We start from the raw sequence: 115,343 nt of genomic DNA, 5'->3' as shown, positions 1-115,343 counted from the left end.
GCGGGTGCCGAGTCGTCGCTGCCCACGGTTGCCGAGGGCACGCTCACGATCGCCACCGGTGAGCCCGCATACGAGCCGTGGGTGAAGAACGACGACCCCGCATCGTGCGAGGGCTTCGAGGCCGCCGTCGCGTGCGCCGTCGCCGAGCAGCTCGGCTTCACCGCCGACGACATCACCTGGGTGCGCACCACCTTCGATGCGGCGATCACGCCCGGCGAGAAGGACTGGGACCTCAACATCCAGCAGTACTCCATCAGCGAGGACCGTGCGAAGGCCGTCGACTTCTCGTCGCCGTACTACACCACCTCCCAGGTGGTCGTGGCGAAGGACGACGCCACCGCGAAGACCCTCGGCTCGATCGACGCCCTGAAGAAGGCCTCGGTCGGCGTGATGGTCGGCACCACCAGCTACACCACGCTCGTGGACGCGACCGGGGTGGAGCCGCAGGTGTTCAACACCAACGCAGACCTCGTCGCGGCCCTGCAGTCCGGCCAGATCGATGCCATTGTCACCGACCTGCCCACCGCGTTCTACGTCACCGGTGCACAGGTGGAGGGCTCGGCCATCGTGGGTCAGTTCGCCGACACCACCGGTGGCGACGAGCTCGCCTTCGTGCTGCCCAAGGACTCCAAGCTCACCGCCGACGTGACGGCCGCGGTCGACGCTCTGCGCGACTCCGGCAAGCTCGAGGAGATCACCACCAAGTGGCTCTCCACCGAGGCCGCGGTTCCGGTCCTCAAGTAAGGACGCGTGTCTCACCGCGTACGCTGCGCTGAGACGATGCGGACAGGAGTCCTCCCATGACAGCTGGTGGCCCGCCCACCGAGATCAGCGAGATCGAACGGGAACGCCGTGCCTTCCGGGCGCGGCGTTCCCGCCGTTCCGTTCTGCTGAGCCTCGCCTCCACGCTGATCTTCGCGATCGTGATCTGGCTGATCCTCGTGAACACGCCCGGCTGGTCCAGCGTGCAGCAGACATTCTTCGATGTCGGCTACGGCATCGAGGTGTTCCCGAAGATCCTGCAGGGCCTCTGGCTGAACATCCGCGTGCTGTTCTTCGCCACCATCGGCGTCGCGATCTTCGCCACCCTGCTGGCCGTGGTGCGCAGCCTCCGCGGCCCGGTGTTCTTCCCGCTGCGCGCCGCCGCCACGATCTACGTGGACCTGTTCCGCGGGATCCCCGTGCTCATCGTTCTGTACCTCGTGGGCTTCGGCATCCCGACGCTGAAGATCTTCCCGAAGGTCGACATGGCCGTATGGGGCACGATCGCGCTCATCATCACCTACTCGGCCTACGTGTCCGAGGTGCTGCGTGCGGGGATGGAGGCCGTACACCCCTCGCAGCGCACGGCCGCGCGATCCCTCGGCCTCACCCATGCGCAGACCCTCCGGATGGTGGTCATGCCGCAGGGCGTGCGCAAGGTCACGCCCGCACTGATGAACGACTTCATCTCGCTGCAGAAGGACGTCGGCCTCATCTCCGTGCTGGGCGCCGTGGACGCGGTGCGCGCGGCGCAGATCCAGAACGCCCTCACCTACAACTACACGCCCTACGTGGTGGCGGGGCTCCTCTTCGTCCTCATCAGCTTCCCCATGATCCGTCTCACTGACTGGTACTCGGCGCGGGCTCAGAAGCGCGAACAGCAGGGGGGTCTGGTGTGACCGAGCTAGTTCTCGACATCCGTGGTGTGAGGAAGAACTTCGGCGACAATCCGGTGCTGCGCGGCATCGACCTCGCCGTGCACCGGCACGAGGTCATCGTGCTGATCGGTGCGTCCGGCTCCGGAAAATCGACGCTGCTGAAGACCATCAACCTCATCGAGCAGATCGATGACGGTCAGATCTTCCTGGAGGGGCACGACATCACCGATCCGCGGGTCAACGCGGACCTCGTGCGCGCCCGGATCGGGGTGGTGTTCCAGCACTTCAACCTCTTCCCGCATATGAGCGTGCTCGACAATGTCACCCTCGCCGCGCGCAAGGTGTTCAAGATGCCACGGGCGCAGGCCGAGGCACGGGGCCGTGAACTGCTGCAGCGCATGGGCCTCGGCGACAAGGCCGGCTCCTACCCCGACCGTCTCTCCGGCGGACAGCAGCAGCGCGTCGCCATCGCCCGGGCCGTGATGACGGATCCGCAGGTTCTGCTGCTCGATGAGATCACGAGCGCTCTCGACCCGCAGCTGGTGGGCGAGGTGCTAGATGTGGTGCGCGAACTCAAGGACGCGGGGGCCACCATTCTGATGGCCACTCATGAGATGGCTTTCGCCCGCAGTGCGGCGGATCAGGTCGTCTTCCTCAAGGACGGCGTCCTCATCGAGCAGGGCCCGCCCGAGCAGATCTTCGACGCTCCCGAGCGTCCCGAGACGGCGGAGTTCCTCTCCCGCGTGCTCTGAGCTGGCAGCGCCTCCACGGCGTGCCCCTCGCATAACCTTCTCGGAAGGTGCATGATGCATCTACCCGATCCGTGCTGAAGGGCGCGTTCGGGCGAAGGGAATGCGCGTGAGTGCGGTCGATGAGGACCTGCCGGCGGCGTCGAGGTCACGCCGGTTCTGGCGTTTCGTGCGCGACGTGATGGTCATCACCCTGGTGCTGTTGCTGCTGGCATGGGTGTCGAAGGTGTTCTTCATCCGGGTGTTCTCGATTCCGTCCGCCTCCATGTCGGCCACGCTCCAGATCGGTGACCGGGTGATGGTCAACCAGCTGCAAGCCGGGGAGGGGAGCTTCTCCCGCGGCGATGTGGTGGTCTTCCGCGACAGCCAGGACTGGGTCCCCGACGTCCCCGCGGCGCCGAAGAATCCCGTTGAATCTGTGCTTGAGACGCTCAGGATCGTCGATGCACCGGAAGAGCAGTACGTGATCAAGCGGGTGGTCGGGCTCCCCGGGGACCACGTCGTGTGCTGCGACGCGCAGTTGCGGGTGTCGGTGAACGGGGTGCCGATCACCGAGCCCTACCTCCGAGATCCGCAGCTGGGCTCGTCCTTCGGGCTGCCGTTCGACGTGGTGGTCCCGGAGGGGGCGGTGTGGGTGATGGGCGACAACCGGCAGAACTCGTCGGATTCACGCCGCCATCAGGGCCAGCCGGGACGGGGGTTCGTGCCGATCTCCGACGTGGTCGGCACCGCCATCGCCGTCACCTGGCCGATCCGTGACTGGCGCACCCTGGGCGAGACCCAGGCATTCGGCGAGGTGCCGTCCACGACGCCGGTGGCCACGAAGTGACGTCGGTGGGGCGGAGATAGCGTCGTGTCAGGCCGCCGGGAGCCAGAGAGTCATCCGCAGGCCGTCCTCCGGCAGGTGAAGCACCTCGTACCGGCGGGCCTGCAGCTTGCCGTCGCTGCGCACGTGCGTGGTGGATGCCCGCCGCCGCTCGACGAGGTGCTCGCCCCACCACAGCGCGAACTGATCGCTGGCCTCGCTGAGTTCCGCGACGAAGTCCGCCAGCGCGGGTGAACGCAGGTCATCGGCGTTGGCCGCGCGGAGTTGCGCGACGGCACCGCGAGCGAGGTCCTCCCACTCGGCGAACACCAGACGTGCGCGCGGATCGAGCAGCAGATACCGGCACGTGTTGCGCTCTGCGGGGGCGGCATCGGCGAAGCCGTCGAAGAGCTGCAGCCCTTCCGGGTTCGCCGCCACCATGGTGCTCAGCCGGTCCAGTACGTATGCGGGGTTGGGGCGCACGGCGGCGACGAGAGCCGCCAGACGCGGCCCGAGTGCGTCGGTGGCGGCGGGTTCGGCCTCGATCGTGGGCCGGGGTTCCCGCAGGCGTGCGACGTGCGAGCGTGCATCGGGCGTGAGTCTCAGTACGCGGGCGAGAGCATCCAGCACCGCGTCGCTGGGGTGGTGTTCGCGACCTTGCTCCAGCCGCGTGTAATAGTCAGCGCTGATTCCGGCGGCGCTGGCCACCTCTTCGCGCCGGAGCCCGGTGATCCGCCGGCGGGCGTCCGTCGTCACCGGGCTGAGAGCGGGGTCGGTTCGCCGCGCACGAAGGAAGTCGCCCAGCTCACGGGACACAGCGCCTCCTCCTTTCCCGCCACGGGGGTGCGGTACTCCTAGGAAGAATACGGTCTTCCTGGCGCCCGGCTGCGCGGGCAGGCTGGGAGCAACGCACGACGGAAGGATGATCATGGCCGCCTACACGCACGGACATGCCGAATCGGTGCTGCGCTCGCATCGCTGGCGCACGGCGGAGAACTCCGCGGCCTACCTCATGCCCCACCTCGATGCCGGCGCGCACCTGCTGGACGTGGGCGCGGGGCCCGGCACCATCACCGCCGATCTCGCGCAGCGCGTCGCCCACGTGACGGCCACCGAGATCGGTGAGGCGGAGCTCGACCTCACGCGCGCCACCATCACCGATCGCGGCATCGGCAACGTCGACTTCCGTGTGGCCGATGTGCACCGCCTTCCCTTCGACGACGACACCTTCGACGTGACGCATGCGCACCAGGTCCTGCAGCACGTGGCCGATCCGGTGCAGGCGCTGCGCGAGATGGCGCGAGTGACGCGCCCGGGAGGGATCATCGCCGTCCGTGACAGCGACTACAGCGCGTTCACCTGGTGGCCGGCGTCTCCCCAGCTCGAGGAGTGGTTGCGGCTCTACCTGGATGCGGCGAGGGCCAACGGTGGCGAACCCGACGCCGGGCGTCGGCTGCTCGGCTGGGCCCACGCGGCTGGTCTCGACCAGGTCGCGGCTGGCTCCAGCACCTGGTGCTTCGCCGATGAAGCGGATCGGTCGTGGTGGGGTGGGATGTGGGCGGACCGCATCGTCGATTCCGGAATTGCACGTCAGCTCGTCGACTCCGGCGCGGCGACGCCCGGCGATCTGCGCGAGATCCGCGAGGCCTGGCTGCGCTGGGCCGCGCATCCCGACGGCTGGTTCTCGATCCTGCACGGTGAGATCCTCTGCCGGGTTCCCTGATCCGCGGCGACGGGGTCCCCTGCGGCTACGTGGCGTTCCAGAGATCGCGGTAGTAGGCGAGGCGTTCGCGGTCGGGCGCGACGCCATATGCCTCGATGAGAATATCTTCGAATCCGGGGCCGTAGTTCCACTCCGTGGACATCGACGCGACCGCGATATCGGCCCAGCGATCCGCCGTGCCGAGCGCGCCGAGGTCGACGTGGGCCAGGGGTGATCCGTTCTCGTCGAGCAGCGTGTTGGGGACGCACGCGTCGCCGTGGCAGACGACGAGGAAGTCCACGGCTGGCGCGGAATGCAGCCGCTCGGGGACCGCGATCCCGCGATCCGCGGCGCCGGCGATGCGCGACGGCACCGACCAGTCGAACGGGCAGCCGGCTACCGGCAGCGCATCGTGCAGGAGCCGGAGCCCCCGGCCCACGGCCCGTACCGCGGTGTCGGGTCGCGCGATCCAGTGCGGATCGACGGCGCTGCGACCCGGGATCGCGCGGGTGACCAGCCACTCGCTGCCGTCTTCCTCGCCGTGCTCGATGACCTCGGGGACGCGTGTGTAGCGACCGGCCCACACCAGCCGCTCCGCTTCCTCGGCACGGGAGGACTCGGGATCGATCGGACCGTACTTGATGTATCGTCCGTCATCGGTCGCGAACGTGGCCGTGTCCAGGCTGTTCAGCCACACGGGAGTCAGCGTGGCTCCCGCAGCCAGACGGAGCACCTTCTCGGGAACCGGAAGATCGGCGGCGGGAATGCTCATGCGTCCATCCTCTCCGATCGGATTCCGGTAGCGTCGAATGCGGCCATCGTGGGCCGCAGAGATGAGGGAGCACCCGTGAGCAGCGTTTTCGTCATCGGCTCGACCAACGTCGACACCGTGCTGACCGTCCACCGCCACCCGGAGGTGGGGGAGACCCTGACCGCCACCGGCGTCTCGGTGCGCCCGGGCGGCAAGGGGGCCAATCAGGCGGCCGCGTGTGCTCTGGCCGGGGGCAGCACCGTGTTCGTCACGCGCGTGGGCGATGACCCGCTGGCGGACCGCTACCGCCGTCACCTGGTGGCCCGTGGCGTCGACGACTCCCAGCTCGGCGTCGTCCCCGGTCCCACCGGGCAGGCGAGCATCGTGGTGGACGACCGGGGCGAGAACACGATCATCGTGGTCCCCGGAGCGAACGCCGCGCTGGATGTGTCTGCGGTGACGGCTCTCGAGGACGTGGTGCAGGCCGGGGACATCGTCTCGCTGCAGCTGGAGGTGCCCGTCGACGTCGTGCGCGCCGCCCTCGAGCTCGCGCGCCGTCGCGGGGCCGTCGGCATGCTGAACCCGTCGCCGTGGCGCGAGGACATCGCCGACCTGATCGATCTCGCCGACATCGTGGTCGTGAACGAGGCGGAGGCCGCGCAGCTCGGCCTCGACGACGACCGCGTGGTCCGCACCCTCGGCGCCGACGGTGCGCGCTGGGGAGACGTGCGGGTCTCCGCTCCGAAGATCGAGGCCGTCGACACCACGGGAGCTGGTGACGCGTTCACCGGAACCCTCGCCGCCTCCCTGGCGCAGGGGCTCGATCGCGCAGCCGCGCTGAGTGCAGCCGTCACCGCCGCGAGCGAAGCCTGCCTGGAGCCCGGTGCCCAGCGATGGGCACCCGGCGTCTGAGATGGCGCTTCGCGCCCGCCCCGGGCGCGGGCCGGCGCCTTCGGGTCAGGCGTCCGTGTTCTCCACCGGCACTCCGAGGCGCTCCCCGAGCTCCATCGCGAGCACACCCGCGTGATTGTGCATGGAGTCGCGCGCGCCGTACACGATGGTCACCGTCGGGTGCGGCCGCAGCTCCTGGACGAGCGCGGTGAGGCTCGCCGCCGTCGGACCCGCCAGCTCCGCCCGGTACGGGTCGACGAAATCGCCCCAGTGCTCGTCGTCGGCGGCGTGCCAGGCCTTGCGCAGCTCCGGCGAGGGGGCGACGTCCTTCGCCCACAGATCGACGGCGGCGCGCTCCTTCGTGAGCCCGCGCGGCCAGAGCCGATCGACGAGCACGCGATAGCCGTCGTCGGCGCTCGGCCTGTCGTACACCCGCTTGAGCCGGATCTCCATGATCCTCACGCTACCCCTGGACGGCAGCCGACGGGCATCAGGAGAATGAGAGCGGCACACGGGGGTGACGTGGCACTCAGTCCCGCGTAGGCTGACACACGATGTCAAGCGGGCCGGTTGCGGACCGCGTGAGCGGCGGGGTGCTGAGGACCTCGGTTCGAAGGAGAACACATGGATATCAGTGGGGCCGGAGCTCTGGTCACCGGTGGGGCGAGCGGGCTGGGCAATGCCACCGCGAAGCGACTCGCGGCGGCGGGCGCACACGTCACGATCATCGACCTGCCGTCTTCGCGCGGCGCGGAGGCCGCAGCTGAGATCGGCGGGACGTTCGTCGCAGCGGATGTGACCGACGCGGCGCAGGTCGCGGATGCGGTGGCCGAGGCGAATGCGGCGGCACCGTTGCGCGTGGTCGTCAGCTGCGCGGGGATCGCGCCGCCCGCCAAGGTTCTGGACCGGGAGGGCAACCCCTCGCCGCTCGACGCCTTCGCGAAGATCATCCAGATCAACCTGATCGGCACGTACAACGTGATCGCGCAGGCCTCGGCCGTCATCGCGAAGACCGAGCCCACCGAGGGCGGCGATCGCGGCGTCATCGTGAACACCGCCTCCGTGGCCGCTTTCGACGGCCAGATCGGTCAGCCGGCCTACTCCGCATCGAAGGGCGGCGTACACGCCATGACGCTGCCGATCGCACGCGAGCTCGCCCGCTACGGCATCCGCGTGTGCACCATCGCGCCCGGCATCATGGAGACCCCGATGCTGGCCGGTCTGCCGGAGGCGGCGCAGGCCTCACTGGGTGAGCAGGTCCCCTACCCGCAGCGCCTCGGCCGGCCCGACGAGTATGCGCGACTGGTCATGTCGATCGTGGACAACGGGTACCTCAACGGCGAGACGATCCGCCTGGACGGCGCGATCCGCATGGCACCGAAGTGATCGGCGAACAGAGATGAGCGACAACATGACAGACGACGTGCTCCTGGTCAGTGTCGAGGACGGCCTCGCGCGGATCACCCTCAACCGGCCCACGCGCCTCAACGCGTTCGATGAGGCGCTGGCCCGCCGCTGGGAGGCGGTGACGGCGGAGGTCGTGGCGCGTGACGACGTGCTCGCGATCCTGCTCGACGCCAACGGACCCGCCTTCTGTGCGGGTGGCGACGTCGCGGCGATGGCCACCGGCAGCGGGTTCGGTGCCGGCGGGATCGAGGCCCTCGCACACGTGATCAACGCGGGGATCCGCAGCCTCACCGAGTCGTCGATCCCCGTGGTGGTGGCGGCACAGGGCACCACGGCTGGCGGCGGGCTCGGCATCCTGCTCACGGGCGACTACGTGGTCGCGGGCGAGGGATCCAGGATCGGCAGCATCTACGCGAACATGGGTCTCACCCCTGACCTGTCGGTGACCGAGGCGCTGTCACGTGCCATCGGAGAGCGCCGCGCGCTGCAGCTGGTGCTCACCGATCGCCTCCTCACATCGGCGCAGGCCCTCGACTGGGGTCTCGTCGCCGAGGTCGTCGCGGACGCCGAGGTGAAGGCGCGCGCCGAGGAGATCGCGCGCGGCTGGATCTCCGGCGCGGCGCGGGCGTACGGACAGGCGAAGCGGCTCATCCGCTCCCGCCCCACGCGCACCGCCGTCGAGCAGCTCGCCGAAGAGGCGCGCACCATCGGGGAGGCCTACGGCACCGACGAGGCGCAGGTGCGCATTCAGGCGTTCGCGGCCAAGTCCGCCGCCAAGACGAAGTAAGCACGCTGCCCGCCGGGCCCGGCGGGCAGCCGGTCGCGGCGCCGATGCCGTATCGAAGGGAACCTCATGACCGAACGCAATCTCGCGGGAAAGACCATTCTGATGTCCGGCGGCAGCCGCGGCATCGGCCTCGCGATCGCGCTGAAGGCCGCGGCCGACGGCGCCAACGTGGCGCTGCTGGCGAAGACCGACACCCCGCACCCCAAGCTCGAGGGCACGATCCACACCGCAGCCGAGCAGATCCGCGCCGCCGGCGGGCGGGTGCTCCCCATCGTCGGTGACGTGCGCAACGACGATGACGTGACGGAAGCCGTGCTCAAGGCGCAGGGCGAGTTCGGTGGCATCGACATCGTGGTCAACAACGCCAGCGTCATCGACCTGTCCCGCTCGCTGGATCTGGCTGCGAAGAAGTACGACCTGATGCAGGACGTCAACGTGCGCGGAACCTTCATGCTCAGCCGCGCCGCCGTGCCGATCCTCCGCGAAGCCGGCAACCCGCACATCCTGTCGCTGTCGCCGCCGCTGAACATCACGCCCCGATGGCTGGGCGCCCACACCGGCTACACGCTGGCGAAGTTCGGCATGACGATGGCGACGCTCGGCATCGCCGCCGAGTTCGCGGCCGACGGCATCGCCGCCAACACGCTGTGGCCGCGCACGACCATCGCTACCGCCGCGGTGCAGAACCTGCTGGGTGGGGACCAGGTGATGGCAGCATCGCGTACTCCCGCCATCTACGCCGACGCCGCGTACGCCGTGCTCACCCGCGATGCCCGGGAGAACACGGGCAACACGTACATCGTGGAGGATGTGCTGGAGGAGGAGGGCGTGACGGACTTCTCCGGCTACGCCGCCGTTCCCGGCACCCCTGACGACCGGCTCTTCCCCGACATCTTCCTCGGCTGAGTGGCGGTGATGCGCTGATCCCCGCGGCGGGGATCCGCGCCTCACCCGTTCCCGGATCCGAGGGTGATCGTCCGGTGGGCGCACGCGATGGTGGCGGGGCGATGGGCGATCAGCAGGATCGCTCGATGGCCCGCCCGCCCGAGGAAGTCCATGATGGCGGCGTCGGCGCCCGCGTCGAGGGACGCGGTGGGCTCGTCGAGGATCAGCACGCGAGGATCGCGGAGCAGCGCGCGGGCGATGGCGACGCGTGCTCGCTGACCCCCCGAGAGTCCGGCACCGTGCTCACCGACGACGGTGTCGAGGCCGTTCGGCAGACCCACACCGGGATCCAGCAGACCTGCCCCCGCGGCCGCAGCGCGTATGGCGCTCTCCGGTGCGCCGGGAGAACCCAGCGTCAGATTGGAACGGATCGTCCCGCGCAGCAGCGGTGAGGACTGCGGCACTGCCGCCACGAGACGACGCAACTGCGGATCCGGCAGCGCGCGCAGGTCGATGCCGTCCACGCGAATGCTGCCGGAGTCGGGGTCCCACAGCCGCAGCGCGAGCCGGGCCGCGGTGGTCTTTCCGGCACCCGACGGCCCGACCAGAGCGACGATCTCCCCCGGGCGGACGTGCGCCCGGAAGCCGCGCAGAGTCGGGGACTGGTCCCCGTAGCCGAAGTCCACGTCGTCGAAGACGAGCCCTCTCTCGTCGGTGAGTGTTCGCGGTGCGGGATCCGCCGTCACGCGCACCGCGGGCGGCTGCTCCAGGACATCAGCGATGCGCTCGGCGGACGCCCGCAGGGTGCCCGCACTTCGCAGCAGATCGGCGATCTGGACAGCGGGACCGAGACCGGCGACAGCGACGGCGAGCGCGAGGGGGATGTTCTCGGGGGTGATTCGCGAACGATCCAGCGCGACAACCAGCATGGTGCCGAGTGCGGCGAGCGCCATCAGCGCATCCGTGATCGCCCGTTCGCCGCCGAGCCGGGACGCCTCGCGGGACTGCAGCCGAGCGAGGCAGTGTGTGTCGCGGGCGAGGCGGTCCAGCTGTCGATCCAGAGCCGCGGAACCGACCAGCTCACGCATTCCTCGTACCGTGTCGAGAGTCTCGGAGCGCAGATCAGCGGCTCCGCGGGCGAGGCTCTCGCCGTCGCGTCGAGCCCGCGCCGCTGTCGCCGCGTGCACGATGACCAGAGCGACCAGCAGCGGGACCCACACCGCCAGGAGCACGGGGGTGATGGAGACCGACACCGCCCCGCTGATGAGGAGCACGAGCGCCGCGCTCAGCGTCTGCGCCGCCGTGTGGGCGTAGAGCCACTCCAGGGTCTCGATGTCCGCCACGACCGCGGTGGCGAGGTCTCCGCTTCGTCGTGCGCCGGTGCGTGACGGGAGAGACGTGCGCAGCGCGTCGAACACGCGTCCTCGGAGGGTGGCGAGCAACCGGTAGGCGAGATCGTGAGATACCCACGACTCCCGCCAGGTGGCGAGCGCCACGATGAGTGCCGCGAGGCTGAGCACGGCGGTGGCAGCGGCGAGCGCGAGCTCCCCACCGGTCATGGCCCGCCCGACCACACCGGCCAGGCCGAGGGAGATCCCGAGCAGCGCCGCATGGTTGACGACGCTCAGCAGGACGGTTTCGGCGAACAGGCGGCGCCGGGTGGCGATCAGTGGCAGCAGGGTCAGAATCGTCCTCATCTGCTGCTCCCGCCGGCGAACGCGTCGGCCGCCGGGGCCCCGGTTCCCTCCGCGATGACACGGCCCGCGGCGAGTGAGACCCACCGGGTCGCGTGCGTACAGGCGGATTCGCGATGAGCGATGAGGATCAGCGTGCGTCCCGTGGTGTCCGCCGCGACCGCGTCGACCACGGCACGTTCGGTGTCCGCATCGAGCGCGGATGTCACCTCGTCGAGCACCAGGATCGGCGCCGCGGCGACCAGGGCGCGCGCGATGGCCAGTCGCTGGCGCTGGCCGCCGGAGAGCTGGTCGCCGTTCTCCGAGAGCACGGTGTCGTAGCCGTGCGGAAGGGCACGGACCACGTCGTGGATCTGCGCTGTCCGCGCGGCGTGCTCCACGTCCGCGTCGCTGGCGCCGGGACGGTACAGACGCAGGTTCTCCCGCACCGTCCAGGCGAACAGGACGGGATCCTGCGGGACCACCACGACGCTGCGGCTCCGCGCCGCTCGTGTGTAGTCCGCCACGTCCACACCATCGATGAGCACGCGGCCGTGCTGGGGCACCACGTCGCCCTCCACGAGCCGGGCGAGCGTGCTCTTGCCTGAGCCCGAGGCACCGACGATGGCGACGGTCTCGCCGGGCGACACCCGCAGCGTGACGTCGGATACGCCGGCGCCCGTGCCGGGATGGGAGAAGGACACGGTGCGGAACTCGATCCACCCTGCTTGCGCGGGGCTGTCATGACCTCCTGCGGGGGCCGGGCGGAGGGTGAGGAGGCGATCGAGGCCGTCAACCGCGCTCAAGCCGAGATAACCGGCGTGCCAGGCCGCGCCGAGCTCCTGTACCGGGCGGAAGCACTCGCGGGCCAGGAGCAGAACGGCGACGGCGGATGCCGGGGCTGCGTCACTGGTGATGATGCCGGCGAGCACTGCGGCGATGGCGAGCACCGTGCCCAACTGCATGGACAGTGCGCTGAGCGCGCTCTCCACCAGCGATACCCTCAGCTGGCGCATGGTCGCATCCCGCAGGTCCTCCGCGTCGCGAGCGAACTCCCGGGCGAACCGGTCGGTGGCCCCGAAGGTACGCAGCAGGGGGATGTTCTGGAGCGCTTCGACGTACCCCGATGACAACCGCGCCAGCCGATCCCACCGGGTCCGGCCGACTCGCAGCAGCCGGGCGTCCCACACCCGGGGCGCCAGCACTGACACCGCTGCCGCCAGGGCGAGGACCGCCCCGGCCGGGGGCGACTGCGCCCACACGACGGCGACCACGCCCGCCGGCACGATCATGACCACGATGAGCTGAGGCAGGTAGCGCGTGTAGTAGGGGTCCAGCCCCTCCACGCCGTCGAGCACCGTGGTCGCCAGCACTGCGGAGTCTCGCTCGGCCGCCGGCACGTCCGCCAGCCGGCGCAGGAGGCGGCGACGAAGGCGTACGCGAACCGAGGCGCCGACTCGGGCCGCCAGCACCTCACGTCCCCAGACCGCCACGGCACGGATGGCGGTGATGGCAGCCAGCGCTGCGAGCGGTGGCCACGGCTCACCGTCGTCGCGGATCAGAGCGGCGACGGCGACCGCGAGCACGAACGCGAAGGCGATGTGCAGCGCGCTGACGAACAGCCCGAACGCGGCGAGCCCGAGCACGGCAGCGGGGACCGCGCCCGCCAGTTCGAGCAGTCGACGGTGGATCATCGCTCAGAAGGCGTCCGGGTAGAGCGCTTCGGCGATGGTCTGCACGGCCGTGATGTTGCCGAGGGTGCCCGGGAACATGTCCGAGGAGGGGACGGCGATGATCCTCCCATCGCGGACCGCCGGCATGTCGGGGAAGGTGCGGGCGAGGTAGTCACGCATCATCGCTTCGTTCTCGGCATCGTAGGGGGCGATCACCAGCGCATCGGGAGCCTCTGCCGCCAGTGACTCGGCGGTGACCGTGGCGGCGAAGAAGTCGGAGAACAGCGCCTGATCCGGTGTGTAGATCGGCTCGGCACCGGCGCGGACCAGGATGTCGTGCTCGACTCCCGCTCCGATCACCTGCAGGGCCGATCCCTCGACGTACACCTCGGCCACCCGCAGCGGCGTGACGCCGGCCGTTGCGGTGGCGACGCGATCCAGGACGGCCTGGTTCTCGGCGATGAGATCCTGTGCGCGCTCCTGCTGCCCGAAGATCTGGCCGAGGTTGCCGAGGTCGGTGAACAGGTCGACGACTTCACCGGTCATGCGGCGGTCCTGGCAGCCGCCGGTGGCGACGTACACGGCAGCTCCCGCGGCGTTCAGCTGCTCGATGCTCGCGAAGCCCTTCTCCGCGGAGAACTCGTATGTGGTGGGTGAGTAGACGAAGTCGGGTGCCGTCGCCAGGAGATCCTCACGGCTCGGGGGCATCATCCCTCCGATCACGGGGACGTCGGCTGCCAGCGCCGCCACGTCCTCCGGCAACTGTTGGGCGGTCGCCTGCGCCTGACCGGCGAGGCGATCGGCGAGGCCGAGCCGGAGCAGCAGCTCCGTTTGCGCCGGGTGCATGCCGACGACGTGATCGGGGACCTCCCCGATCGTGATCTCGCGTGCACAGTTCGTGAGAGAGACCGCGTGCGAGGCAGTGGCACCGGACGCAGCAGGAGTGACCGCGGTGCCGCAAGCGGTGAGGGCGAGGGCGCCGGCGAGGAGCGCGGCGGCTGCGATTCGGCGCCGGCGGGCGAGCGGTCGGGCGGAGTGAGGCATGGTCTCAGCTTTCTTTCGGGGCATCGGGGCGAGTGGCGTCGGGGGTCAGTCGCCGGAAGGCGAACACGGGCCCGGCATCATCGCCGAGAAGGCGCGCGTCCACACCGAACACCCGGCGGATCAGGGCAGGCGTGAGGACCTCGGCGGGCGGGCCGCTGACGATGAGCTCACCGCCGGAGAGCACGAGCACCGCGTCGCAGTATTGGGCGGCGAGGTTGAGGTCGTGCAGCGCCGCAATCACGGTGCAGCCGAGATTGCGCACCGTGCTCATGAGCTCGTGCTGGTGACTGATGTCGAGATGGTTGCTGGGTTCGTCGAGCACCATCACGGGCGTCTGCTGGGCCAGCGCACGCGCCAGCATGACGCGCTGGCGCTGCCCGCCCGAGAGGGTGGCGACCATCCGGTCCGCCAGTCCGGCCACGTCGGTGCGGATCATGGCCTCCGCCACGATGCGGAGGTCCTCGGGACTGTCGCGCCCGAAGCTCGCGTGGTGCGGACCCCGCCCGAGCATGACCGTCTCCTCGACCGAGAGGTCGAAATCCGTGGGCGCATCCTGCAGCATGACCGAGACCGTGCAGGCGGCGCGGCGGCTGCTCAGCGAGCGCACGTCGGTGCCGTCCACCAGCACGCGCCCCGTGGCGGGGGTGATCGCGCGGTAGATCGTGCGAAGCAGCGTGGACTTTCCTGACCCGTTGGCGCCGACGACGCCGACGACATGGCCCGAAGGAATCGATGCGCTCACGTCACGCACCACGGCGCGTCCGCCCAGGCGGACCGCCACGGCGTCGATGTCGACTCTCATCGCCCGAACCCCGCCTTCTCGGCGCCACCGCGCCGCATCAGCCAGAGGAAGAACGGCGCTCCGACGAAGGCGGTGAGGATTCCGAGCGGAATCTCCGTCGGCTGCGCGACGGTGCGAGCGAGCAGGTCGGTGATCATGAGGAACACCGCCCCCGCAAGCACGGTGACCGGGATCATCCGCCGATGATCGGCGCCCACGAGGATGCGGGCGATGTGGGGGACGACCAGGCCGACGAAGCCGATTCCTCCGGCGACCGAGACCACCGTTCCCGTCAGCAGCGACGCGACGACCAGCAGGAGGCCGCGCAGGCGCGTTGCGTTCACCCCGAGCGAGACGGCCGACTCGTCACCGGTCATCAGGGCGTTCAGGGACCGCGACAGCACCGCCGCGAAGACGCAGGCGACCGCGAGGGCGATGGCCGGCCCGACGAGGCTGCTCATCGTGGCCGCCGACACGCTTCCGAGAAGGAAGAACAGCACGCTCACGACATTCTGGGCATTGGTGGAGATCGTCAGGTAGCTGGTCACGGCGCTGAGCAGGGTGCCCAGCGCCACCCCGGCGAGGATCATGCGGGTGGGGGAGAGCGTGCCGTCTCTGCGCGCCAGCGTGGCCACGCACGCGCACGCCGCCAGAGCGCCCGCGAACGCCGCGACGTTCACCGACACACCGCCGAGGGCGGCGGATCCGAAGACGATCACGCCGACGGCACCGACGCTGGCTCCCGAGGAGACGCCGAGGATGTAGGGCTCCGCCAGCGGGTTTCGCACCGTCACCTGCATGAGGGCGCCGGCGAGGGCGAGCCCCGCGCCGGACAGGCCCGCCAGAAGCGCACGGGGAAGCCGGAACTGCCACACCGCCTGGTCCTGCAGGGCGGTCAGCGATCCGTCGGACATCCAGGGCATGCCCGGGGCCAGGTGACCGATCACGATACGGGCGGCCTGCCCCGGATCGACGTGGACCGAGCCGACGGCGCCCGAGACCACGACGAGCGCGCAGATCGCCGCCACGAGCAGTGTGCAGATGACCGTGGTCCGCCGCTGTGCTCGCCGTCGTGCGCTCTCTTTCGCGGCGGGGCGGGAAGGAGAGCGTCGGCTGCGGAGGACGGTGAGGGGCACCCGTTGAGCGTATTGATAATGATTATCAAAATCAATTCGAACGGAATCACGGGACGAGGCGGCTCCGACGGTGGCATAGCCTCGACGTATGAGTGATGCGTACCTCGCCGGTCTGTTCTCCCTTGCCGGGCGCACCGCCGTGGTCACGGGCGGAAGCTCCGGAATCGGCGAGGGGATCGCACACGCCCTGGCCGGGGCCGGCGCACGGACGATCCTCGTCGCCCGGCGCGCCGACGTGCTGGCGGAGGCCGCCGAGCGCATTCGTGCGGCGGGATTCGATGCGGCCACAGTCGTCGGCGACGTCGCGACGCGTGATGGCGTGACGGCGATCGCCGACGAGGTGACCGAGCGGTTCGGCGGGCCCGACATCCTTGTGACGGCGGCGGGCATCAATCTCCGGCCACCGATGAGCGAGATCGACGAGGCTGTGTGGGACGCCACGATGGCGGTCAACCTCGATGCGCCCTTCCTCCTGGGTCAGCGCTTCGCGCCCGCGATGATCGAGCGGGGTTACGGGCGACTCATCCACGTCAGCTCACAGCAGGCGCAGCGACCCTTCGCCAACAGCGGCGCGTACGGGGTATCGAAGGCTGCGGTCGAGGGACTGGCGCGGGTGCAGTCCGAGGCGTGGTCGTCGCACGGCGTCACCTCGAACGCACTGATCCCGGGCTTCGTTCCCACCCCGCTTAACACCCGGTTGTCGTCGAACCCGGCGACCGTCGCCGCGCTCGCGGCCCGCACCACGGTGGGTCGCAATGGACGGCCGGAGGACTTCGCCGCCGCTGCGGTCTTCCTCGCCGGTGCGGGCTCGGCCTATGTCACCGGCCAGGCGATCGCGGTGGATGGCGGGTTCTCGGTCCACTGATTGCTTTCATTGCGCGCAATGTGACCGAATTCCCGCCCAATAGCGTCCATTCGCGCGCTATGAAGCGGAGGGTTCGCAGCCGCACGACTCGCGCGTGACGAGCGTGGGGGTGAAGCCGGTGTATGCGGTGTGCTCGTCGTGATGGACGATGGCGTTCACGGCGGCGCGCGCCATCTCCTGGATCGGCTGGCTCACCGAGGTGAGCGACGGCCACGTGTACCGTCCGAGCGGGCTGCCGTCGAACGAGGCGACGGCGATGTCCTGGGGAACGCGAACGCCGCGCTCCGCCAGTGCGCGCAGGAAGCCGATGGCCTGCTGGTCCGCGCTGAGGAAGACCGCAGGCGGCCGGTCGGACATGTCGGCGAACTCGTGCCCGGCGCGGTACCCGTCGGCCATGCCGAACTCCACACGGAGCACGGGGCCGGCTTCGAGCCCGCGTTCGTCCAGCGCCGCGCGCCAGCCGTCCTCGCGGGCATCCCGGGTGCCGTCACGGTAGGTGCCGATCACCAGTCCGATGCGGCGGTGTCCGTGATCGGCGAGGTGGTCCACGGCCAGCCGGGCGCCGGCCTCCAGGTCGACGCCGATCGCGTCGATCCCGTGAACCATCGACGCATTGAGGAAGACGATCGGCACGCCCGCCTGACGCAGGGGCGCCAGCGCGGCATCGGACATGGGGGTGCAGAGGAGCACGCCGTCGACGCGTCGCCGGGCGAAGTGGCGGATGTGGCTCATGCCGTCGTCGCCGGTGATGTCGGTCGTGGCGATGAGCACGTCCAGGCCATGCCGTGTGGCCTCCCGCTCCACCTCCTCGGCCAATCCCGCGAACAGGGGGTTGGCGAGACTCGGCAGCACCAGGCCGATGGCCTCGGTCGAGCCGAGGCGCAAAGCTCGCGCGGCGGGATTCGGCTGGTAGCCGAGCATCTCGATCGCATCGCGCACACGCGCCGCCGTGGCAGGGGAGACGTGCTTGGTCTCGTTCACCACGTAGCTGACGACGGCGCTGCTGACCCCGGCCAGCCGCGCGACGTCGTCTCGCGTGGCTCGCGCACGCGCGTTCTGCTGGTCTCGGGGCGACACGTCGATCAGTCTAGGTCCGCTGCCCGGCGGCGCGACGCGTGGGCACCGCGCCGCCGGGCGAGCATCAGGACAGTGACTCCGGAGCGTCGCCGAAGTCCGGAACCGGCAGTCGCTCGCCGCCGCGCAGCGCGGACTGGTGAGCGATGATGCCCGGCACCGTGTAGCGGGCGGCTTCCCACGCATTGACGGTCGGGATCGTCCCGTAGGCCACGGCGCGGGCGAAGTCGTCGACGAGGAAGTGGTGGCTGCCCTCGTGGCCGTTGGGCAGCCCCTGCAGTTCGGCGGGAAGGCGGCCGGCGTCGTGCACCGGGGCGAGTCCCGAGACGAACGCGTCCCGCAGCGCCGGGTCGACATCCGCCAGCGACGGGTCGTCGAGGCTCATGCTCGGGCGTGACTCCAGGTCGGCGGTGATGTCGGTCCACCCCTCCTTGTTCTGCCAGACCGAGGTCGCCACGAGCTGCTCGAAGCTGCCCTCGGTGCCGAAGATGCGGAAGCGGCTCTCGCGAAGGTGCGACGGGTACCCGACGCGACGGAACTCGTTGATGCGCATCGATCCGCCATCGGCCATCTCGAAGAGCGCGGTGGCGTTGGAGAAGTCGTTGTCGAACATGCTGATGTCCTTGTCGAAGACGCCGTCGCCGCGGTCATCGCGCACGCCGATGCAGCTCACGCTGACGGCATGACCGCCGGTGGCGCCGAGGACGCCGCCGATCGCGTGCGTCGGGTAGTGCATGGGCGGATAGCTGGCCGTGCTCTTCCACGCCTCGCCGCCGCTGTACTCGTAAGCGGCGTAGAAGCCGAGGTCCATGTCGTGGACGTAGTCGCCCTCGGCGTAGAAGATGCGTCCGAAGGCGCCGGATTCGCGCTGCTTGCGGCCGTACACCGTGGCCGGGTTGTAGTAGCTGGTCTCGCCCATCATGTACGTCAGGCCGGTCTCGCGAACGGCGTCGATGATGTCAGAGACCTCCTCGACGGTGAACGCCATCGGCACGGCCGAGTACACGTGCTTGCCGGCACGCAGCGCCTGCACCACGAGCGGGCCGTGGGTCCAGCGCTGGGTGAAGATCGCGACGGCATCGACATCGCTGGCGAGCATCTCGTCGAACGTTGCGAACGTTGCGAACGTGCCGGCGAGGCTCTGTCGTTCCACGAGCGCTTCGGCGCGCTCGGGGAGCAGGTCCGTCACGAAGATGTCCGTCACGAGGGGGTGGGCGTGCCAGAGCTTGGAGAACTGGCCGGAGAACTGCCCGGCACCGACGATGCCGAGCGAGAAGGGGCGGGGTGTGGTCATGCGGTGAGTCTGGCACTCGTCGGTTACACGAGTCAAGAACCAATTTACGCAGTCGACGCGCTTGAAATTACGGGCAAAACTGACCCTTGCGCTCATGCTGGTTACGCGTGTAGCTTGCCCGAGAGGTCGTTCAACTGACAACGGAGTACGGATGACGAACACACAGACGCTACGAGCCGCCACGGCTCAGCAGGCGGCTCGGAGCAGGGCCGGCGGATCGGGCAGAAGGCGTTCGCGCAGCGATGTGCGGATCGCCCTCCTCTTCATCGCACCGGCCCTCATCGGCCTCCTGCTGTTCTACGTGGTCCCCACCGCGCGCGGGCTCTACCTGAGCTTCACGGAGTACAGCATCCTGGGCGAGCCGGAATGGATCGGCACCCGCAATTACGAGCGCATCGCCCAGGACCCGCTGTTCTGGAACGCGCTGGTGGTGACCATCGAGTACGTCGTCATCAACATCGTCCTGCAGACCTCGATCGCGCTGCTGCTGGCGGTGCTGATGCAGCGAGTGGCCAAGTCCACGTTCGTGCGCGGCACGCTGCTGATGCCGTACCTCATGGCCAACGTGATCGCCGCGCTGCTGTGGTTCTGGATGCTCGACTACCAGATCGGCATCGTCAACCAGGTGATCGACTGGATCGGGCTACCGCGGATCGCGTTCTTCGGCAATCAGGAGTGGGCGATTCCGACGCAGGCGCTCATCAACACCTGGCGTCATGTCGGCTACACAGCGCTGCTGATCTTCGCCGGCCTGCAGGCCATCCCCAGCACCGTCTACGAGGCCGCGGCCATCGACGGCGCAGGGCCCTGGCGCACCTTCTCACGCATCACGCTGCCGCTGCTGCGTCCCGTCCTCGCGCTCGTCCTTGTGGTGACCGTGACCGGATCGTTCCAGGTGTTCGACACCGTGGCCGTCACCACCGCGGGCGGCCCCGTCAATGCGAGTCGCGTGCTGCAGTACTACATCTTCCAGCGCGCGTTCAACGAGCAGGACTTCGGCTACGGATCCGCTCTCGCCGCGATCCTGTTCGTCATCCTCGCCATCGTGGCCGCGCTGCAGATGAAGTTCCTGCGCGGCAACGAGTCGGATCTGGACTGAGTGGAGAGCACCATGACCGAGACCATGAACATCGTCGTTCCGGGGCGTGCCCGCCGCCGCCCGCGCGATGGGCGCTCCATCATCGCCTGGATCGTCATCGCCGTAGCGATGGCGGTCAGCCTGCTGCCGTTCTATTGGGTGTTGCGTACCTCCCTCTCGCTGAACTCGAAGCTGGCGGCAGGGTCCGCCGACCTGCTGCCGGTGGGGTTCAACTTCGGCGCCTATGAGCGGGTGTTCGGGCTGCAGAGTCCCGCGGAGGCGATCGCGCAGGGCGGGTCGGGCGCTTCCATCAACTTCTGGCAGTACCTGGGCAATTCGTTCCTGTTCGCCGGTATCACCACGGTGTGCGCGGTGTTCTTCAGCTCCATGGCCGCCTACGCCTTCTCCCGCCTGCAGTGGCGGCACCGAGACAAGGTGTTCGGCCTGTTCCTGGCCACCGTTCTCGTGCCGCCGATCTTCACTGCCCTGCCGAACTTCCTCCTGGTGCGAAACCTCGGACTCCTCGGCACGATGCTCGGACTGGTGCTGCCGTACCTGTTCATGACTCCCTTCGCGATCTTCTTCATGCGTCAGTTCTTCCTGAACATGTCGCGGGAGGTCGAGGAGGCGGCCATGCTCGACGGCGCTCGGCACTGGCGCATCTTCTTCCAGATCGTGCTCCCCAACGCGGCTGCTCCGCTCGCCACGCTCGCACTGCTGACCTTCATCGGCCAATGGAACGAGTACTTCTGGCCGTTGCTGGTCTCGGACGAGAGCACCCGCGTGCTCACGGTGGGGCTCGGTGTCTTCAAGTCCCAGTCCCCGCAGGGCGCCCCGGACTGGTCCGGTCTGATGGCCGCCACCCTCGTCTCGGCGCTGCCCGTCCTCATCATCTTCCTCGCGTTCGGGAAGCGGATCGTCAACTCGATCGGCTTCTCCGGCATGAAGTAATCACCCCTGCATCACCTTCGAAAGGACCCCTCGATGAAGAAGAAGTTCCTGATGGGCGCAGTTGCTCTCTCCGCCACCTCCCTCGCGCTCGCCGGCTGTTCCGGTGGCGGTGATGGTGCAGATTCGGCCGGCACCATCACCTACTGGCTGTGGGATTCGAACCAGCTCCCCGCCTATCAGCAGTGCGCCGACGACTTCCACACGGCGAACCCCGACCTCACGGTGAAAATCACCCAGCTCGGCTGGGACGACTACTGGAGCAAGCTGACCAACGCGATGGCGGCCGGTAATGCGCCGGATGTCTTCACGGACCACCTGGCCAAGTACCCGGACTTCCTGAAGACCAAGCAGCTCGTCCCGCTCGACGATGTCAAGATGGGCGACTATGCCGACGGTCTCGCCGACCTGTGGGTGGGTCAGGACGGTACCCGGTACGGCGTGCCGAAGGACTGGGACACCATCGCGCTGTTCTACAACAAGGAGATGCTTGCCGATGCGGGGCTCACCGATGCGGACATGGCGAATCTCACGTGGAACCCCGACGACGGCGGCACGTACGAGAAGGTCATCGCGCATCTCACCGTGGACGAGAACGGCAAACGGGGCGACGAAGCCGGGTTCGACAAGAAGAACGTGGCGGTCTACGGTCTCGGCCTCGCCAACTCGGGCGGCGGAAACGGCCAGGCGGAGTGGAGCTACCTCACGGGCACGACTGGCTGGACCCACACCGACAAGAACCCGTGGGGGACCCACTACAACTACGACGACGAGCGCTTCCAGGACACGATCGCGTGGTGGGCCGGGCTCATCGAGAAGGGCTACATGCCGAAGCTCGAGACCACCGTGGGTGCGAACATGGCCGACACGTTCGGCGCCGGGAAGTCGGCGATCAACGCCCACGGGTCGTGGATGATCGGTCAGTACACCGGCTACGAGGGGATCGAGGTGGGCATCGCACCGACCCCGGTAGGCCCCTCCGGCAAGAACGCGTCGATGTTCAACGGCCTCGCGGACTCGATCTGGGCAGGAACCAAGAACAAGGAGGCGGCGATCTCCTGGGTCGAGTACCTCGGCTCCGCCGCGTGTCAGGACGTGGTCGGTGAGCACGCCGTGGTCTTCCCGGCGATCGGGTCCGCCGCGGAGAAGGCGAAGGAGGCGTTCGCCGCGAAGGGCGTGGACGTCGAGCCCTTCCTCCAGCACGTCACCAACGGCACGACGTTCCTCTTCCCGATCACCGACAACGCCGCCAAGATCGACGGCATCATGAAGCCCGCGATGGACGCGGTTCTCTCCGGTCAGGCCCCGGCGTCGTCTCTCACCGCGGCGAACGATCAGGTGAACGCCCTGTTCGAGTGAGCCGATACTCACGTGCGCCGCGGACCTCGGGGTCCGCGGCGCACGGGAGTTCATGCGAGGGCTTTGGACAGGCTGCTCTGCGCCTCGCTCGTGGCGATCAGGTCGGCAAGCCGCTTCTCCGCGCGCAACGTGCTCGCAAGATCAGAGGCCCGTGACGCTTCCGCCAAGGCGACGAATGGGCGTGTGGACACTCGAATCACGACTGCACCGAGCGATACGAACAGCCACATGGCAGTTGCCAGTCCTCCTGCACCCGAGAGGACCACGGGACCGGTGATGGTCAGTGTCAGCACCGCTCCCAGCACCCACGTCGTCATCTCCCAACGGGCATTGCGGTGCCGGACGCGGATGCTATCGTCATCGCGTTCGCCGCCGAGAGGCGTGACGTGGGCGCGGAACCCTGCGATGGCGGAAGCCACCATACTTGTGAGAATTCCGAAGACTGAACACGCTGCGGCGAACGACACCGCAGGCCCGAGAGCCATGCCATACAGCGAGACCAGAACCGCGGAGATGCCGACTACCGAGACCGCGGATCCTCCGACTACTGGTACGGAGGCCCGCAAGGCTCGCCGCAGCCTCGCAGGAATCGTGAGGTCAGCGCTCGGGTTGACCATCCTCTGCAGTTGCTGAAGCCGTGTTCGAGTCACCGCGAGTTGTTCGTTCAACGGTCGGAGGGAGAGACGGCCGACGATGAACGAGAGAACGACGCTGATCATCGCCGCAGGTGGAACCGCCGCCAGCGAGCCTTGGACAGCGATGCCATCGAATAGTCCTCCCCGAATCCACACGAACACAATGAGCGCGGCCCAGGTGAGCAACCCGATGGTGGCGAGCCATACCGTCAGTGCCAAGGCATCATGGACGGACAGGTTCTTCGTCATCGTGACCCTTGGGATGCTGGCCGCTAGGGCTGTCAGCCCGGCGACCGATGCGACCACCAGCGGCATGCTGAACTCGACATGATCGGCGGAGTCATTCGCGACATTCGTGAGCCACTCGGTGAGTGAGGCGATTGCCATCGGTGAATAGTCCGCCGCAGTGAGGTTCGTTCGGATACCGGCGACCACGAACAGGAGGAGCATCATCGCCCCGGTCACGAATCCGAATCCCAGCACCGTGGACCAGATCCGGGCTGGTGGGTGTGTGCTATCGACATCGGTTTGCATGGCTGTCTCCTTTAGCAGCCGCCTTGGCCACTCGCCGACATTTCAGTGCAGGCCTCCGACATCGGTGCTGTGCGAGTTCGCGTCGTAGTACGAGAATACGAATGCGCGGCCATCCGCCGACGGAGGACAGACGTCGCGCGGGCCTGGCGGAGTCAGGACGCGATGTCGTCGACCCGGCCCGGTCCGCCCGCGTCCTTTGGCTTCAGAGCGCGCGAATCGTCACTGTTCGGGCCTGGCTCGCGCGATGTGTGCGCAACGAATCGGGTGCTGCGGAGGGCTGGGGAGAAGCTCGCTCGGTCCGGTCGTTTTGTGTATACGGTGTGAGCGCGTCTCTGTGGGAGGGGCGTGGGCGGCTTGGGCTGGGGGCGATTCGTGCAGCGTACGATCATGGCGGACACCGGGGTCTTGAGTTCGTTGCGGGCTCAGCTCGTCGGGGTGTTGGAGCCCTGCGCGGCGATCTCGGTCCCTGAAGTGGCGGGAGCGGGCAGCGATCTGGTGTCCAGCGCGTCGTCGTTCTTCGTGGGTGAGTGGGAGCGGGTGCTGACGGCGATGGTGTCGGATGGAGAGCGGATCGCCGCCGGGCTTGTTGCGACGGTGCGTGACTTCACGGCCACCGAGCGGGACGCGATCTCGTCGGTGTCCGCGCTGGTGCGGGCGCTGGAGGCGTGACGCGGTGAGGTGGACTGCGGTGGACCCTGGTGCGGGGATATGGCGGTGGCGCGCGCGGCCGCGACGTGGTGTGACGGGCAGATCATCGATCTCGAGGCGATCGAGAGCGTCACGGGTTCGATCCTGACGGGCGTGAGTGATGGATGGGCGGGTGAGGCCGCGGATGAGTTCGCTCGCGCGGTGTCGAGCCTGCGCGCGCGTGCGAGTGATTCTCGTGAGACGTTGCACGTCGCATCCAAGGCGTACACCGGATATGCCGACACGGTCGACCAGATCGCGCGGGAGGCGGTGCCGCTGCGAGAGGCTCTCAGCGTTGCGCAGGGCGTCGTGAATGGGGGTGCAGTGACGTTTCGGTCTGAGGAGGAGTGGCAGGCGCAGTTTCAGGCGGTGCTCGACGCGAACCGGGTGATCGAGACGACAACGGCGGCACTGGTTGATCTCGCGGAGCGACGCGCCGAGGCTGACGCAGTGCTGGCTCGGACCCGTGGTTGAGGCTTCGGAGGCGTGGAGTCTCACGGTGCCGCTGCCGTCCGGCGTTACCGAACAGTTTGATCGTCAGCATGCCAACGCGCAGGTGTGGAGCCTGCTCGGTCATTGGGCTTCCGGGGACGAGACCGCGTTCGTCCTGGGGCAGGAGGATCCGTTTGTTGATCGGTTTCGTCAGAGTGCTTTCATTCGCGAGCTGCGGGAGAACGTGAGGAGAGACTTCCAGGATGGAACGCTTTCGACCGGTCATGTTTATGGTGCAGATGCGGGTCAAGGATGGAGTGGCGATGGGGACTGCGCTCCTCAGCGATCCGCGGCGTGATCTTCACCCGGGGCTTGAGAATCTTCCTGAGAGCATGCTGGGTTCTTATGAGGTTCGCTATTACGCGGATGCACCAGCCGCGGACGGGAGCGTGACGATCACGTACGTTGTGACGAATGAAACCAGTGTGGATTCGGGGACGCGGATCCCGCTCACCGGCGGGCAGCACGTTCCGATCGTCTATGACGTGTTGACGGAGCTCGGTGAGACGAATGGGAGCTTTCGCACCCAGCAGCAGATGATCGTGTGGAGTGAACGGATCTACCCATGAGGCTTGTTTCTCGTTGTTTGCGTGCGGTGGGTGCATTGTCGGTCGGGGCGTTGCTGGTGGGTCTTGTGGGGTGTGGTCCGTCGTATCCGGTGCTTGATCTGGATTCGCCGGTGGGGACGTGGCGTGCGGCGCCGCCCGGGACGGGTACGTTGGACATCTTTTCTGATGGCACGTTCACGATCACGGGCTCCTCGTTCAATCTCTCGACGGCCCGTGATGCGCATAGTGAGTATGACGCGGAGGGCACGTGGCAGGTGTCCTCTTCATCGCCGAAGGTCTATCTCTTCATCGTGCGGGCGACAGATCAAGGACGTGCACAGAGTGGGAACGGCGGAAGACCACGAGAATACAAGCAGGGCACGATCACGTTTCATGATGGCGAGGAAACCACCGGTGTGACCTTTGTCTACTCGCCGCCGTCAAGTTAATGCTACGAAATGGCTACGGTCAGCGTTTCTCGGATCCCCACGTTTTCAGGTCGCTTGAGCCGAAGGAGCATTTCGTACGCGTGATAGATGCCAAGTTGATCTTGTGGAGCGCCGGGTTGGTCGTGTGGAGCGAACGGGCCTATTCGTGAAGCGTGTTCTTCGTCATGTGCGCGTGGCTGGGGTGATGTCCGTCGGCGCGTTGCTGATCGCCCTTGCGGCGTGTGGTCCGTCGTATCCGGTGCTTGATCTGGCTTCGCCGGTGGGGACGTGGCGTGCGGCGCCGCCGGGGACGGGCACGTTGGAGATCCTGCCGGATGGGACGTTCACGATCACCGGATCATCGTTCAACATTTCGATGGATCGTGATGCGATCGGCGGGTATGACGCAGGCGGTACGTGGCAGGTGTCGTCTGCGTTACCGAAGGTCTATCTGATGATTGTGCGGGCGTCAGAGCAGGGTCGTGCGCAATTGGAGAACGGCGGGATCGCACCAGATTACAAGCGGGGCGCGATCACGTTCCGCGATGGTGAGGAAACCACCGGTGTGACCTTTGTCTACTCGCCGCCGTCAAGTTAATGCTACGAAATGGCTACGGTGAGCGTTTCTCGGATCCCCACGTTTTCAGGTCGCTTGAGCCGAAGGAGCATTTCGTATGCGAGATCGATGCCAAGTTGATCTTGTGGAGCGCCGGGGTGGTCGTGTGGAGTGAACGGGCCTATTCGTGAAGCGTGTTCTTCGTCATGTGCGCGTGGCTGGGGTGGTGTCCGTCGGGGCGTTGCTGGTGGGTCTTGCGGCGTGTGGTCCGTCGTATCCGGTGCTTGATCTGGATTCGCCGGTGGGGACGTGGCGTGCGGCGCCGCCGGCGACGGGCACGTTGGAGGTGCTTCGGGATGGGACGTTCACGATCACGGGCTCATCGTTCAACATTTCGACGGCTCGTGACGCGATCGATCAGTATGACGCGGAAGGCACGTGGCAGGTGTCCTCGTCGCTGCCGGAACTCTTCCTCTTCATCGTGCAGGCGACGGATCAGGGACGCCCGCAGAGTGGGAACGGCGGAAGATCGCCAGACTACAAGCAGGGCACGATCACGTTCCGTGATGGTGAAGACACCACGGGTGTGACCTTTGTGTACTCGCAACCGTTGAGTTGATGACGTGCATCACGTGTTCATGTAGCAGGCCTGCAAACTCCCGTGCGCCGCCGGAGAAGCCGACGGCGCACGGGTATGAGTCAGGACGTGAGGGCGTCGACCCAGGCCTGGTTCTCGCCGATCCAGGTGTTGACGATGTCGGTGTAGTCGGACACGTCTTCCTGGCCGGAGTTGTACATCGCGTTCTCCAGGGAGAACAGGACGTCGGAGTCCATCGTGAAGTCGGACAGCCAGGCGAACACCTCGGGGGCCTTCTTCTCGAGGTCGGTCGACGCGATGGTGTGGATGGACTCTGCGGCACCGAGGGATTCCTTCGGGTCTGCGAGGTCCTTGATGTCGAAGGCGTCGTAGGCCCAGTGCGGGCGCCAGAGCGTCACGGCGACGTTCTCTCCTGCGTCGAGCTTGGACTGCAGTTCGGCGAGCATCGCGGGAGTGGACGAGGTGATGAAGTCCATCTTGTCCAGACCGTAGTCCGGGATGACGTTCTCCTCGGTGGCGCGGGTGAGGCCGGCGCCGGGCTCGATTCCGATGAGGCGATTGCCGAACTTGTCCGCATTCGCGGCCAGGTCCTCGAGCGAGTCGACGGGCGCGTCCGCGTTCACCGCGATCGTCAGCTTCGCGTCCTCGTTCCACGCGCCGAGGTCGACGATGTCGTCGCCGAACTCGTCGAAGTACGACTGATGCGTGAACGGCAGCCAGCCGTCGAGGGCGATGTCGTAGTCGCCACCCGCCACGCCCTGGAACACGGGGCCCGCGTCCGCGTATTCGAGGGTGACGTTGTAGCCCTTGTCCTCGAGCACCGACTTCCAGATGTAGGAGGCGGCCTCGCCCTCCGGCCAGCCGTTGAAGACGCCGATCACGAGGTCCTTCGACTCGGCAGTGTCGCCGCCGCCCGACGAGCCGGATGCCGAGCACCCGGCAAGGGCGAGCGCGGCCGCCGATCCGACGGCCAGGGTGCTGAGAAGCTTGCGCTTGTTCATGGTGTTCCTTTCCTCCCGCGTGCTGTGTCGCGGGCGTTGGGGATGTCCGCGGAATCCGCGGTCGTCGCACGTCTCGCGTGCGTCGGATTAAGGGGATGTCAGACGGCGGCGGCCGGTGCGGGTGCGCCGGCCGGTGCCGTGCGACGGCGGGCACGACGGGACTGGCCGAATCCGCCGGTCACGCGGTCCAGGATCATGGCGATCACGACGACCGCGGCGCCCGCCTCGAAGCCGAGCGGGATGTTCACCGACGACAGCGCCTGCACGATGGGCTTGCCGAGCCCCGGAGCGCCGACCATGCTGGCGATCACGGACATCGACAGGGACAGCATGATCACCTGGTTGACGCCCGCCATGATCGACGGCATCGCCAGCGGCAGCTGGATCTGGCGGAGGATGCGGCCGGGGGTCGCTCCGAAGGCGTTGCCCGCCTCGACCACCTCGCGGTCGACACCGCGGATACCGAGCTCAGTGAGCCTCACACCCGGCGCGATGGCGAACAGGATCGTCGCGACGATTCCCGGGACCACACCGACGCTGAACAGGAAGATGGCCGGCAGCAGATACACGAATGCCGGCATGGTCTGCAGGAAGTCGAGGATCGGGCGCACCACGTTGGACACGGCCTGCGACCGCGCGGCCCAGATGCCCAGCGGAATCGCGATCAGCGTGGCGATCAGCACCGCGACGATCGTGAGCGCGAGGGTGAGCATCGCGTTCTGCCACTGGTTCACCGTGATGATCAGCAGGAGGCCGAGGACGGTTCCCACCGCCAGCTTCCAGCCCTTCGCGAGATAGGCGATACCGGCGAGCACGATGATCAGCGCCCACGCCGGTGGCGCTGTGAACACCCACACCGCCACGTCGTAGACGCCGGTGAGCACCATCGAGATGGCATCGAACAGCCAGCCGAGGTACTCCTTGAGGAAGTTGATGAGCTCCTTGACCCAGGTGCCGAGGGGGATGCGGGCGCCGTCGGTGATCCAGTCGATCATCGTGCGTCTCCTTCCGTTGCGACGGAGGATTCGGCGAGCTGGTCCACCAGCGGCGTGAACTCCGCGACCATGTCGATCGGGGTCTGGATGATGGGCATCTCGCGGGTGGTGGGCGGCACGTTGCCGAGCGCGGCCAGCAGCGTCACGCGCGGGATCACGCCGATGAGGCGGCGGGTGTCGTCGATCACCGCGAGCGGCATCGGGGACTCGACGGCCCGCTCGACGATGTCGGTGAGGAGATCGTCCGGCCCGACCGTGAGCACGGCGGCGTCCACGATCCGGCGGAGATCGGAGGTGCCCGCCTTGACGGCACGGATGACGGCGCGGTCGGTGACGGCGCCGACCAGTCGCCGGTTCTCGACGGCGAAGATGGTGCTCACTTGCTCTTCGCGGAGCACCCGCAGCGCTCCGCGCACGCCCGCCGTGAGCGGAACGGTGAGGTGCGGTGGCTCCATCACCGCGCTTGCCGTGAGCACCCGAGTGCGGTCCACATCCTGCACGAACTGCGCGACGTAGTCATTCGCCGGATCGGTGAGGATCTCCTCGGGAGTGCCCTGCTGCACGATCCGTCCGTCGCGCATGACGGCGATGCGGTCGCCGAGGAACATCGCCTCGTTCAGGTCGTGCGTGATGAAGATGATGGTGCGGCCGAGCTCGCGCTGCAGCTCCACCAGCTGCTCCTGCATCTCGCGGCGAATCAGCGGATCCAGGGCGGAGAAGGCCTCGTCCATGAGCATGATGTCGGTGCCGGCGGTGAGAGCGCGAGCCAGACCCACACGCTGGCGCATGCCGCCGGAAAGCTCGTCGGGATAATGGTCGGCCCATCCGTCCAGGCCCACCTTGGTGAGGATCTCCCGTGCGCGAGCAAGCCGCTCGCTCTTCGCGACGCCCTGGATCTCCAGCGCGTAGGCGGCGTTATCGAGCACGGTGCGATGCGGGAGTAGCGCGAAGTGCTGGAACACCATCGACACGTCCGAACGCCGGATGCTCCGCAGCTCCTTCGCAGACGCGCCGGTGACGCTGCGGCCCTGAACGACCACCTCGCCATCGGTGGGGGCGAGCAGGCCGTTGAGCATGCGGATGATGGTCGATTTACCGGAGCCCGACAGGCCCATGATGACGAAGATCTCTCCGCGGTTCACCGTGAAGCTGGCATCGATCACCGCTGCTGTTCCGGCATCGGACACGTCGGTCCGTGATTCGCCGTGTTTCAGGCGGCGAACAGCCTGGCCCGGATTCCTGCCGAACACTTTGAACAGATGGCGCGCTTCAAGAGCGGTTTCGGTCACGTTTCCCTCGCGGCTCCCCTCGGGAGGGTGAGCCCACTTCGGTTACGCCCGGGTGGTGATCGCAAGGCCGTTCGACGGCGTCGTGCTGGCGGCTCGGGCACCGGATGTCGGATCCGGGCAGAGATCACCGACCATACGCCCGCATCTCACACCAGTAAGCACAAAAATTCGAAGAAAGACACGGTCGCGGACTGGTCTTTACGGCCTCTCGACCGCCCTTCCACGCTAACCAGGCTCCGTGATGGTGGCAAATCCGCGCGTCTGAGCGAAGGCGGAGCGCAGGCCTCTGCCGTGGGTGTGGGCGCGCGTAACACGCCGGACACACCGCGGTCGCATACTGGAGGCATGACAGCGCTGCAGCAGGAGATCATCGATGCCCTCGGCGTGAAGCCGACGATCGACCCCACCGCGGAGGTGGAGCGGCGAATCGGGTTCCTGATGGAGTACCTGCGCACCACGGGAGCGCGCGGCTACGTGCTGGGAATCTCCGGCGGCCAGGACTCCACCCTCGCCGGCCGGCTCGCTCAGCTCGCAGTGGAGCGCCTGCGTGCGGAAGGCCACGAGGCGATGTTCGTGGCGATGCGTCTGCCGTACAAGGTGCAGCACGACGAGGCCGACGCCCAGGCAGCGATGTCGTTCATCGGTGCCGATCGCGAACTCACGGTCAACATCGCCGATGCGGTGCAGGGCATGGAGAACGCCATCGAGACCGCTGGTGACGAGATCAGCGATTTCAACCGGGGCAACATCAAGGCGCGCACCCGCATGATCGCGCAGTTCACCGTCGCCGCACAGCACCGTCTGCTCGTGATCGGCACCGACCACGCCGCCGAGGCGGTGACCGGGTTCTTCACGAAGTTCGGCGACGGTGCGGCCGATCTCACCCCGCTCGCCGGGCTGAACAAGCGCCAGGGCCGTGCGCTGCTGCGCGTTCTGGGCGCCCCCGAGCACCTGGCCACCAAGGTGCCCACCGCCGACCTCCTCGACGACAAGCCCGGACGTACCGACGAGGACGAGCTGGGGCTCACCTACGAGCAGATCGATGACTTCCTGGAGGGGAAGGTCATCGATGCCGCGGCGGCCGGGATCCTGGAGTCGAAGTACCTCGCCACCGAGCACAAGCGCCATCTGCCGGTGGCACCCTTCGACACCTGGTGGCGCTGAGGCCGGGGCACTCATCTCGTTGCGCGTGCTCTGAGCCGCGGCGAGCCGAACCCAACCCAAGCGGAGCGAAGCGTCCGCGGGAGTCGTGCGGCTGCGAGCCCTCCCCTTCATAGCGCGCGAATCGCGCCCCTGGACCGTGGATTCGGTTCATTTGCGTGCTTTGAACACGGGTGAGTCGTGCTGACGCGTCCCGCGGACCGGCGTCAGCGCTGCGCGCCGGCGGCGTCGAGCAGCGCGACGATCTCCGTGAATCCGCGCGACACCGCGTGGGCGCGCGGAGTGACGCCGTCGCCGTCCGCGAGTTCGGGATCCGCGCCGGCATCGAGCAACATTCGCACCGTCTCGATATGATCCGCCGATCCGGTGCCGAGGATGATCGCCTCCAGTAGCGCGGTCCACTGCAGGTTGTTCACGTGATCGACGTCGACGCCCGCGTCGATCAGCAGCCGCACATTGGCGACGTGACCGTGTTCACTGGCCGGGATCAGGGCTGTCCCGCCGTAGCGGTTGGTGCTCGTCACATCGGCACCGTGTTCGAGCGTGAGCGCGAGGATGTCCGTGAGACCCTCGGCCCCGGCGTACAGATAGGCGCTGTCCTGGATGGCATCGGCGGTGTTGGGGTCAGCCCCATCCGTCAGGAGGAGGCGGACGATGTCGACATCTCCGGCACGGGCAGCTATCAGTACGGCCGGCCGGTCCATCTCGCCGCGCGCATCCGGATCGGCACCGTCGCCGAGCGCCGCACTCACCGCTGAGGCATCACCGTCGCGGACGGCGTCGAGGAGACGGGCGTCGGCCGAGCGCGCCTGCGCCGCCGGACCGGTGCAGGCGGTGAGCACGAGGGCGGCAGCCGCAGTGATGAAGGATGCGATCAGGCTTCGGCGCATGGCTCGAGCTTAATGGGATACCAAAAGGTCCGGGCTGGCTCTTCCGTATTTGCTGAAGGGGCCGCGCGAGCCCGAAACAACAGCGTCGCGGCACGCTGGAGTTGTCCCGAAACGAGGATGATGTCGCGAATCGAGGGTGATCGCCCGGTCGCCGGTCCTCTATCGGAGCAAATCTCCTCGATTGGCGACACTCTTGAAACGGGCGCAAGCCGGGTGGGTGCCCTACCGGGGCCGGAGTGGTGGTTCCGCGGAAGCCCGGCGAAGACACATCGGTGGAAACGTGTTCAACCCAGCAGCGGGTGCCAGTGCCGATCCCGGAGCTCTGACGCGGGTACCCATCGGCCGGGAGCGGTCGGAAGCTCATCCGATGTCCACACGGAGAAGTGAGCCAGCGGCATCGGCCACGGATATCCCGGTGCCGGAGGAGAGGCGGCATTGCGGACGAAGCCGAGAGGGGCCATCGATTCGGGGTTGATGCCGAGATCCAGCGCCAGAGCTCTGACCGTCGCCGAACCGTGCGGGTCGTCGCCGTGGACACGACGGGTGGGGATGTCCTGCCTACCGTCATCGCGGGCAACGCAGAAAATCTCATGATCACGCCGCAACAAAACCCGCACCAGCTCGGCCGGCTCAGGCGGGAGGTTCGACAGCACGATCTCCGCGCGTCCGTTCGGAAGCCAGGACGCGCCCTCGATCCGTCGGATCACGCGCTGCGTGCGGTCGCGGAGGTAGTCATGCCGACAGCATCCCATCCCCATAGGTTCCCCAGGCCGTGGGCCGTATCCTGGAAGGTATGACTTCTGACATGACCCCGGTGCGCAAGACCGGCAGCAACGGCAACGTGCAGGTGCGGCCGCGTACCGAGGGATGGCAGCAGAAGCTGGACTCGGAGGGTCGCCCGGCGCTGCAGTTCGCCAGCCCGAAGCGTGGCAAGCCGCCCGTGCACCTTGCCGACTTCACCCCCGACGAGCGCGTGGCGAAGCTCAAGGAGCTCGGCTTTCCCGGGTTCCGCGCCAAGCAGCTCTCCACGCACTACTTCACCCACTACACCTCCGACCCGGCCGAGATGACCGACCTCCCCAAGGAGGGGCGTGAAGAACTGGTCGGCGGTCTGATGCCGAACCTGCTCACCGAGGTGCGGCGCCTGGCCACCGACCGTGGCGACACCATCAAGTTCCTCTGGCGTCTGCACGACGGCGCCCTGGTCGAGTCCGTGCTCATGCGCTACCCGGGCCGGATCACGCTGTGCGTGTCCAGTCAGGCCGGCTGCGGCATGAACTGCCCGTTCTGCGCCACGGGTCAGGCGGGGCTCACCCGGAACATGTCCGCCGCGGAGATCATCGAGCAGGTCGTGCGCGCCAACCGTGCGATCGCGGCCGGGGAGCTGGGTGGCAAGAAGAAGGACGACCACTCCATGGAGCGGGTGTCCAACATCGTGTTCATGGGAATGGGCGAGCCGCTGGCCAACTACAGCCGCGTGATGCACGCCGTCCGCACCATGGTCGCGCCCCAGCCCGACGGGCTCGGTATGTCGGCCCGCGGGATCACGGTCTCCACCGTGGGCCTCGTGCCCGCCATCAAAAAGCTGGCTGCCGAGGATATCCCCGTGACCTTCGCGCTCTCGCTGCACGCGCCCGATGACGAACTGCGAGACGAGCTCATCCCCGTGAACTCGCGCTGGAAGGTCGACGAGGCGCTCGATGCCGCGCGGGAGTACTACGAGAAGACCGGTCGTCGCGTCTCGATCGAGTACGCGCTGATCAAGGACATGAACGATCACGCCTGGCGTGCCGACCTGCTGGCGAAGAAGCTGAACGAGCGCGGCCGTGGGTGGGTCCATGTCAACCCGATTCCGCTGAACCCCACGCCGGAATCGGTGTGGACGTCGTCGGAGCCCGCGGTGCAGAACGAGTTCGTCCGTCGTCTGAACGATGCGGGAGTCCCCACGACCATCCGCGACACCCGCGGCAAGGACATCGACGGTGCGTGCGGTCAGCTGGTCGCGACCGAGGACGACAAGGCTGCGGCTGCGGCCGCCGTCTAACTCCGTTTCATAGCGCGCAAGTCGCTTGAAATCCGGCCGGATACAAGCGATCCGCGCGCAATGAACTTCCGCTCACCTGGCCGACTGCGCGTCCCGGCGGCCATCCCGTGATCCCAGCCGTGCGGCGCGATCCAGCCATGCCTCTCGGCGCGCGGGAGATGCCTGGCGTACGCCGAGCATCCGTGTGGCACGGACCGAACGCACACCGCAGAATCGCAGGGTGTTGCGAGTCACCTGGCGTTGCGCGGGCAGCCCGGTGAATGGCGTGAACATCGCGGGAGTGTCCGCCAGGAGCAGCAGTCTCCCGTTGCGTGCGGGAAGCAGCCCCTCAGGAAGCCCCGACGGGCGGTACCGATACTCGTGCCGGGGCAGCAGTGCGCGATCGAAGAAGCCCTTCAGCAGCGCCGGAACCGAGCCCCACCAGAGCGGGGTGGCGATGACGATGGTCTGCGCATCGTGGAGGGCGCGACGTGCATCGGCGAGGTCGGGCTCGATGGTCATGCGCTCGCGGTAGCCGAAACGCAGAATCGGATCGAAGTCCAGATCCCGCAGCGCGATCACGCGGGCATCCTGATGGGCGTCGGCATAGCGGCGCGCGATGGCAGCGGTGAGCGAGCGCCCGTCGGGGTGTGCGTCGAGGATGAGTGCGCCGGGCATGGGGTCCTATCTTGACAGTGTCTACTTGGTGGGCAGTGTCAAGATAGGAAACAATGTTGCTCGTGTCAAGTTCCCGAGGCGGCTACCATCACGGTGACCTCGCGCACGCGCTGGAGTCCGCAGCGATGCAGTTGCTCGTGGATCGGCCGGCGCAGGAGATCAGCCTGCGCGAGGTCGCACGCGCGGCGAACGTGAGCCACAACGCGCCCTACCACCACTTCGCCGATCGCAACGGGCTGCTCAAAGCCATTGCCGAGCGCAGCATGTCGGACCTCGTGGACGCGGTCATCACCGCAGTCGACGCCGCTGCCGATCCTCGTGCGGCGTTCCGGGGCGGTGGCGCGGCCTATGTGCGATTCGCGGTCGAGAGGCCGCACGCCTTCGCTGCGATCTACGATCCGACCGTGTGTGTGCCCGGGGCGCCGACGCCCACCATGGCTGTTCTCATCGACCGGCTCGAAGCCGTCCTGAACGAGATCACGGCGGCGGTCGGTCTCACGGAGCCGGTTGACGCCGTGTCGGTGTGGGGCGTGATTCACGGGCTCGGCGTCCTGAGCGCCGCCGGGCACTTTTCGCTTCCCGCCGCGCTGGCCGCTCTCGAGAACTCCGTGGACCGGCTGCTTGCCGGCGTATCACTCGCTTCATAGCGCGCAAAACGCTCGAAATCCGGCTGGATACGAGCGTTTCGCGCGCAATGAAACCTCTTTACGCTCACGGAGCCACCACAGGGCGCGCTCATCGGTCTTCCAGCACGTCGGCCTAACCTGAACGAATGTCGTTTTCCGCTCATCGCCCCGGACGCATGGATTCGCAGGGCCGGATCCAGTTCGATGCGGCCGTCGATCGTGTCGATGCCGAGGAGCCTCTCGAGGTGCAGAGGCCCTTTCAGCCCGACGCCACCGGCAGCGAGCAGCAGCCGTACCCTGACGGCCCCGACGAGACGCCCACCGAGGTGCTGGCATCCGACGACGGCGCCAGGGTCTCGGACAGCGAGGCCGTCACCGAGGTGCTGTCCGATGTTCCGCCGAACATCGACGATGACACCCCGGGGGTGCTGATCGACGCGCGGCGTCCGCCGCAGCCCGAAGCCGAGACCACCGTGCTCGACGAGCTTCGTGCGCTCCAGGATGACGGTGCGCTCCAGGATGACAGTGCGCTCCAGGCAGATGCGGAAGCGGAGCAGCGTGCGCACGCTGCGGCCGCATCCGCGGCCCTCGGACGGTTCGCGCGCGGCCAGGACGAGCACGAGACCCGCACCGGTGCCCCGGACATCACGGACGTCCGCGATGAAGCCTTCCGCGATGACGACTTCCGCGCCGACGACTTCCGCGACGAGCCGGCCGCAGGCGAGGAGCCCCCGATGCCCCCCGCAGCGGGGGCGGGTTCTGCGGAAGAGGAGCGACGCCGTACCCCGATCCTCCGCCGGCTCGCCGTCCTCGGCGGGGCCGACGGTGCCGTGCTGGATCACGTACCCACCGAGACCCCGCGCTTCGTGCAGATGTTCTTCGTGCTCGCGGGAACCGCCCTCATCTCCGGTATCTCGATGCTGTTCGCGCTGATCACGGGCGTGCACATCTGGGCCTGGGGAGCGGTGCCGCTCGCCATCATCTGGGCCCTCATCATCTTCAACCTCGACCGGTTCCTCACCGCGAGCATGAAGTCCACCCGCAACGGCTGGAAGCTGTTCGGTCTGGCCTTCCCCCGGGTGATCATGGCGGCTCTCATCGGCATCGTGGTGGCCGAGCCGATGGTGCTGCAGATCTTCCACAACGACATCCAGCGTGAGGTGACCACCACCAACCTGGCGCAGGCGCAGACCGATCAGGACCAGCTCGCGAACGGCCCCGAGAAGCAGGCTCTCGACGCCGCCAAACAGGCACTCGCGGACCTGCAGAACCAGGCGGCCACCGGCATCGTCGCGGGAACCTCCAACCAACCCGCCTCCGTCGCCGCAGCGCAGTCCACGGTGGACACGCTCACGGCCCAGATGGCCGCCGCGCAGACCGTCATCGACCAGGCGCGCGCCATCTACCAGTGCGAGCTGACGGGCGCCGGAGCGGACTCCGTCACCGGATGCACCGGCCTTCCCGGCCAGGGCTCGTCCTCCGACGCCGCCAAGTCACAGCTGGAGCAGGCACAGGCGAGCTACGACGCCCTGTCCGCTCAGCTCCAGGAGGCGAACGCCGCCCTGTCCGCCGCGCAGACCGCGGGGGCGACCGAGGCCGCCACCACGGAGAAGATGAACCGCGACGAGGCCAACGCCGCTCTGCCCGCGGCACAGGCGACCTACGATACGGCGCTGGCCGCATACAACGCGCGCGCCGCCGCCGTGGCGAACGGCAACGCCGATGCCGAAGGCCTCCTCAGCCAGATCAGCGCGCTCAACCGTCTGGGCGAGCGCGAGCCGACGCTGGCCTGGGCGCATTGGCTGATCGCCGGTCTGTTCTTCATGATCGAGCTGCTGCCGGTGCTCGTGAAGGTGCTCACCAGCTGGGGCAACCCGTCCATCTACGAGGAGGTGGAGCGTGTGGTGACCCGGGTGAAACTCGACGGCGTGCGTGCCGACTCCGAGATCGCCCGCCGAGCGATCGCCGAGAAGGTGCGCGACTCCCGATCCGTGGTGAGAGATCGCGCCCGGCGCAGCGGGCAGGATCTTCCCGCCTCCGTCACCGAGGAGCTCGCGGTCATCCGCTGACATCAGGGCGCTCTTCCCGCTCGGGGAGGGCGCCCTAATGCGATCAGCGTCGGGCCACCGCGCGGCGGAGCTCTTCGGCGTCGTCCAGCGGAATCTGCGCGCCGTCGACCTCCTGCACCGTCTCGTGGCCGCGTCCCGCGACGAGGACGATGTCCTCGGGGCGCGCCATGGCCACCGCGGCCGCGATCGCGTCGGTGCGCGAGGGGATCTCCACCACGAGTGAGCCCGGCTGCTCGGCCATGCGGGCGCCCGACAGCACCTGTGCGCGGATCGAGGCGGCGTCCTCACCGTGTGGATCGTCGTCGGTGATGATCGCCACATCGGCGTAGCGGGCGCCCATCGCGCCCATCATTGCGCGCTTCGCGGTGTCGCGTTCGCCCGGGGCGCCGAACACGACGATCGTGCGCCCGGCGGTGCCGTTCACCGACATCAGCGCGGCTTGCAGTGCCGCAGCATTGTGGGCGAAATCCACCACCGTGGTCGGCTCGGTGGTGATCACCTGCATGCGTCCGGGTACGACGGGGGAGAGGGTCTGCGGACGATCGACCGCCTCCTGCACGCGCGCGGCCGGCACTCCGCTCTCCAGCACCATGACCAGCGCGAGCGCGGCATTGGAGACGTTGAACGCGCCGGGAAGAGCGGTGGTCGCGCGCAGCAGCGGCTCGCCGTCGCGGCGCAGCACGAAACCGTGGCCGATGCCGATGCGCACGACGTCGGTCACCGTGTAGTCGGCGTCGATCTCGTCCGCGGGGATCAGGTGGTCGTCGTCGCGCGGATCGTCGGCGATCTCGCGCGTCTGCAGCGTGACGACCGGAATCTCCGCGGTGCGGGCGAGATGGCGTCCCCAGCGATCGTCGACGCAGACCACGCCGCGTTCGGCCAGCGCGGGGGAGAACAGGCGCGCCTTCGCATGGAAGTAGCCGGCCATGTCGCCGTGCACGTCGAGGTGATCGGGGGTGAGGTTGGAGAACCCCGCCACCGCGAATCGCAGCGCGTCCACGCGTCGGTACGACAGTGCGTGGGAGGACACCTCCACCGACGCACTGTGCAGGTTCTCCTCTGTCATGCGCGCGAGGATGCCGTGCAGGGCGGTGGCTTCGGGCGTCGTGCGGACCGAGGGCACCGGGCCGTTGCCGGCGTCGATCTCCACCGTGCCCACTAGTCCGGTGGGGTGCTCGAGCGCCTCCAGCAGCGACCGCAGAAGGTAGGTGGTGGTGGTCTTGCCGTTGGTTCCGGTCACGCCGAACAGCCGGGGTGCCCGCTCCGCCGTGCCGTACGCCGCGGCGGCGGCGTCACCGATCACGGATCGCACCTCCTCCACGACCAGCACGGGGAGGCCGTGGCCCGCGGCGATGTCGGCGCCTGCCTCATCGGTGACGACGGCCACGGCGCCGCGCGCCGCCGCGTCCCGGGTGAACCGCGCACCGTGCACACGAGCGCCGGGAGCCGCGACATAGACATCACCGGCGCGGACGGTGCGGGAGTCGATCGATGCCCCGGTGACCGTGATGTCGCTGAGGTCGGCGCTCACGCGCAGGGGGCGCACGGCGTCGGCCACAGTGCGCAACGGAACCGCCCGCGGATCGGCCGGGCGCAGCGCCTGTTCGAGGTCTTCGGCCTCGCGGCGATCTGCTGCGCCATCGCGAGCAGGGGTTCGGGCAGTGTCGGCATCCATCGGTGTCGGCATCCCTCCATCCTTCCTGCTGGACGCTCGCGCACATAGGAGATCCAGCACTGTCACAGAGAAAGCCCATAGCGGGCGTGGCGTGTGCGGGCGTTCACCCCACGGGGCCGGCGTGCGCGAGAATGTCTCGATGTCCTCCACTCCGCGCCGCTCGGCACGCCCCGTTCCGGGGGCCGCCGTGCGGCGGGCGCGCCTCGGTCTGCTGCTCGCCCTCGCGACCGCCGTGTGTTTCGGATCCTCCGGCGCTCTCGCCCGCGGGCTGATCGATGCCGGCTGGAGTCCGGGAGCGGCGGTCACCGCTCGCGTCTGGGTCGCCGCGATCATCCTCCTCGTTCCGGCACTGCTCGCGATGCGCGGGCGATGGGGTCTCCTGCGCAGCAACGTCGTGACCCTGCTGCTGTACGGTGCCTTCGCCGTGGGCGCCACCCAGTTGTTCTACTTCCAGGCCGTGGCCGTGATGGACGTCGGGGTGGCACTGCTCATCGAGTACATGTCGCCGGTCGCGGTGATGCTGTGGCTGTGGATGCGCCGCGGCGAACGGCCCACGGGACGCACGATCATCGGGGCGATCGTGGCCATCGCCGGCCTGGTGCTCGTGCTGGACGTGTTCTCCGGCACCGCCGTGAGCACCGCGGGCGTGCTCTGGGCGCTGGGGGCGATGGTGGGAAGCGCGGCGTACTTCATCATCTCCGCGCGCCAGGGCGACGAGGCGCTGCCGCCCATCGCCCTCGCCGGCTTCGGCCTGCTCATGGGCGCGGTGGGGCTGACCATCGCGAGTGTGGTGGGGATCCTGCCGTGGCGGTGGAGCACGGACGAGGTCACCTTCCTCACCGGGAGCGTGTCGTGGTGGATTCCGGTGGTGGGCATCGGGGTCATCGCCGGAGCCCTCGCCTATGCGCTGGGTATCGTCTCGACCCGTATGCTCGGCTCCCGTCTCGCCGCCTTCGTGGCGTTGAGCGAGGTGGTGGCCGCGGCGCTGTTCCGATGGGCGCTACTGGGGCAGAACCCCGATGTCTGGCAGGTGCTGGGCGGCGTGCTGATCCTCGCCGGTGTCATCGCCGTGCGTCTCGGGGAGCCTGACGAGGTGGAACCGGTGGCGGTCGAGCCGGTGTGATGGCGTCACATCTGACACGATTCAGCCGATCCGGAGCCGATGTCCTGCACACGCACTAGCGTGGTGGCATGGTCGAATATCGCTACCTCGGAAACAGCGGGCTCAAGGTCTCGGAGATCACCTACGGCAACTGGGTCACCCATGCCTCGCAGGTCGACGACTCCGCCGCCATCGCCACCGTCCATGCCGCCCTTGATGCGGGTATCACCACCTTCGACACCGCCGACACGTACGCCAACACGGCCGCCGAAGTGGTGCTGGGCAAGGCGCTGGCGGACCAGCGCCGCGAGAGCCTGGAGATCTTCACGAAGGTCTACTTCCCCACCGGTCCGAAGGGGCCCAACGACACCGGTCTCAGCCGCAAGCACATCTTCGAGTCGCTGCACGGCTCCCTCAAGCGCCTCGGGACCGACTACGTCGACCTCTACCAGGCCCACCGGTTCGACTACGAGACCCCGCTGGAAGAGACGTTCCAGGCATTCGCCGACCTGGTCCGTCAGGGCAAGGTCCTCTACATCGGAGTCTCGGAGTGGACGGCGGAACAGCTTCGTGAAGGCCACGCGCTGGCCAAGCAACTCGGCATCCAGCTCATCTCCAACCAGCCGCAGTACTCGATGCTCTGGCGCGTCATCGAGGGCAAGGTCGTTCCGGCATCCGAGGAGCTCGGCATCTCGCAGATCGTCTGGTCGCCCATGGCGCAGGGCGTGCTGAGCGGAAAGTACCTCCCCGGGCAGCCGGTCCCAGCCGGTTCGCGTGCCACCGACGAGAAGAGCGGCGCCGATTTCATCAAGCGCTTCCTGACCGACGACGTGCTGACCGCCGTGCAGAACCTCAAGCCGATCGCGGCCGACAACGGCCTGACCATGCCGCAGCTGGCCATCGCGTGGGTTCTTCAGAACCCGAACATCGCGGCGGCACTCGTGGGCGCCTCTCGTCCGGAGCAGCTGGCCGACACCGTTAAGGCCTCCGGTGTGAAGCTGGACTCCGACACCATGGCCGCCATCGACGCGGCACTCGGATCGGTGGTCAACAGCGACCCCGAAGACACGTACTCGGTTTCGCCGAAGTCCCGCCTGGTCTGAGCGGACGCACACGACGTGGCCGTGCACAGCGCAGGAATCCTGCTCGTGCGCGGCCACGGTGCGTCTCGGGAAGTCCTCATCGGTCACATGGGCGGTCCGTTCTGGGCTCGCAAGGACGAGGGAGCCTGGAGCATTCCGAAGGGGGAGTACGACCCCGAGGCGGAGCACGCCTGGGAGGCCGCGCGCCGGGAGTTCGAAGAAGAACTGGGGCTGGCGGTCCCCGAGGGACCCACCACGGAGCTGGGGGTGTTCCGTGTCACCTCCAGCAAGCAGCTGACCGTGTTCCGGGTGGCGGCGGATCTCGATGTCACGGCCGCCGTCTTCGGTGAGTTCGAGCTGGAGTGGCCCCCGCGCTCCGGGAGGGTTCAGCGATTTCCCGAGATGGATCGCGTGCTCTGGAGCAGCATCGTCCTCGCCCGCACGCGTCTGGTGACCGGGCAGCGACGGCTCCTCGATCTGATCTGACCGCCGTGATCAGGCGCCGTCCCAGCCGGGCGGGCCGAACGCCCCCTGCGGGTCGTCATCGAGCGTGCGCACCTGTCCGGAGCCCATGACGGGCAGGGCAGCCCCGTCAGCCGCCCCCGTGCTGTGGGCGGCGAACCACTCGCGCAGCAGGCGCCGAAGCGCGGCCACCTCCTCGGCCCACGCTGGATCGTCGACGAGGTTGACGCGCTCTTTCGGATCGCTGACGAGGTCGTAGAGCTCGTGCGGGCCGTAGGGGGCTCGATGGACGTACTTGCGCTCGCGGGTGCGGATCATCCGGGCCGGCCCGTATTCGCTGTGCACCACGACGGGGCGTTCGGGTCTGCCGGTGCCACCCACCCGGAGCAGCTCGGCGAAGCTGCGACCCGGTCCCTGCTCGAAGGCGGCAGGATCCTCACCGATGAGCTCGAGCAACGTGGCGGGCAGGTCGTAGGCGCTGAGCAGGTGGTCGTGCACGCTTCCTTCCGGCAGGCGTCCCGGCGCCGAGATGATGAAGGGCACCATGACCGACTCGTCGTACAGGTTCATCGGGAAGGTGCCGTTGCCCTTGCCCCAGAACCCGTGCTGACCACAGCTGAATCCGTTGTCGCTGAGGAAGACCACGATCGTGTCTTCGTGAATCCCATGCGCGCGCAGCCGGTCGAGCACGCGTCCGATGGCGGCGTCCATCGCGGTCACCGAGGCGAAGTAGCCGATCAGCGCCTCGCGGGTGTCGGACTCGCCGCCGATCGGGGCGCCGTCCTGTGTCTGCAGCCAGGGGTGCGGTTCTTCCTGCGGGCAGGTCTCGAACGAGCAGTCGCGGTACAGAGTCGTGAACTCATCGGGGTGCTCGCCGGCGAACGGGCGGTGCGGTGCGGTGAAGTTGACCGCGAGGAAGAAGGGCGCGTCCTGGCCCTGCTCGGCGTCGATGAAGGCGATCGCATCATCGGCGATCACATCGGTGAGGTAGTCCGTGACGTGCTCGGCCACCCCGTCCCGGTACATCACCGCATCGTGATACGGACTGCCGCCGCCTTCCAGCGCATACCAGTGCACGAAGCCGCGTCGGGGCACGTCGTTGGCTCCGAGGTGCCATTTGCCCGAGAGGCCGAGGCGGTACCCGGCGTCGGCGAGCGCGTCGGTGAGGGTGGGCAGTCCGTGCAGGTAGTCGCGGCTGTCCGGCCCCACCGAGGCGCCACTGAGATAGTCGTGCACGCCGTGGGCTGACGGGATCTGCCCGGTGAGCAGGCTCGCACGCGCCGGGGAGCACACGGGGGACGCGCAGAAGAAGTGATCCAGTCGAGTTCCGCGGCGTGCGAGATCGTCGAGGACAGGAGTGCGGATCTCATGGTTGCCCGCTGCGCCGAGCGCCCAGGGACCTTGATCATCGCTCACGATGAGGATGATGTTGGGCTGAGGTGTGCTCATGCGGTGGTCTCCGCGGCGGCGAGGGCGACGGCGGCGCCGGTGGCGGCCGAGCGGTAGGCGGCGTGGACCAGCTCGACCACATGGCGCGCGTGAGCGAGGGGAACGGCGGGAGCGGCTCGGCCGATGACCGCGACGAAGTCCGCCAGCTGAGCCGTGAAGGCCCGCTGGATGTCATCGTCGGCGCTCTCGTGCACCACGCGAGATCGTCCGTCGATATGCACGGTCGTGCCGATGCGCGGGTTCACTTCGATCACCCCTCGCTCGCACACGATCGAGAGGACGTCCGCGCGCGTCGCCGGGTCGCTCACGACGCAGATCGTGACGCCCACCCCGTTGTCGAGATGCAGCTGCATCCCGCCATCGGTCTCCACTGGCGAGCCGAAGCGATGTGCGGTGCTGGCGAGCACCGTGACAGCGCGGCCTCCGCCGAGCCAGAGCGAGCGGTCGATGCAATGGCCGCCGATGTTCAGCAGTGCACCTCCGCCGGCGATCTCCGGGGAGAAGAACCACGGGGAGCGGGAACCGGGACGGTAGTCGGTGCTGCGGTTGTCCCGGATCATCCGTACCGGACCTGCATCTCCGGCGGCCAGAGCGCGTTCGGCGGCGAGCATGGCCGGAAGGAAGTGCTGGATGTGACCGACCGCGAGGGCGATGCCTGCCTGAGCGCAGAGGGCGATCATCCGGTCGCACTCCGAGACGGTGATGGCCATCGGCTTCTCCACGAGCACATGCACGCCGGCCGCGGCCGCGTCCTCGACGATCGGCAGGTGGAATGCATGGGGGGTGTTCACGATGACGGCATCGACAGCGCCGGCCGCGAGCAACTCCCGGTGATCGGCGAACACCCGGGCACCGGTTCCGGATGCGGCGCGCCGGCCGGCCCCCTCATCGATATCGCAGATGGCGGCGAGTGTGACGCCGTCCAGTACGGCGGCCGCGGTGACATGGAACGGCGCCACGGCGCCCGCTCCGATCAATCCGATGCGCATGACTCTCCTCTGTGGTGGGTGGTGACCTCGCGGCACTCGTCGATGGCCATCAGCTCTCGCGTGCGCCGCACGAGTGACGCACGACGATCCGGGGGCGGAGCCGGATCTGGTGCAGCGGGCAGTCGTCGCCCTCGCGGAGCCGCCGCAGCAGGACGTCCGCGGCCATGCGGCCCATCCGGTACTTCGGTGGCGCCACGGCGGTGAGCGGAACCGGGGCGAGGTCGGCCACCTCGTCGTCGTAGGACACCAGCGCGATGTCGCGGGGCACGCCCAGGCCGCCGCGCTGAATGGCGCCCTCCAGCAGCGTCGCCTCCCGATCGCCGAAGACGAGGGCCGCGGTCGCCTCGAACTCCCGCAGCCGCTCGAAGGCGGAATCGGCGGAAGCGGAGTCCCAGGTGTCCTCGGACGGGGAGTACTCCAGTGACGGCGCCAGCGCCAGGTCGGCGACAGCCTGCCGGTATCCGGTCTCCACGCTCGATTCGGCAGGATGCTGCTGGCGCGTGAGGAGCGCGATGCGCGTGTGTCCCAGGCTGGCGAGATGTCGCACCGCGTCGTACGCGCCCCCGCGGTGATCCGCACAGACGTGCTCCGTGGTGTCGGCCGAGCCCAGATTCAGGGGGCTGCGCTCCAGGAGCACCACGGGGACGGGCAGCTCCTCGAGCTGGCGGACACGGGCGGCCGAATCCGCGATCCATGCGGGCGTCGGAGCGATGAGGAGGCCATCGACACCGCTGTCGAGCAGCGCCCCGAGGGAATCGTCTCCCCGCTCGGGCTGTGTCCGGTAGGTGGCCAGCTGAAGCGCGGCACCCGCCGCCGCGAGAGACTCATCGATGCCCTGCAGAACCCGGGGGTAGTAGAGCTGGGTGTCGGGCAGCAGCACGCCGATGTTGCGGCGCACGCGCTCGTCGCGGGGGCGCACCGGAGCGACGAAGCTGCCCGCGCCCTGGCGCCGCACCACGATGCGTTCGGCCACCAGTTCATCGAACGCGCGGCGCACGGTGGTCAGAGACAGCCCGCTCTCCTTGGAGAGCTCCTGCTCGGTGGGGAGTTTCTGCCCCGTGGTCCAGGTGCCGGCGAGGATGCCGCGGCGCAGCTGATCGGCGAGGATCTCGAACTTGAGTCCCCGCGATTCCGCATCACGCACCGGTGCCGTGTGCTTTCTCGCCATCCCGTTCCCTCCGTCGTGTCTTCTCCGATTCTGTGGCGACGGGAGGGAGGAATAAAGACGTATTCTCCGATTCCTCTCGGCAACGACAGGTGCACTACGAGTCCGAGCTGCACACCGCGTCGTATTCGAAAAGATGAATCTCTGATTACTCCTTGAATGCTCACTTCCCCGGGCGCGAGAGTCGACCGACGCAGGCGATGAAGCCTCTTTTAGGGAAGGAAACTCGATGGCGAAGATCCGCAAGCTCTCAGCCCTCGCTCTGATCAGCGCGCTCGCCCTCTCGGCCACGGGATGCGCAGCTGGCGCCGACGGCGGCCAGGATTCGGGCGGCACGCTCACGTACTGGTCGATGTGGAAGGAGGGGGAGGCGCAGCAGAAGGTGCTTGCCGCTGCGATCGCCGACTTCACGGCGGAGACCGGCATCACGGTCGACGTCCAGTGGCAGGGACGTGACAGCGTCAAGAAGGTCGTCCCGACGCTCAACACCAACAACGTCCCCGATCTCATCGACAGCTCGTTCGCCAAGCTCGCCCCGGTTCTGGCGACGAGCGGTCAGGCCAGAGAACTGACGGAGGCATACGCCTCCGATGTGGACGGCGAGAAGATCTCCGACCTCATCCCGGATGCGTATCTCGCCGACACCGACATCACCCGCGAGGGTGAGGAGGTTCCCTGGATGCTGCCGTACACGCTCACCAGCGACGCGATCTGGTTCAACGCTGCCACCCACCCCGAGCTGGAGAGCGCGCCGCCGAAGGACTGGAATGCATTCCTCGCCGAGCTCGACACGCTCAAAGCTGCGAACGAGGTCCCGCTCGCGATCGACGGCGACGTGTCCGGCTACAACGCCTACTGGTACACGGCGGCGCTCGTTCACATCGCCGGCCCCGGGGCGATGAAGAAGATCGCCGATGATCACAGCGGCAAGGCCTGGGAAGGCGCCGATGCAGTGAAGGCCGCCGAGGCGGTGCAGCAGCTGGTCGACGGCGGGTACTTCATCTCCGGATACAACGCCAGCAAGTGGCCCGCGCAGCAGCAGGCCTGGGCCGACAACCAGGCGGCGCTGCTGTACAACGGCACCTGGATTCCGACGGAGACGGCGTCCTACGCCGCGAGCGACTTCCAGTACTCGTCCTTCCCGTTCCCGACGATCGATGGCGACAAGCAGTTCTCCCGCGCCGACTTCATCGGGTTCGCCGTGCCGGTCAAGGCCAAGAACGCCGAGAACGCCCAGCGATTCGCCTCGTTCTTCCTCGGCAAGAAGTACCAGGACGCGCTGGGCACGGACGCGAAGATCCTGCCGGTCCGCGCCGATGCCGCCACCAGCCCCGAGGTCGCCTCGGTGAAGAGAGCGCTGGAGGAGGCCGACGCGTTCTACGTGCAGAACGACGGCATCACGCTGCCGGGGTACGCCGAGAAGCTGCTCTATCCCACGATCGATCAGCTCGTGCAGGGCAAGCTCTCCGCGGCGGACTTCATCGCGGCGATGGCCTCCGGGCAAGCCGACTACTGGAAACAGAACTCATGACCCAGACGGCTGTGATCCCCGACGTGTCGGTCGGTCGCGGGGCGCGACGTGCGTCCCGCGGCCGGGGCAATGCCATCGACACGGCGCGCAAGAGGCTCTTCATCCCGTTCGTCGGGCCGGCGCTGCTGTTCTATTCGGTGCTGTTCGTCGCCCCGTCCGTGTACGCGATCTGGATCAGCTTCCACAAATGGCCCGGATCGGGTCCGATGGAGTTCGTCGGCATCGGCAACTACGTCAAGCTCTTCGGCGACAAGCTGTTCCTCCAGTCGTTCAGCAACACGCTGCTGCTGCTGTTCGTGGTGGGTATCGCCGTGTTCGCGGTGTCGTTCGGTCTCACCCTCGTGCTGCGCGACATGGCCGGACGAAAGATCGCCCGTTCCGTGATCTTCTTCCCTCACCTCGTCAACGCCATGATCTTCGGCGTGCTCGCCGGGTTCGTGCTGAACCCGGGCGGGCTGGTGAACACGCTCCTGGGGTGGGCGGGGGTTGCCGACCCGCCCGCCTGGCTCGCGACGGAGAACCTGTTCCCGCTGATCATGGTGATGCTCACCTGGATCACCACCGGCTACTACACGACGATCCTGATGGCCGGCGTCGACCGCATCCCGCCGTACTACTACGAGGACTGCGCGCTGGCCGGCGCCAACGCGTTCCAGCGGCTGCGCTATGTGATCCTCCCGCTGACCTGGGATGTGTTCGGCACCTGCGCGGTGCTGTGGACCATCTCCTCGGTGAAGATCTTCGAGATCATCTGGATCTTCGGCGGTTCCACGGGCCAGGGGATCCCGCCCACCCGGACGTGGAGCACGGCCGTCTACACCTATGTGACGGCGTTCTCCGGAGAGTCCATTCCGGCCTACGGCATGGCCAGCGCCAGCGCGATCCTGTCGCTCGCCCTCGTGTCCGTGCTCGTCGTCCTGCTGCGCCGCGTGATGAAGCGCGACGCGATCGAGTTCTAGGAGTCGTGATGACCGCTATCGAAGAGATCCGGCAGCAGCCCAGCACCCGCGCGATCGTCACGGGCACGGCGGAACCGCCCCGTCGTCGCCGTGGGGCCGCGATCGGTCGAGAGCGCAGCGTGCTCCGTGGTGTCGGGCTGGTGCTGCTGTGGGCATTCGTCGCCCTGAACATCGCGTGGATGGTGTGGATGGTGATCCAGGCCTTCCGCGACACCCGCTCGATCCTGAGCGACCCGTGGGGCCTTCCCACCTCGCTGGATCCCGTGAACTTCGTGACGGCCTGGACCGCCGGCGACTTCGCCACGGCGACACTGAACAGCGTCAGCACCACGCTGGTCTCCTCCTTCGTCACCGTCGCCATCGCAGCACCCGCCGCGTACTACCTCGGCCGCGTGGAGAACCGGTTCACGAACGCCCTCACGATGTACTTCGTGCTCGGCCTCGGAATCCCGGTGCAGGTGATCCTGATCCCGTTGTTCGTGATGCTCAACGAGGTCTACCTCACCGACAGCCTGATCGGGCTCAACATCGTCTATGTGGGGGTCTCGATGCCCTTCACCGTGTTCCTTCTCATCGCCTTCTTCCGCTCGCTGCCTCAGGAGCTCGAGGAGGCAGCGGCTCTGGACGGCACGACCGCGTTCGGGACGTTCTGGCGGATCACCCTGCCTCTGGCGAAGGGCGGCATCCTCACGGCGTTCGTCCTCCAGGTCATCTCGCACTGGAACGAGACACTGCTCGCGCTGACGCTGCTGCAGTCCACAGACAGGTACACCCTGCCCGTGGCACTCATCTCATTCATCCAGCAGCAGACGTACTCCGGCGCCGACTGGGGCGGGCTGTTCGCGGGCCTGTGCATCGTGGTGCTGCCGATGCTCGCGATCTACCTCTGGCTGGGCCGGCGTCTCACGGAGGGCCTCACGCTCGGAATGGGGAAGTAGGCCGGCGGATCACGCCCCCATCACGGACTGCGATGATGGGGGCGTGCCGTCCTCCCTCCCCACGCGTTTCGCGGGTCTCGACCTCGCGCGATTCGTCGCGCTCATCGGGATGTTCGCCGCGCACCTGTGGCTCAACGATCGCGCCTCCAATGATCCGCTTCGCGCCATCGCCGCGACTACGGCGTTCCAGCTGAGCGAAGGGACGGCATCCACGCTCTTCGCCGTGCTCGGCGGCATGTCGCTGGTGCTGGCGACCAGACGGGTGCGCGAGGAACGGGGCGCGAGGGGAGTGCTGATCGCCGTGCTGGTGCGGGGGCTCATCGTGATGTTCATCGGCACGCTTCTCGCCGAGCCGCCGGTGGTGATGGTCGTGGTGCTGGTCTACTTCGGGGCTGCCATGATCGTCGCGGGGCCCTTCCTGCTCGCCCCGTCCTGGCTGATCGTGCTCGTGGGCGGTCTCCTGGCCCTGTTCGGGGGCGGCTTCAACGCCGCCCTGCGCGTGGATCTGGGGATCTTCCTGGAGGGGGAGAGCCTGCCTCTGGGTGATTTCGCCGATCCGGTCACCGCCCTGCGGGCCCTCCTCCTCACCGGGGTTTACCCGGTGATCACCTGGCTTGTGTATCTGCTGCTCGGCATCCTCGTCGCTCGCGGGATGATCGTCACCGCTGAGCGTGGCGGACTTCGTGGGTGGGGGTGGATCGCCGCGGTCGGCGGCGGGGCGTTCGCAGCACTGGCGATCATCGTCAGCTCGGTGACGCTCGCTGCCGTGGGCGCGATGGCCCCGAACTCTGGCGAACTGCAGCAGGCGATCATCGCGCAGAGCGGGGGCTCGTACGGGGCCATGCCCACCGGAACCTGGTGGATGCAGCTCATTGCGGCGCCGCATTCGGGAACGCCGATGGACATCCTCCGCACCGGCGCGGTGGCCGTCTCGGTCATCGGGCTCATGACGGCGCTGACCGCCGATCGGCGTCGGCTGGCCTATCCCGTTCGCCTCATCGCCACGACCGGCGCCGCGCCGCTCACCATCTACGTGGCGCACTGTCTGGCCTCCATCCCGATCGCGATGTCGATGGGACCGCGGGGTGCGGGCTTCGAGCTGTGGGCGATGAACGTGGCGGGCGCTCTGGTGATCGGCGCGATTCTGCTGGCACTGCGGCGCAAGGGCCCGCTCGAGGCGTTGATCGCGGTGAGCGTGCGTGGCGCGCTGCTGCTCGTGCCGCGACGGCGGGCCGTCAGCCCTGTCGCTGCCGCCACTCGTCGATGAGCTGAGGGAAGCGCTCCGCGAGGAAGCGGAAGAAGTCGGCCATCTCCGTCGCGCGCGCGGACGCTGCCGCATCCCCGGAGTGCGCCGCGGCGATCTCGTCGATGAAGGCGGCCATCCGGGCGTAGATCGGTGCGTTGGAGGTGATCGAGCCGTAGAAGGTCTCCCGCACCACGGCGTACTGAACGACGCGGGTGCCCGGCCGGGAGAGGCGCTCGATGAAGTGCAGGCGGTGCAGATAGGTGACGGCTCCGGAGATCGCTGCGGCGCTCACGCCCAGCCGCTCGGCCAGCTGGGCTGCGGTGTAGCCGTCGGCTGGAGCCGCTACGAGGGCCATCAGCACCCGCGCCGGCATGCGGGCCATCCCGGCCGCGGTCATCACGGCGGCCGCCTTTTCGGCAGCCTCCACGGCCCGGTGCTCGTCCACGGCTCGGTCAGCGTCCTCGGCGCGGCCAGCGTCCTCGGCGGACGGGCCCGGCGTAGTGCGGGAGGGGGCGGGCGAGTCAGCAGCGGACATGACCTCAGCCTGCCGTGACCAGCGGCCGACGACGAACCAGCCACACCGACAGTGCGAGGACCACCGCGGCCGTGACGATGATGCCGCCCACGCCACGCCCGTCCACGCCGCCGCCGGCGGTGAGGATGGGCGTCTGAGCGAAGGGCGAGAGCCGCGTGAGTTGGTCCGGCAGCCCGAACAGGGGCCCGAACAGACCGATGATCGTCGCGAGCACCACGATCGACCAGCCGACGCCGGTCGTCCACCGGGGGAGCACCACCAGCACCAGTGCCGTGATCGCGAGGAACACCGCCGCCACCGCGGCCTGGCCCGCTGCTCCCACCCACACGTCGGCGGCGAGATCGGCGCTGGTGCGGCTGAGGCCCGCGAACGCGCCGAGCGCGGCGGCCCCGTCCACGGCGCAGATGGCCACCGCGGCGGCGACCAGATACGACGTCAGCCAGGTCCGCCGGCCGACACTCGCCGCCCAGACAGGCTCCACCGTCCCGTGGGTCTCCTCCTGGCGTGCCCGGGCGATGATCTGCACGGCGCAGCAGGAGGCCAGGATGCCGACCACCGTGAAGAAGATCACGACCGTTCCCGCCTGCAGGTCGTCGTTCTCCGACATCGCCTCCAGGATTGCCGCGACAGCCGGATTGCTGCCGCCCATCTCCTGCACGACCGCCGCGAGTGACGTCGCCAGAGCGCCGGTGAGGAACGCCCCGACCGCCCAGGCGAGGATCGTGCCGCGCGTGAGCCGGCCCACCAGCGTCACCGGCCCGCGCAGGACCCAGTCCGCCGTCGCGGGACCGCGTCGGGGAGCTACCAGGGACCCGCCCAGGTCGCGCCGGCCCTGCAGGAGGTATGCCAGCAGCACGGCCGCGGCGGCAGCGCCGAGGAGCAGAACGAGGGGGCCGGCCGCGTCATCGGCGAACGGGCGGACGTTCTCCGCCCAGCCGAACGGGCTGAACCAGGTGAGCGGGGAACTCTCCATCCGGGTCAGGTCGGCGTTGGGAGTACCGAGAGCGTTACCCACGCCGCTGAGGAGGAAGCCGGCGAGAATGGCGATCACCCCGAGTGCGTTCGCGCCTCGCGCGGTGGCGAACAGTTGCGCGCCGATAAGCGCGATTCCGAGGAAGACGAGGCCGGCGGCCCCCGTCGCCAGCCCGGCCATGACGCTGCCGCCCCAGGGCAGGCCGCTGGCGAGGAAGGCAACGGCGATGGCGACCGCCGTGACGAGGTTGGCCGTGATGCCATGCAGGATCGTCGCCCAGATCACGGCGCGGCGCGAAGCGGCGGTGGCACCGATCAGCTCGGCTCTCCCGCTCTCCTCTTCCGCGCGGGTGTGCCGCACCGCGAGGAAGGAGCTCATGAACGCCGCGATCATCACGAGGAAGGGAACGATGAGGAATCCGGTGAACGCGGGGGTGGCGGAGCCGGACGGCAGGCCGCGGAAAGTGAGGATCACGGGGTTCGCGATCGCCGTGGCGAGCAGCGTGCTCCGCTCGGGGTCCGTGCCGTACGACTGCGTGACGCCGGTGACGGCGAGCGCGGCCATCGCGGCGTTCCCGAGGATCCACAGCGGCAGCTGCAGGCGGTCCCGGCGCGTCTGCAGCGCCCACAGCGAGCGGACCGCGCCGGCGTGGCTCGTTCGATGCGCGACGAGAGTGCTCATCTCACGCCGCCGATCCACGGCGCGTCGTGGCGTCGTCTCCATAGTGACGCAGGAACAGCTCCTCCAAGGAGGGCGGATTCACGCGCAACCCCTGCACTTTCGCATCCGCCAGGGTCGCCAGGGTTGTGGGCATGTCGGCGGGGTCGACCGTGAAACGGATTCGTCCTCCCTCCCGGACCACGTCCTGCGCCCCCGCGGGGACGGTCCCGTCATCGTCGAAGGACACCTCGGTCCGGGTGAGGTGGCGCAGGTCGGCAAGGGTTCCGGTCTCGACGATGCGGCCCGCACGGATGATCGAGACGTGATCGCACAGACGCTCCACCTCGCTGAGGATGTGGCTCGACAGCAGCACCGTGGCCCCGGCAGCGCTCACGCGCGACACCTCCTGCTGGAACACGATCTCCATCAGCGGGTCCAGCCCGCTCGTGGGCTCATCCAGGATGTACAGCTCGGCGGGGAGCGCGAAGGCGGCGATCAGGGAGATCTTCTGCCGGTTCCCCTTCGAATACGCGCGCCCTCGGGTACGTGGATCGAACTGGAACGCGGTGGACAGCCGCTCTCGTTCGGCACGGTACTCGGCCGTGCGGGTATCGCCGCCGCGCAGGCGCACCAGGAGATCCACGGCCTCGCCACCGGTGAGGTTCGGCCAGACGCTGACGTCGCCGGGAACGTACGCGATCCGTCGATGAAGTGCTGCCGCATCGTGCCACGGATCGGCGCCAAGTAGCCGTGCGGTGCCGCCTGAGGAGCGAGCCAGGCCCAGCAGGATCCGGATCGTGGTGGACTTTCCGGCGCCGTTCGGACCCAGGAAACCGTGCACCTGTCCCGCCGAGACCGAGAGATCGAGCCCATCCAGCGCATGCACGCGGCCGTACGTCTTGCGCAGGCCCTCCGTGCTGATGACGGTGTTCATGCCGGGGACGCTACGCCCGTTTCACGATTTTGTGAAGAATGTGAACCGTGAGGGTTTCGTGAGGACCTCAGCCGATCATGCCCGCGAGGTCGTCCACCGTCATGCCCCAGTTCATCCGGACGCGAGGCAGGGCGAGTTTGTCGGAGCCGACGGTGACGTAACCCCACTCGGTGGTCACCGCCATCTCGAAGCCGGCGGCGGCAACTCCGGCTTTCGCCGTGTCGTTGTAGTGACCGTACGGGTAGGCGATCACCTCCGTGGCACCGAGGATCTGCGCGGACGTCTGCAGGTCGGCGGCGATGTCCGCCTCTGACCAGTTGACCATCCGGCCCTTCCCGTTCTCGCCCGCCTCATGCATCGCGTGGGTGTGCGAGCGCTGCTGCACCCAGATCGACGGGGTGGGGTCCTGGCGGGCGCTGGTGATGACGAAGGAGGTGGTGAGGAGCTGGTCCTGATCGACCACGGGCACCGCCCAGTTCAGCCAGGTGGAATCCGCGTCGTCATCGGTGATGATCACCGAGCGGGGTGGGAGGAAGAGCCGGCCGTCGATGAAAGCCGAGAGCTCGTCCCAGGTGGGGAGGTAGAAGCCGCCGTCGCGGATGTAGGCCAGATCGTTCTGCCAGTCCGTGACGCCGTAGAAGTTGTTGCGGAGCCACCCCTCCTCGCCCTCCGGCTTGTCGGTGAACTGGTGGTACATCAGGATCGGCACGCGGGTTCCCGTTGCGGCCAGATCCTCGGCCGTGGTCCACGCACCGTGGAGCGTCACCTCGCGCTCCGGTCCGCACCCCACCGCGTCGGCGCCGTTGATGCGCGATGCGGTGTCGCGGGTGGCCGCGGCTTCGGGGCTGGCGTACCAGCCGGCGAACACTCGTCCGTCCTGCGCCGGGATCGGCAGGTGGGCGTAGCGGGCGCCGGCGGATTCGACGACCGGTGCCTCGGTGATGCCCTCGCCACGGAACGACACCGCGCACGCGTTCGGATCGCCGCTGTCCTGGAGGAGCTGCTGGGTGGCGGTGAGGGGAGTCGGTGTGGGGGTGGCGGTTGCCGCACTGGTGTGGCTGCCGGTCGGCGCCGTGGCGGCGGGTGCGCTTCCGGACTGCGCCGCACCGAGTGCGACGCCGCCCGAGAACACGGCTGCGGCGGCGATCACGGCACCCGTGATGATGAGGGCTCGCCGGCCCCGGCGCGGTTTGGCGTGCGTGGTCATGATCCCCCTGTTTCGCGGGCAGCGGGCGCACTCGTCGGTCGGAGCGGGTCGCCGGATGCCGTGACGATCGTATCGGCTGGACGCGAGCGTGACCCGCTGGACGCTGGCGCGCGTCTCGGTATGTATACGAAAGCCGGTCGTTAGCTCGCTCCACGCCCATAGATGAGGATTTGTGTATACACTAAGGGGTATCGTTCGATCACGAGGAGGTGCCATGCGAGCGAGTGATCGCGCTTACGGGACGCTCCTCGAGGAGATCCAGTCCGGACGACTGGCTCCCGGGTCGGTACTGGGCGAGGTCGAGCAGGCGGCCCGTCTCGGGGTCAGCCGTACGCCGTTGCGCGAGGCCATCGGGCGGCTCAACGCCGACGGTCTGGTGGCGCAGGTGTCGCCGCGCGTGACCGTGGTCACCGACATTGATCGTGACGACATCCGTGAGCTGTTCGAGGTTCGGCGGGCGCTGGAGGAGACGGCGGCACGACTTGCGGCGGAGCGCGGGGACCGCCGGGTGTTCGCCGAGCTCGCGGACGAGCTCGGCGCCGTGAACCTGGACGCGGACGCGGGGCGGGAGGCGTACAGCGTCCTGATCGCGCGCTTCGACGCCGCGCTGGACCTCGCGGTCGCGAACGACTACCTCACCGCGGCGCTACGCACCATCCGCACTCATCTCGTGCGCGTGCGCCGGCTCTCCCGGGAGAACACCACTCGCCTGGCCGCCTCCGTCACCGAACACCGCCTGATCGCCAGCGCGATCGCCGCCGGTGACGGGGACCTCGCAGCCCACGCCACGCACGTGCACCTGCACAATGCGCTCACCAACATCCTCGCCTCACTCCCGGAAGGACACTCATGACCGTCACGCATCACGTCCGCGTCTACAAGAGCGCGGAGGATCTGCCGCGCGACCAGCAGCTGGCCTGGAAGATCGCGGAGGTAGCGACCGATCCGGTGGAGGTGGAGCCCGCGGTCGTCGACATGATCATCAACCGCATCATCGACAACGCCGCCGTCGCGGCCGCGTCGCTCACCCGCCGTCCGGTCTCGGCCGCACGCGCCCAGGCGATGGATCACCCGGTCTCCCGCGGCGGCGAAGGCGCCACCGTGTTCGGGTGCGTGCTGCAGGACCGCACCAGCCCGGAGTGGGCGGCGTGGGCCAACGGCGTCGCGGTGCGCGAGCTCGACTACCACGACACCTTCCTTGCAGCCGAGTACTCGCACCCCGGCGACAACATCCCGCCGATCCTCGCCGTCGCCCAGCACGCCGGCAAGGATGGTGCCGCCCTCATCCGGGGGCTCGCCACGGGTTACGAGATCCAGGTCGACCTCGTGCGCGCCATCAGCCTGCACAAGCACAAGATCGACCACGTCGCCCACCTCGGCCCGTCGGCCGCCGCCGGGATCGGGACGCTCCTCGGACTGCCCACCGAGACCATCTATCAGGCGGTGGGGCAGGCGCTGCACACCACCACGGCCACCCGCCAGTCGCGCAAGGGGGAGATCTCCACCTGGAAGGCGCACGCTCCGGCGTTCGCGGGGAAGATGGCCGTCGAAGCGGTGGATCGCGCGCTGCGCGGCGAGACCAGTCCGTCGCCCATCTACGAGGGCGAGGACGGTGTCATCGCGTGGCTGCTGGACGGGCCGGACGCGGCGTACGACGTCCCGCTTCCCGCGCCGGGCGAGCCCAAGCGCGGCATCCTGGACACCTACACCAAGGAGCACTCTGCCGAGTATCAGGCACAGGCGTGGATCGACCTCGCCCGCAAGCTCGGAAACGAGAATCCTTCGCTGCGCGATCCGGCGAACATCGCGAGCGTCGTGCTGCACACCAGCCACCACACCCACTACGTGATCGGGTCGGGGGCGAACGACCCGCAGAAGTACGACCCGACGGCCAGCCGGGAGACCCTGGATCACTCGATCCCGTACATCTTCACGGTGGCGCTGCAGGACGGCGCCTGGCACCACGTGGACTCCTACGCCCCCGAGCGTGCCGCCCGGCCCGACACCGTGGCCCTGTGGAACAAGGTGACCACGGCCGAGGACGCCGAATGGACGCGTCGTTACCACTCGGAGGACCCCAACGAGAAGGCTTTCGGCGGGCGGGTGGAGATCACGCTCACGGACGGCTCGACGATCGTTGACGAGATCGCCGTCGCAGATGCCCACCCTCTCGGCGCCCGGCCCTTCGCGCGCGCGGACTACGTGCGCAAGTTCCGCCTCCTCGCCGAGCCCGTGCTCGACGCCGATGAGATCGAGCGCTTCCTCGATCTCGCTCAGCGCCTCCCCGAGCTGAGCGCCGATGAGGTGCTGCAGCTGTCGATCGTCGCGAAGCCGGGCGTGCTGGACGCGGCGCCCTCGCCCCGCGGCCTGTTCTGAACCTCGCCCCGCCGGCTCCGGCCGGCGGGGCGCCCATCTCGGAGGACTCATGCTCTATTCGCAGACATCTGCGGCCGACAAGCGCCGCCTGTTCCGTGAGCGACTCGCCAGTGGTGAGCTGCTCCGCTTCCCCGGCGCCTTCAATCCGCTCTCGGCGCGTCTGATCGAGCAGAAGGGCTTCGAGGGGGTCTACATCTCCGGCGCGGTGCTCTCGGCCGATCTCGGCCTTCCCGACATCGGCCTCACCACCCTCACCGAGGTGGCCGGTCGGGGCAAGCAGATCGCGCGGATGACCGACCTCCCTGCGATCATCGACGCCGACACCGGATTCGGCGAGCCGATGAACGTGGCGCGCACCGTCCAGGAGATGGAGGATGCGGGTCTGTCCGGCCTGCACATCGAGGACCAGGTCAACCCGAAGCGCTGCGGTCACCTGGATGGCAAGTCCGTGGTGGACGAGTCCACGGCCCTGCGACGCATCCGGGCGGCGGTGGATGCCCGTCGCGACCCGAACTTCCTCATCATGGCGCGCACCGACATCCGCGCCGTCGAGGGTCTCGATGCGGCCGTGGATCGCGCGAAGAAGCTGGTGGACGCCGGCGCGGATGCGATCTTCCCCGAAGCGATGCGCACGCTCGAGGAGTTCGAGGCCGTGCGACGTGCCGTCGACGTCCCGCTGCTGGCCAACATGACGGAGTTCGGCAAGAGTGAGCTGTTCTCCGTGGATCAGCTGGCGTCGGTCGGCATGAACATCGTGATCTGGCCGGTATCGATGCTGCGCATCGCGATGGGCGCCACCGAGCGGGCGCTGGATGAGATCGAGCAGAAGGGGCATCTCCGTGACAAGCTCGGCGAGATGCAGCACCGGGCCGACCTCTACGACCTCATCGACTACGAGGCATACAACCACTTCGACAACTCGGTGTTCACCTTCACGGTGACCCGCTGACCTCCCTCCGTCGTCATGCGAGACGCCCGCGCGCGGCCGGGAACCCTGCGTTGCGGGGTGTCTCGGACGTGCAGGGGTGTTTCGCGGGGGACGGCGGGCAAGGCAGACTGAGATTCACGCAAGGGAGCGAGACGACATGAGCGAGATCGACATCAAGAAGGGGCTCGCCGGCGTCGTGGTAGACGTCACGAGCATCTCCAAGGTCAACCCCGAGACGAACAGCCTGCTCTACCGCGGCTATCCGGTGCAGGAACTGGCCACTACGCAGCCGTTCGAGGCCGTCGCGTATCTGCTGTGGCACGGGGAGCTGCCCACGGCGCAGCAGCTGGCCGAGTTCCAGGCGACCGAGCGAGCGCATCGCCCGCTGTCGCCCGAAGTCCGCGCGGCCATCGATCTGCTCCCCACCGACGCACATCCGATGGACGAGGTGCGCACCGCGGTCTCCGTGATCGGTGCGCTCGATGCCACCGGTGACGTGATGAACGCGGCCGGGACACCGGAGGAGAACCTCCGGCGGGCGGTGCGCCTGTACGCGGCGCTGCCGGCGATCGTGGCCTACGGGCAGCGTCGTCGTCGCGGTCAGGAGATCATCCCGCCGCGCAACGACCTCGACTACGCGGCCAACTTCCTCTGGATGACCTTCGGGGAGGAGGCGCACCCGGTGGTGGTGGACGCGTTCAACCGCTCCATGACGCTGTACGCGGAGCACTCCTTCAACGCCTCGACCTTCACCGCGCGGGTGATCGCCTCGACGCTGTCGGATCTGTATTCGGCCGTGGTGGGCGCGATCGGTGCGCTCAAGGGGCCGCTGCACGGCGGTGCGAACGAAGCCGTGCTGCACATCTTCACGGAGATCGGCTCCGCGGACAATGTCGGCCCGTGGCTCGATGAGGCGCTTGCAGCCAAGCGCAAGATCATGGGTTTCGGGCACCGCGTCTACAAGCGCGGCGACTCGCGCGTGCCCACGATGAAGGCAGCGCTGGACACCCTGGTCGAGCACTACGACCGCCCCGACGTGGCCGCGCTCTACGACCGGCTGGAGGAGGAGTTCGTCAGCCGCAAGGGCATCTATCCGAACCTCGACTACCCGTCGGGACCGGCCTACGACCTGATCGGTTTCGACACCCTCACCTTCACGCCGCTGTTCGTGGCGGCGCGGGTCACGGGCTGGACGGCTCACATCATGGAGCAACTGGGATCCAACGCCCTCATCCGCCCGCTGTCCGAGTACGTCGGCGAGCCGGAACGTCACATCCCGGGCTACACCGCGACCGACGCCGAGATGGCCGCAGCGGACCGCCCCGCCGAAGCCGAGTAATCCGCGAGACGTCCGGACGTGGGCGAGAATCACCGCAATGCGACGATTCTCGTCCGCACAGGGAAGTCTCGCGCGAGGAGAGGGAGATCATGAACGAAGCGGTCATCGTCGATGTGGTGCGCACCCCGGTCGGACGCGGAAAGCCCGGCGGCGCGCTCAGCGGCATCCACCCGGTGGACCTCATGGCACCCGTGCTGCAGGCGGTGCTGACACGCAGCGGGCTGGAATCGCGGCAGGTGGACGACGTTCTGCTGGGCTGCGTCAGCCAGGTCGGGGAGCAGGCCTACAACATCGCCCGCCGGTCTGTGCTCGCTGCGGGCTTCGATGAGACGGTCCCGGCGGCCACCATCGACCGGCAGTGTGGATCGAGCCAGCAGGCGGTGCACTTCGCCGCTCAGGGGGTGATCGCGGGGGCCTATGACATCGTGATCGCCGGCGGCGTCGAGTCGATGAGCCGTGTGCCGCTCGGGTCCTCGCTGGCCGGCGTGGGCGGAGAGGCGGCCCTGATCCAGGAGCGCTACCCGGAGGGCCTGGTGAACCAGGGCGTGTCGGCCGAGCTGATCGCCGCGAAGTGGGGCCTCGGGCGTGGTGACCTCGACGCCTACGCCGCGCGGTCGCACGAGCGGGCGGCAGCCGCGGCGGACGCTGGTCTGTTCGACGCCGATCTGCTGCCGGTGCACACCGATGCCGGGACCGTCTCCCGCGATGAGACTATCCGTGCGGGGACCACGTCCGAGGGTCTCGCGAAGCTCAGCCCCGCCTTCCACACGGAGTCGCTGGCCGCCCGCTTCCCCGAGATCGGCTGGAACATCACGGCGGGCAACTCCTCGCCGCTCACCGACGGCGCCTCCGCGGCGCTCATCATGAGCGCGCAGCGCGCAGAGGAACTCGGACTGCGTCCCCGGGCACGTTTCCACGCGTTCAGCGTGGTGGGCGATGACCCGCTGATGATGCTGACCGGGCCGATCCCCGCCACGCGTCGCATCCTCGAGCGCTGCGGACTGGGGATCGACGACATCGATGCGTACGAGGTCAATGAGGCCTTCGCTTCCGTCCCGCTCGCGTGGGCGGAGGCTGTGGGGGCCGACCCTGCGAAGCTCAACCCGTGGGGCGGGGCCATCGCCCTGGGCCACGCGCTGGGCTCGAGCGGGACTCGCCTGCTCAGCACGCTCGTCGAGCACCTCGAACACACCGGCGGACGCTACGGTCTGCAGACCATGTGTGAGGGCGGCGGGATGGCCAACGCCACGATCATCGAGCGGCTTTAACCCTTCATAGCGCGCACTTGGCTCCTATCCGCGGTGGATAGGAGCCAAGTGCGCGCTATGAAACGGTTGGACGCCCATTGATTTACTTGGACATCCAGGTATTCTGATCATGGTGCCAAGGGTGGCGCGGGAAGTGGTGGTCATCATGGTCAGGGAACTGTCGCACTTCGTGGGCGGAAAGCTCACCGCGGGCCGATCGGGACGGTTCGGCGACGTGTTCGATCCCTCCACCGGCGAGGTCCAGGCGCGGGTGCCGCTCGCCAGCGGCGACGAGGTGCGCGCCGCGATCGACGCCGCCGTCGCCGGCCAGCGCATCTGGGGCGAGATGAACCCCGAGGCCCGCGCCCGCGTGCTCACCCGATTCCTGGCCCTCGTGGAACGCGACCGGGACGACCTCGCCCGGCTCCTCTCCAGCGAGCACGGCAAGACGCTGGATGACGCGAAGGGCGACATCCAGCGCGGTGTGGAGGTCGTGGAGTTCGCCGTCGGAGCGCCGCACCTGCTGAAGGGCGAGTACACCTCGGGCGCCGGGCGGGGCATCGACGTCTACTCGATGCGTCAGCCGCTGGGGGTGGTGGCCGGCATCACGCCGTTCAACTTCCCCGCGATGATCCCGCTGTGGCAGGCCGGGCCCGCCCTCGCCTGCGGCAACGCCTTCGTGCTCAAGCCCAGCGAGCGCGACCCGTCCGTTCCGCTGCGACTGGCGGAGCTGTTCACGGAGGCGGGTCTTCCCGATGGCGTGTTCAGCGTGGTCAACGGCGACAAGGAGGCGGTCGACGCGCTGCTGTTCGACGACCGCATCCAGGCGGTCGGCTTCGTGGGGTCCACTCCCATCGCCCACTACATCCACACCACCGCCGCCGACCAGGGCAAGCGCTCGCAGTGCTTCGGCGGCGCCAAGAACCACATGATCGTGATGCCGGACGCCGACCTGGACCAGGTGGCGGACGCCCTCATCGGTGCCGGATACGGATCGGCGGGGGAGCGTTGCATGGCGATCTCGGTCGCCGTGCCGGTCGGGCAGGAGACCGCGGACGCGCTCGCCGTCAAGCTCACCGAGCGTGCCCGCGCACTCACCGTCGGCCCCGCGCTGGAGCCGGGCATGGACTACGGGCCGCTGATCACGGCGGATGCCGTCGCCCGGGTGAGCGGGTACATCGCGCAGGCGGTCGAGGAGGGGGCGGAGCTCCTGCTGGATGGCCGTGGTCTCGTGGTGCCCGGATACGAGAGCGGCTTCTACCTCGGCCCCACGCTCTTCGACCGCGTGAACACCGACATGACCATCTACCGCGAGGAGGTCTTCGGCCCCGTGCTGATCATCGCTCGCGCCGACGACTACGAGACGGCGCTGGCGATGGCCTCCGATCACGAGTACGGCAACGGGGTCTCGATCTTCACGCGCGATGGCGACACCGCTCGCGACTTCACGTCGCGGGTGCAGGTGGGCATGGTCGGCGTGAACGTCCCGATCCCGGTGCCCATCGCGTACCACACGTTCGGTGGCTGGAAGAAGTCGATGTTCGGCGACCTGAACCAGCACGGCCCGGACTCCTTCCGCTTCTACACGAAGACCAAGACCGTCACCAGCCGCTGGCCCTCGGGCATCCGCGAGGGAGCCAGCTTCGTCATCCCGACCATGAGTTGAGAGGCCTGCCGATGAGCACCGTCACCACCACCACGACGACCGCCGAAGACCGCGCCGCGATCATCGATGCCGTGCGCGAGTACGCCCAGCACGAGCTCGCGCCGTTCGCCCTGGAACGGGACTCCACGGGCGAGTTCCCCGTCGAGTCGCTGCACCGCGGCGGAGAGCTGGGCCTCGGCGGGATCTACATCGGCGACGACGTCGGAGGTGCCGGGTTCTCCCGCGAGGACGCGGCCGCGATCTTCGAGGAGATCGCCTACGCCGACCCCACCATCGCCGCGTACATCTCCATCCACAACATGGTCGGCTGGATGATCGACTCCTACGGGACCGAGGAGCAGCGTCAGCAGTGGCTGCCACGGCTGACGGGCATGGAGATCTTCGGGGCGTACTGCCTCACCGAGCCGGGCGCGGGATCCGACGCCGCAGCCATCGCGACCGGTGCGGTGCGCGACGGCGATCACTGGGTGCTCACCGGGGTGAAGCAGTTCATCTCCGGCGCCGGCGCCGCCGGCGTCTACATCGTGATGGCGCGGACGGGCGACCTCGGGTCCCGTGGCATCTCCGCCTTCATCGTGCCGGCGGACGCCCCCGGGCTGAGCTTCGGCGCGAACGAGAAGAAGATGGGCTGGAAGGCGCAGCCCACCCGCCAGGTGGTGCTGGACGCCGTGCGCGTTCCCGCCGAGAACCTGCTGGGGGAGGAGGGTGGCGGCTTCCGGATCGCGATGAAGGCCCTCAACGGTGGCCGCGTGAACATCGCCTCCTGCTCGCTCGGCGGCGCCCGCTGGGCGCTGGATCGCGCCGTGCAGTACGTGCACGAGCGGTTCACGTTCGGCGCGGCGCTCGCGGACCAGCCCACGGTGCAGTTCGCGGTGGCGGACATGGCGACCGAGCTGCGCGCCGCGCGCCTGATGGTGCAGGATGCGGCGCGCGCCATCGACGACGAGGCCGAGGACGTGGCCATGCGCTGCGCCATGGCCAAGCGATTCGCCACCGATGCGGGCTTCCGCATCGCCAACGAGGCGCTCCAGCTGCATGGCGGCTACGGCTATCTGCAGGACTACGGAATCGAGAAGGTCGTGCGCGACCTGCGTGTGCATCAGATCCTCGAGGGGACCAACGAGATCATGCGGGTGATCGTCGGCCGAGAGGTGATGGGAGGCCGGCGATGACGCGCATCGCTTTTCTGGGACTCGGGCACATGGGCCTGCCGATGGCGAAGAACCTCGTCGCGGCAGGACACGAGCTCGTCGGGTTCGACGTGGTTCCGGCGGCGGTCGACGCGGCGCGGGCAGCCGGAATCACGGTGGCGGCGTCGGGTGCCGACGCTGCGCGCGGCGCGGAGGTGGTCATCACGATGTTCCCGAGCGGACGCCATGTGATCGACGCGTTCTCGGGTGACGACGGGCTGCTGGCAGCGGCGCCGGCGGGCTCGCTGTTCATCGAGTGCTCCACCATCGCGGTGAGCGAGGCGCGCGAGGCGCACGACCTCGCGCTCGCGGCGGGTCAGCGCAACGTCGATGCTCCGGTGTCCGGTGGGGTGGTCGGCGCGGAGAACGGCACGCTCACCTTCATGGTGGGTGGCAGCGACGAGGACTTCGCGGCCGCGCACCCGCTGCTGGAGGCGATGGGCGCGCGCATCGTCCACTGCGGCGGGCCGGGGCTCGGGCAGGCGGCGAAGGTCTGCAACAACATGATCCTCGGTATCACGCAGATCGCGGTGGCCGAGGCCTTCGTCCTGGGTGAGCAGCTCGGACTCACGCACGATGCGCTGTTCGAGGTGGCGTCTCACGCGTCCGGTCAGTGCTGGGCGCTCACGACGAACTGCCCGGTGCCCGGACCCGTTCCCACCAGCCCCGCGAACCGCGACTACCGGCCCGGCTTCGCAGGGACGTTGATGGCGAAGGATCTCGGGCTCGCACGCCACGCGATCGAGGAGACCGGAGTCGGCGCCGCCCTGGGGCTGCACGCGGAGGAGATCTACGCCCGGTACGCCGAGGGCCCTGGCGCGGCACGCGACTTCTCGGGCATCATCGAGACCATCCGATCCGCCAGCGCCGCGGCGCAGCGCGCCGAGTGACACGCTCGCGCGAGTAGACGAGAGGCAGCCATGACCGACTTCGAGACCATCATCGCCGACACCCGTGGCAGCGTCGGATGGATCACCCTCAACCGCCCGCAGGCGCTGAACGCCCTGAACACGCAGCTGATGCACGAGGTGGTCATCGTCGCGGAGGAGTTCGATGCGGATCCGGAGATCGGCGCCATCGTCATCACCGGTGCCGGTCGTGCGTTCGCCGCCGGTGCCGACATCAAGGAGATGGAGGACCGCAGCGGACTGGACATGCGCCTGGGTCGCTTCTTCGGTGAGTGGTCCCGGCTCACCGCGGTGCGCAAGCCCGTGATCGCTGCCGTGAACGGGTTCGCCTTCGGGGGCGGATGCGAGCTGGCGATGATGTGCGACATCATCCTGGCCGCTGACACCGCCGTCTTCGGTCAGCCGGAGATCAATCTGGGGGTGATCCCCGGCATGGGCGGGACCCAGCGGCTCACCCGTGCGATCGGCGCATACAAGGCAGCGGACCTCGTGCTCACCGGGCGCAACATGGATGCTTCCGAAGCCGAACGTGCAGGTCTGGTTTCGCGCGTGGTCCCCGCCGCCGAGCTGGCGGATGTGGCGCAGCAGATCGGCGAGACCATCGCCTCGAAGTCGCTGCCGTCGGTGATCGCCGCGAAGCAGGCCCTGCGTGCCGTGCAGGAGACACCGCTCAGCCAGGGGCTCGCGTTCGAGACCGCGCAGTTCACAGCGCTGTTCGACACCGCGGATCAGAAGGAGGGCATGGCCGCCTTCCGCGAGAAGCGCGCCCCGCGCTTCGAGAACCGGTAACCGCCGGTCGGCGGCAGGTCACCTTTTCCTGAGACCGAGGCGTGCGTCGGTCTCACGAAGTGTGGTCGTGCGGCGATGCGACGACAGTTTCTGAGACCGAGGCGGGTGTTGGTCTCACGAAGTGTGGTCGAACGGCGGCGCAACGACAGCTTCTGAGACCGAGACGGAGGGGGACGGTGACAGAGCCCGGGCGGAGGGTGACGAGTCGGGGAGGCGGATCAGAGCGGATCGGGAACCGGGGCGGGATCGCGGAAGTCGCCCGCCGATTTGCGCAGGCGCGCGACGATGCTCACGAGCTCCGTGACGTCGGCGTCGTCCAGCCCGATGTTCTCGAACACCGCGTTGAGTGCGACGGTGGCCTCATCCACCAGGTCGCGTCCGGGATCGGTGAGTTCGAGCACGGCGGCGCGGCCGTCGATCGGGTGTGGCAGGCGACGGAGGAGGCCGGCCTTGGCCAGGCGGTCGACCGTGTTCGTGACACTCGTGGGGTGCACCTGCAGACGCGCGGTGGCGCTGGCCATCGGCATCCGGCCCTCGCGCGTGAATGCCAGAAGCCGGAGCATCTCGTACCGCGCGAACGACAGGTCGAACGGCTTCAGCGCGGCCTCCACGCGTGCGAGCATGAGCTGCTGCGCGCGCATCAGGCTGGTCACTGCGGTCATTCCTGCAGCGGCATCCGTCCAACCGTGCGCGAGCCACTGGCGCTTCGCCTCGGCGATCGGATCCACCGCGAGCGGTCGGTTGTTGGCCATGGTCCCTCCTGCCGTTCCACGCTACCCGTCCGTATATGGCGCTCGGGGCATCGCCACCCGGAGTCGGGCGTATGTATACATTGCGTCCGCGCCGGAATGCCCCCGGGGAATTCACCCGCCCGAATGGGTACATACCGGCTATTCGACATAGACTCGACGGAGAACGGGAGGAGCGTCGATGAAGATCATCGTCCTGGTGAAGGAAGTGCCCGACACGTACGGGGATCGCAAGCTGAGCCTGCAGACGGGCCTCGCCGATCGTGGCGCGGGCGATGTGGTTCTCGACGAGATCGGCGAACGCGCCGTCGAGGTGGCCCTGAGGCACGCTGACTCCGCCGCGGATACCACCGTCACGGTGCTGTCGATGGGGCCCGAGAGCGCTGCCGCCACGGTGCGTAAGGGTCTGCAGATGGGAGCGACCGACGCGGTCCACGTGGTCGATGACGAGCTGGTCGGCGCAGACCTCACGCTCACGGCCGAGGTGCTCGCGGCCGCCATCCGTCGCGCCGGGTTCGACCTCGTGATCGCCGGCAACCTGTCCACCGACGGCACGGGTGGCATGGTCCCCGTCATGGTCGGGGAACTGCTCGAGGTTCCCACGCTCACCGGACTGGCCTCCGTGAACATCGAAGGGGGAACCGTTTCCGGAACCCGCGGCGTCGACGGCGGCGTGCAGCAGGTGACCGCGCCACTGCCGGCGGTCATCTCCATCACCGAAGCGCTTCCGGACGCACGCATGCCCAACTTCAAGGGCATCATGGCCGCCAAGAAGAAGCCGTTCGAAACGCTCTCGCTCGCCGATCTCGGAATCACCGTCGACCCGGCGTCTCAGGCCCGCTCGATCATGGTGTCGGTGGCGGAGAAGCCCGCCCGCGAGGCGGGCATCAAGATCGTCGATGAGGGCGACGCGGGCACGAAGCTCGCCGAGTTCCTCGTTCAGAACCGTTTGGTGTGAGGGGCAGGATCATGACCGACTTCGCTGCAGATTCCATCCTCGTCGCCATCGAGGCCACGCCCGCCGGTGATCTGGGGCCGGCCGCCCCCGGCCTCCTCGGTGCAGCGGCCCAGGCAGGCACCCCGGTGGCCCTGGTGATCGCCGCACCCGGGACCGGGGACGCCGCTGCCGCGGCCGCCGCGGAAGCCGGCGCCACGCGCGTGCTGATCGCCGAGCTCGCCAACACGAGTGCACTCGGCGTTCCCGCAGCCGACGCCCTGGTGGCTGCGGCCGCGCTGGTGCGTCCGGACGCGGTGCTGGTCAACAACTCCGCGGACGGCCGCGACCTCGCCGCTCGCTTCGCCATCCGCACAGGCGCCGTGCTCGCCGCCGACGCGGTGGGCGTGCGTCGTGATGAGGAAGGCGTTGTCGCCGATCACTCTGTGTACGGCGGTGCGTTCAACGCGGTCTCCGCGGCGACGTTCGGGCCCCTCGTCGTCACGCTGCGCGCCGGTTCTGTCGATGCGCGCCTGGCGGCCCAGCCGCTTTCAGCCGAGAAGCTCGAGGTCGTTCCCTCCGGTCGCCCCGCGGGAACGATCACGGCCTTCGAGGAGGAGACCGCCACGTCGTCGCGTCCCGATCTCCGCGGAGCGGCGCGTGTCGTCTCGGGCGGTCGCGGACTGGGCTCGGAGGAGAACTTCGCCCTGGTCGACCGTCTCGCCGATGCCCTCGGCGCCGCGGTCGGTGCCTCGCGCGCGGCCGTCGACGCCGGCTACATCCCCTATGCGCACCAGGTGGGACAGACGGGTGTCTCGGTCTCTCCGCAGCTGTATGTCGCTCTCGGCATCTCGGGCGCGATCCAGCACCGTGCCGGCATGCAGACGGCCAAGACCATCGTCGCGATCAACAAGGACGCCGACGCTCCGATCTTCGACATCGCGGACTTCGGCGTGGTCGGCGACCTCTTCACGGTGGTCCCGCAGCTGATCGAGGCTCTCGAAGCACGGAAGTAGGACGCATGGCGACGTACGGCACGACGGTACGCCGCGGACTCCCGCGGCGAGCGGGTGGCGATGCCTGGCCCGCGCAGACGACGGTCGCGGACGGGATCCTCGATGCCGCTCTCGCGCCGGGCGCCGGCGCGGATGGTGTCGCTGTCGTGGACGGCGCAACCGGGAGTGGCGGCGGTGCGACCACCCCCGCTGCGGCGACCTCGTCGCCCGCCACCTCGACGTCCGACACTGCAGATTCGTCTTCGGCTGTCGCTTCCTCGACACGCGCTGCCGCCCCCTCGTCTTCTGCTGCGGCCGCCTCCGTATCCACCGCCGCGGAGTCGTCGCCTGCACCCTCGACGTCCGCTATCGCGGATTCGTCATCTGCGGTGACGTCCATCTCGTCGGACGCGACCGGTGCCGTCTCCCCGGAGCTTCCCGGAATGCCCACCGCACCGGTGGGTCCCTCGGAGTCCGGTGCCATCGACGGTGACGTCGGGACGCGACCCCTGGTCCCCGCACGGCTGCGGCAAGGGCTCCCGCGCACGCCCGCGGGCGAAGCCTGGCCGCCCGCCGACGCGGTTGCCGCTGTCGCTGCTGCTGCCGCAGCCTCGTCTGCTCGTGCGGCGAGCGGATCTGCGGGAAGCGCGGAGACGGTCGCCGCTGCTGCCGCCACCTCGTCTGTTCGCGCCGCGAGTGAGTCTGCGGGAAGCGCGGAGGCGGGCTCCGGCTTGGCGGGAGCACCCGCGGGTGCCGCCGCGCACAGTGATTCCGCGAGCATCCGCGACGAGGGACCGGCGCAAGCACAGGCACCGGTCATCGCGGTTCGTCGCGGACTGCCCCGCACCCCGGGTGCTGCGCCGTGGCCGGAGGTCGCTACCGCTGTCGCACCGTCGCAGCGTCGGGTTGCCGCGGATGCCGCCGCATCGGCGACTCCCGCGACTCCGGCGGCTCCTGCCGCGCCGGTTGCTGCCGCACCCGCGCACGCCGCGTCCGCCGGTACATCGTCCGTTGCCTCCGCCTTCAGCGGGCAGGAGCTGCGTCGCGGAATGCCGCGTGTGCCGGACGGCGAGCCCTGGCCGCCGGCCGGTGTGGTCGTGGCCCCGGCTCCCGCATCGGTCCCGATTGCGACGGCCCCGGCGATGCCGGATGCCGGCATCGCCGCGCCCGTTGCGTCTGAGGCTCCCGCCACCACCGCATCGTCGCCCGCCGATCCCGCCGCATCGTCGCCTGCTGCAGTGTCGCCTGCCGCCCCCGCCGCATCGTCGCCCTCCGCTACGGGCGCCGCCGTGGCGGAGATCCGTCCGCCGCTGCCGTTCCCGCGTACCGTGCGTCCGGGTCGATATGCATTCGTGCACCCGGCACAGCCCGAACCCCGTCGCATCGGGGCGTTCACGCGTCTGCAGTGGGCGGGAATCGTGATCGTGGGAGGCGGCGCACTGCTGGCGCTCGCCTTCTTCGCGGTGTTCTTCACGCGCTTCCTCGTGTCGCTGGACCCGATCGCCGACTTCCTTCGCACGTATCCGGGCGAGTACGACCTGCCCGAGGGTGCGACACCGGGCTTCCCGGCCTGGGCCCAATGGCAGCACTTCTTCAACATCTTCCTGATGGTGCTGATCATCCGCTCCGGTCTCGGCGTTCGTCGCGAGCGCCGCCCCGATGCCTTCTGGCGGGCCCGCTGGGCGAAGGACTCGAAGCAGAAGATCAGTCTGACCCTCTGGTTCCACCAGTCGCTGGACATCCTGTGGCTGCTCAACGGCCTGATCTTCGTCGTGCTGCTGTTCGCCTCCGGACACTGGATGCGCATCGTGCCGACCAGCTGGGAGGTGTTCCCCAACGCGCTGTCCGCCGCGATCCAGTACGTGTCGCTGGACTGGCCGACGGAGCACGGCTGGGTGAACTACAACAGCCTGCAGCAGATCATGTACTTCCTCACCGTGTTCGTGGCCGCGCCGCTGGCGGCGACCACCGGGGTGCGCATGAGCGGCATCTGGCCGAAGAACGCGAAGGCCCTCAACAAGGCCTACCCGGTGGAGATCGCCCGAGCGCTTCACTTCCCGGTGATGCTCTACTTCGTGATCTTCATCATCATCCACGTGGTGCTGGTGTTCGCCACCGGTGCGCTGCGGAACCTGAACCACATGTTCGGCGGCACGGACGAGGTGAACTGGAACGGGTTCTGGATCTTCTTCGCCGGCATGGTAGTGATCGCCGGCGCCGTGGCGGCATCGCGGACGATCGTGCTCGCGCCCATCGCGAAGCTGTTCGGCACGGTCACCCAGCGCTGAGGCGGATCTCCCCTCCCCACCCCGCGCGCTGGTCTCATCTCCGGTTGATGCGTCGCGGGCGGTGAGCAGTTTCTGAGAGCAGTAGCGTCGGTGGTCTCAGAAACTGTGGTGGTGTGGACGATGATCCGCAGAATGTGAGACCACAGGGCTAGCGGGAAGCCGGGGGCGAAGGCTCAGGCGCCGGGACGGGCGGCGAGGCCGGCGGCGTAGGCCTCGGCGGAGCCGAGGTAGAACATGTCGCGTTCCGCGGGGCGCACGATGCTGCGGGCGCCGGGCAGATCCAGGTCGCCGACGAGATCCGCGCGTCCGCGTACGACGGCCACGGGGCGTCTGCCGGCTTTCCCCTTCACCAGGTCCGCGGTCGCGCAGAGCTCATCCGCCACGCAGGGCATGGTGACCACCAGCGGACGGCCCTCGGCGTCGACGCCGCCGCGGAGATCCTCGAAGACCCGCACCCCTCCGGCACCGATGGCATGATCGGTCTGTCCCTCACGCCAGGCGCGCCCCAGCGTGTCAGACACGAGGACACCCACCCGCATGCCCGTGCGCTCCCGCAGGCCCGCAGCGATCTGCCGAGCCGAACGGTCCGGATCCTCGGGCAGCAGCAGCACCGTCCCGTGCGGGGTGTTGGAGGCGTCCACACCCGCTGCGGCCGACACGATGCCGAGGCGATTCTCCACGATCCGCGTGGTGTGTCCGGTGGGTGAGGTGCGCGAGGCGACCACGCGAACCGTCTCCGCCGTGATCGCCTCTTCGCGATCATCGGCACGGACGAAGCGGTTCTCCGCCTTGGAGACGATCTTCGACGTCACCACCACGATGTCGCCGTCACGGAGCTGATCCCCGACGGCCGCGTGAATGGTCTCCACGAGATCCGTGCCCGCGGTGATCTCACCGATCCCGTCGGGCGCCCACGCCTGGAGCACGTCAGCGGACGAAGCGGACCTCGGTGATCGTCTCGCCGAGGAAGGGCTCCTCCTGCGAGGCGCCATCGAGGGCGAGCCCGTTGCGCTGGTAGAAGCGATGCGCGCGGGGGTTGTCCTCTGCCACCCAGAGATAGACCGACTCGTCCTTCTCCACGACGGCATCGAACAGTTTCTGGCCGGTGCCGGTGCCCTGGTATGCGGCGAGGAGGTAGATGAAGATGAGCTCGCGCTCGGCGGGGGCCTGTGCGTCGCGGGCCGGGCCGGATCCGGCGAAGCCAACGATGTCGCTGCCGTCGAGGGCGACGAAGCAGCGGAATTCGGGACCCTGGGCGGCCCAGCCAGTCCAGAGTTCGGCAAGGCGCTTGGTCGAGATGTTCTCGAGCGTGGCCGCGCTGATCAGGTGGTCGTAGGTCTCGTGCCAGCAGGTGGCGTGGACGCGGCCGAGGGTTTCGGCATCGCTTACGCGAACCGGACGGACAACGGTGTCGGTGTGGAGCTCAGCTGCCATGGCGAGACTCTAACCCGCAACCGCGCCGGGGCGAAATCCGGTGTCATGCGCATGCATCCGCCGCCTCGGACGAGCCGGCGCCCAGCGCGGACGGGTAGCATCGCCGATCGTGAACCTCATCTGGCGGACCCTCCTCACCATGCTCCGTGCCCGGCTGTCGCTGCGCCGCGGAAACGCGCTCGGTCCCCGTGATGTGTCCACGGTCCGGGCGACCACACTGCCGACGGATCTGGACTTGCTCCGCCACATGAACAACGGCCGTTATCTCTCCCTGATGGACCTCGGCCGGTGGGATCTGCTGGTGCGGACGGGGCTCATGGATGCGATGAAGCAGCACGGCTGGTACGCCGTCGTGTCGGCGGAGACGATCACGTTCCGCAAGTCGCTGACGCTCGGTCAGCGCTTCGACATCGAGTCGCGGCTGCTCGGTCACGACGACCGCGCGATCTTCCTCGAGCACCGCGTCGTGGTGGCGGGCGAGATCTACGCCCGTGCCATCGTGGGCGCCCGCATGGTGCGCCGCGCCGGAGGCACCGTCTCCCACGAGGAGCTGTTCGATGCCATCGGGCGTCCGGAGGGTCTGCCTGACATCGCCGCGTGGATCGAGGACTGGATGCGTGAGTCCCGGCTACCGTCGACCCGGCGGCCGGCACCCAGTACCTGGTCGTGATCAGGCACCGGTAGCCTCGCGGGTATGAGGTCTTTCGCCGGCGTCTTCGGACGGGTGCTGTGGCAGCACTGGCCGATGATGATGGCCTGGTACGTCGGCGGCCGCGTGGTGCACGACGGCTGGATCCAGTTCGCCGGATGGGTGGGTGGCTACAACACCATCGCGGGCTACGCGATGATGCCCGTGGCCATGATCGCGAACCTCGTGGGTTTCGTCGGCATGTTCCTCGTGGTGCGCGATGCGCTTCCGACGCTCACCTCGGTGGCACCTCAGCCGACCGATCCGGCCGAGCGGCGTCGTTCGTTTCGGGATGCGCTGTTCGCCGGCATGCTCCCGTACTTCGCGTTCTACGCCACCGCGCGCTTCCTCAACGCCGACATGATCGCCTTCCTCCAAGTGGCCGAGGAGGTCAAGCGGGGACGCATCGACGTGCTCATCGAACAGGGCGCCGACAACATCACGCAGATCGTCGCCGGATCCGGGGACATCGCGTTCGTCAATCCGCTGACTCTCGCGGCTGTGCTGCTCGCCTACGTGCTCCGGCTGCTGTGGAAGCGTCATGCACAGCGCGTTCCGCGGTGGCTGACTCCGGCGGGTGTGTATGTCGAAGCGGTGTGGGTCATCGGGCTGGTCGTGGTGATTGGCGTGCTCATCGACGAGATCATGGGCTGGGTGAACGGCCGCGTCGCGGCGGTGTGGGCGCAGGCCATCGGCGACTGGTTCGCTGTGCATCTCTCCTTCGTCGCCGTCGCGTGGGAGGGCATCGGGGCATTCACCTCGCAGGTGGCGGACGTCGTGCTGCTGCCGGTGTCATGGCTCACGATCGCGGGTGTGATCTACGGGCAGGCGATCGAGGCCGAGTCGCCGGAGGTGCGGTTGAAGGCGTACGTGCGTGCGCGTCGTGCACTCGAGCGTGTGAAAGCGCCCGTCCGCCGTCGCATCGCCGACCTCTTCGAACCCATCACCTCGAAGGTCACCCCGATCTGGTCGGCGCTGGTGATGATGCTGCGAGCCGGCCCCGTGTTCGTGGGCACCTTCGTTCTCGCGTACGCGCTGTGGCGCTGGGGCAGCGAGTGGCTGCAGATCGCGGTCCCGCGGCTGTTCGGGGGCCACGATCAGCTCTACTGGGCCATGTTCGGCGCGGCCATCCTGTTCATCGCGCCCGTTCTGTGCGAGCCGGTGCGCATCGCCCTGGTGAGCGCAGGCTACGACACCGCGCTGTCAGCCCTCCGCCAGCGTCGGGGCGATCTCGAAACGCGCGACGCGGATGAGCTGGTCGTCGAAGTTGCGCACAACCACCTCGAGGAGGAAGGGACCGGGAGCGTCGGGCGGTAGCGCGAAGGCGTTGAGAAGACCGAACTCCTCGCCCCCGTGTCCGATGCACAGCGCAGGCCCGTCGTCGGGCGCATCCCAGTTCAGGATGGGCGTGGCATCCACCCACGTCCGTCCCTGCCCGCCGACTTCGGTCAACCGCAGCACACACTGATCGGGGGCGTCCTCGAACATGACCTTCACCCACAGGGCCGTCGAACCCGGCGGAGGGTCGGAGAACGCGACCACGTCATCGGGGAAGAACTGACTGGTGACGGGACCGATGGTGGAGGACCCGAGAGTGAGCTGGTCCTTCGGGGAGTCCGCGGTCTGGATCTCCACCGAGTCGTCCGCCCGGACCTGGGGGAGGACATCGACCGCGGCGAACAAGCCGCAGGCCGCGATCAGCCCGAGGAGCAGCACGCCTGCGGCGCGGCGGTTGCGGCGCCACCACTCCCGCGAACCCGCCGCGTTCACGGCGCACGCACCGTGGGGGCATCGAATGCCAGATCCGACTCGCGCGGGAGGGTGCCGAGATCGATGGTGAGCTGCGCCTGATCGTCCGACCACACCCCGGGAGCGCGATCGTCGCGGCGAGACAGGAGCAGCGTCGCCTCGCCCAGCGGCGCCTCCTGCGGTATCTGGAAGAGGACCGATCCGCTCACCACGAGTCCGGTGCGCAGCTGCGCGCCGTCGAGCCGGACTTGCCCATAGGTCAGGTCCGATGACGTGACGACGGTGTCGTTCAGCGTGAGAGCGACGCCGCCGAGCGGGGCGGCCACGTCGCTGTCCCGGGACAGGATGGAGAGGTCGACCACGACCCAGCGCCCGGCGATCACCCGTCCGTTCGGGGGAATGACGCCGTCGCTCAGATGAACGTCCGTCACGGTGAGCGACATGCCGCTGACATCGACGGTCTGCCCGAGTACGGCATGCACCGGGATCGGATCCGCCGTGTGCTCGCGGTGGTCAGGGGTGATCGTGATGACCGCCCACGCGATCACCGCGAGCCCGACGCCCAGCGCCCACCGCACTGCGGCGTTCATGGTCCCTCGCCCACGTGCAGCGGAACGGACAGCCACGCGGCCGGCGTCGTTCGTACCGCGATTTTCTCGGCGCGGCTCTCGGTCACGCCCATGCCGGGACGCAACTCCCGGTTCCACACCACGATCTCGGCGGTGCCGACGGTGAAGACGTCGGCGAAGGAGTACTGGACCACGACGCGGTACGGGATGCCGGGCTGGAGGGTTGTCATCGGCCGGACGGCGCCGTCGTAGTGCACCTCGGCGGCCACGGCGCTCGCGGAGAAGAGGGGATTGTCCCACTCGCGGTCGGAGTCCTCGATCGGCGCGGCCTCGGCGGATCCGCTCTCCCCGGGACGGACGAGCACGTCGACGGCCGAGTCGAGGTCTGCGGCCGCGCGTGAGCGGGCCCCGAAGATGGCGGAGACGACCTCGGGCAGATTGGTCCGCGTGGTGCGAAGCGGGAGAGCTCCGGTGACGGTCACATCGAAGGTCAGCTGCACGGACGTGCGATCGGGGGTCAGATCCGGATCGCTCCGGGGCAGGATCTCCGCGTCGATAGGGGTGAGCGTGAGCCCGGGGGTCTCGATGACCTCGCCCAGGGCGGCCACCGGGGTGGGATCCGGCGCGTCCGCCAGCCCGCCGAAGGCCGCCGTGGCCAACAGGACGATCGCGGCGCCGGCCGTGGTGAGCCACGTGGTGGGGACCTTCTCGGCCGCGCTCCGCACCCATGCGCGCCCTCGCTCAGCGCTCCGGGTGGCGGGCGCGGGGACGGGCGGGACGGTCACGACAACAGCCTAGGGGCGAGGGGAGATGCAGGACGGGCCGTGCTCGGTGTGCGCGGGCGGCTCACTCGAGCAGGGAATCGCCGCGATCGGCCAGCCGCCGCAGCTCGACTCGGGTCACGTTGAGCTTGCGCATCGCGCGGTACAGGTGCGATTCCACCGTGCGCACCGACACGAACAGACGCCGCGCGATCTCGCGATTACGCAGACCCTCGGCTGCGAGCCGCGCGATCTCGCGCTCGCGGAGGGTCAGCGGTTCGGTGGCGTCCTCCTGGACGCGCAGGGACGTGCGAGTCGCCCGCTGCACCGCCCGCAACTCACGCTCCCGCGCCACGTCGCCGGCGACGAGGGGGGCCAGGGCATCGAGCATGCGCTGAGCCAGGTCGGGCGCACCCTGATCCAGGAACGCCTGTGCCGCCGTGGTCAGCACCACGGGATCGGTGGCGGACAGCCCAGCGATGGCGAGCTGCAGCGCGCGCGGCCCGGTGCCCTCGCGGAGTTCATGGGTCGCGGCGATGCGCACCTGCTCGGCGTCGGCAGTGCCGTCGACGCAGGCGAGGAAGGTGACCAGCAGCCCGCCCAGAGCGGTGTCGGCCACCCCGCGCTTGAGCAGTGTGAGGCGGAGTTCCTCGATGCCCTCCTGCATGGCACGGGACTGCATCCACATCAATGCAATGCCCGAGCGCACGAACCGGCCGCTGGCGATTCCGAGCGGGGGCAGCTCGTTGTCCTCGATCTCCGCCAGCACCCACGCCGTCAGATCGGTGTGGCGCTCCTGACGGAGATGGCGAAGCAGGCCGGACATCTCCTCCTCGTCGCGCCGCGTGATCGCGGAGACGAACTGGGCGACCGTGGTGCGGACCACGGCGGCCGCGTCGGAGAGCCGAAGAGCGCGAAGCGCGAGCATCTCGATCGCGGTGTCCACGTCGTCCGGCGGCTGGATGCCCACGGACGCACAGGCCAGGGTCGCGGTCAGCAGCGCGTCCACCGCCTGGCGCCGGGCGAGATCGCCGCCCAGCCCCGGCAGGGCGGTCGCGGCGTGTGCGGCGGCTGCCAGACGCCGGCACCGCGCCTCGACCAGGTCCGGCTCTAGCCGGGCGGCGCCGACGGCCACAAGCACGAGATGGGCACGCAGCGCGGCGATGTGCCCGGCCTTCTCGTCCCCCAGCACCTCTGCGGCTTCAGCGGCGGCCTCGTCGAGGTTGCCCTCATCCAGCAGGGCTGCGGCGTGGACGGTACGCGCGAGCGCCCGGGCGTAGGCGCTCTCGGGTGCCGCCAGCACGTCGGCCACCCGCAGGCACACGTCCTCGGCGCCCGGGACGGATCCGGTGAGCGGCAGCTGCAGACACTGCAGCCACGCCCAGTTCCAGCTCCCGGTCAGACCATCGCTGAGATCCGGGTCATCGACGAAGTGGGCGGCATACGAGGCCAGCGCATCGGGAACGCCCTGGGCGACGATGAGCGCGCCTGCGTCCGGCGCATCACCGAGCAGCGCGAGCAGACGGCGTCCGAGGGCGGCCGCCTCATCGATGTCGCCGCGGCGGCGCGCCAGCCACATCGCCACGCGCAGCACCGCGCGATGGGCGCTCTCGGGCACCGCGGCACGAAGCACCGGGTCCGCGGCCAGCGCACTGGCCGCGAGATCGAGCTCCGTCTCCAGACACTTCGCGGAGATCCGGACGGACGTGCAGATGTCGGCGATCACGCTCCGTGTCAGCGGCTGCACCTCGGCACCGTCGAGCAACTGCAGCGCCGCCCGCAGCGGTGGCGGAACACACAGCAGACCGCTGTGCTCCGAGATCACGCCGGTCTCCAGCAGAAGCCCGAGCTCGGTGGGGTTGAAGGTGCGGGCGAGCCGGTCCATGTCCACCCCGACGAGCGGAACGAGCTGCGCGGCAAGGCGCTGCAGGGGGAGAGGAAGGGACGCGATGATGTCTGCGGCTGCGATGACCGTGCGCCGCGAGAGCCGGCTGAGCACTCCCTCGGCGATCGGCGCCTCCTGGAGGTCCCGTGCCAGCGCCGTGGCGAGTGAGGAGATACCACCGCTCGTGACCCAGATCCAGTCGCACTCCGCCGTGCACAGCGATCGCGTGAGCGTCCCGCTGCGGCGCAGTTCGTCCAGCAGCATCAGGTTCTGCTCCTGCGTGAGCGGAGCCAGGGTGATGACCACGGCGTCGCGCACGAGATCTTCGGCTTCGCGGCCCTGGTGATGGGAGAACGGACGCGGAGGGCGGCGGGTCGCGATGAGCCGCGCACCCTGCGCACGAGCCGCACGCACGGCATCGACCTCGGAGACCGACAGCTGGTCCAGGTCGTCGACGATGACCGTCCGGGGCAGATCCGGGGAGGTTGTCACCGTCGCCGCCGTGGCAACGAACCGGCCGAGGGCCCGGGCGCGCTCGGCCACGGCGCGTCGCATCGTGTGGGCGCCCATGCCGGCCTCTCCCTCGCAGATGACATCGCGGCCGTCAGTCATCAGGGCGAGGGCGGTCTCGAGCTCGCTGAGGCGGCCGCCGGAGGGCGACATCGTCGTCGCGGACGGGATCGGGTGGTGCGGTTGCGCCGGAACCGGGGAGCGGCGTGGACCGGGTGCAGCAGAGGAATGATCGTGAACGAGCATGATCGGTCGATTCTCGGGGGGCATCGACGGGGAAGGGGGAGGGGGACCAGGAGGGGCTTCGGGGGGCCCTTCGCGGCTCGAGCGGGACTCGACGGGAAAGTCTGCTGCAGTGTGCTGCAGTTCATCTGAGCAGGACAGTAGTGAATGTGGATCGCTTACGCTACGGGCGGGGTGGCAAACGGACGATTTCCGGTGCTTGCGCTCGCCCTCCTGCGTAGTCGGCCGCATGCCTCTGCGTACTTTCGGCCGCCTCGTACTCGGCGGATGCGAAGCATCGACACGCCCGCGGCTCCCGGGCCCTGAATCCGCCGCTCGTAGGCTGGTCCCATGGCCGAGAACGTCGTCCCCGACAGCGATCGCGAGCATGCGCGCGAGAACCGCGACGCGGACGACGCGAGCGCGTCCGCGCCGGGGGAGCACGCGGTCGCGTCGGCCCGCGAGATGGCGGTGAACGCGCTGGTCCAGGATCCGGTCGACGAAGCCATCAGCATGGCCAACGCCTGGCTCTCCGCTGCCGCCGCAACGGATGAGCCGCGTATCGCTGACCTGCTCGCCGACCCCGATGGCGTGGCCTTCGCGCGCGCCTTCATCGACGGGGTGCTGCGGCCGGAGAGCCTCTCGGCGGCCGCGGGCAACCTGCACCGGCTGGGCGCCGACATCCCCGCCGCTCTCCCCTGGCATCTGCGCGGTGCAGTGCGGGTGGGAGCTGCGGTTGCCCCGGTGCTTCCGACGCCCGTCGTGCCGCTGTCTCGTCGGCTGCTGCGCGAGCGCATGGCTCCGCTCAGCATCGACGGTCGTCGCATCGAGCCGGGGGTCGCGGCACTGCACGGGCGATACGGTGCCGAGCGTCCCGTCGAGCTCCGTGTGCCGAGCGTCGCGTTGACGGGTGCGGCGCGCCTGACCGCGCGCCTGGAGCAGGTGATCGAGATCGTCCGCCGCCACGAGGCCGACGCCATCGCGGTGCCGCTGGCCCTCGTGCGCGGCCCGGAGCTGCCCTGGGCATTCGACGACCAGGTCGACGCCACGGTCGCGCGGTTGCGACCGCTCGTCGAAGCCGCCCTCGCCACAGGCACCGCGCTCACCGTCGAGGTCGAGCTCGCCTCCGAGCTGGATCTCGCGGTCGCCGTGCTCATCCAGGCCCTGGAAGATCCCGCCTACGTGCATGCTCCGCTGGGCATCGCCTTCTCGGCGGCCCTGCCGGACGCGCTTCCGGCCCTGCAGCAGCTGGCCGCATGGGCTCGCAGCCGCAGCATCGCAGACTTGGCGCCGCTGGCCGTGCGGATCGGCACCGGCATCGATCCCCGTGAGCGCGCGGACGCCGCGGTCGGGGGGTGGCCGCTGGCGGTGTACGACACGAGCGAGGATGCACGGGCCAACGCCATCGCACTCCTGGACGAAGTGCTCGGCCCGGACGCGGACGGCGCGGTGAGCATCGCCCTCGACACTTCCGATCCGTATCTGCTCGCCTACGCGCGCGTGCTCGCGGCACGCGCCGAGCGCACGGTCGCACTCCACCTCCACCCGGGTGTGCTTCCGGCACTGCAACGCGCGATCCTCGCCGATGTGCCCGGCGTGGTGCTCTCCGCTCCGGTCCTGCTTCCCGGCTCCGGCCTCGACGCCGCAGCGATGCTGTCGGCGCTGCTCGACGAGCGCGAGGAAGACGGTGCGCTGAGCGCCGTGCTCCCTCTCATCGAGGACAACGACGCGCGGGCGGAAGGGGCGCGCGCTCTTCGCGCCGCGGCCGATCGCGCGCGCACGCACGCCATCGTCACCGGGCCGCGCCGGGTGCAGGACCGGGCGCATCCGGAGGCGGCCATCGACACCCGCCTGCTCCGGGCGCCCGCACCGGCGGACGAGTCCGGGCTCACGCAGGAGGTGATCGGCATCGCGCGCGCTTCCGCCGCCACCGACACCAGCCCGATCGCGCCCGCTGAGGGACTGTTGTTCGGCGGGGCCCCCTTCGTCGAGACAGCCGTGTTCGCGGCGCGGGAGAATCCCGGTGGCGCCCTCGGCGTACCGGGCTTTCGCAACGCACCCGCGAGCGATCCGAGCACGGCCGCGAACCGGGAATGGGCGCGGGGGATCATCGCGCGGATGGTCGACGCGGGCGGGGTGGGCGAGGACGCCGACATCGAGTCCGGCGATCTCGACGCGACGATGAGCGCGGTGGCCGCTGCCGCCCCGGCGTGGGGTGCCCGCCCGGCGATGGAGCGCTCGGCCGTGTTGCGCCGCTTCGCGCTGCTGTTCGACGCGCATCGGGGGGAGTTCATCGCCCGCGCCGGCGCGACGCTGTTCGCCGATGCGGATGCGGACGCCACCGACGTCATCGATGCCGCAGCGCATGCCGCATCGCTGGCCCGGGAGCTCGATGCCGTGAGCGGTGCGGTGTTCATCCCGGCGCGGGTCACCGCGGTATCGGTGCAGGCCGCAGCGAGCACGGCGGACGCCGCCGGCGAGGTGTTCGCCGCCCTGGCGGCCGGGTCCGGCGTGATCGTCATCGCCCCGCGGGCCGTGCGCGAGCAGTTCGTCCTCATCCAGCAGGTCCTCGCCGAGGCAGAGCTGCCCGATCACCTCCTCGCGGTGACCGATCTGACAGACGACGAAGCGGTCGCGCCCGCCGGAGTCGACTTGCTGGTTCGTGTCGGTGCGCGTGAGCCGCTGGCTGGCACCGCCGTGACCGTGGCGGACCGCGAACCCGGCGTCAACGCCGTGATCGTTGCACCCTCTGCCGATCTGGAGCGTGCAGCCGCCGACGTCGTCATCGGGGCCTTCTCCCGCGCGGGGCAGGGGCTGGATGCGACGGCCGCGGTCATCCTGGTCGGTCCGGTGGGACGCTCCCGGCGGTTCATCGACGCCCTGGTGGATGGCGCACGCACGCTGGCGGTCGGGCATCCGGAGGATCCGCGCGCCGTGGTGGGGCCACTGGTCAGCGCTCCGGAGGGCGACGAGCTGGCCGCGCTGACACAGCCCGCAGACGGCGAGTCCTGGTGGCTGGAGCCGCGCCGTGTCGATGATCGGCTGTGGACCCCCGGCATTCTCGGCGGGGTGCGGGCCGGGTCGCTGCTGCACACCCGTGCGGTGGCCGCCCCCGTGCTCGCGGTCTCCGCGGTCGCCACGCTCGCCGAGGCCGTCGAGCTGCAGAATGCGATGCCCACGGCGCGTGTCGCAGGACTCCACACCCAGGACCCTGCCGACCTCGCACACTGGCTCGATGCCGCCCGCGCCGCAGCCCTCGTGGTCAATCGCCCCACCACCGGTGCGCGTGCGCAGCGGCGTCCGGTGCATTCCTGGACCGAGGTCGGCACGATCGCGGCGAGCGGCGGACCGCACCACCTCGTCGGGTTCGGCACGTGGCGCGCGAGCGGCGGTGGAGCCTCCTCCTCGACGCTGCACCTGCGCGGTCTCGATGCCCGTGTCGTCGCGATCATCGAAGCAGCCCAGCCCGATCTGGACTACGCCTCGTTCGATGCCGTGCGTCGCGGTGCGCTCTCGGACGCCGTCGCCTGGGACCGTGAGTTCGCACGCGTGAAGGACGCATCCGGTCTCCGTTTCGAGCGCCATCTGCTGCGTTACCGCCGCACGGAGGTCGCGGTTCGCGCCGCGGCGGACGCAGCGGTGGGGGACATCGTGCGCAGCCTCGTCGCCGCGGTCCGCACCGGCAGCGCGGTGACGCTGTCCCGTCCGGTCGGGCTCCCCGCCGGCGTCCGTCATGCGCTGGCCGAACAGGGAATCCCCGTGTTCGTGGAGGATGACGCGCAGTGGATCGAGCGCGTTCGCCACACGGGCGTGCGCCGTGTCCGTGCGATCGGCATGCTCGACCCCGAGACGCTCGGGCTGCTGCGGGAGACCACCTCTGACGCGCCGGTCACGGTGTTCGCCGACGAAGTCACGACGGCCGGCCGGCTCGAGCTGCTGCCCTATCTCCGGGAGCAGGCGGTCTCCATCACCGCCCATCGCGCTGGACGCGTGGACGCCTTCTCCGCCGCCGTGATCTAAACACGACCGCGCGGCCCGGCGGGGCCGCGGAATACGGTGCGCGCACGGTAGCCCCTACGGCGGTGCGACGCACGGATTACGTAGCGGCGCGCACCGCCACTACGGCTCTCTTCCCGCGAATACGCGTGTTGCCGTGCGGTGGGCGATGCCGTTTCCCGCTCCGTACGGAACCGCGGCGATGAGCGTTGCCACGGTGCGATGAGGCGGCGAGCGTGGTCGCCAACGTCCACGCGAAATCCCGACTGCGTGGATACCGCGACCGCAGCCTCCGGCGGTCGATTCTCGCGATTGGCACCGTCATGTCCACGAATTCCCGTCCCGCCCGCCAGCCCCGACTCAGCGAGCTCGTGCCTCACTCCGTGCACGCGCGCCGTCGGACTCGCGGACGAGGGCCAGGCAGGAGCGTGGTGAGCGTGCTGGCTGCGGCCGCACTCATCACAGGACTGCTCGTGGGTGCGGCTTCCCCCGATGCAGCCGGGACCCCCACGCCGGAGTCGGCCACGTCATCTCCCTCTCCTTCCCCCACCCCCACAGGCACTCCCTCGGACGCGGGGACGTCCGAGGGAGCTTCCGATGCCGGCTCCGGCGTGGAGACGCAGCCCGCGGTCGAGGTCGACACCGCGACCCTCGGGGACGCCGAGCCGGGTACCGCCGAACCGGATCCCGCGGACAACGGCCCAGATGCGGCAGCACCGCAGACCGAGACCCCGACGGACGCGGCCCCGACCCAGGCGGAGCCCACGCAAGAGGGCCCGACCGAGGCAGCTCCGACGGAGGCGGAGCCGGCGACGGAGTCGCCGGCTCCCTCTGCACCGCCGCAGACGTCGGAGACCCCCGCCCCGACCGATGCGGCCCCGACGGAGCCAGCACCCGCCCCCGCGGACACGGAGCCCGTCCCCACGAAGACGGAGCCCGCCCCGACGAAGACGGAGCCCGTCCCCACGAAGACGGAGCCCGCGCCCGCGGACACGGAGCCCGCCCCCACGAAGACGGAGCCCGTCGAGCAGCCTCCGGCCACATCCGCACCGGCGGTCAGCGCTTCCGCGACGCCCACTCCCACACCGACGCAGACTCCGCCCACGCGGTCCGTCCGCACCCTCACCGCCATGGCCGCGCTGGCCGACTGCGGATCGTCCGCCTCGGCGTGCGGCCGCCTCACGGCCACCGTGACCGTCGGTGCCGGCGGTCCGCTCACCGCTTCGGACTTCGCCCTCACCGCGACGAGCTCGGCGGGGACCTATGACCTCACCTCCGGGGTGACCGCGAACGTCGCCCGCCCGGCGTCCTATGTGCTGGCATCCACGCCGTCCGATGCCGCACAGGCCGCGCTCTACGACCTGACGGTCAGCTGTACCGTCGGCAATCTCGTCACCTGGAACGCGGCCACGCAGACGCTGACGTACAGCGGTCAGTCCACAACCAACGACGGTCGCCGTTCGGCCGCCTGCACCTTCGCCTACGCCTACAGCACGGGAACGATCACCGTGAAGGTGGGCGGCGATCGCACCGGCAGCAACGGCGTGACCGACCTCGCCGGCGTCGTGCTGCGGCTGTACTCCGGCGGCAGCTCCGGACCGGGCAGCGCGTTCGCCGCCGGCTGGGCCACCTGCACCTCGCAGGCAGACGGAAGCTGCACGTTCACCGTCCCCGCGACGGGAACCGCCATGGGCACCGGCGGATCGAGCGCTCAGACCGGAGGCAACAAGGACCGTCAGTTCTGGATTGTGGCCGAGTCCGCGCCCTCGGGATGGGTACTGAACCAGACGCTTGCCACGGGCAGCTCGGGGCAGAGCTCCCTCGCCTACACCTTCCGCACGCCGGCGATCACCTCGGGGGCCACCCTGTCCTCCACCTCCACCTCGCAGGCCTGGATGATCAGCAGCGACAACTCCGCCCCCGCCGCATCGGGCGGCATCTGGTCGGTCTCGCGCGCCAACGCGCCGCTCGGCTCGGCGTGTGGCGTCGACGTGGCAGTGCTCGTGGACCTGTCAGGATCTCTGGCCGGGCAGCTGGCGAACGTGAAGTCCGCCGCCAAGTCGGTCGTCGATGCCCTGCAGGGTACCGACTCGAAGGTGGGCGTCTACACCTTCGCCCAGAGCGCACCGTCCTCGTCCGGTGGAAACCTCGCGGCCACGCAGGTGGCCACCACGGCGGGCGCGGATGCCGTGCGCAGTCACATCGACTCCTTCACGACGCCGAGCGGTGGCACCAACTGGGACGCGGGGCTCGCGCAGATCCCGACCGGAACCTATGAGGCGGTCATCGTCGTCACAGATGGAAACCCCACCTACTTCGGCTCACCGGCCACAGGACCGGGCAACTTCACGCGCTTCCGGGAGACGGAGAACGGCGTCTTCTCCGCCAACCGCCTGAAGGCCGCCGGCACCCGGGTGATCGCGCTCGGCGTGGGCGACGGTGTCGGCGGGCCGGCCGACAACCTGCGCGCCATCTCCGGCCCCTCCGCCGGCAGCGACTACTTCCAGACCGCGGACTTCACCGCCGCGAAGAGCGTCATCCGCCAGTTCGCGCTGGGGGACTGCCTCGGCTCGCTCTCGGTGGTGAAGCAGGTCGCACCGAGCACTACCACCGGGGAGGACACCACCGGGGCCGCACCCGCCGGGGGCTGGGACTTCACCGCGACCTCGCAGACCGCGGGAGTCAGCGTCACCTCCCCCACCCAGACGACCGCGGCGGACACCGGCGTCGCGACCTTCCCGCTCACCTACTCCGGGACCTCCTCCGGAACCATTCGCGTCACCGAGGCGCAGCAGAGCGGCTACGCGGTCGTCACGCAGTCCGGCTTCACCGCGGTGTGCACCGCCAAGCAGCTGGACGGATCGTCGGTGAACCTCCCGGTGACGAACATCGTCGATGCCGCCCATCCGGGCTTCGCCGTCGACGTGCCGCAGCAGGCGGCGGTCAGTTGCACCGTGTTCAACCGGGCGCCCGTGACCGACACCTCCGTCACGGTCGACAAGCACTGGGTGATCAACGGCGGTGCCGAGGTTGCCAACGATCAGCTCCCGCTCGCCGGGGTGTCCGCATCCCTGCAGCTCGACGGCACCGATCAGGCATGGGGGAGCGCCCGCGACGGAGTCACGCCGGGCAACGCGATCGCCATTGCGGAGACCGTCACCATCCCGCCGAACCTCGATCAGTGCACGTCGTCGGGTGTGATCGTCCGCGACGCCGCGGGCGCCACGGTGGCCACTGCGCTGCCGTTCAGCCCGGTCCTGGTCGCCGACGCGTCGAAGAACGCCTACACGGTGGTGAACACCCTCACCTGCGGCGCCAGCCTCACCCTGGTGAAGCAGGTGGAGGGTGGCACCGCTGACCCGAGCGGCTGGACGCTGGCCGCGACCGGGCCGCAGGGCTCGATCGCCTTCGAGCCGGGAACGAGCGGTGTCACGCACCCGGTGACACCCGATACGGTCTACACGCTCTCGGAGAGCGGCGGATCCGCGCTGTACGTGCTCGCCACCTGGAGCTGTGTGGCGGTGGATGCGAACGGCGCGCCGCTGGGGCAGCCGCAGAACACGACGCAGGCCACCGTTGCGCTCGGCACCCGCCTCGCGTGCACCGCCGTCAACCGCGGGGCGTCGCTGTCGGTGGGCAAGACGGTCACGAACGACGACGGCGGCACGGCCGTGGCAGCCGACTTCTCCCTGACCGCAACCCCGGAGCCGCTGGCGGGTCTGACCGCTACGACGGTGACGGGGGCCGAAACGCCCGCCACCGCGAACACGTTCCCGGTGCGTCCCGGTCACGTCTACACCCTGACCGAATCGTCGATGCCCGGGTATCAGAACACTGGGCTGCAGCGGCTGGTCGATGGGGACTGGGTGGATGTCGCCGACTCCGGGCAGCCGGGCGTCTATCCGCGGGTGAACGGGGACGGCGAGTGGGAGGTGGTCGTCGACGCCCTCGGGTCCGACGCCTACCGGTTCGTCAACGACGACGAGGCGGCCAGCCTCACCCTCATCAAGCAGGTCGTGAACGACGACGGCGGAACCGCTGCGGCGTCGGACTGGACGCTGACGGCAACGGGTTCAGGTGCTCCCGCCATCTCGCTGGCGAGTGGTGCCGCATCTCCCGCCCGTGCCGGTGTGCCCTACGTGCTGGCGGAGAACGGACCGTCGGGATACGCGCTGACGGCGCTGAGCTGCGACAACGGGCACGCCGTCTCCGTCGACTCCCGCACCCTCACCCTCGCACTCGGCGAGCACGTCACCTGTACGTTCACGAACGACGACATCGCCCCCACGCTGACGCTGCGCAAGGACGTGATCAACGACAACGGCGGCACGCGCCAGCCGGGCGACTGGTCGGGCCTGCTGTCGGCGACCGCCGACGGTGAGACGGTCACCTATCTGCACAACCAGACGCGCTCCGTCGCTGCGGGCGATTACGCGCTGTCCGAGCAGCAGCTGTCGGGCTATGCCCAGACGGACCTCAGCTGCGTCGGGTCGGCCGCCCCGCTCGACGACGCGGTGATCACACTGCAGCCCGGGCAGAACGTGACCTGCACGTTCACGAACGACGACATCGCCCCGAAGCTGACGCTCATGAAGACCGTCGACAACCGCCACGGCGGCACCGCCGACGCCTCGGCCTGGGAGCTGTCGGCCACGGCAGCGGACCTGCCCGTTCTCAGCGGAACGAGCGGGGTCTCCGGCGAGGTCACCGCGAACGTCCCCTACACGCTGGAGGAGCAGGGCGATGTGCCCGGCTACGAGCTCAGTGACATCTCCTGCACCAACGGAGACGGATCTCCCGCTGACCCGACGGTGACGCTGCTGCCCGGTGACGACGTCACCTGTGCGTTCACGAACGCCGATCAGCCGGCGAGGCTCCGGCTCGTGAAGAGCGTGATCACCGATGACGGCGGCGATGCCGTGGCCGCGGACTGGGACCAGCTGCTCACCGCTGCGAACGGCCCGGACACGACGGCCTTCGACTCCGGGGAGACCATCGAGGTCGGTCCGGGGGTGTTCGAGCTTTCCGAGGGGGCCGGGCCCGCAGGCTACGCGCTCACGGCGCTGAGCTGTGACGGGCAGAACACCTCCCTGGCGAACCCGACGGTGACTGTCGGACTCGGCGACCTCGTGACGTGCACGTTCACGAACGACGACGTCGCGCCGACGCTCACACTGGTGAAGGAGGTCGTGAACGCCAATGGCGGTACGGCCACCGCGGGTGAGTGGTCACTGTCCGCCGCGGCGGACGGAACGGTCGCCGTCGGCGGCACCACGCCCGCGAGTGGCACGGTACGGGCGAACACGGAGTACACGCTGTCCGAGTCCGGAGGGCCGAGCGGCTACACGCTGACCGGCCTCGCCTGCACAGGCGGACACGAGACGAGCATCGACGCGGACACCATCACACTCGGCACGGGCGAGAACGTGACGTGCACGTTCACGAACACGGACGCGCCCGGTTCGCTGACGCTCGTGAAGTCGGTGGTGAATGACGACGGTGGCTCGGCTGTGCCGTCCGACTGGAACCAGCTGCTGACCGCACGGTCGGGTGACGCCGCGGCGGTGCTGTTCGACAGCGGTGAGACACAGAGCGTTCCGGCCGGCTCGTACGGCCTGGCCGAGCTCGCGGGTCCTGCGGGCTACACGCTCACCGGGCTGTCCTGCGATACCGGCGACGTCTCGCCGCAGAACCCGACCGTGATGATCGGTGTCGGCCAGCATGTGGTTTGCACCTTCACGAACGACGACGTGGCCCCGCGGCTCACCCTGGTGAAGACCGTGGAGCACCGCAACGGCGGCACCGCCACGGCGGACGACTGGACGCTGGAGGCTCGCACACCGGGTGGCCCGAACGTGCTGGTCATCGGCTCCGGCACGCGGGATGCGAAGGCCGGCGCGACCTACACGCTCTCCGAATCGGGGCCGGGCGGGTACTCGCTGGAGGACCTGTCGTGCACGGGCGAGCGCTCCGTCTCCGCCGATGACCCGCAGCTCGTGCTCGCCATCGGAGAGGACGTCACCTGCACCTTCCGCAATGTGGATCAGCCCGCTTCCCTCACCCTGGTGAAGAAGCTCACCGCGAACGCGGGCGGCACCGCGGTGCCGGCCGACTGGAACCAGCGTCTGGTCGCGTCGACGGGGTCGGACGACTTCGCCTTCGACAGCGGTGAGACCCGCGCGGTTCCGGCGGGGGAATACACACTGAGCGAGCTGGCGGGACCCGTGGGATACGCGCTCACCGATCTCTCCTGCACGACGGGGGAGGTATCGGTCGATGCTCCCCATCTCGTGCTCCACGAGGGTGAATCTGCCACATGCACGTTCACCAACACGGCCCAGCCCGTCACCCTCACGCTCGTGAAGAGCGTCGACAACGCCGCGGGTGGCACGCGTTCGGCCGACGAGTGGACGCTGTCCGCGTCGACCGATGCCGGATTCGCGATCAACGGAACCGGAGCCCTGGGCGAGGACGGCGAGGCGAGCATCAGCGGTTCGGTGCAGAGCGGTGTGGCCTACCGGCTGCACGAGTCCGGACCCTCCGACTACGACTCCGGCACCTGGCAGTGCCGGGCCGGGGACGGCGAGATCGCCGTGACCGACGGCTCCGTCACGCTGCCGGACGGCACGGACGTCACGTGCCGGATCGTGAACACCGCGATCCCCGCCGACGGGGCGGTCACCAAGACGGTGCTGTCGAACACGCAGAACGCCGACGGAACCTGGAGCGTGGTGTACGAGGTGCGGGTGGCCAACACCGGGCGCGTCGCCTACACCTACGACCTCGTGGACACCCTCGACTTCGGTGACGGCATCACGGTCGACGAGGCCACGTGGAGCGGCGCCGGACGCAGTGGGGCCTTTGGAGACGATCACTCGGCACAGCTCGCGTCCGATGCGTCGGTGGCTGCCGGCACGACCGAGGTCTACACCGTCACCGCCATCGCCACGGTGACCCCGGCGGCCGTCGATGACGCCACCATCGCCTGTTACGGCGGCGGCGAGGGAGATTCTGGCGGCTTCCTGAACACCGTCGTGCTCACCTCGGACCGCCTGGGCGAGCACGAGGCCGAGGCCTGCGCGGAACCGATCATCCCGACGATCCAGAAGTCGGCGATCTCCTCGGCTCGCGCCGGCGACGGGACGTGGACGATCTCGTACCGCGTGGATGTCGCCAGCCCCACACCGATCCCCGCTGGCACGAGCGTGCACTACTCCGTCACTGACATGCCGGAACTCCCCGCGAGCCTGGCGCTGGTCGGCGACTGGAGCGCCGTGGCCGAGCCCGGAAGCCCCGCGCCATCGGCCCCGGAGTGGGACGGCACGGGGTCCTGGACGCTCATCTCGGATGGTGTGCTCACCACCGCGAGTGCTGCGCACAGCTGGATCATCAGTGCCACCGTGAAGCGCACCGATGCGCCGGTCGTCGTGGAGCCCTGCGACGACGGGTCGGGAGCGGTCGTGTGGAATGGCGCGACGCTGACCAGCGGAGCGGTGACCGAGGAATCCCGCGCCTGCGCCGTGGTGGAGGTCATCGACGTCTCTCTGACGAAGACGGCGCAGCTTGCCGAGGGTGAGACCTCTGTGGAGCCGGGTGACGCGTTCTCCTACGTGCTGACCGTGACCAACAACGGCACCCGCACCGCGAACGAGGTGAGTGTGACCGACACCGACATCCCAGAGCGGGTGCGGATCGACGCGGTCCAGGTGGTCGGCGACGGCGTCACCTGGGGCCCGGAGCCGGGCTTCGACGAATCGGGTGTGAACCTCGTGCTGAGCGGCCTCGCTCCGGGTGCGTCCGCGCAGATCATCATCCACGTCACCTTCGTCGCCGTGACCGGCCAGGCGGTCCTTCCCCCGGGTTCCACTCCCGAGGCGCCGGCCCCCGTCGAGAAGCTCGACAATACGGCCTGCGTGTCGATCGCCGGGGACGAGGTCACGAGCGACAACTGCGACACGGCCACCGTTCCCACCCGCGACATCGCGGCCGTGGTGTTCACCAGCTGTGACGGTGACGCCCCGATGCTGGGATGGACGATCCGCAAGTCGTCCACACTCGCCGACGAGCCGATCGAGTTCCGCTGGACACCCGACACCGGGACATCCACCACCCGCCCGCCGGACGTGGTGCTGACGGCGCCGGGCGGCACCAGCGAGTGGAGCGACCTGATCGCGTGGCCGGGAGCGGAGTTCACCCCCAGTGGGGTCAGCATCGACTATCCGGGCTGGCGGATGCTGCGGGCATCGGACTACACGCCGGACGGCCGGGGCTACTACATCCCGGGAACGACCACCGTGATGACTCCCGAGCAGGTGGCCAGCCACGTGTACAACGGACTCATCCTCGACGACAGCGAGCTGGACTACGCGTGGCGCGGTGAGACCACGATCACCTTCTCGGTGAACCCCACGCTCACCTTCACCACCGGGTATCCGCCGGCGACCCCGTCGTGCGCCGTGCCGCGGCACACGAAACTCGCCATCTACAAGATCGCTGATCGTTCGATGACCACGGGCGGCGGGGCCGTGGACTGGTCGATCGCGATCCGCAACGTCTCCGACGACTCGGCGGCGGAGGGAGTCGTCCTCACCGACGAGATCCCCGACACCCTGAAGGTGACCGGGGTGACCTGGCAGGGCAAGGGCGACACCAGCGTCTTCCCGAACTGGAAGGACTGCACCGTGAGCGGGGCGAGCGCACGCGGGTATGGCGGGACCCTCACCTGCACCCTGTTCGGTCCACTCCAGCCGCAGGGCGACGAGGGCGTGTCGCAGGCGCCGACGGTGAAGATCTCCACGGTCGTGGACCCGCAGGTGAAGTTCAGCCGGATCAGCAACACGGCGGTGGTCGACTACCACACCTTCGGTGATCCCTCCGATGCGGGACGGGCGTCCTCCGAGGCGAACGTCGGTGTCACGCTCCTGGCGGTCACCGGAAGCCAGGGGCTGGGAACAGCGCTGCTGGTGGCCATCGCGATCATGGGCCTGGGCGTGCTGCTGGTGCTGCGTCATCGGCGTCGCAGCACCGGACGTTCCTGAAACGAGAGGCGGAGCGCTGCGCGGGTCCTTCCGCGCAGCGCTCCGCCGTTTTCGATGGGGTTGCGGCTTCCGCGATGGCGGTCGGTTGGGGATAATGGAGTCGGCGTGCTCGGATCGCCGGCTTCACACAGCTCCGCCGAGCCCCTGGACAGCGTCCGCCGCACTCTCATGAGGAGACATATGTCGACGCAGGAAACCGCCCCGTCCGCCACGGTCGAACTCGCCCCCGAGCGGGTGGCTCAGCACCGTCGCTACCTGATGTGCCGGCCCGAGCACTTCACCGTGGACTACACGATCAACCCGTGGATGGACCCCGCGCAGCCCACCGATACGGCCAAGGCCGTGGCCCAGTGGCAGAAGCTGTACGACCTGTATCTGGAGCTCGGTCATGAGGTCGAGCTGATCGATCCTCTTCCCGGCTACCCGGACATGGTCTACACGGCCAACGGCGGCTTCCTGATCGACGGCATCGCCTACGGGCCGAAGTTCCGCTACGTCGAGCGCCAGGGTGAGGGGCCGGCGTTCATCGAGTGGTTCCGCGCACAGGGGTACGACACCCGTGAGCCGCGCGAGACCAACGAGGGCGAGGGTGACTTCCTGCTCGCCGGTGACGTGATCCTCGCCGGAGTGGGCTTCCGCTCCAGCGATGCTAGCCAGGACGAGCTGCGCGAGATCTTCGGTCGCGAGGTGGTCTCGCTCACGCTGGTCGACCCGCGCTTCTACCACCTGGACACCGCACTCGCGATCCTCGACCCGGTCGTCGAGCCCGGCGCCGAGGTGGGCGTCGCCTACTTGCCGCACGCCTTCGACGAGCGCAGCCGGGCGATCCTTGCCGAGCGCTTCCCGAACGCGATCCTGGTCTCCGATGAGGACGGCGCGGTGTTCGGGCTGAACTCCGCCAGCGACGGACGCAACGTCATCATCTCCCCGCGCGCCACCGGCTTCGAGAAGCAGCTGCGCGAGCGCGGGTACGTGCCGCACCTGGTCGACCTGTCCGAGCTGCTGCTCGGCGGCGGCGGCATCAAGTGCTGCACCCTGGAGCTGCGCGGGGCCGGATCATGACCGACACCGCTGTCGCCGCCGAGGTCGTCTTCCCCGGTGAGGACCACCTCGCTCACAACTACCACCCGCTTCCCGTCTCCGTGTCGCACGGCGAGGGTGCGTGGGTGACCGATGTCGAGGGCAAGCGCTACCTAGACCTGCTCTCGGCGTACTCCGCGCTGAACTTCGGGCACGGGCACCCGGCGATCCTCGCAGCGGCTCACCGTCAGCTGGACCGCCTCACCCTGACCAGCCGGGCGTTCCACAACGATCAGCTCGGTCCGTTCGCCGAGGCGCTGGCGTCGCTCTGCGGCAAGGACATGGTGTTGCCGATGAACACCGGGGCCGAGGCCGTGGAGACCGGCATCAAGGTGGCACGCGCATGGGGCTACCGGGTCAAGGGCGCCGCCGAGGGTCGCGCCAAGATCATCGTGGCCGACGGCAACTTCCACGGCCGCACCACCACGATCGTCAGCTTCAGCGACGACCCGACCGCCCGCGAGGGCTTCGGCCCCTTCACACCGGGCTTCGTCCGTGTGCCGTTCGGTGATTCCGAGGCGATCCGTGCCGCGATCGATGACGACACCGTGGCGGTGCTCGTCGAGCCGATCCAGGGTGAGGCGGGCGTGATCATCCCGCCCGACGGCTACCTGCGGGAGATCCGCGCGATCACCGCGGAGCGCAACGTGCTGTTCATCGCCGATGAGATCCAGTCCGGTCTGGCGCGCGTCGGCACCACCTTCGCGTGCGACCGCGAGGGTGTCGTTCCCGACATGTACCTGCTGGGCAAGGCGCTCGGCGGTGGCGTGCTGCCGGTGTCCGCGGTCGCGGCGAACGCCGATGTGCTCGGGGTCATCCGCCCCGGTGAGCACGGCTCGACCTTCGGTGGCAACCCGCTGGCGGCAGCCGTGGGCCTGCAGGTGGTGTCGATGCTGGCCACGGGCGAGTTCCAGGAACGCGCTCGCACGCTGGGGGAGCACCTGTCCGAGAAGCTGCATGCGCTGGTCGGCCACGGTGTCACCGCCGTCCGCGTGGCGGGCCTCTGGGCCGGCGTCGACATCGACCCGGCCCGCGGCACCGGGCGTGAGGTCGCCGAAAAGCTGCTCGAACGCGGCGTCCTGGTGAAGGACACCCACGGTCAGACGGTGCGCATCGCACCGCCGATCGTCGTGCGGGCCACCGAGCTCGACTGGGCGGTGGAGCAGCTGCACCTCGTGCTCGGCGACTGAGACAGCGGTCGTGATCCGCGGCTCCGGTGCTCCGGGGCCGCGGATCCTTCTTTTCCGGGTGGGACGACCCTGAGTTTTCCCCTGATTGTGCTGCGGCGCCCGTGCCGTGAGACGTTCCGGGTGCCTGCCGACATTTAGGGTGGAACGGTGAGGAGGGGTTGATGGGCGCACGACTGGCTCATGCCGCTCACGCGCGTCCTCCGCGGCAGATCTGGCGCGTGCTGCGCATACTCCTCGGCTCGGTGCTCACGGCCGCGCTGCTGCTGGGAATCGGCGCAGGCGTCGGCTGGTGGTCGCGGCTTCCCGATGTGGCCGTCACGCGTGCCGAGCCGCCCCGCCCGCGTGCCATCGGCACCCCGTCTCCGAAGCCGGTCACGGCTCTGTGCACTCCGCAGGAGAAGCCGCTGATCCTGCTCACCGGCAGCTCCACGGTGGACGAGTGGAAGAGCTCCGATACGGACCTGAAACCGCTGCGCACGGAGAACATCGGCATCGGGGCCACCACGATGAAGGACCAGTTGCAGTACATCCGCCGGATCATCCCCACCGTGAAGCCGCAGGTCATCGTGCTGTACTCGGGCGCGAACGATGTCGCCATCGGCGGCAAGCCGGCGGATGTGGTCGCGGATGTGCAGGCGTTCGTCGCCGAGGCGAGCCAGCGCCTGCCGGGTGTGGTCATCTACTTCGTCTCGATCAACGACGTGCCCGCTCGGGCACGCAACGCGAAGGACTTCAACGCCGTGAGCGCGTCGATCGCTTCGCTCGCTTCGGCGGACGGGACGCTGCGGTACATCGATACGGAGACTCCGTTGCTCGGGGGCGGGAGTGCCCCGAACGCCGCGCTGTTCCGTCCGGACGGGATCCACCTGAACGATGACGGCTACAAGATCTTCTCGAAGGTGATCCGTGAGCGGCTGCTTGCCGACGGGTGGGACGACATCCCCTGCGTCTAACCGGTTTCATCGCGCGCGAATGGTTCGAAATCCCGCCGGATAGGCGCGAATCGCGCGCAATGAAACGGGTCAGGACGCCGGGTCGTAGCGGCGCGGCGGGTGCGTGCGGGCCACGAGGTCGCGCAGTGCCTGCAGGTCGCCGGAGATGGCGCCGAGCGCACGTCCCTGAATGAGGATGTTCCCCAGCGCGGTCGCCTCCACGGGCCCCGCCAGCACGGGCAGACCGGAACGATCGGCCGTGCGCTGGCAGAGCAGCTCGTTCAGCGTCCCGCCCCCGACCAGGTGGATGGTCTGCAGGTCCACGCCGCCGAGCCGGGCCGCGGTGCGAGCTGTGTCGGCGAAGGCCTGCGCGAGGGATTCGATGATGCTCCGCGCGAGGGCCGCGCGGCCGTCCGGTGCCGCGATGCCCCGTTCCTCGAACCAGGCTGTGATGCGGGCCGGCATGTCCCCCGGGGCCAGGAACCGCGGATCGTCCACGTCGAACACCGGTACGTCCTCCGTCACGGCGGCGGCCTCGGCGAGGAGCGCGGGCAGCTCGATGTCAGCACCGTCCCGCTCCCATGCGCGTACGGTCTCGCTGAGCAGCCAGAGGCCCATCACGTTGTGCAGCAGACGAATGCGTCCGTCCACACCGCCCTCGTTCGTGAACCGCGCGTCGCGCACCTCAGCCGTGAGCACGGGGGAATCGACCTCGACGCCGACCAGACCCCACGTGCCGCAGGAGATGTATGCCGCCGTGGACGGATCCATCGGGACGGCGACCACGGCGGAGGCGGTGTCGTGCGAGCCGACAGCGGTGACGTGCATTCGTGCTGTCGCACCGATGGTCGACGCCACATCCTCGCGTAGCGCGCCGATGGTCTCATCGGGGGAGATGAGCGGTGCCAGCAGCGAACGGTCCAGGCCGAGAGCGGCGAGCACCTCTTCGTCCCAGTCGCCCGTCGTCGCGTTGAGCAGACCCGTGGTCGACGCGTTCGTGCGCTCGCTCACGCGCTGGCCGGTGAGCTGGAAAGCGAGCAGATCCGGGATGAGGAGCAGGTGGTCCGCGATCGCCAGAACGGCCGGATCCTCCGTGGCGAGCTGATACAGCGTGGTGAACGGGAGGAACTGCAAGCCGTTGCGGAGGAAGAGCTCGTCGTGGGGCATGCGCTCATGGACGCGATCGACGCCGTCCGCTGTGCGGGGGTCGCGGTAGTGGAACGGCTCGCCGAGCATGCGCTCGCCGCGCAGCAGCGCGTAGTCCACCGCCCAGGAGTCGATGCCGATCGAGGCGATCTCCGGGGCCTCGCCCAGTGCCGCGCGCAGACCCGCCAGGACGTGAGCGAGCAGGGCCGTGAAGTCCCAGTGCAGGCCGGAGGCCAGGGGGACCGGGCCGTTCGGGAAGCGGGCGACGGCTGTCATCTCGAGCGTGTCCGCGCCGATGCGGCCCACGATCACACGACCGCTGGTGGCGCCCAGATCGACGGCGGCGACGGCGACGGCACGGGAGGTCTCGGCTGCGTTCATGTTCCCTCGGAGCGACGGATGACTGGGGTATTGAAACGATACATTACGCGGGGCGGTCCCGACGGGTCCGCGTCCGAATGTGAGATTCTGTGAGATTCGGGGTGACCTATGGCTAGACTCCCTCTCGTGGGATCACTTGCCGCCGAAGAACGCTGGGGCTGGTTGCTGTCGCAGCTGAAGGAATCCAAGGCGGTTTCCCTGAGCGAGGCGGCGGATGCGCTCGGCGTCAGTGAGATGACCGTCCGCCGCGACTTCTCCGCCATGGAGGCGGAGGGAATCGCACGTCGCGTGCGGGGCGGAGCGGTGTACACCGGGCCGGTCAGCTTCAGTGGGCGCGAGCGCTCGTTCGCCACGGAGAAGGCGGTCATCGCTGAGAAGCTGCTGCCACGCGTGCCGCGGTCGGGGGTGATCGCGATGGATTCGTCCACCACGATGCACCGCCTGGCGCAGGCCATCGGCGCCATGGACGACCTCACCGTCGTCACCAATGGACTCAGCACGTTCCAGGCCCTCCAGGACAAGCCCGGCGTCACCGCGATCCTCACCGGGGGTGCGAAGGACCGGCGTTCGGACTCGCTCGTCGGGCCGGTGGCCACCGCCTTTCTCGAGAGCATGCGCTTCGCTCGCTTCTTCGCCTCCGCCGCCGCGATCGATGCGAACGGCTGTTATGAGGACACTCTGGAAGAAGCCGAGATCAAGCGTGCTTTCGTCCGCTCCTCGGCCCGGGTGCTGATCGGTGCCCACGCGGCGAAGCTGGATGATCACGCCACCGCCGCCGCAGTGCAGCTGGAGAACATCTCGGTGCTCGCCACGGAGCTGGCCCCGACGGACCCCACGATCGTCCCGTACGCGAAGCTCGTCACCGCCGTTCTCTGAGCCACCCGCTCGCCCGCGGTCTATCGACCGTCGTTGTCGTTCGCCGGCGTCGTGCCCCTGTCGTCGCCTGTCGCCTCTCGTCGCGGTCGTCTCCCCTGCGGGAGATCCGGTGTGCGTCCGGAACCGCTGCAATCGGGGTTGTGGATGCACTGGCGTTTCTCGCGGGGAAAGGCACGGCGGAAAAGTTACCTCACAGGAGTTGACAAAAGCTGACACGATATAACATGCTGAGTCTCACCTTGACACAAAGGAGTGGAGCATGACGGTGACCGCACTGCCCGGCGGCCGCGGCACGGACGACGAACGGCACGGCGCATGAGCGCGCCGGGCGGAATCGATGTCCGCCTCAGTGGCATCACGAAGGAGTACCCCGGGGTGGTCGCCCTCGGCGGCGTCTCCCTGGAACTGCGCGCTGGTGAGGTGCATGCCATCGTCGGCGAGAACGGTGCGGGCAAGTCCACGCTGATCAAGGTGCTCGCCGGCGCCGTCCCTGCCACGTCCGGCTCCATCACCGTGGACGGACAGGAGTTCACCAAGCTCACTCCGGCTCTCGCGCAGAGCCTCGGAATCGCGGTGATCTATCAGGAGTTCACACTCGTGCCCAGCCTCACCGCGGCCGAGAACGTGTTCCTCGGACATTTCCTCAAGCGCGGCGCCGTGCTGGACCGCAAGAGCATGGACCGCATCGCGGCCGAGCAGTTCGCCCGTCTCGGTGTCCGCATCGACCCTCGCGTACAGGTGGGGGAGCTCACCACCGGATATCAGCAGATCGTCGAGATCGCGAAGGCCCTGTCCCGCAACGCGCGCCTGCTCATCATGGACGAGCCCTCCGCACCCCTCACCGCCGCCGAGGTGGAGGCGATGTACGGCGTGGTGGACGCGCTCAAGGCGGAGGGGATGACGATCGTCTACATCTCGCACCGCATGGACGAGATCTTCCGTCTCGCGGATCGTGTCTCGGTGCTCCGCGACGGCCAGTACGTCACCACCCGCGGCATCACGGAGACGACGCGGCGCGAGCTCATCAACCTCATGGTCGGCCGCGAACTGTCCGACGGATACCCGCAGCGCGAATCGGAGCCCGGCGAGGTGTCGCTGCGGGTGAGCGGACTCACGGGCAACGGCGTTCAGGACATCGGGTTCGAGGCGCGGGCGGGGGAGATCCTCGGGTTCGGCGGGCTCATCGGCGCAGGCCGTACGGAACTTGCCGAACTGCTCTTCGGCGCCAAGCCGCTGGAATCCGGCGAGGTCACGCTGCACGGGCGCTCCGTGGTGGCGCGCTCGCCGCGTGCCGCCATCGGACATCGCATCGCCCTCGCTCCGGAGGACCGCAAGCGCCACGGCCTCGTGCTGGAGTTCTCGATCCAGGACAACATCACGCTGCCGCACGTCGCCGAGTTCGCGAAGGCGGGGGTCGTCGACCGCAAGGCCGAGCGCGCCCTGGCCGACAAGTACATGGCGGATCTGCGCATCAAGGCGCCGAGCCCTGCGGAGATCGTCGGAAACCTCAGCGGTGGAAATCAGCAGAAGGTCGTGCTCGCGAAGTGGCTGTCCACGGCTCCCGAGGTGCTGATCTTCGATGAGCCCACCCGCGGCATCGACGTCGGCGCCCGCGCCGAGATCTACCGGATCATGAACGCGCTGGCCGACGAGGGCCGCACCATCCTCATGATCTCCTCCGACATGGAGGAACTGATCGGCATGTCCGATCGCATCATCGTGCTGCGCGAGGGCATCCAGCAGGGAGTCCTCGCCAAAGAAGAGATCACCCAGGAGTCGGTCATGGCCCTGGCTGCTGAAGGAGAGATCGTATGAAGTCCATGCTCATGGGCCGGATGAAGGACCTGGGCATCCTGCTCGTCCTCGTGGTCCTCATCATCGCGTTCAGCATTCTGAGCCCGAACTTCCTCGATCCGTCGAACATCTTCAACATCACGCGCCAGATCGCCACGCTCGGCATCGTCGCCGTGGGCTTCTCGTTCGTGCTCATCACCGGAGGCATCGATCTGTCGGTGGGCTATCAGATCTCCGTCAACGTGGTGGTCACAGGCATGCTCATGAGCCAGCTCGGGGTGCCGTGGTACCTCGCCGTGATCCTGTCCCTCGTGCTGGGCGTGCTGATCGGGACCATCAACGGCCTCATCGTCACCTTCACCGGGGTGGCTCCGCTGATCGTCACGCTGTCGATGATGATGATCCTCAACGGCATCAGCTACCTGGTGTCCAAGGGCCTTCCGGTGTTCGGCTTCCCGCGGGAGTTCTCCTTCCTCGGCCAGGGCGCTGTGGCCGGCATCCCGGTCTCGCTGCTCGTGCTCATCGTGGTGTGGGCCATCGGCCTGTTCGTCCTGAACAAGACGCCGCTCGGCCGGTACTTCTACGCCATCGGCAACAACGTCGAGGCGGCTCGCCTCTCCGGCGTGCCCACCCGTGCCACCCTCATCACGGTCTACGCGCTGTGCGGTCTGTTCACCGCCATCGGGGCCATCCTGCTGCTCTCGCGACTCAACTCGGCACAGTCCGCCACCGGAGCCGGCTTCGAGTTCAGCGTGCTGACCGCCTGCGTGCTCGGCGGCATCAGCGTGATGGGCGGACGCGGCAGCCTGTTCGGTGCCTTCATCGGTGTGCTCATCGTGGGCGTGCTCGACAACGGGCTCGTGCTGCTGAACGTCAGCGAGTACGTCCAGCTCGTCATCAAGGGCGTCATCCTGCTCACCGCGGTGATCTACGACGCCACCTCGAAGAACAGCAAGGGCCGCCGCAAGCAGATCGGTGGCGTCTCCATCTTCCGTCAGGGCGCGAAAGCCGCGGCCTGATCTCCTCCTTCGCTTCCTCCCGCAATCACATCGACGACGCGATGACGCGTCACCGTCGTCACAACGAAAGGACCCCTCGTGAAGAAAATCGCGATCCTCGCAGCTTCTGCGGTCGCCCTCGCGCTGACGCTCTCCGGGTGCTCGATGCCTGGTGAGACCACCGGCTCCGGCACTTCCAGCTCTGGCGGCAGCGACGCGGCCAAGGACGGCGCGTACACCGTCGGTGTCACCTTCTCCGACCTCAGCAACCCGGTGTGGGCCGAGCTCGTCCAGGAGGCGCAGACCTACGGTGCCACCAAGGACATGACGGTGACCTACGTCGACGCCGCCAACGACGCAGCCAAGCAGGTCAGCCAGATCGAGAACTTCATCCAGCAGGGTGTCGACGCCGTCATCATCTGCGCGGTCGAGTCCAACGCGCTCGCCGATGTCACGAAGAAGGCGCAGGACGCCGGCATCAAGGTGGTCGGGTACACGCAGGTGCTCACCAACTACGACGCCCAGTACCTCGTCGACGCCTACAACACCGGCTACGCCAACGGCGAGGCTGCGGCGAAGTGGATCAACGCGAACTTCGACAAGTCCGAGACGGTGGAGTGGGGCCTGATGGACCTGCCGCGCTTCCCCGAGATCATCGATCGCGCCAACGGCATCAAGGAGGCCATCGCCGAGCTCGCGCCCAACGCGAAGCTCGTCGCCACCGCCCCCGCTCTCACCGCCGAAGACGGTGTGGCCAACGCCGAGAACTTCCTGCAGGCGAACCCCAACATGAAGGTCATCGCCACCATCGGCGGCGGCGGAGCCGTCGGCGGCAACGAGGGCGTCAAGTCCGCGGGCGTCACGGACTTCAGCAAGTTCGGTCTGTTCGGAATCGACGCGACCGAGAACGAGATCCAGAACATCATCAACGGCGACCCCGAGAAGTCGACTATCAGCCTCGGTGGTGGCAAGGCCCACGGCGACGCGCTGATCGACATCACGGCCGACCTCCTGGCCGGCAAGACCGTCGAGAAGGACCAGTACATGCCGATCACGGTGGTCGACAAGTCGAACGCCGAGGAGTACTACGCCGAGGTCTTCGGCAAGAAGTGACGAAGCGCCGGTCCCGCGGCACCGCCGTGGGACCGGCTACGGCACCGCGCGCGTGCGCCGCGATGCCGAGCATCGACAGCTGCATCGGGACGAGTCATCGGACCCGGTTGAAAGGACATTCCCATGACTCGCGTGTTGGCCGCCGGCGACCGCTTCATCCGCGCCTCCCTGTTCCGCGACGCCGTCGCGGCGGCGGTGCCCGAGCCCGTCGAGATTCGTGAACTCGAGTTCGCGTGGCCGGACGAGCCGTTCGGACGGGTGGCCGAGGTCGATGAGGCCTCCGGCGACGAGGAACAGCTCATCACAGCTCTGGACGGTGCCGCCGCCATCGTCACGCAGCTCGCCCCGATGACCGAGCGCGTGATGGCTGCCAGCCCCGACCTCCGTCTGATCGCGGTGTCACGCGGCGGTCCCACCAACGTCAACCTCGACGCCGCGCGCCGCCACGGCATCCGGGTCGCGAACGTCCCGGGTCGCAACGGGATCGCGACGGCGGAGATGACCATCGGCCTCAGCCTCGCGCTGCTGCGCCGCATCCCGCTCGCCCAGGCCAGCATGCTGCGTCATGAATGGCGTGGTGATCTGTATCGCTCGGACGCGGTCGGCGGTGAGGTGTCCGGCGCCGTGATCGGTCTGCTCGGCGCGGGCGCGGTGGGCGGCCATGTCGCTCGCGTCCTGGCCGCGATGGGTGCGCATGTGCTGGTGTTCGACCCCTATCTTCCCGCCGGTGTGCTGGACGGCGTCATCGAACGCGTCGAAACCGCCGACGAGCTCTTCGAGCGGGCCGACCTGGTCTCGGTGCACGCCCGGCTCACCCCCGAAACCCGGCACATCGTCGGCACCGAGGCCATTGCGCGGATGAAGCCTGGCGCGCTGCTGGTCAACGCCGCGCGCGGTGGTCTGGTGGACTACGACGCGGTCGCCCGCGCCATCGACGCCGGCCACCTCGGAGGTGCGGCCTTCGACGTCTACCCCGATGAGCCCGTCGACTTCTCCCACCGGTTGTTCGCACAGGCTGCTGAGGGCAAGGATGTGGTTGTGACCCCGCACATCGCCGGTGCCAGCCGCCAGACCGCCGAGCGCGCCGCTCACGGCGTCGCCGAAGAGGTGCGCCGCTTTCTCGCGGGCGAGCCCGCCCTCCACCCGCTTGTCGACGGCGAGCGCTGACGTGACGATCGCCTTCCTGGGGCTGGATGTCGGCACGAGCTCGGCGAAGGTTGTGGCCGTCGGCCGCGACGGTCGTCGCATCGCCGATGCCTCGACGCCCTATCCGACGCATGTCGACGAGGCCGCGGCCGAGCAGGACGCCCGCCAGTGGTGGGAAGCGGTGGTGGCATCCGCCCGCAGGGTGACGGCAGGACTGGACATTCGCGCGATCGCGGTCACGTCCCAGGCGCCCACGCTGGTGGCCATCGATGCGGACGGGAACCCCACCGGCCCCGCGCTGACGTGGCTGGATCGCCGCGCCACGGCCGAAGCGCAGCGCATCGCCGCGATCGCGCCGCACTCGCGCAACGGTGCGGACGCCTTCTTCGGAACGGCGAAGCTCCTCTGGTGGGCAGAGCACCGTCCCGAGGTGCTGGAGCGCGCAGCAGCGATCGTGTCGACGAACGGCGCGATCGTCCGCCGCCTCACGGGTGTCGCCGTCCTCGACGACACCACGGCATCCCTCATGCAGGGCTTCGACGAGGCGCTCGGGGACTTCCCGCCGGCGCTGCGCGCGGCCGTTCCGGGCCTCCAGCTGCTCGCCCCGATCATGCCTGCCGATCACGTGGTGGGGGAACTGCTCGCGGGTCCTGCCGCGCAGCTCGGCATCTCGCCGGGAATCCCCGTCGTGGCCGGAGGCATCGACGCCATCGGGTCGGCGCTGGAGGCGGGTGCCCTGGCCCCCGGCGATCCGCTGGTGGAGATGACGGGCTTCAGCAGCGTGACGATGCTGGCTGTTCCGCGGGGAACCGCCGTGCCCGGCTTCATCCACTCGCGCCACTGTCTCCCCGGCACCGACCTCCTCATCACGGCGCAGGTCTCCGCCGGTGCCGCCATCGACTGGGTGAACGGGCTGGATCCCTCGCGCGACTATCGCGATGCCGACAGGATCCTCAGCAGGCCCCGTCCGGGGCGCGTGACGATGGTTCCGAGCCTGGCGGGGGAGCGCACCCCCACGTGGAACGCCTCCGCGCGCGGTGTGATCAGCGGGATCGACCTCGCCACGGATGTCACCGACCTGATGCTGGCGGTCATGGAGGGCAACTCCTTCGCCCTCGCGCGTGACCTGGATGCGATGCGCGACGCCGGCTTCGCGGTCGATCATCTGCTGTCCACGGGCGGGGGAGCCTCCTCCGACGCCTGGCTGCAGATCAAGGCGGACGTGCTGGGAATCCCGGTGATCCGGCCGGCGGCCGGCCACGGCGCAGCGCAGGGTGCGGCGTATCTCGCCGCCCGTGCCATCGGGGAGTTCGGCGAGGTGGAGGATCTGCGAGCTCTGGCCGGTGGTGTGGAGGCGGAGTTCCATCCCGATGGCCACCGGCACGAGCTGTACCGTGCCGCCGCGGAGCGCTTCGCCGCCGCGGCGTCGTTGAACGACGGGCGCTGACGACGTGCGCTGAGCGACCCGCGGTGGCGAGGGCGTTGCGCGACGGGCGTTGAGCGTCGCATTGAGTGACGGACGTTGAACGACGCGCGGTGACGACGGACGTTGAACGACGCGCTGGACGAACCCGGACTGAGGCTGCCCGTCTTCCGAATCTGATCCCCCTGGCGCGTGACCGCCGGCTCCGTGCTTCGACATCTTCTGAGATCTGGGCGGTGGTCGCAGAAGGTGTCGGGGTGGGCATCGCCGACAGCATCTTCTGAGACCGGGGGTGGCGGTGGCCTCAGTTGGGGTCGCGGCGGACGCCGCGGTCGACATCTTGTGAGACCAGTCGCCCGGCCGTCGGACGGGGTCGGGGTCGACGGCAGAGGCAGGGGATGACGTCGGGAGGGGTCGACGTCGGGGGCGGGAACGACGCAGGGCGGAGGCCAACGCTGGCCCCCCCGCCCTGCGTGCGGGCTTACGCGCCCCAGCCGGCCTGCTGGCCGCCGACGCGCTCCGCCTCGATCTTCTCCTGGTACCCCGAGGCGGCGAAGGCGGACATCGGGTCGCGGGGGAGACCGCGTGCCTCGCGCCAGTCGGCGAGGGCGGGTCGGACATCGGTGTAGAAAGCGTCCATGAACACGGCGTTGGCCGCCAGCACGTCACCGGCGACCTGGGCCGAGCGCAGCGCATCCGTGTCGACGGAGAGCGCGCGGGCGGTCATCTCCTGCACGTTCAGCACCGAGCGGATCTGACCGGCGATCTTGTTCTCCACGTTGTGGCACTGGTCGAGCATGAACGCGACGTCGGGGTTGTTCAGCGCACCGCCGCGGATCACCTCGAACAGGATGCGGAACAGCTGGAACGGGTCGGCGGCACCCACGATGAGGTCGTCGTCGGCGTAGAAGCGCGAGTTGAAGTCGAACGAGCCGAGCTTTCCGAGACGCACCAGCTGCATCACGATGAACTCGATGTTGGTGCCCGGTGCGTGGTGGCCGGTGTCGAGGCACACCATGGCGCGATCGCCGAGAGCTGCCACCTGCGCGTAGGAGGTCCCCCAGTCCGGAACGTCGGTGTGGTAGAACGCGGGCTCGAAGAACTTGTACTCCAGGACCAGGCGCTGCTCGCCGGTGAGGCGATCGTAGATCCTCTGCAGCGACTCGTGAAGCCGGTCCTGACGACCCCGCAGATCGGCCTGCCCCGGGTAGTTGGAGCCTTCGGCCAGCCAGATCTTGAGGTCGCGGGAGCCGGTGGCATCCATCACGTCGATGCACTCGAAGTGGTGGTCGATGGCCTTCTGCCGGATGCGGGGGTCCTCGTGCGTGAGGGCGCCGAACTTGTAGTCGTCGTCCTGGAAGGTGTTGGAGTTGATCGTGCCCAGCCTCACGCCCAGATCCTCCGCGTGCCGGCGCAGCGCGGAGAAGTCGTCGACGACGTCCCACGGGATGTGCAGCGCCACGGAGGGGGCGAGAGCGGTGAGACGGTTGACCTCGGCGGCGTCGGCGATCTTCTCGAACGGGTCACGCGGGGTGCCGGCCGTGCCGAACACCTTGAAGCGGGTGCCGGAGTTTCCGAACGCCCAGGACGGCAGCTCGATCGACTGCTGCTCCAGCGTGGAGAGGGTTTCGGGGGTGAGGGACGACATCAGTTCTCGCTTTCGGTGGGAACGGCCTGGAGCTGAGCCTCCAGATTGAAGATCTCGGTGAGGGAGGTTGCTGCCTGATCCGCCCGCCCGGCAAGGTCGATGAAGAACGGCGCCATCTCCGCCTCCCATCGGCTTGCGACCTCGGAGGCCGCCAGATACGCGCGCGCCGCCTCGTCGTCGTCGCACTCGTAGCTGCCGAACAGCGCACTGCGCTCGCGGTCGAGGAAGATCGAGTAGTTCCGGCGTCCCGAGGCGGCGATCTCGGCCAGCATCTCGGGCCACACCGGGCTGTGACGGGCGATGTACTCGTCGAGCATTTCGGGCCGCACCTGCAGGGTGAATGCGTAGCGGGACATGACACTCCTTTGTGAGAGTCGCGGAATCACGGGTGCTGGACAAATCTGAATCGTTTCATGACGATAGTCTGAGTGCCCGGGGCCGTCAAGCGCCCCCGAGGAGGATCGATCGCGTGACGGTCAGTGTGAAGGATGTCGCCCAGGCGGCGTCCGTGTCGGTGGGCACCGTCTCGAATGTGCTCAATCGTCCGCACAAGGTCTCCGCAGCCACCGTCGAGCGGGTGCAGGCTGCCATCGAGGAGCTCGGTTTTGTGCGGAACGACGCGGCGCGTCAGCTGCGCGCAGGCCGCAGTCGTTCCATTGGACTCGTCGTGCTCGACAGCGCGAACCCGTTCTTCGCACAGGTCGCCCGTGGCGCCGAGGAGCGCGCCGCCGCGGAGGGAATGGCGGTGCTCCTCGGCAACAGCGATCAGAGCCCGCTCCGGGAGGCCGCCTACATCGACCTGTTTCGGGAACAGCGCGTGAACGGCGTGCTGCTCACGCCCACAGCGGACGATGCGGCAGCCGTGAGCCGCCTCGCCGAGGCGAGCATCCCGCTGGTGCTCGTCGACGCCGAACTCCCCGGCACTCCCGTGCCTTCCGTGTCGGTGGACGATCTCGAGGGCGGGCATCTCGCCGCGTCGCACCTGCTGTCCCTCGGCCGCCGGCGCCTGGCGTTCGTGGGCGGGCCGCTCTCGATCCGCCAGGTCTCGGATCGTCTGGCGGGAGCGCGCCGCGCGCTCGAGGAGCACCCCGACGCCTCGCTCGAGGTGATCGGGCAGGATGCGATGACCGTGCTCGCCGGTCGCGCGGCAGGGGAGGCAATCGCCCGGCGCCCGGCGAGCGAGCGCCCGGATGCCGTGTTCTGCGCGAACGATCTGCTCGCCGTCGGCGTGATGCAGGGTGCCGCGCTCCTCGGCGATATCCGGATCCCTGCCGACCTCGCCCTCATCGGCTACGACGACATCGACTTCGCCCAGTCGACCGTGGTGCCGCTGTCCTCGGTGCGCCAGCCCGCGCACGAGATGGGTGCGGTGGCCGTGGACCTGCTGCTGGAAGCGGTTGCGTCGCCGGGTGACCCACCGCGTCGGGTCCGATTCCGTCCCGAACTGGTCGTGCGGGCGTCCACGCGCGGCTGACGCTGCCGAGTGGGCTGACGCTGCCGGGATGACGGAGGGCGTCCGACGCATCGCCGGTCTGCAGCCAGCGTCATGCCAGCCTGAGGGGTGCCGACGGGGCCGCCCCGTGGCCTCGTCGTCCTGGTAGCGTCGATCGCATCGACACGTTGACACGATGTTCTGTTCGTTGTGAGGAGACCTGATGGGTGCGTGGGGAAGCAAGCCGTGGGACAGCGATGGAGCCTCGGACTGGTTCAGCAGCTTCTTCGAGGGCATCGATGTCGATGCCCGGATCGATGCCGCTTTCGCCACGGACGATGACTACGACCAGATCCGTGCCGCCTCGTACCTGCTCGCCGTGCTCGGGCGGTCCTACGTCTGGCCGGGAGACCTGGATCGGCTCGATGACCATCTGCAGCGAGGGATCGACCTCCTCACCCAGATGGTCGAGCCGGAGTCGGACTTCCGCGATCTCTACGACGATGATCTGGAGGTCGTCGCAGCCGTGCGCGCGGAGATCGCTGCGTTGGAGGCGCGCCTCGACGGTGAAGACGAGGACGACGAAGACGAGGACGACGAAGACGATCATGACGAAGACGGCGAGGACGAGGACGACTGATTCCTGCGGCTGATCTGCGCTGCCGCATCGGTGTCCGATCCCCGTCTGTTGACCGGGCGTGACCTGCTCTGTGTCGTGTCGGGGTCACAAAGCTAACCGGTTTACCACCGAGCCGGTATGGTCGGATCCATTCGATGATGATGAGCCGAAGGACCGAGATGCCGCAGAACTGGGCAGGCAGCCACACCTACGAAGCCGCGCGGATCGTGTCCGTGCGAAGCCGGGACGACCTGGTGGCGGCGCTCGCGACGCCCGGACGTGTCCACGCGCTGGGCACACGCCACTCCTTCACCGATCTTCCCGACACCGACGGCACGCTCATCGAGATGTCGACCTGGGTTCCGCCCGTCGTCATCGAGGGCGATACGGTGCGCGTCGGCGCCGGGACCCGGTACGCCGTGCTCGCGGCGCAGCTGGAGGACGCGGGTCGTGCCCTGCACAACACCGGTTCGCTGCCACACATCAACGTGGGCGGAGCGACGGCGACGGGAACGCACGGTTCCGGAGACCGCAACGGCGTGCTGACCACGGCGGTGCGCGCCCTCACCTTCGCCGATGCCGCGGGTACGTTCCACACGGTGCGCCGAGAGGACGCCGACTTCGCGGCGCTCGCAGTGGGAGTCGGGGCGTTCGGCGTCGTCACGGAGCTGGAACTGGAGACGCAGCCGACCTACCGGGTGCGCCAGGACATCTACGCCGGGGTGAGCTGGGGCGCCATCCTCGACGACGTCGACGCCGTGACGACGGCGGGCGACAGCGTGTCGGTGTTCACCCGCTGGGACGACAACAGCATCGTCTGGATCAAGAAGCGCGTCGCCGACGATGCGGAACAGCCCGTCGGCACCCTGCTGGACGGCGTGCTGGCCGACCACGAGCTGTCGCCGCTCGGCACGGGCGACAACGTCACGCCGCTGGGCGTGCCGGGTGTCTGGTACCAGCGGCTGCCGCATTTCCGCGCCGACCGCGAGCCCTCCTATGGCGATGAGATCCAGAGCGAGTACTTCATCGACCGTACCCACGCCGCTGCCGCCCTGGCCGCGATCCGGGCGATCGCCGATGGATTCCGCGAACATCTCAACGTCACCGAATTGCGCACCGCAGCCGCGGACGACCTGTGGCTGAGCGGCGCGTACCAGCGCGAATCTTTCATCATCCACTTCACGTGGCTGAACCACCCGGAGCAGGTGCGGGAGGCGCTGGTGGGCATCGAAGCCGCGCTCGCCCCCTTCGACGCCCGCCCGCATTGGGGCAAGCTGCACCTGTTCGATCGCGAGCGACTCGAAGCCGTCGTGCCGCGACTCGCGGAAGCCCGTGCGGTCTACGAGCGCATCGACCCCGACGGACGCTTCGTCAACGACCACCTGGTTCGTGTGGGGCTGCGCGAAGCGCGCTGAGTCAGCGCCCCGGGCGGTCCTTGTCCTCCGGCGCGATGCGGATCGGGGTGGTGGAGGCGACCTCGTCGCTGAACTCCTCCGGCTCGACTTCGGGGATCACCGGGATCGCCGCGGTGCGATCCAGCGTCAGAGCGAAGCGGCGGCTGGTCGAGCGGTGGATGCGGCCGGAGCGCAGCACCCAGATCGCACCCACCGCGAACGCGATGAGACCGGCGACCGCGCCGAGGATGATCGCCCAGCGGGGGCCGTAGGCATGAGCCACCCAGCCCACGATCGGGGCGCCGATCGGTGTGCCGCCCATGAGCACCGCGAGGTAGAGCGCCATCACGCGTCCGCGCAGTGACGGATCGGTGGTGGTCTGCACGTGTCCGTTCGCCGTGGTCATGACCGTCACCGTCGAGAATCCGACGAACACGAGCATGATCGCGTAGAGCCAGTAGCTCTGCATGAAGGCGGAGATCGTGGAGGCGACCGCGAACATCGCCAGTCCGCCGATCGCGACGCTGAGACGCGGGCGGTCGCGTCGGGCGGCGAGGAGCGCTCCGGCGAGCGAGCCGATCGCCACCACCGAGCTCAGCATTCCGAAGCCGTCGGCGTCGCGACCGAACTCCACCGCCATCGTCGAGGTGAAGATCGGCAGGTTCATGCCGAACGCGCTCAGCAGGAACACCATGATGAAGGTGACGATGAGGTCGGGGCGGCGGGTGACGTAGCGGAAGCCGTCGGCGAGGCGCTCGGGGCCCTTCTGCCGCACGCGGGGGACCAGCTCCGACGGGCGCATGATCGCCAGTGCGATGAGCATCGCGATGAACGTGATGGAGTTCGCGAAGAACACCCAGCCGGTGCCGATGGCCACGACGACGATGCCGGCCGCGGCGGGTCCGAGCATGCGGGCCATGTTGAACGACGCGGCGTTGAGGGCCACCGCGTTCGAGGCGTTCTCCCGCGACACCATGTCGGATACGAAGGCCTGGCGCGCGGGGTTGTCGAAGGCCTGCACGAGGCCGAGCGAGAACGCGAAGCCGTACATCATCGGCAGCGTCATCACGTCCGACAGCAGCAGCACCCCCATCACGGCGCCGAGCAGCAGCATCACGGACTGCGTGATCATGAGCAGCTTGCGACGGTCGAAGCGGTCGGCGACGAGCCCCGTGATGCTGACGAGCAGCAGTGGCGGGGCGAACTGCAGGCCCATCGTGATGCCCATCGCGCCCGCGTCGTTGTCGGTGAGCTGGGTGAGCACCACCCACTGCAGCGCCGTCGACTGCATCCATGCGCCCACGTTGGAGATCAGCGCGCCGATGAACCAGACGCGGTAGTTGAAGACCCGCAGCGAACGGAAGGTCGCACCGCCGCCGCTCATCGGTCAGCCACCTTCCGCATGATCTCGGCTGCTCTCACGAGGATGGCGTGCTCCTCATCGTCCAGCTCGTCCAGCGCCTGGTTCAGCCAGGTGTCGCGCTTGGCGATCGTGGCCTCCACCACGGCGGTTCCCGGGTCGGTGATGGTGATGATCACCTTCCGGCCATCGGCCGTGTCGGCGGAGCGCACCACGTACCCGGCTTCTTCGAGGCTGTTGACGGTGCGGTTCATGGAGGGAGCCGACACTCGTTCGTGCGTGGCGAGCTGGCCGAGCGTGGACGGCCCGTGCTTGTGCAGCACCCCCAGGACCGCGAACTGCGCGTCGGACATGGAATCGATTGCCCGATGGGTTCGCAGGCGCCGCGCCAGGCGGAACGTCGCCATGCGCAGCGATGCGCCGTCGGTCGGATTGGTCAGGGGATTGTCACTCGTGCCACTCATGTATTTACTTAGCATAGCTAATTACTCTTGCTAAGTAAATGGCGATCGCGTCCGAGAACCCGGCGTCTCGGGGTGCGGCGGACTCGTAGGGGTTTCTCGCGGGAGGAAAGCTCCCCGACATAGACTCGCGGCATGCCCGAATACATCGACGCGCATGGCATCACGATCGTCTACGACCGCTATGACGCGATCGGCGAAGCGCGGGGGGTGGTACAGCTGGCCCACGGAGTCGGCGAGCACGCCGGCCGGTACGCGCTTCTCATCGCCGCGCTGCAGGGCGAGGGCTGGATCGTCTACGCCGACGATCATCGCGGGCACGGCCGCACGGGCATGAAGCAGTGGGGAGGGGACGCGAGCAAGCTCGGACGCCTTGGGCCCGGAGGGCTGCGTGCCACGATCGCGGCGCTCGCGCAGTTCACCGAGCTGATCCGCGCCGAGAATCCGGCGCTGCCTCTCGTGCTGCTCGGCCACTCCTGGGGATCGCTGATGTCGCAGGAACTGATCGCGCAGCACGCCGAGCGCTACGACGCCGTGATCCTGTCCGGCAGCGCGCAGCGCACATTCTCCGGGCTGAACGCGCAGCCGCTGAACAAGCGGTGGGACGGCCCGGGTGCCCACGGGCTGGAGTGGCTGTGCTCGGTGCGCGAGGTGCAGGACGGGTTCCGCAACGATCCGCTGACCACCGAGACGCCCCTGCCGAAGCTGTTCGGCGTCATCGACACCCTGCGCATCCGCGGCCGGGCGGGCGCGATGGCCAAGGATCTGCCGATGCTCCTCATCGTCGGATCCGAGGACCCGGTCGGCGGCCCGCGCAGCGTGCACAAGCTGGCCGACGACTACCGCACCCGTTCGAAGCTGACCGACGTCACGGTGTACGTGTATCCGGGTGACCGGCACGAGATCTTCAACGAGACCGATCAGGAGAAGGTCCGCGCGGATGTGCTGGGCTGGCTGGACGCCCACTTCCCGCGGAGATGAACGCACTGCCGCGCGGCCGCGTCGTCGGCCGCGCGGATGCTCCCTCGGCCCGTGCGAACTAGGCTGGGAGGATGCACGGCGAGTACAAGGTTCCCGGGGGAAAGCTCGTCGTCGTCGACTTCGCGGTCGACGGCGGACGGATCAGCGATTTCCACCTGGCGGGTGACTTCTTCCTCGAGCCTGATTCGGCTCTGGACGACATCAACGCGAGCGTGGAGGGGCTGCCTGAGACCGCCGATGTCGCCACGATCGCCGCTGCCGTGCGAGCGGCGCTTCCGGAGGGCGCGCAACTGCTCGGCCTCACACCGGAGTCGGTCGGCACCGCCGTCCGTCGCGCGCTGGTGACAGCGCCCGGGTGGAAGGACTTCGAGTGGGAGATCGTCCGGGACCCCGCCGTGTCGCCCCACATGAACCTGGCCCTGGATGAGGTCCTCACCACGCGCGTGGGGGAGGGGCGGCGAAAGCCCACCCTGCGCATCTGGGAGTGGGATCAGTCGGCCGTGGTGATCGGCTCGTTCCAGTCGTATCGCAACGAGGTCGATCCGGAGGGAGCCGCACGCCACGGCTTCCAGGTGGTGCGTCGCATCTCCGGCGGCGGGGCGATGATGATGGCCGCCGGGCAGATCATCACCTACTCGCTCTACGTTCCCGCCGAGATGGTCGCTGGGATGACCTTCGCCGACTCGTACGCCTACCTAGACGACTGGGTGCTGCAGGCGCTGCGCTCGCTCGGTATCGACGCCACGTATCAGCCCCTGAACGACATCGCCAGCCCCACCGGCAAGATCGGCGGTGCCGCGCAGAAGCGCCTCGCCAACGGTGGCGTGCTGCACCACGCCACCATGAGCTACGACATCGACGGGCAGATGATGACCGAGGTGCTGCGCATCGGCCGCGAGAAGCTGTCCGACAAGGGCACGACGTCCGCGGCGAAGCGGGTCGATCCGCTGCGCTCGCAGACCGGCCTGTCGCGCGACGACGTGATCCAGGCTTTCATCGGCACGTTCCGCCAGCTCACGGGCGCCGTGGACGGCACGATCTCCGCCGACGAGTACGCCGACGCCGAGCGTCTGGTCGAGACCAAGTTCGCCACCGACGCGTGGCTGCACCGCGTCCCGTGACGGTCACCATCTTCGAGGGCGACAACCTCGACGTCCTGCGCCCCTATCCCGACGCCTCCTTCACCCTGGTCTACCTCGATCCGCCGTTCAACACCGGTCGCACGCGGGAGAAGGCGATCGAGACCACGCGGTCGATTCCGCAGGAGGTGACCGACGAGAGCCTCGGGCTCGACCCCGCCGAACGGGCCACCGAGAGCGACGAGATCACCGAGGCGGTCATCCGCCGCGGCTTCCACGGCCGCGCCTACGAGCGGATTCGCGGGGCTCTGCACAGCTTCGATGACCGATTCGACGATTACTGGGAGTTCCTGGAGCCGCGGCTGTGGGAGGCCTGGCGGCTTCTCGCCGACGACGGCACGCTGTACCTGCATCTCGACTACCGCGAGGCGCACTACGCCAAGGTGATGCTGGATGCCATCTTCGGCCGCGACAACTTCCTGAACGAGATCATCTGGGCCTACGACTACGGCGGCAAGACCCGCAAGCGCTGGCCCACCAAGCACGAGACGATCCTCGTGTACGTGAAGAACCCGGACAAGTACGTGTTCAACTCCGACGAGGTGGACCGTGAGCCCTACATGGCTCCGGGCCTGGTCACCGCCGAGAAGGCCGCGCGGGGAAAGCTACCCACCGACGTGTGGTGGCACACCATCGTGCCGACGTCGGGCAAGGAGAAGACCGGCTACCCCACCCAGAAGCCGGAGGGAATCCTGCGTCGTATCGTGCAGGCGTCCTCGCGTCCCGGTGACATGGTGCTGGACATGTTCGCGGGGTCCGGAACCACGGGCGTGGTCGCGGACGAGCTGGGCCGGCACGCGGTGCTCGTGGATGACAATCGGACCGCCGCCGTCGTGATGCGCAGCCGCCTGCCTCGGGCCCGCTTCGTCGCCCCCGACGACGCCGACCACTCCGAGTACGAGCAACTCACCGACTGACGGTTTCATAGCGCGCACTTGGATCCAATCCCGCGGGTTTTGGAGCCAAGTGCGCACGATGAACCATCTTGGTGCCTCGATGCCCGGTGCCCCCGTGCCCCGGCCGGCGTGAGTCGGTGGAGGGACGGTTCAAAGCGCGCGAATGGCTCCAATTCCGACGGTTTTGGAGCCATTCGCGCGCTTTGAACGAGATTCGGGGGTTGACGGAGCCGCGAGGGCCGTCGTAGTCTTCCGAATCGACTGGTAAGTTTCCAGTCGATTCTCGAGGAGGAGACCACGATGTCGGCACCCGCGCAGATGCGCTTGCGCAACGACCAGGCGGCGCTGCGGCTCATCGCCGACAACGGACCGATCGCGCGCTCCGAACTCCAGGACCTGATCGGCCTCTCCAAGCCCGCGGTCACCGACCTCCTCGCCCGGCTGGAGCGTGCCGGTCTCATCGAGCCGAGCGGGCTCCGCGCGAGTGGTCCGGGTCCGCGCGCCCAGCTGTGGGGCATCCGCGGCGACGCCGGCGCGACCGCCGCCATCGATCTGCGGCACGACCTCGTCGACGTCGCGCTCTACGACGCCGCAGGCCGTGAGCGCGTCCGCGCCCGCCGCGAGCACCACAGCTCCGACACGTTGGACACCGTCATCGCCGCGCTCGAGGACGCGTGCACTCAGAGCGGCATCGCGCACAGCGACATCTCGGAGGCGGTCGTCGGCGTTCCCGGCGCGATCGACCCGGCCACCGGGCACCTGCTCTACACCCCGCGGTTCCTGGAGTGGACGGGCGTGAACGTCGTCGAGCTGCTGTCCACCCGTCTCGGCTTCCCCGTGGACATCGAGAACGACGTCAATCTCCTGGCTCTCGCGGAGAACGACGAACGCGTCGAACAGGGCATCACCTCCGCCGTGTTCCTGTGGGTCGACACCGTGGGTCTCGGTTCCGCGGTGGTCCTCCAGGGACACCTGCACCGGGGAAACTCCGGCGGTGCCGGTGAGATCGACTACCTTCCGACGCCCGACCTCGCCGGTCCCGTCGACCACGGCGGGGCATCGGACCTCGGCGGCGCGCTCGATCCCGTCACGATCCTCGGGGTGGGCGCACGGTACGGGCGCCAGGAACGAAGCGCGCGCGACCTGATCGCCGCGTGTGCGGCCGAGTACCGCGAGAAGGACTCCGCGCGTGCCGTGATCCAGGAGACCGCGGCGCGCATCGCCCGCGGCGCCGTGGTGCTGATCACGGTGATCGATCCGCAGCTGGTGATCCTCGGCGGAAGCTACATCGACGCCGGCGGTGACCTCCTGCTGACCCGCGTCCGCGATGAGGTGGACCGACTGCTCACCCGCGACCGCACCGGGCACCTCTCGTGGGCGCGGCAGGCACACCGCGACGACGCGATCCTCACCGGCGCCGGGCAGCTGGCCGTCGCCCGCCTGCAGCATCGCGTGTTCGCGCGCGGCTCCCTCGACAACTGATCCCCCGCCGCACCGCCGGCACCTCCCCACCACAGCACGATCGGAGACATCAATGAAGAAGTCCATCGCCCTGGCCGGCCTCCTGGCCACTAGCGCTCTCGCCCTCACCGGTTGCTCCGGCACCGGCGGCGGCACCGGTGGTGCGCCGGCCGCGGCACCGGGTGACGACGAGAAGGTCACCGTCACCGTGTGGAGCGCCTTCTCCGACCGTGAGCTCGCCGCCCTCGACGGCATCCTCGCGACTTTCCACGAGCAGCACCCCAACATCACCATCAAGAACGTCGGCAGCCAGACCGACGACAAGATCACACAGGCGATCCGCGGCGGGAAGTCGCCGGATGTGGCGATCTCGTTCTCCAGCAACGCCGTCGGCCAGTTCTGCTCGTCGGGAACGTTCCAGGACCTCACCGACTACATCGACCGGGACAAGGTGGATCTCACCAAGATCCCGCAGGCGACGCTGGACTACACCCAGTACGACGGCGTTCGCTGCACGATGCCGCTGCTGGCGGACGTCTACGGCCTCTACTACAACAAGAAGATGTTCGCCGACGCGGGCATCACCGCGCCGCCGAAGACGATGACCGAGTTCACCGAGGACATCAAGAAGCTCACGCAGTTCAACGCTGACGGGTCCATCAAGGTGGCGGGATACGTGCCGACGCCGGGGTACTACGCCAACGCGATCGAGATGCTCGCGCCACAGTGGGGCGCGACATGGCAGACGAAGGACGGACAGTCCAACCTCGCTGCCGATCCCGCCTGGACCGAGATGTTCGAGTGGCAGAAGGAGATCACCGACTTCTACGGGCTCGACAACATCACGCGCTTCACGGCGGAGGCCGGACAGCAGTACTCGGCGGGGCAGGACTTCCAGACCGGCCGCATCGCGATGGCCTTCGATGGCGAGTACCGCACCGCGTTCATCAAGG

General features: G+C 68.8%; 100 protein-coding genes (2 of these 100 only partly in view). 63 read left to right on the top strand and 37 right to left on the bottom strand.

Annotated features, from left to right (window positions below; genetic code table 11):
• The 4 genes from LQ566_RS06645 to lepB form a co-directional block, all read left to right on the top strand.
• Positions 1-744: the 3' portion of an ABC transporter substrate-binding protein gene (locus LQ566_RS06645; protein WP_231090822.1), read on the top strand. The gene continues 132 nt to the left of window position 1, outside the view; 744 of the gene's 876 nt are visible here — the last part of the coding sequence; its start codon lies off the left edge, out of view; its stop codon occupies positions 742-744.
• Between the two features lie 56 nt (positions 745-800).
• On the top strand, positions 801-1,661 hold the full coding sequence (locus LQ566_RS06640) for an amino acid ABC transporter permease (RefSeq protein WP_231090821.1): 861 nt from the start codon (positions 801-803) through the stop codon (positions 1,659-1,661).
• Positions 1,658-2,392: an amino acid ABC transporter ATP-binding protein gene (locus LQ566_RS06635; RefSeq protein WP_231090820.1), complete on the top strand. Its 735-nt coding sequence runs from the start codon at positions 1,658-1,660 to the stop codon at positions 2,390-2,392. Before LQ566_RS06640 ends, LQ566_RS06635 begins: the two co-directional genes overlap by 4 nt.
• Before the next feature lie 106 nt (positions 2,393-2,498).
• Positions 2,499-3,218: a signal peptidase I gene (lepB, locus tag LQ566_RS06630; RefSeq protein WP_231090819.1), complete on the top strand. Its 720-nt coding sequence runs from the start codon at positions 2,499-2,501 to the stop codon at positions 3,216-3,218.
• A 27-nt stretch (positions 3,219-3,245) separates the two neighbouring features.
• Here the strand turns inward: lepB and LQ566_RS06625 are convergent, their stop codons facing one another.
• Entirely contained in the window at positions 3,246-4,010 is a 765-nt protein-coding gene (locus tag LQ566_RS06625; protein WP_231090818.1) for a helix-turn-helix domain-containing protein, read from the bottom strand.
• Positions 4,011-4,122: 112 nt separating this feature from the next.
• Between LQ566_RS06625 and LQ566_RS06620 the strand changes: the two genes are divergently transcribed.
• Positions 4,123-4,917: a class I SAM-dependent methyltransferase gene (locus LQ566_RS06620; protein WP_231090817.1), complete on the top strand. Its 795-nt coding sequence runs from the start codon at positions 4,123-4,125 to the stop codon at positions 4,915-4,917.
• A 25-nt stretch (positions 4,918-4,942) separates the two neighbouring features.
• On the opposite strand, the gene LQ566_RS06615 is transcribed toward LQ566_RS06620, so the two are convergent.
• A complete protein-coding gene (locus LQ566_RS06615; RefSeq protein ID WP_231090816.1) occupies positions 4,943-5,668 on the bottom strand; it encodes an aminoglycoside 3'-phosphotransferase in 726 nt (241 codons plus the stop codon).
• Between the two features lie 75 nt (positions 5,669-5,743).
• Between LQ566_RS06615 and LQ566_RS06610 the strand changes: the two genes are divergently transcribed.
• Entirely contained in the window at positions 5,744-6,559 is an 816-nt protein-coding gene (locus LQ566_RS06610) for a ribokinase (RefSeq protein WP_231090815.1), read from the top strand.
• A gap of 45 nt (positions 6,560-6,604) precedes the next feature.
• Here the strand turns inward: LQ566_RS06610 and LQ566_RS06605 are convergent, their stop codons facing one another.
• The gene (locus LQ566_RS06605) at positions 6,605-6,991 is read right to left on the bottom strand and encodes a DUF488 domain-containing protein (RefSeq protein ID WP_231090814.1); all 387 of its coding nucleotides are present in this window, start codon (positions 6,989-6,991) and stop codon (positions 6,605-6,607) included.
• Between the two features lie 171 nt (positions 6,992-7,162).
• On the opposite strand from LQ566_RS06605, the gene LQ566_RS06600 reads away from it, so the two are divergent.
• The 3 genes from LQ566_RS06600 (at position 7,163) to LQ566_RS06590 (ending at position 9,638) form a co-directional block, all read left to right on the top strand.
• Complete coding sequence (locus LQ566_RS06600; RefSeq protein WP_231090813.1) at positions 7,163-7,924, top strand: SDR family NAD(P)-dependent oxidoreductase; 762 nt, start codon at positions 7,163-7,165, stop codon at positions 7,922-7,924.
• Between the two features lie 13 nt (positions 7,925-7,937).
• A complete protein-coding gene (locus LQ566_RS06595) occupies positions 7,938-8,732 on the top strand; it encodes an enoyl-CoA hydratase/isomerase family protein (protein ID WP_231090812.1) in 795 nt (264 codons plus the stop codon).
• 66 nt (positions 8,733-8,798) lie between these two features.
• Positions 8,799-9,638: an SDR family oxidoreductase gene (locus LQ566_RS06590; protein WP_231090811.1), complete on the top strand. Its 840-nt coding sequence runs from the start codon at positions 8,799-8,801 to the stop codon at positions 9,636-9,638.
• A 41-nt stretch (positions 9,639-9,679) separates the two neighbouring features.
• Here LQ566_RS06590 and LQ566_RS06585 read toward each other — a convergent pair whose 3' ends face one another.
• Genes LQ566_RS06585 through LQ566_RS06565 form a run of 5 tightly spaced genes read right to left on the bottom strand, consistent with a single transcriptional unit; the run spans position 9,680 to position 15,924 of the window.
• Positions 9,680-11,314: an ABC transporter ATP-binding protein gene (locus LQ566_RS06585; protein WP_231090810.1), complete on the bottom strand. Its 1,635-nt coding sequence runs from the start codon at positions 11,312-11,314 to the stop codon at positions 9,680-9,682.
• Positions 11,311-12,984, bottom strand: coding sequence for an ABC transporter ATP-binding protein/permease (locus LQ566_RS06580; RefSeq protein WP_231090809.1), 1,674 nt, complete (start codon positions 12,982-12,984; stop codon positions 11,311-11,313). Before LQ566_RS06580 ends, LQ566_RS06585 begins: the two co-directional genes overlap by 4 nt.
• A 3-nt stretch (positions 12,985-12,987) precedes the next feature.
• Positions 12,988-14,007: an ABC transporter substrate-binding protein gene (locus LQ566_RS06575; protein WP_231090808.1), complete on the bottom strand. Its 1,020-nt coding sequence runs from the start codon at positions 14,005-14,007 to the stop codon at positions 12,988-12,990.
• A gap of 4 nt (positions 14,008-14,011) precedes the next feature.
• Positions 14,012-14,809: an ABC transporter ATP-binding protein gene (locus tag LQ566_RS06570; protein ID WP_231090807.1), complete on the bottom strand. Its 798-nt coding sequence runs from the start codon at positions 14,807-14,809 to the stop codon at positions 14,012-14,014.
• Positions 14,806-15,924 carry a FecCD family ABC transporter permease gene (locus LQ566_RS06565; protein ID WP_231090806.1) on the bottom strand — a complete coding sequence of 373 codons (1,119 nt, stop codon included), beginning with the start codon at positions 15,922-15,924 and terminating at the stop codon, positions 14,806-14,808. The genes LQ566_RS06570 and LQ566_RS06565 overlap by 4 nt, the downstream gene beginning before the upstream one ends.
• 88 nt (positions 15,925-16,012) lie before the next feature.
• Here LQ566_RS06565 and LQ566_RS06560 point away from each other — a divergent pair, with 88 nt between their 5' ends.
• Positions 16,013-16,789: an SDR family NAD(P)-dependent oxidoreductase gene (locus tag LQ566_RS06560; protein WP_231090805.1), complete on the top strand. Its 777-nt coding sequence runs from the start codon at positions 16,013-16,015 to the stop codon at positions 16,787-16,789.
• Between the two features lie 57 nt (positions 16,790-16,846).
• Here the strand turns inward: LQ566_RS06560 and LQ566_RS06555 are convergent, their stop codons facing one another.
• Together LQ566_RS06555 and LQ566_RS06550 are read right to left on the bottom strand one after the other, a co-directional pair.
• Positions 16,847-17,866, bottom strand: coding sequence for a LacI family DNA-binding transcriptional regulator (locus LQ566_RS06555; protein ID WP_231090804.1), 1,020 nt, complete (start codon positions 17,864-17,866; stop codon positions 16,847-16,849).
• A 64-nt stretch (positions 17,867-17,930) separates the two neighbouring features.
• A complete protein-coding gene (locus tag LQ566_RS06550; protein WP_231090803.1) occupies positions 17,931-19,157 on the bottom strand; it encodes a Gfo/Idh/MocA family protein in 1,227 nt (408 codons plus the stop codon).
• A 151-nt stretch (positions 19,158-19,308) separates the two neighbouring features.
• Here LQ566_RS06550 and LQ566_RS06545 point away from each other — a divergent pair, with 151 nt between their 5' ends.
• The 3 genes from LQ566_RS06545 to LQ566_RS06535 are packed head-to-tail and all read left to right on the top strand — an operon-like array spanning position 19,309 to position 22,542.
• On the top strand, positions 19,309-20,256 hold the full coding sequence (locus LQ566_RS06545) for a carbohydrate ABC transporter permease (RefSeq protein ID WP_231090802.1): 948 nt from the start codon (positions 19,309-19,311) through the stop codon (positions 20,254-20,256).
• Between the two features lie 12 nt (positions 20,257-20,268).
• Entirely contained in the window at positions 20,269-21,186 is a 918-nt protein-coding gene (locus tag LQ566_RS06540; RefSeq protein WP_231090801.1) for a carbohydrate ABC transporter permease, read from the top strand.
• Between the two features lie 33 nt (positions 21,187-21,219).
• Positions 21,220-22,542: an ABC transporter substrate-binding protein gene (locus LQ566_RS06535; RefSeq protein WP_231090800.1), complete on the top strand. Its 1,323-nt coding sequence runs from the start codon at positions 21,220-21,222 to the stop codon at positions 22,540-22,542.
• 50 nt (positions 22,543-22,592) lie between these two features.
• Here LQ566_RS06535 and LQ566_RS06530 read toward each other — a convergent pair whose 3' ends face one another.
• Positions 22,593-23,711, bottom strand: a complete 1,119-nt coding sequence (locus LQ566_RS06530; RefSeq protein WP_231090799.1) for a hypothetical protein — start codon at positions 23,709-23,711, stop codon at positions 22,593-22,595.
• Positions 23,712-24,083: 372 nt separating this feature from the next.
• Here LQ566_RS06530 and LQ566_RS06525 point away from each other — a divergent pair, with 372 nt between their 5' ends.
• From LQ566_RS06525 to LQ566_RS06500, 6 genes are all read left to right on the top strand, one after another.
• Positions 24,084-24,380, top strand: a complete 297-nt coding sequence (locus LQ566_RS06525) for a hypothetical protein (RefSeq protein ID WP_231090798.1) — start codon at positions 24,084-24,086, stop codon at positions 24,378-24,380.
• Between the two features lie 45 nt (positions 24,381-24,425).
• The gene (locus LQ566_RS06520; RefSeq protein WP_231090797.1) at positions 24,426-24,872 is read left to right on the top strand and encodes a hypothetical protein; all 447 of its coding nucleotides are present in this window, start codon (positions 24,426-24,428) and stop codon (positions 24,870-24,872) included.
• A gap of 221 nt (positions 24,873-25,093) precedes the next feature.
• On the top strand, positions 25,094-25,459 hold the full coding sequence (locus LQ566_RS06515; protein WP_231090796.1) for a hypothetical protein: 366 nt from the start codon (positions 25,094-25,096) through the stop codon (positions 25,457-25,459).
• A complete protein-coding gene (locus LQ566_RS06510; RefSeq protein WP_231090795.1) occupies positions 25,456-25,887 on the top strand; it encodes a hypothetical protein in 432 nt (143 codons plus the stop codon). Before LQ566_RS06515 ends, LQ566_RS06510 begins: the two co-directional genes overlap by 4 nt.
• A 145-nt stretch (positions 25,888-26,032) precedes the next feature.
• The gene (locus LQ566_RS06505; protein ID WP_231090794.1) at positions 26,033-26,464 is read left to right on the top strand and encodes a hypothetical protein; all 432 of its coding nucleotides are present in this window, start codon (positions 26,033-26,035) and stop codon (positions 26,462-26,464) included.
• 145 nt (positions 26,465-26,609) lie between these two features.
• Positions 26,610-27,041 (top strand): hypothetical protein, encoded by a 432-nt coding sequence (locus LQ566_RS06500; RefSeq protein ID WP_231090793.1) that lies wholly within the window; start codon positions 26,610-26,612, stop codon positions 27,039-27,041.
• A gap of 80 nt (positions 27,042-27,121) precedes the next feature.
• Here LQ566_RS06500 and LQ566_RS06495 read toward each other — a convergent pair whose 3' ends face one another.
• From LQ566_RS06495 to LQ566_RS06485, 3 genes are all read right to left on the bottom strand, one after another.
• On the bottom strand, positions 27,122-28,021 hold the full coding sequence (locus LQ566_RS06495; RefSeq protein ID WP_231090792.1) for a glycine betaine ABC transporter substrate-binding protein: 900 nt from the start codon (positions 28,019-28,021) through the stop codon (positions 27,122-27,124).
• A gap of 98 nt (positions 28,022-28,119) precedes the next feature.
• Entirely contained in the window at positions 28,120-29,016 is an 897-nt protein-coding gene (locus LQ566_RS06490; protein WP_231090791.1) for an ABC transporter permease, read from the bottom strand.
• A complete protein-coding gene (locus LQ566_RS06485) occupies positions 29,013-30,305 on the bottom strand; it encodes a quaternary amine ABC transporter ATP-binding protein (RefSeq protein ID WP_231090790.1) in 1,293 nt (430 codons plus the stop codon). The genes LQ566_RS06490 and LQ566_RS06485 overlap by 4 nt, the downstream gene beginning before the upstream one ends.
• Positions 30,306-30,650: 345 nt before the next feature.
• On the opposite strand from LQ566_RS06485, the gene nadE reads away from it, so the two are divergent.
• Positions 30,651-31,469: an NAD(+) synthase gene (gene nadE, locus LQ566_RS06480; RefSeq protein WP_231090789.1), complete on the top strand. Its 819-nt coding sequence runs from the start codon at positions 30,651-30,653 to the stop codon at positions 31,467-31,469.
• Between the two features lie 203 nt (positions 31,470-31,672).
• On the opposite strand, the gene LQ566_RS06475 is transcribed toward nadE, so the two are convergent.
• Together LQ566_RS06475 and LQ566_RS06470 are read right to left on the bottom strand one after the other, a co-directional pair.
• The gene (locus tag LQ566_RS06475) at positions 31,673-32,356 is read right to left on the bottom strand and encodes an ankyrin repeat domain-containing protein (protein ID WP_231090788.1); all 684 of its coding nucleotides are present in this window, start codon (positions 32,354-32,356) and stop codon (positions 31,673-31,675) included.
• A 284-nt stretch (positions 32,357-32,640) separates the two neighbouring features.
• Positions 32,641-33,108: an NUDIX hydrolase gene (locus LQ566_RS06470; protein WP_231090787.1), complete on the bottom strand. Its 468-nt coding sequence runs from the start codon at positions 33,106-33,108 to the stop codon at positions 32,641-32,643.
• Positions 33,109-33,149: 41 nt separating this feature from the next.
• On the opposite strand from LQ566_RS06470, the gene rlmN reads away from it, so the two are divergent.
• Entirely contained in the window at positions 33,150-34,400 is a 1,251-nt protein-coding gene (gene rlmN / locus LQ566_RS06465) for a dual-specificity RNA methyltransferase RlmN (protein ID WP_231090786.1), read from the top strand.
• Positions 34,401-34,472: 72 nt separating this feature from the next.
• On the opposite strand, the gene LQ566_RS06460 is transcribed toward rlmN, so the two are convergent.
• Positions 34,473-35,057: an NAD(P)H-dependent oxidoreductase gene (locus LQ566_RS06460; RefSeq protein ID WP_231090785.1), complete on the bottom strand. Its 585-nt coding sequence runs from the start codon at positions 35,055-35,057 to the stop codon at positions 34,473-34,475.
• A gap of 62 nt (positions 35,058-35,119) precedes the next feature.
• Here LQ566_RS06460 and LQ566_RS06455 point away from each other — a divergent pair, with 62 nt between their 5' ends.
• Positions 35,120-35,704, top strand: a complete 585-nt coding sequence (locus LQ566_RS06455) for a TetR/AcrR family transcriptional regulator (RefSeq protein ID WP_231090784.1) — start codon at positions 35,120-35,122, stop codon at positions 35,702-35,704.
• A gap of 125 nt (positions 35,705-35,829) precedes the next feature.
• On the top strand, positions 35,830-37,752 hold the full coding sequence (locus LQ566_RS06450; RefSeq protein ID WP_231090783.1) for a DUF4407 domain-containing protein: 1,923 nt from the start codon (positions 35,830-35,832) through the stop codon (positions 37,750-37,752).
• Between the two features lie 43 nt (positions 37,753-37,795).
• On the opposite strand, the gene LQ566_RS06445 is transcribed toward LQ566_RS06450, so the two are convergent.
• Positions 37,796-39,439, bottom strand: a complete 1,644-nt coding sequence (locus tag LQ566_RS06445) for a Mur ligase family protein (protein ID WP_231090782.1) — start codon at positions 39,437-39,439, stop codon at positions 37,796-37,798.
• 127 nt (positions 39,440-39,566) lie between these two features.
• Between LQ566_RS06445 and LQ566_RS06440 the strand changes: the two genes are divergently transcribed.
• The 3 genes from LQ566_RS06440 to LQ566_RS06430 all read left to right on the top strand — a co-directional run bounded on the left by LQ566_RS06440 (position 39,567) and on the right by LQ566_RS06430 (position 42,097).
• Positions 39,567-40,550 (top strand): EamA family transporter, encoded by a 984-nt coding sequence (locus tag LQ566_RS06440; RefSeq protein WP_231090781.1) that lies wholly within the window; start codon positions 39,567-39,569, stop codon positions 40,548-40,550.
• A gap of 68 nt (positions 40,551-40,618) precedes the next feature.
• Positions 40,619-41,632: an aldo/keto reductase family protein gene (locus tag LQ566_RS06435; RefSeq protein ID WP_231090780.1), complete on the top strand. Its 1,014-nt coding sequence runs from the start codon at positions 40,619-40,621 to the stop codon at positions 41,630-41,632.
• A gap of 15 nt (positions 41,633-41,647) precedes the next feature.
• Positions 41,648-42,097: an NUDIX domain-containing protein gene (locus LQ566_RS06430; protein WP_231090779.1), complete on the top strand. Its 450-nt coding sequence runs from the start codon at positions 41,648-41,650 to the stop codon at positions 42,095-42,097.
• 9 nt (positions 42,098-42,106) lie between these two features.
• On the opposite strand, the gene LQ566_RS06425 is transcribed toward LQ566_RS06430, so the two are convergent.
• From LQ566_RS06425 to LQ566_RS06415, 3 genes are read right to left on the bottom strand one after another with little or no spacing between them, the layout of a single operon-like run.
• Positions 42,107-43,522 carry a sulfatase-like hydrolase/transferase gene (locus LQ566_RS06425; protein WP_231090778.1) on the bottom strand — a complete coding sequence of 472 codons (1,416 nt, stop codon included), beginning with the start codon at positions 43,520-43,522 and terminating at the stop codon, positions 42,107-42,109.
• Positions 43,519-44,511: a Gfo/Idh/MocA family protein gene (locus LQ566_RS06420; RefSeq protein ID WP_231090777.1), complete on the bottom strand. Its 993-nt coding sequence runs from the start codon at positions 44,509-44,511 to the stop codon at positions 43,519-43,521. Before LQ566_RS06420 ends, LQ566_RS06425 begins: the two co-directional genes overlap by 4 nt.
• 49 nt (positions 44,512-44,560) lie before the next feature.
• A complete protein-coding gene (locus tag LQ566_RS06415) occupies positions 44,561-45,679 on the bottom strand; it encodes a LacI family DNA-binding transcriptional regulator (protein ID WP_231090776.1) in 1,119 nt (372 codons plus the stop codon).
• A 226-nt stretch (positions 45,680-45,905) separates the two neighbouring features.
• Here LQ566_RS06415 and LQ566_RS06410 point away from each other — a divergent pair, with 226 nt between their 5' ends.
• From LQ566_RS06410 to LQ566_RS06395, 4 genes are read left to right on the top strand one after another with little or no spacing between them, the layout of a single operon-like run.
• Entirely contained in the window at positions 45,906-47,207 is a 1,302-nt protein-coding gene (locus LQ566_RS06410; protein ID WP_231090775.1) for an ABC transporter substrate-binding protein, read from the top strand.
• Entirely contained in the window at positions 47,204-48,166 is a 963-nt protein-coding gene (locus LQ566_RS06405; protein ID WP_231090774.1) for a carbohydrate ABC transporter permease, read from the top strand. The genes LQ566_RS06410 and LQ566_RS06405 overlap by 4 nt, the downstream gene beginning before the upstream one ends.
• A gap of 8 nt (positions 48,167-48,174) precedes the next feature.
• Complete coding sequence (locus LQ566_RS06400) at positions 48,175-49,104, top strand: carbohydrate ABC transporter permease (RefSeq protein ID WP_231090773.1); 930 nt, start codon at positions 48,175-48,177, stop codon at positions 49,102-49,104.
• 43 nt (positions 49,105-49,147) lie between these two features.
• Positions 49,148-50,371: a heparan-alpha-glucosaminide N-acetyltransferase domain-containing protein gene (locus LQ566_RS06395; RefSeq protein ID WP_231090772.1), complete on the top strand. Its 1,224-nt coding sequence runs from the start codon at positions 49,148-49,150 to the stop codon at positions 50,369-50,371.
• Here the strand turns inward: LQ566_RS06395 and LQ566_RS06390 are convergent.
• The 4 genes from LQ566_RS06390 to LQ566_RS06375 all read right to left on the bottom strand — a co-directional run bounded on the left by LQ566_RS06390 (position 50,340) and on the right by LQ566_RS06375 (position 54,659).
• Entirely contained in the window at positions 50,340-50,885 is a 546-nt protein-coding gene (locus tag LQ566_RS06390; RefSeq protein ID WP_231090771.1) for a GbsR/MarR family transcriptional regulator, read from the bottom strand. The genes LQ566_RS06395 and LQ566_RS06390 overlap by 32 nt on opposite strands.
• Before the next feature lie 4 nt (positions 50,886-50,889).
• On the bottom strand, positions 50,890-52,539 hold the full coding sequence (locus LQ566_RS06385) for an ABC transporter permease (RefSeq protein ID WP_231090770.1): 1,650 nt from the start codon (positions 52,537-52,539) through the stop codon (positions 50,890-50,892).
• A 1-nt stretch (position 52,540) separates the two neighbouring features.
• Positions 52,541-53,452, bottom strand: a complete 912-nt coding sequence (locus LQ566_RS06380) for an ABC transporter ATP-binding protein (protein ID WP_231090769.1) — start codon at positions 53,450-53,452, stop codon at positions 52,541-52,543.
• A gap of 67 nt (positions 53,453-53,519) precedes the next feature.
• Positions 53,520-54,659, bottom strand: coding sequence for a polysaccharide deacetylase family protein (locus tag LQ566_RS06375; RefSeq protein ID WP_231090768.1), 1,140 nt, complete (start codon positions 54,657-54,659; stop codon positions 53,520-53,522).
• 214 nt (positions 54,660-54,873) lie between these two features.
• Here LQ566_RS06375 and LQ566_RS06370 point away from each other — a divergent pair, with 214 nt between their 5' ends.
• From LQ566_RS06370 to LQ566_RS06330, 9 genes are all read left to right on the top strand, one after another.
• Complete coding sequence (locus LQ566_RS06370; protein ID WP_231090767.1) at positions 54,874-55,512, top strand: GntR family transcriptional regulator; 639 nt, start codon at positions 54,874-54,876, stop codon at positions 55,510-55,512.
• Positions 55,509-57,035, top strand: a complete 1,527-nt coding sequence (locus LQ566_RS06365) for an MmgE/PrpD family protein (protein ID WP_231090766.1) — start codon at positions 55,509-55,511, stop codon at positions 57,033-57,035. The genes LQ566_RS06370 and LQ566_RS06365 overlap by 4 nt, the downstream gene beginning before the upstream one ends.
• Positions 57,036-57,084: 49 nt before the next feature.
• Positions 57,085-57,984, top strand: coding sequence for a methylisocitrate lyase (prpB, locus tag LQ566_RS06360; protein WP_231090765.1), 900 nt, complete (start codon positions 57,085-57,087; stop codon positions 57,982-57,984).
• A 136-nt stretch (positions 57,985-58,120) separates the two neighbouring features.
• A complete protein-coding gene (locus LQ566_RS06355; RefSeq protein WP_231090764.1) occupies positions 58,121-59,302 on the top strand; it encodes a bifunctional 2-methylcitrate synthase/citrate synthase in 1,182 nt (393 codons plus the stop codon).
• Between the two features lie 89 nt (positions 59,303-59,391).
• Positions 59,392-60,570, top strand: a complete 1,179-nt coding sequence (locus LQ566_RS06350) for a thiolase family protein (protein ID WP_231090763.1) — start codon at positions 59,392-59,394, stop codon at positions 60,568-60,570.
• A 145-nt stretch (positions 60,571-60,715) separates the two neighbouring features.
• Complete coding sequence (locus tag LQ566_RS06345; protein WP_231091391.1) at positions 60,716-62,215, top strand: CoA-acylating methylmalonate-semialdehyde dehydrogenase; 1,500 nt, start codon at positions 60,716-60,718, stop codon at positions 62,213-62,215.
• 11 nt (positions 62,216-62,226) lie between these two features.
• Positions 62,227-63,387: an acyl-CoA dehydrogenase family protein gene (locus LQ566_RS06340; protein ID WP_231090762.1), complete on the top strand. Its 1,161-nt coding sequence runs from the start codon at positions 62,227-62,229 to the stop codon at positions 63,385-63,387.
• A complete protein-coding gene (mmsB, locus tag LQ566_RS06335; RefSeq protein ID WP_231090761.1) occupies positions 63,384-64,295 on the top strand; it encodes a 3-hydroxyisobutyrate dehydrogenase in 912 nt (303 codons plus the stop codon). Before LQ566_RS06340 ends, mmsB begins: the two co-directional genes overlap by 4 nt.
• Before the next feature lie 30 nt (positions 64,296-64,325).
• Entirely contained in the window at positions 64,326-65,102 is a 777-nt protein-coding gene (locus tag LQ566_RS06330) for an enoyl-CoA hydratase-related protein (protein ID WP_231090760.1), read from the top strand.
• 218 nt (positions 65,103-65,320) lie between these two features.
• On the opposite strand, the gene LQ566_RS06325 is transcribed toward LQ566_RS06330, so the two are convergent.
• Positions 65,321-65,854: a MarR family winged helix-turn-helix transcriptional regulator gene (locus LQ566_RS06325; RefSeq protein ID WP_231090759.1), complete on the bottom strand. Its 534-nt coding sequence runs from the start codon at positions 65,852-65,854 to the stop codon at positions 65,321-65,323.
• 178 nt (positions 65,855-66,032) lie between these two features.
• Between LQ566_RS06325 and LQ566_RS06320 the strand changes: the two genes are divergently transcribed.
• From LQ566_RS06320 to LQ566_RS06310, 3 genes are read left to right on the top strand one after another with little or no spacing between them, the layout of a single operon-like run.
• Positions 66,033-66,809, top strand: coding sequence for an electron transfer flavoprotein subunit beta/FixA family protein (locus tag LQ566_RS06320; protein ID WP_231090758.1), 777 nt, complete (start codon positions 66,033-66,035; stop codon positions 66,807-66,809).
• Positions 66,810-66,820: 11 nt separating this feature from the next.
• Positions 66,821-67,801, top strand: a complete 981-nt coding sequence (locus LQ566_RS06315; RefSeq protein ID WP_231090757.1) for an electron transfer flavoprotein subunit alpha/FixB family protein — start codon at positions 66,821-66,823, stop codon at positions 67,799-67,801.
• A 5-nt stretch (positions 67,802-67,806) separates the two neighbouring features.
• On the top strand, positions 67,807-70,068 hold the full coding sequence (locus LQ566_RS06310; RefSeq protein WP_231090756.1) for a cytochrome b/b6 domain-containing protein: 2,262 nt from the start codon (positions 67,807-67,809) through the stop codon (positions 70,066-70,068).
• A gap of 173 nt (positions 70,069-70,241) precedes the next feature.
• Here LQ566_RS06310 and cofE read toward each other — a convergent pair whose 3' ends face one another.
• A complete protein-coding gene (gene cofE, locus LQ566_RS06305) occupies positions 70,242-70,994 on the bottom strand; it encodes a coenzyme F420-0:L-glutamate ligase (RefSeq protein ID WP_231090755.1) in 753 nt (250 codons plus the stop codon).
• Between the two features lies 1 nt (position 70,995).
• The gene (locus LQ566_RS06300) at positions 70,996-71,502 is read right to left on the bottom strand and encodes a GNAT family N-acetyltransferase (protein ID WP_231090754.1); all 507 of its coding nucleotides are present in this window, start codon (positions 71,500-71,502) and stop codon (positions 70,996-70,998) included.
• A 109-nt stretch (positions 71,503-71,611) separates the two neighbouring features.
• On the opposite strand from LQ566_RS06300, the gene LQ566_RS06295 reads away from it, so the two are divergent.
• Together LQ566_RS06295 and LQ566_RS06290 are read left to right on the top strand one after the other, a co-directional pair.
• Positions 71,612-72,172 (top strand): acyl-CoA thioesterase, encoded by a 561-nt coding sequence (locus tag LQ566_RS06295; RefSeq protein WP_231090753.1) that lies wholly within the window; start codon positions 71,612-71,614, stop codon positions 72,170-72,172.
• A 24-nt stretch (positions 72,173-72,196) separates the two neighbouring features.
• Positions 72,197-73,507 carry a hypothetical protein gene (locus tag LQ566_RS06290; RefSeq protein WP_231090752.1) on the top strand — a complete coding sequence of 437 codons (1,311 nt, stop codon included), beginning with the start codon at positions 72,197-72,199 and terminating at the stop codon, positions 73,505-73,507.
• On the opposite strand, the gene LQ566_RS06285 is transcribed toward LQ566_RS06290, so the two are convergent.
• The 4 genes from LQ566_RS06285 to LQ566_RS06270 all read right to left on the bottom strand — a co-directional run bounded on the left by LQ566_RS06285 (position 73,394) and on the right by LQ566_RS06270 (position 77,910).
• Entirely contained in the window at positions 73,394-73,960 is a 567-nt protein-coding gene (locus LQ566_RS06285) for a hypothetical protein (protein WP_231090751.1), read from the bottom strand. The genes LQ566_RS06290 and LQ566_RS06285 overlap by 114 nt on opposite strands.
• The gene (locus LQ566_RS06280) at positions 73,957-74,529 is read right to left on the bottom strand and encodes a DUF4352 domain-containing protein (protein WP_231090750.1); all 573 of its coding nucleotides are present in this window, start codon (positions 74,527-74,529) and stop codon (positions 73,957-73,959) included. Before LQ566_RS06280 ends, LQ566_RS06285 begins: the two co-directional genes overlap by 4 nt.
• Complete coding sequence (locus LQ566_RS06275) at positions 74,526-75,293, bottom strand: hypothetical protein (protein WP_231090749.1); 768 nt, start codon at positions 75,291-75,293, stop codon at positions 74,526-74,528. Before LQ566_RS06275 ends, LQ566_RS06280 begins: the two co-directional genes overlap by 4 nt.
• A gap of 61 nt (positions 75,294-75,354) precedes the next feature.
• Entirely contained in the window at positions 75,355-77,910 is a 2,556-nt protein-coding gene (locus tag LQ566_RS06270; RefSeq protein ID WP_231090748.1) for a helix-turn-helix transcriptional regulator, read from the bottom strand.
• A 327-nt stretch (positions 77,911-78,237) separates the two neighbouring features.
• Here LQ566_RS06270 and LQ566_RS06265 point away from each other — a divergent pair, with 327 nt between their 5' ends.
• The 5 genes from LQ566_RS06265 to LQ566_RS06245 all read left to right on the top strand — a co-directional run bounded on the left by LQ566_RS06265 (position 78,238) and on the right by LQ566_RS06245 (position 94,143).
• Positions 78,238-81,906 carry a proline dehydrogenase family protein gene (locus tag LQ566_RS06265; RefSeq protein WP_231090747.1) on the top strand — a complete coding sequence of 1,223 codons (3,669 nt, stop codon included), beginning with the start codon at positions 78,238-78,240 and terminating at the stop codon, positions 81,904-81,906.
• A gap of 407 nt (positions 81,907-82,313) precedes the next feature.
• Positions 82,314-90,920 carry a prealbumin-like fold domain-containing protein gene (locus LQ566_RS06260; protein WP_231090746.1) on the top strand — a complete coding sequence of 2,869 codons (8,607 nt, stop codon included), beginning with the start codon at positions 82,314-82,316 and terminating at the stop codon, positions 90,918-90,920.
• 180 nt (positions 90,921-91,100) lie between these two features.
• Complete coding sequence (ddaH, locus tag LQ566_RS06255) at positions 91,101-91,982, top strand: dimethylargininase (protein ID WP_231090745.1); 882 nt, start codon at positions 91,101-91,103, stop codon at positions 91,980-91,982.
• Positions 91,979-93,190 (top strand): ornithine--oxo-acid transaminase, encoded by a 1,212-nt coding sequence (gene rocD / locus LQ566_RS06250; RefSeq protein WP_231090744.1) that lies wholly within the window; start codon positions 91,979-91,981, stop codon positions 93,188-93,190. The genes ddaH and rocD overlap by 4 nt, the downstream gene beginning before the upstream one ends.
• 161 nt (positions 93,191-93,351) lie before the next feature.
• Positions 93,352-94,143 carry a GDSL-type esterase/lipase family protein gene (locus LQ566_RS06245; RefSeq protein WP_231090743.1) on the top strand — a complete coding sequence of 264 codons (792 nt, stop codon included), beginning with the start codon at positions 93,352-93,354 and terminating at the stop codon, positions 94,141-94,143.
• Between the two features lie 69 nt (positions 94,144-94,212).
• On the opposite strand, the gene LQ566_RS06240 is transcribed toward LQ566_RS06245, so the two are convergent.
• Positions 94,213-95,649 carry a rhamnulokinase gene (locus tag LQ566_RS06240; protein WP_231090742.1) on the bottom strand — a complete coding sequence of 479 codons (1,437 nt, stop codon included), beginning with the start codon at positions 95,647-95,649 and terminating at the stop codon, positions 94,213-94,215.
• Between the two features lie 126 nt (positions 95,650-95,775).
• Between LQ566_RS06240 and LQ566_RS06235 the strand changes: the two genes are divergently transcribed.
• From LQ566_RS06235 to LQ566_RS06210, 6 genes are all read left to right on the top strand, one after another.
• Positions 95,776-96,525 carry a DeoR/GlpR family DNA-binding transcription regulator gene (locus LQ566_RS06235; RefSeq protein WP_231090741.1) on the top strand — a complete coding sequence of 250 codons (750 nt, stop codon included), beginning with the start codon at positions 95,776-95,778 and terminating at the stop codon, positions 96,523-96,525.
• 315 nt (positions 96,526-96,840) lie between these two features.
• Positions 96,841-98,340, top strand: a complete 1,500-nt coding sequence (locus LQ566_RS06230; RefSeq protein ID WP_231090740.1) for a sugar ABC transporter ATP-binding protein — start codon at positions 96,841-96,843, stop codon at positions 98,338-98,340.
• A complete protein-coding gene (locus tag LQ566_RS06225; RefSeq protein WP_231090739.1) occupies positions 98,337-99,338 on the top strand; it encodes an ABC transporter permease in 1,002 nt (333 codons plus the stop codon). The genes LQ566_RS06230 and LQ566_RS06225 overlap by 4 nt, the downstream gene beginning before the upstream one ends.
• A 78-nt stretch (positions 99,339-99,416) precedes the next feature.
• Positions 99,417-100,430: a sugar ABC transporter substrate-binding protein gene (locus tag LQ566_RS06220; RefSeq protein WP_231090738.1), complete on the top strand. Its 1,014-nt coding sequence runs from the start codon at positions 99,417-99,419 to the stop codon at positions 100,428-100,430.
• Between the two features lie 123 nt (positions 100,431-100,553).
• Positions 100,554-101,597 (top strand): NAD(P)-dependent oxidoreductase, encoded by a 1,044-nt coding sequence (locus tag LQ566_RS06215; protein ID WP_231090737.1) that lies wholly within the window; start codon positions 100,554-100,556, stop codon positions 101,595-101,597.
• A gap of 1 nt (position 101,598) precedes the next feature.
• Entirely contained in the window at positions 101,599-103,023 is a 1,425-nt protein-coding gene (locus tag LQ566_RS06210) for a xylulokinase (protein ID WP_231090736.1), read from the top strand.
• Positions 103,024-103,480: 457 nt separating this feature from the next.
• Here LQ566_RS06210 and rhaI read toward each other — a convergent pair whose 3' ends face one another.
• On the bottom strand, positions 103,481-104,647 hold the full coding sequence (gene rhaI / locus LQ566_RS06205) for an L-rhamnose isomerase (RefSeq protein ID WP_231090735.1): 1,167 nt from the start codon (positions 104,645-104,647) through the stop codon (positions 103,481-103,483).
• Positions 104,647-105,003 carry an L-rhamnose mutarotase gene (locus LQ566_RS06200; RefSeq protein ID WP_231090734.1) on the bottom strand — a complete coding sequence of 119 codons (357 nt, stop codon included), beginning with the start codon at positions 105,001-105,003 and terminating at the stop codon, positions 104,647-104,649. Before LQ566_RS06200 ends, rhaI begins: the two co-directional genes overlap by 1 nt.
• A 113-nt stretch (positions 105,004-105,116) precedes the next feature.
• On the opposite strand from LQ566_RS06200, the gene LQ566_RS06195 reads away from it, so the two are divergent.
• The 3 genes from LQ566_RS06195 to LQ566_RS06185 all read left to right on the top strand — a co-directional run bounded on the left by LQ566_RS06195 (position 105,117) and on the right by LQ566_RS06185 (position 108,113).
• Positions 105,117-106,121: a LacI family DNA-binding transcriptional regulator gene (locus tag LQ566_RS06195; protein WP_231090733.1), complete on the top strand. Its 1,005-nt coding sequence runs from the start codon at positions 105,117-105,119 to the stop codon at positions 106,119-106,121.
• Between the two features lie 181 nt (positions 106,122-106,302).
• Positions 106,303-106,719 (top strand): hypothetical protein, encoded by a 417-nt coding sequence (locus tag LQ566_RS06190; RefSeq protein ID WP_231090732.1) that lies wholly within the window; start codon positions 106,303-106,305, stop codon positions 106,717-106,719.
• A 158-nt stretch (positions 106,720-106,877) separates the two neighbouring features.
• Entirely contained in the window at positions 106,878-108,113 is a 1,236-nt protein-coding gene (locus LQ566_RS06185) for a D-arabinono-1,4-lactone oxidase (protein WP_231090731.1), read from the top strand.
• 1 nt (position 108,114) lies between these two features.
• Here LQ566_RS06185 and LQ566_RS06180 read toward each other — a convergent pair whose 3' ends face one another.
• Together LQ566_RS06180 and LQ566_RS06175 are read right to left on the bottom strand one after the other, a co-directional pair.
• Complete coding sequence (locus LQ566_RS06180) at positions 108,115-109,476, bottom strand: MFS transporter (RefSeq protein ID WP_231090730.1); 1,362 nt, start codon at positions 109,474-109,476, stop codon at positions 108,115-108,117.
• Positions 109,473-109,916, bottom strand: coding sequence for a MarR family winged helix-turn-helix transcriptional regulator (locus tag LQ566_RS06175; protein WP_231090729.1), 444 nt, complete (start codon positions 109,914-109,916; stop codon positions 109,473-109,475). Before LQ566_RS06175 ends, LQ566_RS06180 begins: the two co-directional genes overlap by 4 nt.
• A 132-nt stretch (positions 109,917-110,048) precedes the next feature.
• Here LQ566_RS06175 and LQ566_RS06170 point away from each other — a divergent pair, with 132 nt between their 5' ends.
• The 5 genes from LQ566_RS06170 to LQ566_RS06150 form a co-directional block, all read left to right on the top strand.
• Positions 110,049-110,894 (top strand): alpha/beta fold hydrolase, encoded by an 846-nt coding sequence (locus LQ566_RS06170; RefSeq protein ID WP_231090728.1) that lies wholly within the window; start codon positions 110,049-110,051, stop codon positions 110,892-110,894.
• Positions 110,895-110,965: 71 nt separating this feature from the next.
• The gene (gene lplAB, locus LQ566_RS06165) at positions 110,966-112,015 is read left to right on the top strand and encodes a lipoate-protein ligase LplAB (protein WP_231090727.1); all 1,050 of its coding nucleotides are present in this window, start codon (positions 110,966-110,968) and stop codon (positions 112,013-112,015) included.
• Positions 111,994-112,950, top strand: coding sequence for a DNA-methyltransferase (locus LQ566_RS06160; protein ID WP_231090726.1), 957 nt, complete (start codon positions 111,994-111,996; stop codon positions 112,948-112,950). The genes lplAB and LQ566_RS06160 overlap by 22 nt, the downstream gene beginning before the upstream one ends.
• 279 nt (positions 112,951-113,229) lie before the next feature.
• Positions 113,230-114,411 (top strand): ROK family transcriptional regulator, encoded by a 1,182-nt coding sequence (locus LQ566_RS06155; RefSeq protein WP_231090725.1) that lies wholly within the window; start codon positions 113,230-113,232, stop codon positions 114,409-114,411.
• A 52-nt stretch (positions 114,412-114,463) separates the two neighbouring features.
• Positions 114,464-115,343, top strand: partial view of an ABC transporter substrate-binding protein gene (locus LQ566_RS06150; RefSeq protein ID WP_231090724.1) — the 5' portion only. It continues 449 nt past the right edge of the window; the window shows 880 of its 1,329 coding nt (coding positions 1-880); it begins with the start codon at positions 114,464-114,466; its stop codon lies off the right edge, out of view.

Source organism: Microbacterium nymphoidis (genome assembly GCF_021044885.1).
Lineage (GTDB): Bacteria > Actinomycetota > Actinomycetes > Actinomycetales > Microbacteriaceae > Microbacterium > Microbacterium nymphoidis.
The sequence above is the reverse complement of the archived record's forward strand: the minus strand, read 5'-3'. Positions and strand labels throughout refer to the sequence as shown.

What these genes read in the sequence shown, in the direction of transcription:
- LQ566_RS06640 (WP_231090821.1), top strand. Translation starts at nt 801, where the DNA reads ATGACAGCTGGTGGCCCGCCCACCGAGATCAGCGAGATCGAACGGGAA.
- LQ566_RS06620 (WP_231090817.1), top strand. Translation starts at nt 4,123, where the DNA reads ATGGCCGCCTACACGCACGGACATGCCGAATCGGTGCTGCGCTCGCAT.
- LQ566_RS06615 (WP_231090816.1), bottom strand. Translation starts at nt 5,668, where the DNA reads ATGAGCATTCCCGCCGCCGATCTTCCGGTTCCCGAGAAGGTGCTCCGT.
- LQ566_RS06605 (WP_231090814.1), bottom strand. Translation starts at nt 6,991, where the DNA reads ATGGAGATCCGGCTCAAGCGGGTGTACGACAGGCCGAGCGCCGACGAC.
- LQ566_RS06600 (WP_231090813.1), top strand. Translation starts at nt 7,163, where the DNA reads ATGGATATCAGTGGGGCCGGAGCTCTGGTCACCGGTGGGGCGAGCGGG.
- LQ566_RS06595 (WP_231090812.1), top strand. Translation starts at nt 7,938, where the DNA reads ATGAGCGACAACATGACAGACGACGTGCTCCTGGTCAGTGTCGAGGAC.
- LQ566_RS06590 (WP_231090811.1), top strand. Translation starts at nt 8,799, where the DNA reads ATGACCGAACGCAATCTCGCGGGAAAGACCATTCTGATGTCCGGCGGC.
- LQ566_RS06585 (WP_231090810.1), bottom strand. Translation starts at nt 11,314, where the DNA reads ATGAGGACGATTCTGACCCTGCTGCCACTGATCGCCACCCGGCGCCGC.
- LQ566_RS06580 (WP_231090809.1), bottom strand. Translation starts at nt 12,984, where the DNA reads ATGATCCACCGTCGACTGCTCGAACTGGCGGGCGCGGTCCCCGCTGCC.
- LQ566_RS06575 (WP_231090808.1), bottom strand. Translation starts at nt 14,007, where the DNA reads ATGCCTCACTCCGCCCGACCGCTCGCCCGCCGGCGCCGAATCGCAGCC.
- LQ566_RS06570 (WP_231090807.1), bottom strand. Translation starts at nt 14,809, where the DNA reads ATGAGAGTCGACATCGACGCCGTGGCGGTCCGCCTGGGCGGACGCGCC.
- LQ566_RS06560 (WP_231090805.1), top strand. Translation starts at nt 16,013, where the DNA reads ATGAGTGATGCGTACCTCGCCGGTCTGTTCTCCCTTGCCGGGCGCACC.
- LQ566_RS06550 (WP_231090803.1), bottom strand. Translation starts at nt 19,157, where the DNA reads ATGACCACACCCCGCCCCTTCTCGCTCGGCATCGTCGGTGCCGGGCAG.
- LQ566_RS06545 (WP_231090802.1), top strand. Translation starts at nt 19,309, where the DNA reads ATGACGAACACACAGACGCTACGAGCCGCCACGGCTCAGCAGGCGGCT.
- LQ566_RS06540 (WP_231090801.1), top strand. Translation starts at nt 20,269, where the DNA reads ATGACCGAGACCATGAACATCGTCGTTCCGGGGCGTGCCCGCCGCCGC.
- LQ566_RS06535 (WP_231090800.1), top strand. Translation starts at nt 21,220, where the DNA reads ATGAAGAAGAAGTTCCTGATGGGCGCAGTTGCTCTCTCCGCCACCTCC.
- LQ566_RS06530 (WP_231090799.1), bottom strand. Translation starts at nt 23,711, where the DNA reads ATGCAAACCGATGTCGATAGCACACACCCACCAGCCCGGATCTGGTCC.
- LQ566_RS06515 (WP_231090796.1), top strand. Translation starts at nt 25,094, where the DNA reads ATGGAACGCTTTCGACCGGTCATGTTTATGGTGCAGATGCGGGTCAAG.
- LQ566_RS06510 (WP_231090795.1), top strand. Translation starts at nt 25,456, where the DNA reads ATGAGGCTTGTTTCTCGTTGTTTGCGTGCGGTGGGTGCATTGTCGGTC.
- LQ566_RS06495 (WP_231090792.1), bottom strand. Translation starts at nt 28,021, where the DNA reads ATGAACAAGCGCAAGCTTCTCAGCACCCTGGCCGTCGGATCGGCGGCC.
- LQ566_RS06490 (WP_231090791.1), bottom strand. Translation starts at nt 29,016, where the DNA reads ATGATCGACTGGATCACCGACGGCGCCCGCATCCCCCTCGGCACCTGG.
- nadE (WP_231090789.1), top strand. Translation starts at nt 30,651, where the DNA reads ATGACAGCGCTGCAGCAGGAGATCATCGATGCCCTCGGCGTGAAGCCG.
- LQ566_RS06475 (WP_231090788.1), bottom strand. Translation starts at nt 32,356, where the DNA reads ATGCGCCGAAGCCTGATCGCATCCTTCATCACTGCGGCTGCCGCCCTC.
- LQ566_RS06470 (WP_231090787.1), bottom strand. Translation starts at nt 33,108, where the DNA reads ATGGGATGCTGTCGGCATGACTACCTCCGCGACCGCACGCAGCGCGTG.
- rlmN (WP_231090786.1), top strand. Translation starts at nt 33,150, where the DNA reads ATGACTTCTGACATGACCCCGGTGCGCAAGACCGGCAGCAACGGCAAC.
- LQ566_RS06460 (WP_231090785.1), bottom strand. Translation starts at nt 35,057, where the DNA reads ATGCCCGGCGCACTCATCCTCGACGCACACCCCGACGGGCGCTCGCTC.
- LQ566_RS06450 (WP_231090783.1), top strand. Translation starts at nt 35,830, where the DNA reads ATGTCGTTTTCCGCTCATCGCCCCGGACGCATGGATTCGCAGGGCCGG.
- LQ566_RS06445 (WP_231090782.1), bottom strand. Translation starts at nt 39,439, where the DNA reads ATGCCGACACCGATGGATGCCGACACTGCCCGAACCCCTGCTCGCGAT.
- LQ566_RS06440 (WP_231090781.1), top strand. Translation starts at nt 39,567, where the DNA reads ATGTCCTCCACTCCGCGCCGCTCGGCACGCCCCGTTCCGGGGGCCGCC.
- LQ566_RS06435 (WP_231090780.1), top strand. Translation starts at nt 40,619, where the DNA reads ATGGTCGAATATCGCTACCTCGGAAACAGCGGGCTCAAGGTCTCGGAG.
- LQ566_RS06425 (WP_231090778.1), bottom strand. Translation starts at nt 43,522, where the DNA reads ATGAGCACACCTCAGCCCAACATCATCCTCATCGTGAGCGATGATCAA.
- LQ566_RS06420 (WP_231090777.1), bottom strand. Translation starts at nt 44,511, where the DNA reads ATGCGCATCGGATTGATCGGAGCGGGCGCCGTGGCGCCGTTCCATGTC.
- LQ566_RS06415 (WP_231090776.1), bottom strand. Translation starts at nt 45,679, where the DNA reads ATGGCGAGAAAGCACACGGCACCGGTGCGTGATGCGGAATCGCGGGGA.
- LQ566_RS06410 (WP_231090775.1), top strand. Translation starts at nt 45,906, where the DNA reads ATGGCGAAGATCCGCAAGCTCTCAGCCCTCGCTCTGATCAGCGCGCTC.
- LQ566_RS06405 (WP_231090774.1), top strand. Translation starts at nt 47,204, where the DNA reads ATGACCCAGACGGCTGTGATCCCCGACGTGTCGGTCGGTCGCGGGGCG.
- LQ566_RS06400 (WP_231090773.1), top strand. Translation starts at nt 48,175, where the DNA reads ATGACCGCTATCGAAGAGATCCGGCAGCAGCCCAGCACCCGCGCGATC.
- LQ566_RS06390 (WP_231090771.1), bottom strand. Translation starts at nt 50,885, where the DNA reads ATGTCCGCTGCTGACTCGCCCGCCCCCTCCCGCACTACGCCGGGCCCG.
- LQ566_RS06385 (WP_231090770.1), bottom strand. Translation starts at nt 52,539, where the DNA reads ATGAGCACTCTCGTCGCGCATCGAACGAGCCACGCCGGCGCGGTCCGC.
- LQ566_RS06380 (WP_231090769.1), bottom strand. Translation starts at nt 53,452, where the DNA reads ATGAACACCGTCATCAGCACGGAGGGCCTGCGCAAGACGTACGGCCGC.
- LQ566_RS06375 (WP_231090768.1), bottom strand. Translation starts at nt 54,659, where the DNA reads ATGACCACGCACGCCAAACCGCGCCGGGGCCGGCGAGCCCTCATCATC.
- LQ566_RS06370 (WP_231090767.1), top strand. Translation starts at nt 54,874, where the DNA reads ATGCGAGCGAGTGATCGCGCTTACGGGACGCTCCTCGAGGAGATCCAG.
- LQ566_RS06365 (WP_231090766.1), top strand. Translation starts at nt 55,509, where the DNA reads ATGACCGTCACGCATCACGTCCGCGTCTACAAGAGCGCGGAGGATCTG.
- prpB (WP_231090765.1), top strand. Translation starts at nt 57,085, where the DNA reads ATGCTCTATTCGCAGACATCTGCGGCCGACAAGCGCCGCCTGTTCCGT.
- LQ566_RS06355 (WP_231090764.1), top strand. Translation starts at nt 58,121, where the DNA reads ATGAGCGAGATCGACATCAAGAAGGGGCTCGCCGGCGTCGTGGTAGAC.
- LQ566_RS06350 (WP_231090763.1), top strand. Translation starts at nt 59,392, where the DNA reads ATGAACGAAGCGGTCATCGTCGATGTGGTGCGCACCCCGGTCGGACGC.
- LQ566_RS06345 (WP_231091391.1), top strand. Translation starts at nt 60,716, where the DNA reads ATGGTCAGGGAACTGTCGCACTTCGTGGGCGGAAAGCTCACCGCGGGC.
- LQ566_RS06340 (WP_231090762.1), top strand. Translation starts at nt 62,227, where the DNA reads ATGAGCACCGTCACCACCACCACGACGACCGCCGAAGACCGCGCCGCG.
- mmsB (WP_231090761.1), top strand. Translation starts at nt 63,384, where the DNA reads ATGACGCGCATCGCTTTTCTGGGACTCGGGCACATGGGCCTGCCGATG.
- LQ566_RS06330 (WP_231090760.1), top strand. Translation starts at nt 64,326, where the DNA reads ATGACCGACTTCGAGACCATCATCGCCGACACCCGTGGCAGCGTCGGA.
- LQ566_RS06325 (WP_231090759.1), bottom strand. Translation starts at nt 65,854, where the DNA reads ATGGCCAACAACCGACCGCTCGCGGTGGATCCGATCGCCGAGGCGAAG.
- LQ566_RS06320 (WP_231090758.1), top strand. Translation starts at nt 66,033, where the DNA reads ATGAAGATCATCGTCCTGGTGAAGGAAGTGCCCGACACGTACGGGGAT.
- LQ566_RS06315 (WP_231090757.1), top strand. Translation starts at nt 66,821, where the DNA reads ATGACCGACTTCGCTGCAGATTCCATCCTCGTCGCCATCGAGGCCACG.
- LQ566_RS06310 (WP_231090756.1), top strand. Translation starts at nt 67,807, where the DNA reads ATGGCGACGTACGGCACGACGGTACGCCGCGGACTCCCGCGGCGAGCG.
- LQ566_RS06300 (WP_231090754.1), bottom strand. Translation starts at nt 71,502, where the DNA reads ATGGCAGCTGAGCTCCACACCGACACCGTTGTCCGTCCGGTTCGCGTA.
- LQ566_RS06290 (WP_231090752.1), top strand. Translation starts at nt 72,197, where the DNA reads ATGAGGTCTTTCGCCGGCGTCTTCGGACGGGTGCTGTGGCAGCACTGG.
- LQ566_RS06280 (WP_231090750.1), bottom strand. Translation starts at nt 74,529, where the DNA reads ATGAACGCCGCAGTGCGGTGGGCGCTGGGCGTCGGGCTCGCGGTGATC.
- LQ566_RS06270 (WP_231090748.1), bottom strand. Translation starts at nt 77,910, where the DNA reads ATGCTCGTTCACGATCATTCCTCTGCTGCACCCGGTCCACGCCGCTCC.
- LQ566_RS06265 (WP_231090747.1), top strand. Translation starts at nt 78,238, where the DNA reads ATGGCCGAGAACGTCGTCCCCGACAGCGATCGCGAGCATGCGCGCGAG.
- ddaH (WP_231090745.1), top strand. Translation starts at nt 91,101, where the DNA reads ATGTCGACGCAGGAAACCGCCCCGTCCGCCACGGTCGAACTCGCCCCC.
- rocD (WP_231090744.1), top strand. Translation starts at nt 91,979, where the DNA reads ATGACCGACACCGCTGTCGCCGCCGAGGTCGTCTTCCCCGGTGAGGAC.
- LQ566_RS06245 (WP_231090743.1), top strand. Translation starts at nt 93,352, where the DNA reads ATGGGCGCACGACTGGCTCATGCCGCTCACGCGCGTCCTCCGCGGCAG.
- LQ566_RS06240 (WP_231090742.1), bottom strand. Translation starts at nt 95,649, where the DNA reads ATGAACGCAGCCGAGACCTCCCGTGCCGTCGCCGTCGCCGCCGTCGAT.
- LQ566_RS06230 (WP_231090740.1), top strand. Translation starts at nt 96,841, where the DNA reads ATGAGCGCGCCGGGCGGAATCGATGTCCGCCTCAGTGGCATCACGAAG.
- LQ566_RS06225 (WP_231090739.1), top strand. Translation starts at nt 98,337, where the DNA reads ATGAAGTCCATGCTCATGGGCCGGATGAAGGACCTGGGCATCCTGCTC.
- LQ566_RS06215 (WP_231090737.1), top strand. Translation starts at nt 100,554, where the DNA reads ATGACTCGCGTGTTGGCCGCCGGCGACCGCTTCATCCGCGCCTCCCTG.
- rhaI (WP_231090735.1), bottom strand. Translation starts at nt 104,647, where the DNA reads ATGTCGTCCCTCACCCCCGAAACCCTCTCCACGCTGGAGCAGCAGTCG.
- LQ566_RS06200 (WP_231090734.1), bottom strand. Translation starts at nt 105,003, where the DNA reads ATGTCCCGCTACGCATTCACCCTGCAGGTGCGGCCCGAAATGCTCGAC.
- LQ566_RS06190 (WP_231090732.1), top strand. Translation starts at nt 106,303, where the DNA reads ATGGGTGCGTGGGGAAGCAAGCCGTGGGACAGCGATGGAGCCTCGGAC.
- LQ566_RS06185 (WP_231090731.1), top strand. Translation starts at nt 106,878, where the DNA reads ATGCCGCAGAACTGGGCAGGCAGCCACACCTACGAAGCCGCGCGGATC.
- LQ566_RS06180 (WP_231090730.1), bottom strand. Translation starts at nt 109,476, where the DNA reads ATGAGCGGCGGCGGTGCGACCTTCCGTTCGCTGCGGGTCTTCAACTAC.
- LQ566_RS06175 (WP_231090729.1), bottom strand. Translation starts at nt 109,916, where the DNA reads ATGAGTGGCACGAGTGACAATCCCCTGACCAATCCGACCGACGGCGCA.
- LQ566_RS06170 (WP_231090728.1), top strand. Translation starts at nt 110,049, where the DNA reads ATGCCCGAATACATCGACGCGCATGGCATCACGATCGTCTACGACCGC.
- lplAB (WP_231090727.1), top strand. Translation starts at nt 110,966, where the DNA reads ATGCACGGCGAGTACAAGGTTCCCGGGGGAAAGCTCGTCGTCGTCGAC.
- LQ566_RS06155 (WP_231090725.1), top strand. Translation starts at nt 113,230, where the DNA reads ATGTCGGCACCCGCGCAGATGCGCTTGCGCAACGACCAGGCGGCGCTG.